Origin of the sequence: Synechococcus sp. PCC 6717 (assembly GCF_022698185.1) — a bacterium.
Classification (GTDB): domain Bacteria; phylum Cyanobacteriota; class Cyanobacteriia; order Thermosynechococcales; family Thermosynechococcaceae; genus Thermosynechococcus; species Thermosynechococcus lividus.
In genome coordinates, this window is the sequence record NZ_JAKLTV010000001.1 from 230,686 (window position 1) to 346,028 (window position 115,343).

A 115,343-nucleotide genomic window follows, 5' to 3' on the forward strand; every position below is an offset into this window, starting at 1 on the left:
GCCTCCTCTCTCACCTTGGCGCTGATTGTGCTGATGACCCCCACTGCCATTCAAGCCGCTGCCCCGGGGGTGTCGCTGCAACTGGTGGATCACTTCTCCTATGCAGCGGCTATTCTCTTGCTGGTGTTCTACGGGTTAATGCTGCTGTTTTCTATGAAAACCCACCGTCACCTGTACTTACTCAATGAGGTGGCCGGTGTTGAGACCCATGAACCTGAAGCGGCAGTCAATCTCAAGCTTCAGATTGGCATTCTGTTAGGAGGTACCATTCTCTTGGTTTTTGTGTCTGATGTGTTGGTGGACAGCCTTCAGGAAGCAATTACAGAAGTGGGGCTAACCCAGCTTTTTACGGGGGTGTTTCTCATTCCCATTTTCAGTAGCGTGGTGGAGTTCATTACCTGCGTTAAGTTTTCTCTCAATAACCGCATGGAAGGGGCAGTGGCAGTCGCCATTGGCTCGAGCTTACAGATCATTTTATTTGTGGCACCCGTGCTGGTGTTGGTTGGGTGGCTCTTGGGTCAGCCCCAGATGAACTTGAGTTTTAACTTCTTTGAACTGGTGGCGGTGGTTGCCGCAGTGATGATTACTAACTCCATTAGCAATGATGGTGCCACCAACTGGTTGGAGGGGGTGCTGCTACTGATGACTTACTTAGTGTTAGCGGTAGCCTTCTTTATCCACCCCTGAGACGATCTCGATGAGGGGACGTGTCACCCAGTTAAGAGCGACTTTGAGTTGGTGCTCGAGGGTGGGCATCCGGTAGAGATAGGTAAGACGGCGCGCTAGGTAGGCAAGGGGGCCATCCAAGGTGAGACCCAGCCCTGAGAGGGCGGCGCGATCGGTGCCTAGGGTTAGCATTTCGCCCAAGTGGGAGTAGCGCAAGGGTAACAGGGGGCGATCGCTCAAGCTCGCCCAGAGATTCCAAGCGGCATAGTCGGCCTGCTGAAAGGCTGCTTGGGCTGTATGGGGAAGCACCTGCCCCTGCTCATCAATGGCATCGGCGGCATCCCCAAGGGCAAATATCTCTGGATGATCCACCACTTGTAGGGTGGGGGTCACCTCTAGGCGGCCACTGGCGGTTTTGGGTAACTCTAGGTTGGCAATCAGGGGAGAGACAGCCGTGCCCACGGTCCACAGCACAATATCCACGGGCAGCTCATCCACCCGGTCTTTGTACTGAAGGGCAATGGCACTGGGGTGAACCGCTACAGGGGTGGTTTCCAAATCAATCCAAACGCCGCGGTCTTCCAGCGCCGCCAAGGCAGCTTTACGATTAAACTCGGGCGAGGCTTTAAGAATGTCGGTGTTGCGATCCACTAAGCGAATGCGCCCCCGACTGCCAAGGCGTTCCGCTAGCTTGCAGGCCAGTTCCACACCACTGGGACCCGCGCCAACCACCACAACGCGGATTTTGTCAGTGCTAGATTGCTCCCGCAGGCGCAGTTGTTCTTCCAACCGATAGGCATCGGCTAAGGTACGAAAGGTGAGGGCATAGTCCCTGACTCCAGGAACGGTATTGTGCGGCGTGTCGCCCCCCAGTGCCAGCACCAAGGCGGTATAAGGGATGACTTGGGTGTCGTTGCACTGCACGGTTTTCGCACTTAGATCAATTGCGGTGACCGTGGCTTGATGAAAAATAACGGGGGTATCCTTGAGCACTTCCACAAAGGGAGGCGCAATTTCCCAAGCCTGTAGCTCCCCCGTCAGCAATTCGTAGAGCAGGGGGGTAAAGACAAAGCGATCGTGCTGATCCACAAGGGTTAGGCGCGGTGGCGTGTCCCACGGTAATTGACTGAGACGAAGAGCCGTGTAAAGGCCACTAAACCCACCGCCGAGGATACAAATTTGTTGAGTCACGGGTGTTCCGATCAAGATGTAGCGCTACAGCCCAGTATAGCGTTCAATTCCCTGAGGTCGGTAATTTGCACAACGCTGTTTGGGTGCTCGATCCCGCTATCCGGCAACAGACGGGTAGCGCGACGCAGCCAAATGGGCTGTAATTGTGCAGCTTGGGCACCTAAGACATCATCCTGCCAACTGTCGCCAATGTGCCATGCCTGCTGCGGGGAAATGCCGTAGGGGGCGATCGCCCGCTCAAAGATAGCCGGATCCGGCTTAGCAGCCCCCACCTCACTGGAGATAACAACGGCGCTGAAAAAGGGAGCGAGTCCTAACTGCTTTAGCAGACCGTACAGGCGGCTATCAAAGTTGGAAATGATAACAAGGGGAATGCCCTGCTGATGCCATAATTCCAGAACGGTGGACACCTCAGGGTACAGATGCCATGGCGCCGCAGTGGCGTAGTAGCTAAACACCGGTGCAAAAAAGCCACGGAAATCCTCAAACTGGTCTAGCACACCAGCGCGGGCAAAGGTATCGGCGGCCACGGCTTGCCACCACGCAAACTCAGCCCTTGGACGATCCGCTGCTGCTACGTGCGCAAAGGCACAGGGAGGAGCCGCCTGAAAGGCGCTAAAGAATGCTTGATCGAGGGCAGCGGCACTGACGCTTATGCCCCCCTTGGCAGCAAAGCGGGCATATACGGCACCGACGGATTCCTTTAGGCCAAAGAGAGTGCCGACGGCATCTAGGGCAATTAAGGTGGGGGTAGGTAAGGCGATCACGGCTTAAGCGGGTGCATCGGAGCTGGTGTCAATCCTATCCGTGGGTGCTGGCTCAACACTGGCGCGTCGCTTGCGTTCTTGCTCAACTAGCTCCTGCATTAAGCTACGGGCTTGACTCATTTTTTCTAAGTTACTGCGATAGAGTTCAAGGTCTCTTTTCACTTTTTCGATAGGGAGGCTGATGACGGGAGCCAGTTGGTCTAAGGTGTCGTTGAGGTTGCTGGTGAGGTCTCCGGCCAACTGCTGTAGGAACCCATAGAGGCCGATCGCCAACAAGCGGCTATATTTGCCGTCTTCTTTGAGGGAACTCAGGGGAGCACCCACCTGTTCGCTCTGGAGTTGCTCAATGATCTGCTGTAGGGGCCACCCCTGATACTGTTGCCAACTGGCGGCATCCGCTTGGAGTTGTTGGGAATCTAGCTCCTCGGCGCGGCACAGTGCTTCAAAAATATTGGCGCGATCGCCCTCGGGGCGGTAGCCCTCCATAAATTGCTCGTAGGCTGAAATGACCCCTAGGGCAAACAGCGGGGAATAGCGAAACTCAACATTGACCCGCAGCAGGTGAAGCTCCACCAGTAATTCCTCAATGAATCGGCGATAGATGGAGTGAATGGGGCGAGTGTGCGCTGCGTAAAACGCGCGTTTAGTATCAGAAACCGTTCGGGGAGTTTGCACAAGCTTGGGGTCACAAAAATGTTATGAATCTTTACCATTATCCCTTAGCGGTAGCAGCAGGGTCAACAGCCGCCACAGCTCACGAGGGATGAAAGTAGCGGTGAATTTTTTCGGCTAACCGTGGACCAACCCCATGCACCTGAGCCAATTGTTCTGGGGTGGCCATGCGAATATAGTCAATAGAGCGAAAGGTAGCTAACAACTCTTTTTGCCGTTGATGCCCCAAACCGGGAATCTGATCGAGGTGCGATCGCCGCTGGCGCTGGGCGCGTTTTTGGCGATGAAAGTTTAGGGCAAAGCGGTGCGCCTCATCCCGCACGCGGCGCAGCAGTTGCACCCCCGGCTGCTCGGGGTCTGCGGCAAGGGGGTGGCGGGCTCCGGGGCAAAAAATCTCCTCCCGCTGTTTTGCCAAGCTAATGACCGTTAAATCCTCGAGAATTCCCAGCGGTTCAAGGACGTTAATGACCGCCGCAAGCTGGCCTTTACCACCATCAATGAGAATCACATCCGGCCAATCCTCAGGGTCAGGTGGGGGTGCATCGGTCTGAGTATAGGGGGCAAAGCGGCGTTGCAACACTTCTGCGAGGCTGGCAAAATCGTCGGAGTGGCCAAGGGTGACCTCAGGATGGCGAATGGTGTAGTGACGATAGTGTTGCTTAGCGGGCAAGCCATCGATAAAGACGACCCGCGATGCCACGGCATCCGCTCCTTGAATATGGGAAATGTCATAGCCTTCAATGCGATGGGGCAAGGTCGCTAGATTGAGGAGGGCGGCCACATCGGCAAGAGCCGCTTGGGTGCGATCGCCAGCCTGTTGAATCCGCTGTAGCTCAAGTTGGGCATTGCGCTGCACCATCTCAATCAGTTCGGCTTTGCCTTGGCGCTGGGGAACCGTGAGGGTCACCCGCCGCCCTTTTTTTTGGCTGAGATAGGCCTGCAAGGGGTCTGGCTCCCCTAGGGGATACTGCAACAGAATTTCACTGGGGATCTCCACCGCTTCGACGTGGGCATAGTGCTCTTCTAGCACCCGTTGTAGAATCGCCGCCGGCGAGCCGCTCTGGGCGTCGGCCAAAAAGCCTAAGCGCCCCACCAACCGCCCGCCGCGAATTTGAAACAGTTGAATGGCGGCATGGCGATCGTCGTGGGCTAGGGCAATGGCATCGCGAGACACCGTATCATCTGGCAAGGCAACCTTTTGATCCACCCCCAACGACTCCAGACCGCGAATTTGATCCCGCAGCCGCGCCGCCAGTTCAAAGTTCATGACCTCAGCCGCCCGGTGCATCTGCTCTTGCAGGTGTGCCACCAGTTCGCCGGTGCGGCCTTGAAAAATCATCGCCACCTTGTGGAGGGTTTGCCGATACTCTTGGGGGGAAATGAGTCCTTGGCAGACCCCCGGACACCGTCCCATATCATAGTTGAGACAGGGGCGATCCTTAAACAAGGGACGCGGACGCTGCCGTAGCGGAAACAACCGTTTGACTAAGGCGAGGGTTTGGCGCAGCCGTTGGCTATCGACGTAGGGGCCATAGTAGCGATCGCCGGGGGCACCTACGTGCCGCTTACGGGTAATAAAAATGCGGGGATAGGGGTCTGACCAAGTAATGCAAACGTAGGGATATTTTTTATCGTCCTTGAGCAACACGTTAAAGTGGGGCTGGTGTTGCTTAATTAAATTAGCTTCTAGGGCAAGGGCTTCGGCTTCTGTGTCGGTGACGATATACTCAATATCTGCCACCTGATAGACCATGAGTTCTAAGCGTGACCCAAGCTGCGCCGGTTGACGGAAGTAAGAGCGCACCCGCGATCGCAACCGTTTGGACTTGCCAATGTAAATAATTTGATCGGTGTTGTCCTTGAGCAAATAAACCCCCGGCTCTAGGGGAATCTGCCGCAGTACCTGATCGAGGCGATCGCGATCTTTGATCAACGGATCAAGCATCGCCGCTCCCCTTAGAGATTCTGAGCCGTTGTTCCCAGCCATGCCTCGAGGTGGGCACGCTGCTCTGGCGTTGCTTGGGCACTGCACCGCAGCTGGTAGTGGGGCTGGGGCGGTTCTAGCACAAGGGTGCCCGAGTGCAATCGTTGATCATGACACCACGTTACCTCAACGGCTTGCCCTACCTGACACTCGCGGAGGTAGTCTGACCACTCCTCCCCCTGTACCCGCCAACCATTGAGGGCAATAATTTCGTCTCCGGGCACTAACCCTAAGGCTTCCGCTGGGGAGTGGCGCAGCACAGCTTTGATGTGCAGTGCTCCCCTGTCTTGCTTAAACTGTAAACCGGTGTAGGGGAGGGCGTCTTGTGCCACCAACTCCAACCCCACTTGGCTGAACCAATCCCCTAGGGGCAGGTCATCGGTACCGTCGAGGAACGCCTGCCGCCAGCTCTCTAAGTTTTCATCCGCTACCGTTTCAATGGTCTGCCATAGCTCGTCGGGGGTATAACCGGCTTGGGTGTCACAGAACTGCTGCCACAATCGCCGCAGTACATCCACAAGGGAGCGCTGATGGTTAAAGTTGAGGCGAATGCGCAAATCCAACAGTAAGGCAACAAGTTCTCCCTTAAGGTAGTAAGACATCTGGGAGTTGAGGCTATTTTCGTCGGGGCGATAGAGCTTAATCCACGCATCAAAGCTAGCCGCTGTCAACGACTGCACGTGGCGACCGGGGGTCTGGAGATAGCGGTTAATACTTTGCCCAAGGAGCTTCAGGTAATGACTGGCATCAAACACCCCCGCCCACAGCGGAATCAGCTGATCTAGATAGCTGGTTACCCCTTCGACAAACCAGAGGCTGGTGGTGTAGTTCTCATTGTCGTAGTCAAACTCTGCTAGGGCTTGGGGACGAATGCGCTTCACATTCCACAGGTGTAAAAACTCGTGGGCAACCAAGCAAAGGAAACGACGATACTGATCTGGTTGCTGGAACCCAAAGCGATCAAACAACAATGAGCAACTGTTCGCGTGCTCTAGACCGCCATAGCCTTTGTGGGTTAGGTGCAAAATAAACACGTAGCGATCGTAGGGCAGCCCCCCCAAAAGCGCTGCTTCGGTACTGATGATGCGCTGAAGGTCGGCGATCGCCCGCGTTGGCTCAAAGTTACCCTCTCCCCAGACCGCTAATTCGTGGGGTTTGCCTGCCACCTCAAAATAATAAACAGAGTGCGTCCCCACTTCAAAGGGGCTATCGACAAGCTGATCGTAGTTTGCCGCCCAAACCGTGAAAGGATCCTCTCCCCAAGGATCAAGGGGAGTCGTTAGCCGCCAATGCGGCGGGGCTGTCACCGTTACCGTCAGGGGACGATCTCGATACTCTGGAGCGTAGAGGCACACCGCCGCAGGATTAAAGTAGGCATGGCTGCGATCAACATGATTGGTGCGTACCGATAGCTCGTGGGCATAGATGGCATAGCGCACTTGGATCGCCTCCCCCGGAGAGCATGCCACCTGCCACTGATTTTTGCGGCACTTCCACCATTCCCGCGGCGCACCATCGATAGTGGTAACAGCAAAACTCTCAAGATGGCGGGCGTATTCCCGTACTAGGTAAGAACCGGGGGTCCAAACGGGTAAGTGTAGTGCTAAGACATCACTCTGCGGTGCCGTCAGCCGTAAGGTCACCTGTAAAAGATGAGTATGCCCCTGCTGGCAATCAATGAAATAGGCAACTGCCGGAGGCTGAACCGACCCTCGGGATACGGAGGAGCCAATCGTCGTCTGAGTCATACCCCTAGTTTAAGCGACCTTGAGAAGCCCCACCTATCATTGCTTAGAGTTTGACCTCAATGTCAACACCCGCAGGTAAGTCTAATTTCATCAGAGCATCGATGGTTTTGGGGGAGGGCTGATAAATATCGAGGATGCGCCGATGGGTGCGGGTTTCAAAATGTTCGCGGGAATCTTTGTCAACGTGAGGCGATCGCAGCACACAGTAAACTTTGCGGCGCGTCGGCAGCGGAATCGGGCCGACTGGGGAAGCTCCTGTTCTTTTAGCCGTATCCACAATGCGCTCGCAAGACGTATCGAGTAAACGATGATCAAACGCCTTCAGACGAATGCGAATTTTTTGCTGTTGTAGAGTTGCCATAGAAACGACCGTTATTTTTCAAGGTTCAGTGGACAAGACACAAAAGAGGCCGCTAAACTTCAGAAGCTAACGGCCTTCTTTATCAACTATTTCAGGATTTTCGAGACAACACCGGCGCCGATGGTACGCCCCCCTTCACGGATGGCAAAGCGCATCCCCTGCTCAATGGCAATGGGCTGAATCAGTTCCACGGTCATCTTGATGCGATCACCCGGCATCACCATTTCTGCTTCACTGCCATCATCAGCAGTAAAGGAGGTAATTGTACCGGTCACATCGGTGGTGCGCACATAAAACTGAGGGCGATAGCCAGCGAAGAACGGAGTTTTGCGCCCACCCTCTTTGTCGGTAAGGATATAGACTTCCCCTTCAAACTGGGTATGGGGCGTAATAGAACCGGGCTTGGCCAACACCATTCCCCGCTCCACATCTTCCTTTTTCAGACCCCGCAGCAGCAGACCCGCGTTGTCCCCAGCGATCCCTTCGTCCAAGCTCTTCTTGAACATTTCAATACCGGTCACTGTGGTGGAGCGAGTTTCTCGCAGCCCAACCAGTTCAACGGTTTCATTGATTTTGATCTTACCGCGCTCAATCCGACCCGTTGCCACCGTACCGCGACCCGTAATGGAGAAAACGTCTTCCACAGCCATCAGGAAGGGCTTATCCACATCCCGCTGTGGCGTTGGAATAAATTCATCCACAGCATCCATGAGTTCGTAAATCTTATCGACCCACTCATTTTCGCCCCGGGTGGTTTTCGGATTGGCGGTCATTGCTTCAAGCGCCTTCAACCCCGAACCACGAATAATCGGAATATCATCCCCAGGGAATTCGTACTCACTCAGGAGTTCCCGCAATTCCAATTCCACCAGTTCCAACAGCTCTTCGTCATCCACCATATCCACCTTGTTCAGGAAGACAACGATGCTGGGAACCCCCACCTGCCGTGCCAGCAGAATATGCTCCTTGGTCTGAGGCATAGCCCCATCGGTTGCTGCCACCACCAGAATGGCACCATCCATCTGCGCCGCACCCGTGATCATGTTTTTCACGTAGTCGGCATGACCAGGACAGTCCACGTGGGCATAGTGGCGTTTCTCGGTTTCATACTCAACGTGAGCGGTGTTGATGGTAATCCCGCGAGCTTTCTCTTCCGGAGCCGCATCAATTTCATCGTATTTGCGGGCAGCAGCCTGACCCAGTGCTGCCAAGGTCATCGTAATCGCTGCTGTTAGCGTGGTTTTACCATGGTCAACGTGACCAATGGTACCGATGTTAACGTGGGGTTTTGTGCGTTCAAATTTAGCGCGTGCCATGTTGTTCCTCGTATAGACTATGCGTTCCCTTTATTTTTGGCAATGATCGCCTCAGCCACATTACGGGGGACTTCCTCGTAATGGCTGAATTCCATCGAGAAAATTCCCCGACCTTGGGTATTCGAGCGGATATCAGTGGCATAACCAAACATCCGTTCGAGAGGGACTTTGGCGGTCACCTTGGCAATGCCACCGTCCACCGTTTGCCCCTCAATTTGACCACGACGGGAGATCAAATCCCCCATCACTGTCCCAAGGAATTCTTCTGGAACCTCGACCTCGACCTTCATCATAGGCTCCAACAGAACCGGATTTGCTTTCATCACCGCTTCTTTAATGGCCATGGAACCAGCGATTTTGAAGGCCATTTCCGACGAGTCAACGTCGTGATAGGAACCATCGACTAAGGTGACTTTGAGGTCAATGACGGGATACCCCGCAAGGATGCCAGATTCACAGGCCTCTCTCATCCCTTGTTCCGCCGGTGCGATGTACTCTTTGGGAACTACACCACCAACAATTTTCGAGACGAACTCAAAGCCTGTGCCAGGCTCCGCTGGTTCAACTTCAATCACCACATGGCCGTACTGACCTTTACCGCCACTTTGACGAATGAACTTGCCTTCACTGCGAGTTGGCTTGCGGATGGTTTCCCGATAGGCAACCTGAGGCTGACCGATGTTTGCCTCCACTTTGAACTCCCGCTGCATCCGATCCACAAGGATTTCAAGGTGCAACTCACCCATCCCCGCAATCACAGTTTGGTTGGTTTCGGGATCCACACTCACGCGGAACGTGGGATCTTCTTCCGCAAGGGACTGCAAGGCTTTGGAGAGTTTTTCCATGTCCTGCTTGGTTTTCGGCTCTACAGCGACAGAAATGACGGGTTCTGGCACATATAGAGATTCTAGGATCACAGGGGCGCTTTCGTCACAGAGGGTGTCACCGGTGAAGGTATCTTTTAAGCCCAAGGCCGCACCGAGATCCCCTGCGCGCAGCTCATCAACTTCAATGCGCTCATCGGCTTTTAAGATAATCAAGCGAGAGATGCGCTCTTTCTTGCCTTTGGTGGCGTTGAGAACGTAGCTCCCTTTTTTGAGCACCCCCGAATAGACCCGCACAAAGGTCAGGCGACCGTAGGGATCCGCCATGATCTTAAAGGCCAAGGCCGCAAGGGGCTGATCATCATCCGCTGCTCGCTCTACTTCGGTACCATCGGGCAAGTGGCCTTTGATGGCGGGGACATCGATGGGAGCAGGCAAATAATCCACTACCGCATCTAGTAACAGTTGCACGCCTTTATTCTTGAAGGCGGAGCCACAGAGCATCGGTACAATAGCACCACTAATGGTGCCTTTGCGCAAAGCAGTGCGAATTTCCTCTTCTGTGAGGTCTTCCCCTTCGAGGTATTTTTCCATCAACACATCGTCGGTTTCGGCCACGGCTTCGACTAGCTTGGTACGAAATTCTTCGACCTGCTCTGCCATGTCCTCAGGAATGTCGGTATCTTCAATTTCTTTGCCCAAGTCATCTTTGTATATCTTGGCGCGCATCCGCACGAGGTCAACAATCCCCAAAAACTGATCTTCAGCGCCAATGGGCAGTTGAATGGGAACGGCGTTTGCCCGCAGACGATCAACGATTTGGCTATAAACTTTGTAAAAGTTTGCGCCAGTGCGATCCATCTTGTTGACAAAAACAATCCGCGGCACGTTGTAGCGATCGGCTTGCCGCCACACGGTTTCTGACTGAGGTTGCACCCCGCCCACAGAGCAAAAGACGGCAATCACCCCATCGAGCACCCGCATGGAGCGCTCTACTTCAATGGTGAAGTCCACGTGACCAGGGGTGTCAATAATATTGATCTGGTGATCTTTCCAAGAGGTACTGATGGCTGCTGCGGTAATGGTGATTCCCCGCTCCCGCTCTTGTTCCATCCAGTCGGTCACGGTGTTTCCCTCGTGCACTTCGCCAATTTTGTGCACCACACCGGAATAGTATAGAATCCGCTCGGTTGTGGTTGTTTTACCCGCATCAATGTGAGCGGCAATCCCAATGTTTCGCACTCGCTCCAGCGGGGTCGTCCGTGCCACAGCTACCTCCTTATTTGTTGCATTGCGTTAGAATTCTTAACTAATTGTATCCAACTCTTTGACGGGTTGTTGCATTTTGCGGCGTTTAATAGCGATAGTGGGCAAACGCTTTATTCGCTTCGGCCATTTTGTGGGTTTCTTCCCGTTTACGGATGGTGCTACCGGTTTCATTCGCTGCATCCATCAGTTCGTTGGCTAATTTGGCAGCCATGGAACGACCTGCTCGCTTGCGGGAAAACTGCACTAACCAGCGCAATGCTAGGGCAATGCCGCGATCGGGGCGTACTTCCATAGGAACTTGATAGGTAGCGCCGCCAACCCGCCGGGCTTTGACTTCTACAAGGGGGGTGGCATTTTTGATGGCGCGCTCAAAAAGTTGCAGGGCATCTTCTCCGGTTCGCTCTTCTACTGTTTTCATCGCGCTATAGACGATACGGCTGGCTAGGGATTTTTTGCCGTTCAGCATGATCCGCTGGATCAGCATGTTCACCAAAATGTTGTTGTACACCGGATCGGGGGAGGTGGGGCGTTTTTGAGCGCGAGTGCGACGAGACATAGGAGTTTTGCGTTTGCTCTAGTGGATGATGAATGGGGTCAATCTAGGCTGGACTGAGTTAAAACTAGGAGGATAGAACTATTTTTTCTTGCCGGTGGCAGTGGCTTCACCGGGTTTTGGGCGCTTGGCACCGTATTTGGAGCGACCTTGCTTGCGATCTTTGACCCCAGCAGTGTCGAGGGTACCGCGAATAATATGGTAGCGAACACCGGGCAGGTCTTTGACCCGGCCACCACGAATCATGACAACGGAGTGCTCTTGTAGGTTATGGCCAATACCGGGGATATAGGCGGTAACTTCAAAGCCAGAAGTAAGGCGTACCCGTGCGACTTTGCGCAGTGCCGAGTTGGGCTTTTTGGGCGTGGTGGTGTAGACCCGGGTACAGACACCGCGCCGCTGCGGACAGCTTTTGAGGGCTGGTGATTTTGTTTTCTTTTTCAACAGTTCCCGCTCTTGGCGGATAAGTTGCTGGATGGTGGGCATTGCTGCTTACGTTAATTTCACCGAACTTCTAGTGTATCGAGGTTAAAGTGACGTTGTCAATGCCACGTTCACTGAGGGGGCGGAACGTCCTATCTGCCTATGGGGCGGGGTAGGTGATGGAGGACTGGCTCACATCGGGTAGGGCTGGAAGCCCCGTACTTCAGTGCGGGGAGGAAAGCTCCTTTAGCAACTTCAGTTGTTTTAGGTTATAATTGTACTGCGGACACCAGAAACGGTTGTTCAAGGCACTGGTAACGGTCGATTGGGGGTGTTGTAAACCACCCCAGAGGCTCGCGGTTGGCTTGCTAACTGCAGGGCTACTAAAAGCTCCCTGCTTTAGCTGGGAGTAGTTTACATTGTGGGGTGGTGCTGTTCGCTGTAGTGGCTCAGCAGGCTGAGGGTGGCGATCGCCGCGGTTACGGCTCGCAGAGKGCGCCGTCCTAAGGAAAAWTCTTGCCAACCAGCACTGAGGACTAAATCCAGTTCTGGGGTTGTCCAACCGCCTTCAGGCCCGATCGCCACGGCAATTGAGGCGTTAAAGTTCATCCCTGCTAGGTAGTCGGCGAATAGGGTGGTAGCGCGCAGGCTGCCAATATAGCCCTGGGGGGCAACCTCAACCATGGCTGGCACCGTTAACGGATCGGTAATTGTGGGTACGTAGAGGCGCTCGGATTGTTCGGCAGCTTCTTGGAGGATGCGCCGCCAGCGTTGATATTTATTGGCACTGGGCTGGAGGAGCGATCGCGCTGTGCGGATGGGGATAATTTGCCGAACCCCTAGCTCGGTGGCGTGTTGGAGCACCTGTTCAAAGGTTGCCGTTTTCAATAGGGCTAGGCAGAGGATGATCTCGGTGGCTAGTTCACTGTGGCCGCAGTGGGCGTCTAGTAACTGCACCGTGGTACGATCGCCCCCCAATTGCGCCTGCCAGCGGTGACCGTGGCCATCCAGAATCCACAGGGGATCAGTGGGTTTTAGGCGCAGCACATGGTGGAGGTAGTGGGCTTGGGCAGGGGTTAGGGTAACAACCTGCTCCTGAATTTGGCTTGGGTCAACCACCAAGCGTTGGGGCGATCGCATGGGAGGCTAAGGAGTGGCGTAGCTAGTTAACCACTCTACTAAGGTGCGCACAGGATAGCCAGTGCCACAGGGGTTATTGTAGCCATCTTCTTTTTCAGTCCAAACTGGCCCAGCAATATCCAAGTGTGCCCAAGGGGTGTTGTTGACAAATTGCTGTAAAAACAGAGCGGCTGTAATGGAGCCAGCGGCGCGTGGGCCTGTGTTTTTCATGTCGGCCACTTGGGATTTCATCCCTTCAAAATACTTGCTTTCTAAGGGCATTTGCCACAGCTTTTCGCCGCTGCGATCGCTGGCCTGTTGCAGGGCTTTGGCTAAGTCAGCATCGTTACTCCAGAGTCCGGCAATCGTGTCTCCAAGGGCAACAATGCAAGCCCCCGTCAAGGTCGCCAAATCCACAATGGCATCCACTCCTAGCTTTTCGGCATACACTAGGGCATCGGCAAGGGTGAGGCGGCCTTCAGCGTCGGTATTATTCACTTCAATGGTCTTGCCGTTAGATGCCGTCAGAATATCCCCCGGATGCATCGCCCGGCCACTAATCATGTTTTCGGTGGCAGCAACAATAAAGTGAACCTCAATACCTGCAGGTTTCAATTGGCCAATGACTTGCGCTGCCCCCAGCACTGCGGCGGCTCCCCCCATGTCCATCTTCATGGTTTCAATGCCGCCTTGGGTTTTGAGGTTGAGGCCACCGGAATCAAAGGTTAGCCCTTTACCGATGAGGGCAATTTTTTTCTGAATCGGCTCGGCACCAGTGTAGGTGAGGTGGATGAACTTGGGTGGCATCTCTGAGGCTTGGGCAACCCCTAAAAAAGCACCCATCCCCAAGGCAGCACAGTCGTCCCGCTCGAGAATTTTGGCGGTGAGGCCATGGCGATCGGCAATGGTTTGAGCTGTTTCCGCCAAAGTGACTGGGGTAACCTCGTTGGCTGGGGCATTCACGAGTTCCCGCGCCAGAATGACGCCATCGCAGATCTGTTGGGCACGGGCGAGGGCTGCACTTTGATCTCCTAACCCTAGGAAACTCACACTCTCTGGATAGGGAAGGAGTTTGCGCGCTTCTGGATCGGACTTAAAGCGCAGATCACTGTGCAGGGCTAGGAGCACTCCCTCGGCCAAGGCCTGGCTTATTTCCCCAGAATCCATGTTCTCTAGGGGGGCGCTGATGGCTAGGGTTTTTGCCCGTTCGCGACGGGCGGTTCGGGCAATGGTGGCGGCGGTACGGCGCAGGGTATCCAGCGTAAATTCATCGCGACTGCCCAACCCAATCAGAAACAGCTTTTTAATGGGAATGTTTGGTAGCAACCGGATGAGCAACGATGTACCGGCTTTGCCCTCAAACTCACCGTCGTTAATCATCTCCTGCAGCAGACCATTGAGGCGTTGGTCAAGCTGGATGTAGGGATCGGTGAGGGTCAGGGTGCCTTCGCTTTGAAAAAGGGCGATCGCCAACAAATCACCAGACCAGTCGGAAATAGGTGTAGAAACCGTTTGCAGTTGCATTACTTTTCTGGGGCTTTTACGTTGAATGGCTCAATTTATCTTGCCTCACGGCATACCCTGCCGTCTAGAGCGGGGGGATGGCTCCCGCTAGCGATGAATCGGCACGCTCTTGGGGTTTAACTGCAATCCAGTACTTGCTCATGAAGTGGTGCTGCACCCCCTGCACCACCAAACCAGCCTTTTCTAGACGATGGTTGAGATCATCTTCAATATAGTTGCGGTAAAAGGGTTCATGGAATAGGTTGGCAAAGTTCTCCATCATAGGCCGCTGCGCTGGTGAATCAATGGCCTGAATTGAATCGCAGATGACAAATATGCCGCCGGGCTGAAGCACCCGTGCGCATTCGTCAATCACCTGTTGTCGCACAGGAGCTGGCAGTTCATGGAAGAGGAACACGCAGGTAATGGCATTGAAGTAGTTGTCAATGTAGGGCAATGCCTCGGCGCTACCTTGAATGAGTTGAGGGAGGTCTCCGACTTGCTCGGCCAGTAAGCTGTTGGCTTTGCGCAGATAGGTGGGGGACAAATCAATGCCAAACAGGGCTGCCTCTGGAAATCCGTAGCGCAATTGTTTGAGGGTGCGTCCTGTGCCGCAGGCAACATCTAGAACCCGCACTGGTGGGGTGGGGGGAAGGATCTGCAGGTGCCGAGCAATGGGGGCAATAACCCGCCGCCGCATCGCGTCCGCTGTGCCGCCAAAGAGGATTTCGACCTGTAGATCGTACAGATTGGCCGAGGTTTCGCTGAGGTAGCCATCGGTTTGGTAGTGGAAGTTTTGGCGGTAGTACTGCGGATAGGCATCTAGGGAAATCGTGTCTGCAAAATCCTGAAACCGCCGCGATCGCGCCCGCTGCCACATTTGGGGTAAATCCAGCCACAGAACCGGATAAAACTGCCAAAATTCCTGCCAAAGCCCATCAAATAAAAGGCTTGCCGGATAAAATCCAGCGGCAGCATCCTGCCAGTCACTATTGAGCAGGGCTTCGTAGCGCTCCTTTAACCAAGTCTGCAATTCGGGGCTGAGGGGCTGTGTGCGCTCTTCTGTGGGAAAAAGGCTGTTAAACAGGCGTGCACTCAGGGTTTTGTGGGCGATCGCTAGGATATTCTTTCCCCACTGGACAGCTTGGTAGCTCGACCGCAAGGCTTCGTTGATCAGCGGCAGATCAGAGGCAAAGGGCGCAACGTGCATGACACTTCACTAAACTTCATAATTCTTGCTGTTTCTTACTATACCGCTTATTTTTCAAGCGACTCCTTGGCCACCCATGCAGCGGATAGTGCTTCAGCTAACGTTACCCATCACTTGACACAGAACAGAGGAATAGCTTGGTAGCCCCGTACTTTAGTACGGGGAGGAAAAGCTACCTAGCAACTTTAGTTGCTCACCAATGATGTGGATCATTGATATAGTTCTGGATTACCTCAGCGCTAGCATTTCCCGCAGTGCAGAAGAAATAACTCCTACTCCAAAGGCTAGGAAGTTTTCGCAGGCTAGGAAATTCCTGTCGCAAGTATCTGGATGCCCTACCCTTAAATGCTTTTACTACTAAGTGAATCGGGTCAGTAGGCTTGATTTCAAGAAAGAGGTGAACATGGTCTGGGGCTATCTCAAGCGCCCTAATATGCCAACCTTTTTCGCTGGATAACGCCTGCCATAGCTCAAACAGTCTATCCCTTATTTCTCCCACCAGAACTTTTTTCCTTCTCTTAGGACAAAAGACTAGATGGACAATCGCTAACCCCACCCCATGATTGTAATGATTATATTTTTGGCTTTCCTTGCTCATTGTCGTTATGTTATGATTGTAGTTATCATACCACCTATCAACAAATATGGAATATGGATGTCAGCAGGTTCTCATCAACGACAAAGAGCTAATGCCTATTCTAGAGTACCTATGTCAGCAGTCTAACAAGGTGTATAACTGCGCTCTGTACTATGCAAGACAGGTCTATTTCAAAACAAAACGACTTGTAAGTTACTCTAACCTTTGTGCAGAGATGACAAGAAGCAAAAACAAACACTTTATGGCAATGTATGTTTCTTCTGCACAACAGACCTGTAAATCAGTAGCAGAAGCACTAAGTACTTTTAAGGCAAATCTCCGACTAGGAGCAAAACCAAGACTGCCAGCTTACCGTAAGACTGGATTGTTTACTGTAGCCTATCCTAAAAAGTGGCTAAAAATTCACGAGGGGCAGGTTAGAGTACCTCTTGGACTCCAAGTCAAGGCGTGGTTTGGAATAGATACGTTGTGGGTGCAGTTTCCCACCAATTTGCAGTGGGAGGGCATTAAAGAATTGCGCATCCTACCTCGTAATGGAGCATTTTACTTGGAGTGGGCATATGTCAAGCCTCCTGAACCTAAACCCCTTGACCCAGCAAAGGCTCTAGCAATTGATCATGGAGTCAATAACTGGCTTACTTGTGTTACCAATCTAGGACATAGCTTTATCATTGATGGGCGCAAGGTCAAGTCTTTCAATCAGTGGTACAACAAGCAAGTGGCTAGGCTCAAAACTGGTAAACCGCAAGGGTTTTGGTCTCGGCAATTAGATTCTATCACTGAGAAAAGAAATCGCAGGATGCGAGATGCTATCAACAAAGCCGCCCGTCTGGTAATCAATTACTGCCTAGACCACTCTATCGGCAAAGTTATCTTTGGCTGGAATAAGGAACAGAAACAGGAATCTAATCTAGGCAGAGTCAACAACCAAAACTTTGTGTCTATTCCCACAGGTCGGTTGAAGGGGCGTATAGCAGAACTATGTCAACACTATGGGATCGAGTTTATTGAGGTTGATGAAGCGTATAGTTCCAGAGCTAGTTTCTTGGATGGGGATGAGCTACCTAATTATGGTGAAAGACCCGACGGGTGGCAGGAATCTGGGAAACGAGTGAAGCGGGGCTTGTACCGAACAGCTAAAGGATGGCTGGTCAATGCGGACGCTAATGCCTCAGCTAACCTACTCAGAAAAGTAAGCAGAACTTTGGGGCTTTGCCTCAAGGAACTGTGTAGGGGCGGTTTGCTCACGCCTTTACGAGTTCGTTTGTGGACTACGTAAGAATCCCCCGACTTTAGTCGGTGGGAGTGTCAAGGTATCTGGAATCCGCCGCTGCGCAGTGATGATGTTCGTGAAATTGCCTGTAATCAGGGCATGATGGTTTAGAATCGCTCGCAATAGGGGGAAACCCCCCGTAAATTTGAGGACATGCATCGATGAAGCTACGGGAACTTCTTAATGCTGCCCAGATTGCTACGACAATTGAGCATCCTGCGCTGGAGCAAGAGGTGCAGCACCTCAGCACTAACTCTTGGGACTGCCAAGATGGAACGTTATTCATTGGTATGCCCGGTACCCGCGTTGATGGCGGCAATTTTTGGCCTAGTGCCTTAGCGGCAGGGGCGATCGCTGCGGTGGTGTCTCCCCAAGCAAAGGCCAATGACGGCAGTGCCTGTGTCATTGTGGTGGAGAATGTTGAGCGTGCCTGTGGTGCCTTGGCTGCGGCATTTTACAACACGCCTGCCCAACGTCTGAGCCTGCTGGGGGTAACGGGCACCAATGGTAAAACCACCACAACCCATTTGATTGAACATCTGTTGAGCACGGTGGGGTATCCCACGGCACTCTTGGGTACCCTCTACAGTCGCTGGCCAGGGCATTATGAAGTGGCCAGCCACACCACCCCCTTTGCGGTGACGCTGCAAGAGCAGTTGGCGGCGGCAGTAGCAGCGGGGTGTCGTTTTGGGGTGATGGAGGTAAGCTCCCATGCGCTGGCGCAGGATCGGGTCTGGGGGTGTCAGTTTGAGGCGGCGGTGTTTACGAATTTGACCCAAGATCATCTGGACTATCACCGCGATTTAGAGGATTATTTTGCGGCCAAGGCCAAGCTATTTACGCCAGAGTACCTGAAGGGGAAAGCCATCATTAATCGAGATGATCCCTTTGGGCAGCGGCTGGCGCAGCAATTAGCTCCAGAGCAGGTCTGGACCTATGGCCTTGGGGAGGGTGCTGACTTTACCGCCGTGGATCTCACCTATCGGGTGAATGGTGTCACCGGAACGCTGCACACCCCCATCGGCACGGGAACGCTAAACTCGCCGTTAGTAGGGCAGTTTAATGTGGCCAATGTCCTAGGGGCGATCGCCATGGGGGCAGCGGTGGGGCTGCCCTTAGAGTCAATGCTAAAGGCGCTGCAAGATTTTGGCGGTGTACCCGGTCGCATGGAGCAGGTGCGTATTGCCCCTGACCAAGATATTACGGTGTTGGTGGACTATGCCCATACGCCGGATAGCCTCGATAACTTATTGCGGGCAGCGCGTCCTTTTATTCCCGGTCGCCTTATTTGTGTGTTTGGCTGTGGGGGCGATCGCGATCGCACCAAACGGCCACAAATGGGCGCGATTGCTGCTCGCTTAGCGGATCAGGTGGTGGTGACCTCCGACAACCCGCGTACCGAAGACCCACACCGGATTTTGGATGATATTATCGCGGGAATTCCGCCCCAAACCCCGATGATAGTTGAAGCCGATCGCCGTACCGCTATCATCTCTGCTATTCTGGACGCCAAGCCGGGGGATGGGGTGGTGATTGCCGGTAAAGGTCACGAAGACTATCAAATTTTAGGGACGGAAAAAGTGCACTTTGACGATCGCGAAGAAGCGCGAGCAGCACTGAAACAGCGACGGGAGCGCGGCTAACATGCCACAATGAGGGATTGTTGTGGCTCAGTGAGCAGACTGTGATTGAGGCCGAGGTTCACCGCCAGTTACGGGCGTTTTTACGCCACAGTGGCGATCGCCTACGGCGCGCCCATCTGGGCGATCGCCTGTGGCCGCACCATCTCACCTTGGCGCGATTAGTGGCACGTGCCTTGCGGCTACGGCGGGGGTGTGTGCTTCAGGTCACTGCACGGGCAGTTTGGCAGCATTGTTATGGCCTGAGCTATTTACTGCCTGCCCTGCTCTATCCCGAACCCGTTCTCGTCGTCGTGCCCGAGCAACGATTGGCGACCCTCCTGCACCAAGAAATTCCAGAGTTACTTTCCTTCCTAGCGGTGACGAAATCGGTACAGCGCGGCGATCGCTGGCCAGTTGGCTTCACCGGGGTGCTGGTGATGAGCCTCGAGGAGTGGGTGGCAGCACAGCTTGGCACGGCTTCCCAGTTACTGCCTGAGGCGGTTGTCACCCTCATTGATGGTGTTGAAGAACTACCCAGACTCAGCCAACAGTACTTGACCTGCGAGATTGGGGCAGCGGATTGGGAGCATCTGAAATTAGCGGCTCCTGCTGCCCTAGAGCAGATTCGCCATACCTATGCCCAGTTGGCACACCAGCTTTTCCAACGCCCCAGCAACCCCTACGGCGATTATTTACTGGCACCTCTGGAGCGGCAGCTTCTGCAAACCCTCTTGGATCATTGCTCGGCGACGTTGCCCCCCTGTTGGCAGCAGCTACAGGCCTATTTAGGCCAGCCAGATACGGTGCTGTGGAGCCGTCGCCATCCCACTGCTGGCTACTTTAGCCTCTATAGCCACCCCCTCAACCTGCGCCCCTATTGGCAACCCGTTTGGCTTTCTGCGCCCTTTGTGCTCATTGGCAGCGGCCCCGATGCTGAGCCACCCTTGGCCTATTTGCAACACCAGTTAGCGATTCCACCGCAAACCACCGTTAAGTTCAGTAGCGATCGCCATAGCGAAGCCATCACCCTCTACATTGCCGAAGATTTACCCTTGCCCAATACGCCAGCCTTTGCGGCAGCCACCCTCAGACGGCTCTACGATCTGATTGGCCGCGTTGGGCATCAGTCGGTGGTGGTGATCGTGCCCGATGTGCCGCTGCGGGAGCAGTTAGCTACCCAGTTGGCGGCGCTCTATGGCTCGCGCGTTCAGTTAGATACCCTGAGTGATCAGCCCCACCCCATTCTGGTTAGCAGCCCCACGTTTTGGTTGCAGGCTGCGCCGCAGTTTCCCTGCCCCACCCTATTAGTGCTTACTACCTTGCCATTGCCTTCACCAGAAAAGGCGCTAGTCAGCGCTTGCATTGACTGGCATAAGCAACAACAGCAGGATTGGTTTCGCCATTATTTACTGCCGGAATGCCTGACCCTGCTGGATCGGCTCATTGCGCCCCTGCGTCAAGATGAGCCTTGGGTGGCTATTTTAGATCGGCGGTTGACCGAACGCACCTATGGCCGCGATATTCTCCAGAGTTTGAGTCCCTACAACCGAGTTAGCGATCGCGCCCTGCTGCTATCACCCCATTGAGGTTGCCACTGCGAAACCCTTCTAGATCAAGGGTTACGTAGGTAAAGCCCAAGGATTGAAAATAGTGCACCAGTTTTTCTAAATCGGTTTGGTGAATAAATTCAGGGATTTGCGCCTGGAGGATTTCAATGCGCGCTGTGTCACCATGGCTACGCACGCGACAGGGTTCCCAGCCCTGCTGTCGCAGATAATACTCGGCCTGCCCCACTCGCTGTAGTTTTGCAAGGGTAATTGCCTCCCCGTAGGGAAACCGCGAACTGAGGCAGGGTTGGGCAGGCTTATTCCACCACGGCAACCCCAAGGATTTGGCAATTTCGCGCACCTCTAGCTTACTGATCCCCACTTCCGCAAGGGGCGATCGCACCCCCCGCTCCTTGGCAGCGGCAATGCCCGGACGATAGTCTTGGAGGTCATCGGCATTCACCCCATCCACAATGTAGTCGTAGCCCCACTCTTGGGCAAGCCCTCGCAGGCGATCGTGCAACTCACTTTTGCAAAAGTAGCAGCGATTCACCGGATTGGTCGCATAGTTGGGATTCTCAAGTTCGTGGGTTTCAATGAGTTCATGGCGAATGCCAATGGCCGCTGCTTGAATGCGGGCATCTTCTAGATCCGCAGGAAAGAGCGAGGGAGACACTGCGGTAACCGCCACGGCGCGATCGCCTAAGACATCCTTGGCCACCTTTGCCACAAGGGTACTGTCAATACCACCGGAATAGGCAATCAGCGCTTGCTCCAGTTCCCCAATTAGGTGCCGTAGGGCAGCAAGTTTTTCAACTCCCATAGCAAATCTCCTTTACTAAAGGAATTATGGCGTAACCGTCGCCGCCGGCGAAGACGGAACCTCTGAGACTTCCTCCAGCCAAATTTGATCACTGCGGGGATCAACCCGACTGGCGCGCACTAGCAGCGATTCACCCAAGTTTGCTTGGCGCTGCAAACGCATGGCCAACTCTACCCCCAAGTCTTCTAAGAGCACTAAACCCAAGTTCTCCTCTGGTCGCAACCAGCGCAGTAAGATTCCCCGCCACACTTCATCGCGGTGGCGGCGCAGGTACTCAAGGCACCAGTAGCGATTGGTTTGTCGCTCCACTAAGGATGACTCTTGAATGGAGGAAACGAGTCGCAGCAGTAGTTCGTTCAGTTGCTCTGGGGTAAGGGGGGGTGTTTCGCCGCGCAGATGGGCTTTAATTTGGCGGTGCGCCAGCAAATCGGTATAGCGACGGATTGGGGAGGTTACTTGGCAGTAGGCATCTAGGCCTAAACTGGCGTGGGGGTTAGGCTGGGTGCTCATTTCACTGCGGGGCATACAGCGACGAATGGCACAGTCGCGCACGACGCCAGCGGGAAGTTGGCGTAATTCGTCGTCGGGGGGCAACTCTGGTGGAGATTGACAGCGAAAGGGCAAGGGAATCCCTTCGCGCAAACCGTAATCCGCTGCTACTTCGCCAGCTAAAATCATCATTTCCGCAACCAGTTGTCGCGCTGGCGAGTCCCGCAGCGGGGAGATCTCCACCTCCTCACCGGCGACCTTAATACTCGGCTCAGGAATATCAATACGGATGGCGCCGCGCTGTTGCCGCCATTGGCTACGGCGGTTGCCCCAGTGGGCGATCGCCAGCAGATCGGCTTCGGCGGGCACCGCCTGCTCTAAGATCATATCCACATCATCGTAGCTTAGGCGGTAGGTGGGGCGAATCCAGCTTGGGCAAATTTCGTATTCGAGGACTTCGCCGCTCTCGGCCAAGAGGATGCCAAAACTCAAAGCACAGCAGAGACGCCCTTCCACCAAGCTCATCGGGCCTGTGGCCAACTCCGAGGGAAACATGGGAATGATGCCCGTGGGTAAATACACGGTCGTGGCGCGGCGGCGGGCTTCATGGTCTAGCACATCATCGGCCATCACCCAGCGGCTTGGATCCGCAATATGAATCCACAGCTTTTGGCGATCGCCCACGACTTCAACACTCAAACCATCGTCAATTTCTTGGGTACTTTCATCGTCAATGGTATAGACCTTCAGATGCGTCAGATCCCGGCGTAGGTCAGCATCTATATCCGTTGGTGGTGAGTTTAGGCAGTTATGAGCCACATCAAGTACCTTGGCAGAAAATTCAACTTGAATCTGGCTACGGCGCAGAAAAAGATTTTCGTGCGTTGACCACAGCCCCAAATCCACCAGTAGTTGAAAGGCACCAAGGGGTTGAGTGGGTCGCTTCAGTTGACGGAGTAACTCCACCGCACCTTGATGCTGGGCACTGGTTTCAATGGCTATAGCATAACGCTCTAATTGTTCAAGGCGCTTGCGATCTCCTGCGGACCACTGCACCGCCTCTCCCGCCAAGGCTTGGGCTAAATGTTCCGTGAAGGTGGCCTCCTCTGCCAAGCGTTGGGCTTCCTTCTCATGTTGGTGCTTTAGCTCTGCCACTTGAGCCACAGAGCGAGGCTCATACACCTCGCCTTTGAGTTTGAAATAAAAACGGTCTTCACTCAGTAAATAATAGGCCGCGTAGCAGGTGGCGGCAGTGGTTTCGCCAAACAAGAGTTCCGCTAACCCCTGCGGGGTAATGGTACGCTGCTCTTCGCGGATAATTTCCCATGCGACTTCAAGGCTCTCAGGATCAAGGAGGGACTGCACCTGCTGCCAAAATGCAGGAATATCTTGGGGACGAAACCGTTCATGGGGAACGGTAAAGGTAATGTGGCGAGGATGTAGGGTATGGGATTGTAGGTGTTGATCCATAGCAATCCACAGCTTTTTACCTTCAGGGCGATCAATGGTCGCTAACCGCCGCTGATTCTGTACCCGAAACTCAATGAGGGTGCCTTTCTCCACAGATGCTGCGCCGCAACGATAACCCGTTAATTATAGGAGTGATGTGGGCGGGCTAAAACCCCTCCGCTTTAGCGAGGGGATACAGCCAACTCAGGGGGCTTTAGCCCTCTCTATGTGTTAAACTATAGACGTGGAAAGTAGACGTATCAACTACGCGAAGAAACATCCTAGTACGGAGAAATCCCGGCAAGTAAGTCACTACCGCTTTGGCGGCAAGCCTAAACCACTGCAAGCAATGGCAGGATGTTGAGCGTATCGAATTGGCTAGTGTTGAAAAGCGCGAAACCACGAACCGAAACATAAACGTAGTCCCAATAGCAGAGATGCTTGAGGTGAGTAGGGGGTCTTTGACTGCCCCCACCCGCATTAAGTTGTGGGTGACAGCTCAAGGGAAAAGCGAAGCAACGCGGCTTCAGCCCGTTGCGTAGCATCCTTTGGGAATCCCCTCTCTTTCAAGGAGGGGAGAAGTCAAGCCAAGGGGTTAGGAACTAGCCTCTCAAACGTCGATGCTGAACCTCTTTCTAAAGCCCCACAGTTTTGTGGAGGGTTTWGGAAAGTTCAGCAGATGAAGCGTCAGAAACCTCGCACGTAGCTTAAGCAGAGTGCGTAGGTAGTTCATAGCTTGCGCTGCTTATAGCGAGGTATGTTCTGGGGACGCAAGGGGGTCACCGGCGTGGCGCGACGGCGGGTTCTGACGGTAGGGGTGCGGGTCTGCTGGTTAATGGATGTGGGTAGGGGAAGAATTGTTGCCTGATGAGCCTCCCGAGCACTGCGGATGAGCAGCCCAGCGATCGCCAGACTCGCCATAATGGAGCTACCCCCATAGCTAAAGAGGGGAAAGGGCAGGCCAGTGGTGGGCAGAATGCCAATGGCAACGCCCATGTTAATCAGCGCCTGTAGCAGCATAATCACGGTGGCACCAAGGGCAATCAGTTGCACCACCAGCTCACGACATTGATGGACAACCCGCATCCCTAGGTAGCCATAGGCGGCCAGCAACGCCAGTAAAAATAGGCAACCGACTAAGCCCATTTCCTCAGCGTAAATGGAAAAAATAAAATCTGTGTGCTGAATCGGCAGATAGGCAAGCTTCTGCTGCGAGAAACCATAGCCCGACCCAAAGACCCCGCCGGAGGCAACCGCCAGTAGGCTCTGCACCAGTTGATAGCCATCCCCCATGGCGTCAGACCAAGGGTCTAAAAAGGACATTACCCGCCGCCGTTGGTAATCATTAATGCTAATACTCAATACGGCTAAACCCACGCCGCTGATCGCCGTCATACTCAGGGGCATCAATGGTAAGCCTGCCCCTAGAGCAACCAGCCACAAACTCATGCCACACAGAGCCGTGGTACTCAAATTCGGTTGAATCAGAATTCCCACGAGGGTTAGGGCAAAGGCGCTGAGCCAGAAGCAGCGGGCTTTGAGGTGGAGCCGCCGCCACGAGCTAAAGACCCATGCCGCCTGTAGCACCAAAAAGGGTTTCATCATTTCTGACGGCTGAATTTGCACCGGACCAACGCTAATCCAGCGGGTTGCGCCCATCATTGTGCTGCCAACGCCCGGCAACCGTGTCGCCCAAATCAAGAGCAAAAATAAAAAAAAGCCCGGTATGGCCATTTGCAGCGATCGCCGTAACGGCAGCCGGATAAAGACCTGAAACCCCCCCCACCCCAATGCCAGCCAAATTAACTGCCGCTTAAAGAAATAAAGCCCATCGCCTGCCTCTGCTAAGCCCACAGGAAAGCTCGCAGAAAACAGCACCACCATCCCCAAGCCCAACCACACAAGTGTGAGCCAGTGGAGTAATCGTGCCTCCAGTGTCCAATCCTTAACGGCGCGATCGCCTAGGGGAAGAAAACGCCACCACTTCACAATGGAATCACCCTCGCTGGCACCGTGCCACTATAGGAACCGTTTCTAATCTGGCACAATTATTATGCATCTTCTGTCGTGGACTCAATGCCCGTGAACTCCTTAACCGTGCCCTCTGTCTCGGAACGTTTTGAACAGTGCCGATCGGCGCAACGCTGCGCCCTTATCCCGTTTCTAACGGCGGGAGACCCTGATCTAGAAACAACAGCGGCGGCACTTAAGGCTCTAGATCGCCACGGCGCGGATCTCATTGAACTGGGGATGCCCTACTCGGATCCCTTAGCTGATGGCCCAGTTATCCAAGCAGCCGCTACCCGTGCGCTGCGAAAGGGCACCCGTTTGGCGGCGGTGCTAGAAATGGTTCAGAATCTACAACTGCGCACCCCTTTAATTTTGTTTACCTACTACAACCCCATTTACCATCACGGCATTTCTAACTTTCTAAAGGCAGTGGCCACGGCGGGGATCAAAGGCTTGGTTATTCCTGATCTTCCCCTTGAAGAAGCTGAACCTGTTCTTGAGGAAACCGCTGCCCTTGGCGTGGAACTCACTCTTTTGATTGCACCCACCACCTCGCCAGAGCGGATGCAGGCGATCGCCCGTGCCTCCCAAGGGTTTATCTATCTGGTGAGCACCACCGGAGTCACTGGCATGCGGCAGGAAATGGCCAGCCGGGTTCAAGACCTGATCCACACCCTCCGCCAAATTACCCCTAAACCCATTGGCGTAGGCTTTGGCATTTCTAACCCTGAACAGGCTCATCAAGTGAAGGTATGGGGAGCCGATGCCGCCATTGTCGGGAGTGCCTTTGTCAAACGCCTTAGCGACCCTAGCCAAGGACTGGAGGCCGTAGCCAGTTTTTGCCAAGCCCTACGTACTGCCCTAGACACCCCCTAGGGACGTACCGTCAGACTAAAGTAAATGCCATCGGACTGCAAACTGTCCACCTGTCCCGGCAGATTGAGTAAGGGGGCAGCATACTCTAGCTTCAGGTCTAAGTTAGGGGTGGGCTGCACCAACAACCCCATCCCTAGCCCTGCAATGACATTATTGGGCACGGCTCCCGCCGGATTTGTGCTATTGTTCCAAACCCAACCCAGATCAAAGAGTGGACCAATGGAAATAATGGGTCGCCGGTTTGCCGTGCGCATCACCGGAAAACGAGCTTCCCCCGAAAAACGTACGCCATTATCCCCAGACAGGGCGTTTGTGGAGTAGCCTCGCACCGAGAGACCGCCGCCAATGACAAACTGGTGAAAAGGCAGCAGGTTACTCGGACTTAACTGCACATCGGTGCGCAACACCAGAAAATTATCCCCCCACAACCGCTGTAACCGCTGACCTTGGCCGAGCCAGCTAAAAAAGTTGCCATCCGGAATTGATCCGGGGTTTTCAGTAGCGCCAAAAATAGGTACGCCAAAGTTAAACTGAGAGCGGAACACCCATGCCCCTTGGGTGTCGCGGCGAGTATATTCTTGGGCAAACTCCAAAACCCGCGATGCATTGTAGCCAGTGGCATCAGACCCAATCGAGAGAGGTGTGGGTACCCCCGCCACAAAGGTTTGCCCAGACTGCATCAGGAAACCAATACCAAAGGCCAGTTCTTCGCGCACATTGCGGATCACTGGCTGCCGGAAACTCGCTTGATAAATAGAGGATTCACTGCGGATATTGAAGGCGGCAAGGGCTGGGGGTTGGGTGATTTCGCTATCGGCTTGTACCGTGCGAATAGAAAAGGTGCCATTCATGGCATTGAGGGGGATGCTGTAGCCAAACTCAGCAGTGTTTGAAGCGCCCCAATCAAAGGTTCCCAAGTTATTCCCGATGGCATAGGAGCCGTAGATAGTATCGCCACGGCCACTCAGGTTACTGTAGCCCAAAAAGGCAGTGGCCCGGTTGGGGGCGATCGCTGGCGGGGTAATATTATCGAGGCCAAAGGCGGCATTAAACCACCGCGCGGGCACCACCCGCACCACTAAAATACTATCCTCCGGCTTGGTACCGGGTCTTAAGCTGGCAGAAAGGTTGAGAAATAGCGGATCAACTCGCAACAGTCGCAATTGCTCTTCTAGCTTGTTGGAGTTAAGGGGCACGCCTGCTCCTAGCTCAATGCGGCTGCGGATATACCGCTGCAGGATCCCCTTATTCCCCTCAATTTGGATGGCTTCAAGGCGACCTTCAATCACTTGAATAGTGATGGTGCCATCGGCACTCACTTGCTCTGTTAAAACCGCTCGCGAGGTTAAATAGCCACCATCTAAATACAGTTTAGTAATGGCATCGGCTGCTGCTTGTAACTCGTCTAGGGTAACTTGCCGCCCTTCAAGGGGGGTCACAATTGGATCAAATTCCGCAGCACCGAAAATTGTGCTCCCTTCCACAACAATTTTTCGCACAGGGATGAGCACCGTGCTCCCCCCTTGGCTAGGAGGAGGCAGTGGCTGGGCAGGGGTGTCAAGGACGGCAGGGGGAGTAGCCGGTAAGGGGGGCGGCTCTGGTAGCGGTGGTTGAAGTTCCAGTTGAGTGGGGTTCGTCAGCGGAATCGAGGCAACTGATGCTGGGGCGAGCCAACCGCCTAATCCCCATAGCAGCGATGCCGCAACGGGATGGCTAATGAATAGAAATGGGACTATTTTCACGTCTTTAACCCCACATTAAAAGCTAGCAAGCAATAACTACAGCACCGCAAATAACAGAAATATAAAAATATAAGCAGTTCTTATAGAATATCTAGAAGTGTGAGGAGAACGTATTTGACAGAGAATTCTTTAAGATTCTAACGGATGATTCGTCAGCCGCCAAGTAAATATACGCAAACGATGGTTGCTCAGCGTTTGGTGGGGCGCTTGCGCCGTTGCCACCACAGGGGCAGCACTGTCAAGGACAGTAGTGCTAGGCTGGCTGCGAGGAACGGCAGTTGGTTACCGGTTGTCAGCAGGGTATCGCCCGCTGCCCCTAACCATGCGTAGGTGACAATGCTGGGAATCAGTCCGATAAATGTGGCGGCCGCATATACAGTAACAGGAATAGCTGTTAAGCCAAAGCCGAAGTTAACAAGACTAAAGGGCGAAAAGGGGGCAAGGCGCACCGCTAAAATGAACCAAAAAGGCTGGCTTGCCACCGATTGTTGCAGGGTGTGCAGCCAAGGATGGTGGGCGATGCGCTGTTGTAGCCAATCATAGGCACAGTAGCGAGCCACTAAAAACGCAAGGATCGCACCAAGGGTTGCCCCTAGGAGTGCCCAGACACTGCCCCACACCCATCCAAACAGCGCCCCGGCAATCATTGGGAAAAAGGTTCCGGGAACCCCCACAGCAGTGGCCACCGCAAATAGAACAACGTAGCCAGCAACAGCATAGGTGCCCCAACTGCGAATGAGGGTCACAAGGGCAGAATAGTCGAGCCACCAACTGAGGCTCCCTAAGCTCATTCCCATCAGGGCGATCGCCCCCAAGAACCAGAGGGTAGAGCCTTTAGGGCGAGGGCAGCGCAGTTTCCACATTGCTTTGCTCAGGGGGTAGCAACGCGGTCTCGTCAATGGCTAAATCGAACCAGAAGGTACTGCCTACTCCTACTTCACTAATGAGATGAATGTGGGTGTTGTGCTTGTGGATAATGTCTTGGACAATGGCTAGACCCAAACCCGTCCCCTCAAGGGTGTGGACGCGATTCTCAACGCGGAAGAAACGCTCAAACACTCGGGGTTGATCTTCAGGGGCAATGCCCATCCCTGTGTCTGCCACTTCAATGCGCACCCGCTCCTGCTCGGGGTCACTGGGAGGATGCCACACATAGGCTCGAATAACAACCCGTCCCCCCTCTGGGGTGAATTTGAGAGCATTGCCCACCAAGTTGGTTAAGGCACCAATGAGTAAATCGTAGTTCCCCCACACCGCTGGTAGGGGGGTGTCCACCTCCGTAGAAAGCTCAATGGACTTGTTGGCGGCATTCAGTTGGTAGGTGCGCAGAATTTGCTCGATCACTTGCCCCATGTGTACCGCCCCAAATTGGTAGGGGCGACCGGACTCCAGCCTAGAAATATCAAGGAAATCATTGACTAAGCGGGTGAGGCGATCGGTTTCGTGATTGGCGGTGGCCAGAAACTCTTGCTGCTTTTCATCGCTTAGCTCACTGCCATACTCTTGGATGGTTTCAATGATGGATTTGATGTTGAACAGCGGCGTGCGTAGCTCGTGGGACACATTGCTAATCAGTTGTGCCTTGGCCTCGTTGAGTTCCACTTCACGGGTAATATCTTGGATGGTAATAGCAATTCCCTTGGGTTTTTCCCGCTGGGCATCCATGACGGTAGTCAGCAAAATCCGTACTGATCGCGGGCTGGGTTCCTGCAAGGTGACCCGAAATTCACCCCCCTCCGACTGGCCGGAGGAGGCCTTAAACAGTGGACAGGTCAGTTTCTCGCAGACTGGCGCCGGAAAGCAACTCAAGGCGCTTTGGCCAATGACGTTCATTCCTTCCCAGTTAAATAGCCGCTGGGCAGTGGGGTTGACCAGAATAACCCGCATCTCAGTGTCCAGCAGAATCGCACCATCAGCAATAGTGGAAACAAGGGTATCCAGTTTCGCTTTTTCAGCTTGCAGTTCCTCTACATTCTGGGCCTCGTAGGAGGCCAGCCGCTCTGCCATATCGTTAAAGCTGGTAATCAGCTCTCCCAGTTCGCCGCCAAAGGGAAGGTTGATCCGCTGCTTAAAGTTGCCCGCAGCAATATTTTTCACCCCCTGTACCAATTCTTTGATGGGTTGAGTAATGGTCAAGGCGTTAAACACGCCGCCTAAAATCACCATAATCCAGAGGGAGACAAACACTGCAATGGTCAGATCTCGGGTGAGGCTAGCAGAGGCTATGAAGGTTTCGTTAGGATTGATGCCGATCGCCACCACGCCTAAATTCTGACCATTAAAGCTCAGGGGCACAAAAACATCTGCCACTAGGCCATCGGGGGTTTGGTGTTGGCGCACCAGTGGCTCTTGCCGCTCGCGATAGCTTTCGGGCAGTTGCATGCGGCGGCGGAGGGTCAGGGCGCTTTCGACTTGGGGGGCAGAGTAGGGTAGCCCGTAGTAAATTTCCCCTGTGGGATCGGCATAGAGGATGTAGCGGATACTGGCGCTACGTTCATAGAACTTACGGGAAAACTCAGCCACGGCGGTAGTATCCCCTTGGGCAATGAGGGGGGCAACATCGGCAGCCAGTAGCAAGCCCAGATCCCGGCCATAGCGGGTGTCGTTAAGGTGGGCATTGGTTTGAATGGTGTTCACTGCCCAAAAGGTGAGCGCACTCATGATGATCGAAACCACCAGCGTTGCTGTGGCCATCAGGCGGGTTTGAATCTTAAATTCTGACCACCAGCGGGCGATCGCCCGAAACGCTTCCTTAATGTCCCCCTGAGCTGTTGTTTTCAAAACCACCATGCTGCCTAAAAGTACAAAAAATTTATCTAATTTTACGAGTTCTTCTTATATTTTTGCATCTGCCACCGTTTCTAGGCGGGCGAATTGTTCAATGCGGTGCGTATAACGGTGCAACATCTGCTCATTCCACGCCGCGTCATGGCTGTTGACGTACAGGTGCACTAAGGGTTCACTGGCATCGGGCAAGACCAAGATCCAGTTATTGGTGTTGGGGTCGCCAATTTTAACCCCATCAATCAAGTTCAGGTGTGCCCGTGGCTGGGTTTCCACAAGGTGGCGCATTAAGGACCCCTTGGCAATCCACGGGCAGCGGATAGCACGGTGATGGTAGTGAACTTTGGGTAGCTCTTGGCGTATCGCAGTTAAGGGCTTACCAATCAAGGCCAGCATTTCAATGAGGGTGGCGATGGTAAACATGGCATCAAAGCCCGGATGCAACTGGGGAAAAATAAAGCCCGTTTCCGCTGCTCCGCCAAGAACCACGCCGCTGTGGTGCTGGCAGGCTTCCATTAGATCTGTAGGGTTGGTGCGGGTGCGCAGAATGTGCCCCCCCAACTGCTGGGCAATGGTTTCTACTGCGCTGGAGGTGGTGACGGGAACAGCCACTGTACTGCCGGGATGGGTCAGCAAGACCAAGTAGGTCATTAGTGCTGTGAGTTCCTGATCGCTGACCACCGCGCCACTGTTATCCACAAGGGTGAGCCGCTCGCCATTGGCGGACACCTGTACCCCTAAGCTGGCGGACAGTGCTGTGACGACTTGTCCCAGTTCCCGTAGCAGACGCTGGCGCTCCAAAATATTGAGGGGAGTGGGGTGCAGGGTTGCATTCAACACCACTGCATCACAGCCAAACTTATTGAGGATTTGTGGCAGCACCACCCCCGATACCGCATAGGCGTAGTCAATAACAATTTTGGCGGGGTTGCCATAAAACAGTTTTGTATTCAGCCATTTTTCAAACCCTTGGGCGTAGGCAGCAACGCTATTGTTGGGTTGTGCCATCGTCCCCACATCCCTGAGAATGACCCGGCGAATATCTTCACGGAAGTAGGCGGTTTCAATCTGGCGTTCGCGGGCACGACTCAGGTTAATGCCTTTATGGTCAAAAAATTCAATTAGCAATTGATCGGCGCGATCGGGGTGGGCACGAACGTGAATACCGCCGCTCACCGAAAGGGTCTGAGCCGCAAAGCGGGCAATGGGCAGGGCGATCGCCTCCAAATTCAAGACATGAATCCCCACAGACATCAACCCCGACATCAGGGCATGCGCCACCATACGCGAGACACTGCGCTGATCGCGAGAAACAAGTACACTGGTGCCCGGCTCAAGGGTGGAAGCATAGGCTGCCGCCAAACGTACGGCAAACTCTGGGGTAATATCCACATTGGCCACCCCCSCCACCCCCCGCTGGCCAAATAGATACCGCTGCCCTGTGGTTCCCCAGATCAAACTTTCGTTAACGATCGCCCCCGGCTCAATCCGCTTGCCCGGCCACAGCCGCACTCCTTGACTGAGGCTGGCCTCCTCCCCAATCACTGAACGGGTACCGACAATCACCCCTTCGTTGAGAGTGACGTGGCGATCCACATGCACATGGCGAGCCAAGATGCAGTGCTCGAGGTGGCTATCATCGCCAACAAACACCCCATTCCAAGCCACCACACCGCGCAGTTGGCTGCCATTGCCAACAATGACGTTATCTGACAGCACCGTCCCTGCAGCGAGGGTTACGCCCGCACCAAGGCGGCAGTTATTCCCAAGCACAATCGGGTCTTCTAGCTGGATATCTTGGGGCAAGGTGGTGTTGCGCCCCACCCACACCCGCGGCTGTACCTCAGTGCCCTGAATGTCTAACTGAACTCGACCGTAGAGGGCATCCCACTGCACCTGCTGATAGGTTTGCAAGCTACCCACATCGCACCAATAGGCATCGGTAATGTACCCGTACATGGGCACGTCTGCCTGGAGCAACAGGGGAAACAAATCTCGAGAAAAGTCCCGCTCTGTCCCGCCGCTGAGATAGTCCATCACAGTTGGACTGAGCAGGTACATACCAGTGTTGACGGTATCTGTAAAGACTTCCCCCGCTGAGGGCTTCTCGAGAAAGCGGCGAATCCGCCCCTCCTCATCCGTAAAGACAATCCCGAATTCCTTGGGATTGGACACTCGAGCTAAGATCAAGGTAACGGGAGCACGGTGTTGGTGGTGAAAGCGAATGGCCTCGCTGAGGTTCACATCCGTAATGCTGTCGCCACTGACCACCAAAAAGGGATCCGCCAGCAGGTGGGCAATATTTTTCACAGAGCCAGCGGTACCAAGGGGCTGCTCTTCCTCAACCACATAGCTCAGGTGCACCCCAAACTCACTGCCATCCCCAAAATAATCGCGCACAACATCAGGGAGATAGTGCAGGGTCATCACCACATCATCTAGGCCGTGGCTGCGCAGCAGATTGAGAATGTGCTCTGCAATAGGACGATTGACCACTGGCACCATTGGCTTGGGCAAGTCGCAAGTGAGGGGGCGCAGCCGTGTACCACTGCCTCCAGCCATAAGGACGACGCGCAACTTCACCTCCTTCCGCTGTATCTTGACGGGTATCCTTACTTTCTAGTCTAGGGGACGCCCTAGGGCAACTAGACCCCAGACCTAAGATTGCAATGATTATTTAGATGCGGCACCTGTAGGATTTTGCATTGCTGAATCAGCGTTCACTGGTTTATAGATAAAAGGAAGCACGGACGATCAACGCTAGGGATGTGTGGGGTTATGACGATTGAACTGAACGATCGCCAGAAGCAAATTCTTGGTGCCACCATCAACCACTACATTGCAACGGCAGAACCCGTTGGCTCTAAGGCGATCGCCACCGAATATAACCTTAAGGTTAGCCCCGCCACGGTGCGCAATATTATGCTGCTGCTAGAACGCAGTGGCCTGCTTTACCAACCCCACACCTCCGCCGGCCGTGTTCCCTCGGACTCTGGCTACCGTCTCTACGTTGATGAGTTAGTTCAGCCTATCCCCGATGTGGCGCAAAAAGCTGAGTCCCTCTTGGCCGAGCAGTTTTTGTGGGGGCGCTATCGCTTGGAAGTAATTTTGCGTCAAGCTGCTCAACTGTTATCTGATCTGAGTGGATACATTACATTAATTTCCTTGCCCAACAGTCTAGAGCGGCGCATCCGTTTAATTCAACTGGTGGCGCTGGATGCGCAACAGGTGATGGTTATCCTAGTGCTGGATAGCTATGAAACCCAATCGGCAGTCATTTCCTTGCCCAGTGAACCGCAAGAGATTGACCTGCGGGATCGGACATTGCAGGTGTTAACAAATTTTTTGAACCATCAATTGCGGGGGCGATCGCTAGTTGATTTAACGCTCATTGACTGGCAGCAATTAGACCTTGACTTTCAGGACTATGGCCAAAACCTCCAGTCCCTGTTTCAACAACTGAGCCAACGCTATGCCCAAGAAGGCACCTCCCTTGTGGTCAGTGGTCTTGCCGATGTGTTGCAGCAACCGGAATTCTCGCAGGTGGAACAAGTGCAAATGCTCTTGCACCTCCTTGAGGATCAGCAGGATCAGCTCACTCCTTTGATCAGCCCCGATCACACCGCCTCTTCCCAAGTGCAAATTCGCATTGGCACTGAAAATGCCCTTGCGCCAATGCACTGCTGCACCTTGGTCTATTCCTGCTACTGCTGCAGGAACGCCCCCGTTGGCACGATTGGTATTCTTGGGCCAACACGCATGTCCTACGCTCGTATCATTCCCTTGGTGGCCACGGCTGCCGATTACCTTTCCGAGCAGGTCAGCCGTTCCTATGCCGTCTCAGGATAGGATAGAACAACGACTATTATTTGGAAGTTTCAAGTTTATGCTGCATCCGCGTTTAGCTGCTGCATTTGCCCAGCGCTCAGTACTGAAGATCATTAGTGGCCTCAACAATTTTGATGGCGATCGCGTTCGTGCGGTGGTCACCGCCGCAGAGCATGGCGGAGCCACATTGGTGGATATTGCTGCTGATCCAGATCTCGTGCGGATTGCCCAAGAGGTTACCACGCTGCCCATTTGTGTGTCTGCGGTGGATCCGTGCCTGCTGGTGAAGGCAGTTGCAGCAGGTGCAGATCTCGTAGAAATTGGCAACTACGATAGTTTTTATGCCCAAGGCCGTGTCTTCAGTGCCACGGAAGTTCTTGAACTGACCCGGCAAACCCGTTCCTTGCTGCCTCAAATTATGCTCTCGGTGACAGTGCCCCACACTTTGCCGCTGGATGAACAGGTAACCCTAGCGGAATCCTTAGTAGAGGCGGGCGCGGATGTCATCCAAACGGAGGGGGGAACGAGCAGTCAACCGCGCCATAGTGGCACTCTAGGTCTAATTGAAAAGGCTGCTCCGACCCTTGCGGCGGCCTACGAAATCTCTCAGGCCGTCTCCATTCCCGTTCTCTGTGCGTCTGGCTTGTCAGCTGTCACCATTCCCTTGGCGATCGCCAGTGGTGCTGCTGGGGTTGGCGTTGGCTCGGCGGTGAACCAACTCAACAGCGAAGTCGCCATGATTGCCAGTGTCCGTGCCCTAGCGGACGCCCTTCATCGCGCTGTGGCCGTTGCCCCCTAACACTCCCTAGCAGCAGTGGTCAAGCCCTCCCGTTTGGCGCTCAACTGTGCGGAACGCCTGTTTGAGGCTGCTGCCGAACGGGAACGCTTTTTGGCAGCATTGTTCATCCCTCAGCCCTTACCGCCAGCGATCCTCTGGCGCCAGGATCCCCCTACCCCCTCGCCGTTTCCAGTCCTTCCTCCTCTCCCTTGGCAACCCCCATGGGTGAGCCGACTGGCCGTGGGCACTCGGGCGGGGCAACATCCACTCCACCAAGCAGGTGCCTACTACTGCCTAGATAGCTCCTCCGTTTTTGCGGCTGTTCCCCTCCTTTCCTTGCCCCCCYCCCCTAGCCTGATCATTGATGTTTGTGCAGCGCCGGGAGGCAAAAGTCTATTGGCATGGCGCGCCCTCAAGCCCGATTACTTACTTTGCAATGAAGCAATCCCTAAGCGCCTAGGGATGTTAATTAGTAACCTCAAACGCTGTCGTGTTCATCCAGTGGGGGTCACCTGCTGTGATAGTGCCGATTTAGCAGCAACCTTGCCTCAGACGGCTGAGGTGGTGATCGTCGATGCCCCGTGTTCCGGCCAGTCCCTGCTAGCCAAAGGCCAGACCGCTGAGGGCTGTTTCCATCCCCTGACCCTGCGCCATAATCAACGCCGTCAAAAACGAATTCTGGCGGCAGCGGCGGCGTTGGTGCGCCCCCAAGGCTGGCTCCTCTACAGCACCTGTACCTTTAGTCGCGAAGAAAACGAAGAGGTGGCCAAGTGGTTTAGTGCCAAGTATCCCCAATTTATCCCCCAGACTGTTCCCCAACTGGCTGCCTATCAGTCTCACCTAAGTGAGTTGCCTTGCTATCGCCTCTGGCCGCAGCAGCAGGAAGGCGCAGGAGCCTTTACCATCCTGTGGCAGCATCAAGGCGAGGGAGAGCCAACTCCAATGCCCGAACTGAGCAACTGGTTGTGTTGGCAAGCTACAACTGATGTGGTCGAGGCCGCTGACCCGTCTGCCGCCAGTGCAGATAATCCTTGAGAATTTGCGCGTGATCAAAGCAAAGGGAAGACGGCAACTGATCAAGGGGTACAATATGCACAGCCTTTGCATCGTCTGCCGCGACGGGCGTACCGTGGGCTGTGGCAATAAACACTGTACTGAGGGTGTGCTGGCGGGGATCTCGAGCAGGATTTGAGTACACATATAGTAATTCTTGGAGTGTGATCTCAAGGCTCACTTCTTCACGAGCTTCGCGCTGGGCGGCCACCTCCACCGATTCGCCGTAGTCCACAAAGCCTCCCGGAATAGCCCAACCTAAGGGAGGATAGCGGCGCTCAATCAGGAGAATGGGTCGCTGGGGATGATCTAACAGTTCAATGATGATGTCAACTGTGGGTGCAGGATTGCGGTACATCGACGAAGGCTTCATGGTACGGTAGCAAGGATAGGGTAACGCAACAGGGGACATGGCGGCAGAACAGGATATTGTTGTTCTCAGTAATGGCCCCGGGGAGTTGGCAACGTGGGTGTATCCCTACGTTACGGCTCTGCGGCAGGAGGCTACAGATCAGGTTCGCATCTCGGTCGTAATGGTGCCCTGTCCCCATGCCAGTGGCCGCGAGGCGGACATTGCCCGCCGCTATCCTGGGGTGGATCGGGTGTTGCCGGTGCAAGAATTTTGGCGATTATTGTGCACCAAAACGACCTCTAGCGGTTGGGACTGGCTCCCTCACGGGGTTGTGGTTTTTCTAGGCGGCGATCAACTGTTTGCGGTGCTGCTGGCGAAACGCTTAGGCTATCGCTGTATTCTCTACTGTGAATGGCAGGCGCGTTGGCACCGCTGGGTCGATGTGATTGCTCTGCGCCGTCCGCTGCCGCTGCCACCAACCCGTGCCCATGTGGCGGTTWTTGGAGATCTGATGACCGATGTGCAAACCCTTGGGCGTGGGGAGCAACCGCAGGTGCACCAAGACTTGGGCATAGCAGCCGACACGCCGTTGGTTGCACTGATGGCGGGGTCAAAGCCAAATAAGCTCAAACTGGGGGTGCCCCTCTGCTTGGCGATCGCCGATCATTTAGCCACGGTGAACCCGCCTGTTGCATGTGTCATTCCTGTGGCGCCCACCCTCACCCTCGAGACCTTGGGTCGCTATGCTGACCCGCAGCATAACCCCGATCTAAAGCACATTGCTGGCACAACGGCTCAACTGCAGCAACCACTAGAGGGCATTCCCTACCTTGAAACTCCCAAGGGCACCAAGGTGTATTTGTGGCAGCAATTACCCAATTATCCGCTGCTGCGCCAAGTGGCGATCGCCGTCACAACCGTTGGTGCCAACACTGCTGAGCTAGCGGCCTTAAATGTGCCCATGATCGTGCTCCTGCCTGCACAACAACTGCGGGTACAGCGGGCGCATCCTTGGGATGGATTGGCGGGGTTACTGGTGGCGCTGCCTGCCATTGGTCGGCACTGGACCGCCTTGGTGTTTTGGGCATTAGTGGCCAAAGGGTTAGGTTGGCGGCAGTTCTGGCAACTCCTTCAAGCCCCAGAGATGGATTGGCAACTGGTCAAGCAAGGCTTGGGCTACAAAGCGTGGCCAAACCTGTGGGCACAGCAAGAAATCGTACCGGAGCTCGTCGGCCCCCTTGATCCCCACGCAGTGGCACAGCAGATTCTTTACTACTTAGAGCATCCCCAAGACTTGGTTGCCATGAAAGCGGCATTACAGAACGTCGTAGGAGACCCTGGAGCAGCAGCAAAGCTAGTGGACTTAACGTTAAAGATTGCAGACAAGGGACATCGCCTCTAGTGCATTGTTACCACTACAGGACTACCCCTTGGGGAGTTCATCATGAAATGGTGTCTTCGGGCACCACAATGAGGGTCGTGCCTTGGCGGCCAATAACAATCACTCGCTGATTCTCGGCGATCGCCAGATGGGGATCATCACACCGCGCTTGCCACGAAATGCCATCGTAAAGTACCCGCCCTGTTTCCCCCGGCAAAATTTGGCTAATCGTTTGTGCTTCAGCCCCCTCTTTGAGAATTGGGGCAGTGCGTTTCGGCTGATAGCGGCGCATTAGGAAGACCACCACCACCGATAGCAGAATCCAGAGCACCACCTGTAGGGGAAAACTGGGAATTAGAAACGAGGTGAAGGCCACAATCAATGCACTGATGCCGAGGGTGGCTTCCACAAAAGCGGTGGGCAGAAAAAACTCCATCAAAAAGAGAATGACTGCCGCAATACACCAGATCCAGAAGGGTGACAGCGCCATCACTATCGTTACTCTTGCAAGCCCAAAGTTTCATTTCAACCATAGCTTAAGATGGCCGCCATGGTCGGAACTGAACCCAGCCGTGTGGCGTCAGGTAACCTACGCTGAAAAGACACCACGTCTGTCAGTATGTAATTAATCATGAAATCCACGCGAGTAATCATAATGACTAACTTTTTTGTGCCACTGTTGGTGGGAATACTGACCTTGGGAGTGCTGGCCACATGGCTTTGGCGACCCGGTACGCCCCCTGTATCCCAGAACGATCGCACCGACACGACTCACCTGATGGCCGATGCGCCCCCCCCGGATGATGAGGGCACACCACCCCGCCGCGGATAAGCTAGGATCCCCCCGAATGGGTTCTAAGGCAGACCAGTGCTGGGACGAATGTGGTCGGTAAGTCAGCGGTTTCAGCGGGGATTTTTCGCCTTTGGTCGTGGCTTACGCTTTATTGCCCGCCATCGTTTGTGGGCCTACCTCCTGCTACCGGCGATCGTGAGTTTTTTACTGGGCACAGCCTTGATTATTAGCGCTTTCGTGGCGGTGCAAACCCYTGGGGRACAATGGGTAGTGGTGCCCTTGGGGTCATGGCAGTGGCTCTACGATGCGGTTGTGGATGTGGTCGCCGTGGCGATCGCTCTCTTTTTGGCACTAATTGGCTACCAAACCCTCATTCCATTGGTGGTGATTCCCTTCTTGGGCCCACTTCTCAATCGTGTAGAGAAAATTACAACCGGCCATACCATTGAGGTGGGTTGGCGGCGAGACCTCTTCAATACCATTGTGGGCGGCTGGTTTGCCCTGCGGGACGCACTTGTGCAACTGGTTTGTTTACTACTGTCGTTCCTGTGTGGCCCACTGCAACCCATCGTAATGGTGCTAGTCAATAGCTACTTCTTTGGGCGAGGGAGTTTTGATTATCCGCTGGAAAAGCACAGTAGAACCCTTAAGGAACGCCAAGTTTTAACCCGAGCCTACACCCCAGAAATCTACGGCCTTGGTTTGGCACAGTGTCTGGGTCTATTGGTTCCCCTTGCAGGAATGGTGCTCGTGCCCGCAGTGGGGGTGGTTGCCGCCGCCCTCTTAATTCAAGAGCGAGACCCCAACACCGCCCTGTCAGTCTCCCCTGCGCTGCCTCAGCGTTAACGTTGCCTGAGTGCGGGAGAGGTCAAGGTACCGTTGAACAGTTCTCGCGAAGTTCCCAAGCCATCATACCGGAGCATCGGTTATGCCCTGCTCCACTATGCTATTGTGCTGTTTGGGAAATGTATGGGAGCTTGGGCATGAGTCAAGACGCCGTTAAACAAATGAAGCAAGCGGTGGCCAAAGCGGCTGCGGATCGCGTCCAGTCGGGCATGGTGGTGGGGCTAGGTACGGGTTCAACCACTGCCTTTGTGATTGAATTCTTGGGCGATCGCCTGCGCAACGGCGAGCTGAGCAATATTCGCGGTGTGCCCACCTCCTTTCAAGCCTCGGTACTGGCAAAGCAGTACGGTATCCCCCTCGTCACCCTCGATGATGTCACTAAAATTGATGTTGCCATTGACGGTGCGGATGAAGTAGATCCAGCTAAAAACTTAATCAAAGGGGGGGGTGCCGCTCATACCCGCGAGAAAATTGTTGACTCGCTGGCGGATCAATTCCTTGTGGTCGTGGATAGCAGCAAACTTGTAGAACGGCTTGGTTCAACATTTCCAGTTCCTGTCGAGGTCTTGCCCCTTGCCCTGAGTCCTGTTAGCCGTGCCTTAACCGCCTTGGGAGGCAAACCAGAACTGCGCATGGGGGTTAAGAAAGATGGACCTGTGATTACTGACCAAGGTAACTTTGTATTAGACGTAACCTTTGCCGAGATTGCGGATGCCGCAGCCCTAGAAAAGACGATCAACAATATTCCTGGGGTGCTTGAAAATGGTCTCTTTGTCAATGTGGCCGATGTCGTTCTGGTGGGTGAACTTGTAGAGGGGCAGCCTCGTGTTCGCGAAGTAGTCTAGTCTCCCGTCTTCCCCAGTGGGGATCAGCTATCCTGAAAACCTATGGATATTCCCCGTCTCCACCCCGATACCATTGAAGCTGTGCGTGAAGCCGTCAACATCGTCGATGTCGTGGCAGCGCATGTTGTGTTGCGCAAACGGGGACGGGAGTACGTTGGCTGTTGCCCCTTCCACGACGAAAAAACTCCTAGCTTCACGGTTAGCCCCAGCAAAGGGTTTTATTACTGCTTTGGCTGTGGGGCGGGGGGGAATGCCATTAAGTTCCTGATGGAACTGCAAAAACGCTCCTTTGGCGATGTGGTACTGGAGTTAGCTCAGCAGTATCAGGTGCCGGTGCGAACGCTAGACGCCGCCCACAAACAAGCGCTACAGGTGCGTTTATCCCTTCAAGAGCAACTCTACGAACTTCTGGCGATCGCGACTAGTTTTTATGAACACGCTCTGCGCCAACCCATCGGTGAGGCTGCCTACACCTATCTGCGGCAGCAGCGCCACTTAACGGAAGCGACAATTCAGCACTTTCGCCTAGGGTATGCACCCGCTGGTTGGCAGGTTATCTATAGCTATCTTGTTGAGCAAAAGGGCTATCCCGCTAGCTTGGTTGAACAGGCAGGGCTGATTGTCCCCCGACGCACTGCCGACGGCTACTACGACCGTTTTCGCGATCGCCTGATGATCCCCATTATGGACAGCCAAGGACGGGTGGTGGGCTTTGGCGGTCGCACCCTCAGCAACGAGGAGCCGAAATACCTCAACTCCCCCGAAACCCCCATTTTTAATAAGGGGCAGTTGCTCTTTGGCTTGGATAAAGCGCGGCAAACCATTGTTCATAAGGATCAAGCGGTTGTGGTCGAAGGCTATTTTGATGTCATGGCGCTGCACCAAGCAGGGTTAACCCAAGCAGTGGCCAGCCTTGGTACTGCCCTCAGCCAAGCCCAGATTAAACTGCTTCTGCGCTACACCGAGTCCAAGCAGATTATCCTCAATTTCGATGCCGATACCGCAGGACAACGCGCCACCGATCGCGCCATTGGTGAAGCGGCAGACTTGGCTTACCGTGGCGATCTGACTCTACGGATTTTAACCCTACCCGCCGGTAAAGATGCCGCCGAATTTTTAGCACAAGCAACGGGCGATCGCTACCAAACCCTGCTGGATACCGCTCCCCTTTGGCTAGACTGGCAACTGGACACCACCCTTGCCCGGTACGATCTGAACCAAAGTGATCAGTTCCACCAAGCCAGCCAAGCGCTCACTCAACTGCTAGGAAAATTACCCAATGCCGCCCTGCGCAGTCACTATATCCACCGCTGTGCCGAGTTACTGGGGCGCGGTGACAGTCGCCTCATTCTGCGCTTAGAGGAATCCCTGCGGCAACAGGTACGGGGGCAACGGTGGCAGGGACGATCCCAAAAATGGCAACGCCCAGCGGACTACAACCTCCGCCAAGCTGCCGAAGAACAATTGCTGCGACTGTACCTCCACCGGGGTGACTATCGCCCCCTCATTCGCCAGACTCTACAGGCACGGGATATTGAGTTTAGCCTATCCCACCATCGCTGGCTGTGGCGGCAAATTTTAGCCATTGAGGAAGATCTCTGCGCTGGTTTACCTGCTCCCGATGATCCCTATACAGCCGAATGGCTGCTGTCCCCGACTACCGATACCGCCACACGCCTCACAGAGGTAGATTTGGTCAGCCGCCTCTTTGATGCCATCAGTGAAGATAACCACGCCAACATGATTGCCCCCCTGCTGCACCTTGATGAAATCACTGCCGTTAGCTTAGAGCGACCCGAATTAACCATCCAAGCAACTGCCGCCGTCTTGGAGCGCATTGCCGTCGAGAAACGCTGTCGCTATCTTTTGCAGTCTTGGCAAGAAACTGTAGCTCTCATTTTAAGTGAGGCTCCCGCTAGTGAAGCTCTCCGCCAATACCTTGAGCGCATGATCACCAGCCCTAGTACCGACATTCAGAGTATTCCCGGCATTGATGCGGATCGCCTACAGGCTTTAGAGCAATTGCGCCACGACTATTACCAGCACCGCCAGTATTTGCAGCAATTAGACGAAGAACGCTGCCCACCCCTCAATGCAATCCGCAGCTTGTCCTAGCCTTGCTATCAAGAGTCTTTCGAGTGCACCAGCCATAGCCGATAAGTACCCTCATAGGTGCGAAAGAATCTAAGCCAACTGACTAACAGTGTGACATCCTCCCGACGCTGATGTTTCGCATACACCGCGGGACTTATCGCTCCCCGAACCTCTCATTAAGTTAACGATTGGGTTGAGAGTCTAGCCACATTGCGAGATCGTTAAAGTCTTGGAAATCGAGAAGAGCTTCTCCTAAAGCATCCAACTGTTCGAGAGATAGCCCACGGATATGTTGAACCACGGCATCGGGTAGTGTCCCGAATCGGCGGCGGAGTTGGCGGAGAATAAGCGTACATTCTCCCTCCAGTTGTCCTTCTTGTCGCCCTTCTTGTCGGCCACGCTGAAGCCCAATTTTCTCTCCCTCTCGTTGTCCTTCTTGAAGAATTTCTTGGTAAATCACGGATTCGCGCATCATTCCCTCCCGAAAAATCGCTTGAATCAGCTCCTTACTGTACTGTAACCCAGCGAGCAGTTGAACGATGGTACTCAACTCTTGCCGGGTCTGCTTGGAGTCAATCTGACGAATCTGGTCAGCAACGGCTTGCAACAAACCAGCTTCGTTATTTGTTTTCCCCAACACTGCAAAGGGCAATAGACCAGGAATGGCAAAAAATTGCCGTGGGTCTTCTTCCCAGAGTTTCACCACTCGGTAGCGATGAGTGGTGTTTGGCCACTCAAAGACATCGGGCACCTGCACCCGTGTTCGTCGCAGCAGAATTAAGACTTGGACAATCTCGCATTGGTAAGTGCGATAGAGCCTCAGCCAGTAGTCCAGCATCCGTAAGGGTAGGGCTGGCTCTGGTTCGACCTGAAATTCTAGATGCAGAATGCAGTGTTGCGTTCGCACGAGGGTGACGGCATCTGCACGAATCGGTTCAAGGTTCAGTTCGGTTTTGAGAACTGAAACATTTTCTGAGACATCGTTGAGAAGCCACTGGGTAAAGGCGGTAGGGTATTGTTCAGCAAGGTATTTACAGAGGTTATCTCGCATTCCCCCAGTGTATCGAGAATGCACCCCACAGCCATCATGTCGCCGCAAACGGTCTTCAAAAGCCTAGAGCAGTTAAGTCTGCAGCGAAATACGTCGCTCTGACTTGGGAGATGCGAGCTTACATATCCAAGCGAGAGCGAGATTTCTATGACCGCAAAGGGCTAAAGTGGCCATGTCCAGTGGCTAAACTCCGGCTTATCGATCCCAAACTCGTAGGCGTAGTTGCGGGCTTCAATCTGCATATTGCGGAATTTTTCCTTGGCATGGGCACCGGCCACCTGCAACTCGGGCAGCCGGTCAATGGCATCGATCGCCAAGCTAAAGCGGTCAATTTCATTGTTAATCGCTAGCTCGAGGGGGGTGTTAATGTTGCCTTTCTCTTTATAGCCACGCACATGCAGGTTGACGTGGTTATAACGGCGGTAGGTGAGGCGGTGAATCAGCCATGGATAACCGTGGAAGTTGAAAATAATTGGCCGATCTAGTGTGAATAGGCTATCAAAATCGCGATCGCTCAGGCCGTGGGGATGCTCTGTTTCCGGTTGCAACTTAAATAAATCCACAACGTTAATGTAGCGGATTTTCAGGTCGGGAAACTCTTGCCGCAGCAGGGCGATCGCCGCCAAGGCTTCTTGGGTGGGAATATCCCCCGCGCTGGCCATCACCAGATCCGGCTCATAGCCTTGATCATTACTAGCCCAATCCCAAATTCCCAATCCCTTCGTGCAGTGCTTAATGGCCGCATCCATATCCATGTACTGCAAATGCAATTGCTTATCCGACACAATGACATTCACATAGTTTTTGCTACGCAAACAGTGATCCGCCACCGATAGCAAGGAGTTGACATCGGGCGGTAGATAAATTCGCGTCACCGCTGCACTCTTGTTACAGACCACATCCAAAAAGCCCGGATCTTGATGAGTGAAGCCATTGTGATCCTGCCGCCACACCGTCGAGGTGATCAATAAGTTCAACGAAGCAATATCAGCGCGCCACGACAGTTCATTGCAGATACTCAGCCACTTGGCATGCTGATTAAACATTGAGTCAATGACATGCACAAAAGACTCATAGGTGGAAAAGAAGCCGTGCCGTCCTGTTAACAGGTAGCCCTCTAGCATCCCTTCCATGGTGTGCTCACTGAGCATTTCAATGACACGACCATCGGTGGATAACTCACCGCCATCTTCATCCTCTTCAAAGAATTCAGCAATCCAGAATTTTTTGCTAACTTCATAAATGGCATTAAGTTTGTTTGAAGTGTTTTCATCAGGACCAAAGACGCGGAAATTCGTCATGTTTTGGCGCATCACATCCCGCAGGAAAACGCCAAGGGGTCGTGTGTTTTCCGCTTCTAGTTGGGCAGGCTTCTCAACGGTAATACCATACTCCCGGAAATCTGGCATTTTTAGGTCTTTGCGGAGCAGCCCCCCATTGGCATGAGGGTTCATCCCCATGCGGTAGGTGCCGGTTGGTGCCAGTGCTTTTAGATCAGGGCGAAAGGTTCCCTTATCATCAAATAAATCTTCCGGATGGTAACTGCGCAACCACTTCTCCAGCAATTGCAGGTTTGCGGGGTTGCTGTGCACATCGGCCATGGGCACTTGGTGTGCTCGCCAGAACCCTTCTACCTTCCGTCCATTCACTTCAGCCGGCCCTGTCCAGCCCTTGGGTGTCCGCAAAATAATCATCGGCCAGCGGGGTAGAGGCGTTACCCCCTGCTCCCGAGCTGCCTGTTGAATTTCCTTAATTTTGTTTACACAGTACTCTAGGGTTGCCGCCATTGCTTGGTGCATTGAGGGACGGTCAGAGCCTTCGACAAAGCAAGGTTCATAACCATAACCGCGAAAGAGATGCTCGAGATCGGCGTGGGGAATACGCGCCAATAGTGTGGGGTTGTTAATTTTGTAGCCATTCAGGTGCAAAACTGGCAGGACTGCGCCATCGCGTACAGGGTTCAGGAACTTATTAATGTGCCACGAGGTAGCCAGTGGCCCTGTTTCCGATTCGCCATCTCCTACCACTGCGGCCACAATCAGGTTGGGATTGTCAAAAGCAGCACCACAGGCATGGGAGAGCACATAACCCAGTTCTCCCCCTTCGTGAATTGAGCCGGGGGTTTCTGGGGTGCAGTGGCTACCCACACCGCCAGGAAATGAAAACTGCTTGAAAAATTTTTTGAGGCCGTGCTCATCTTCACTAATGTTGTGGTAAATCTCGGAATAACTTCCTTCGAGATACACAGGCGCTAAGACACCGGGGGCACCGTGGCCGGGACCCGCCAGAAAAATAATCTCTTGTTGATATTTTTTAATAATGCGGTTGAGATGAATGTAGATAAAAGAAAGTCCAGGGCTGGCTCCCCAATGCCCCAAGAGGCGTTTCTTAATGTGCTCTGGTTGCAGGGGAACTTTGAGCAGGGGGTTGTCCCGCAGGTAAATCATGCCTACCGCAAGGTAATTACAGGCACGGAAGTAAGCATCGATGGCATCCACTTCTGCAGCACTGAGGGGCTGACCCTCAATAGTGGCGCGGGCAATCCCAAACGCACGAATTGATTGAGTTGTGGGGGAGAGAGCGCTAACCATAAATTCCCTCATACATCAACTGTTGAAGCCACGACAGCCTGCTTCAGAACTCAAAAGATAAAACAAAATGCACAGACTATCTGCTCTTTCGCCAGACTGGTACAGGCTGTTGATTCGCCAGAATGATTCTGATGCAACGTTTCTAGAGAAAAATCTCTGAAGAAAGGGCGAACCCGAGCTGCGGTTCCAGCTCGTACAAACTTCACTACACCTTTGATCCTAAACCGGCAGACTCTGGTAGTGAGGAAATACCCTGAATGTTTTAACGAATGAGCGGTTCTAAGGGTCAACACGCCCGGCCTGAGTCTCTAGCATCTCTGGTGGCGGCAGGCGAAAAAGGCGGCAGGCATTAATTGTTGTTTGTACCCCTAGCTCAGCTACATCACACTGACGAAGTGCTGCAATCGCTGAGGCCACAAAGCGAACATAACTGGGTTCATTACGCTTTTCCCCCCGCTTGGGGACAGGCGCAAGGAATGGACAATCAGTTTCAATGAGGAGGCGATCGCCCGGAACCATTTGCGCCGCCGCCTGAATTTGCTTAGCATTTTTGAAGGTTACCGTGCCACTAAAGCTAATGTATAGCCCTAGCTCTAAGAACCATTCCGTTTCCTCTGGTGTGCCGCCCCAGCAGTGCATGACCCCTTGTAGTGATCCGTACTGACGTTGAAACTGCTGCAACACATTCCGGGTTGCTGCCGCCGCCTCACGGCAATGAATAATGACAGGCAAACTAAGGGAATGAGCCACTGCCAACTGCGCCCAAAACGCTTCCTCTTGCTGAGACTGATTGTTCGCTTTATAAAAGTCTAAGCCAGTCTCACCAATGGCAACAACCTTGGGATCACTGGCAGCAAGGGAGGCAATGGTACTAGCCAGATCAGGATGCCACTGATCTGTATCTAGGGGATGCAAACCCACGGCCATAAAGAGTTCTGGAAATTTTACCGTTAGGGCTTGAATGTCGGTAAACTCCGTTGGTTCAACACAGGAATGTACCAACCTGACGACCCCTGCTTCCCGCCACCGCTGAGCTACAGTCTCTAAGTCGGCAGCAAAATTAGCAAAATTCAGATGGACGTGGGTATCCACCAGCATAAAAATATAAAAATTAGGAAGGTTGGGTTGCTTTGTTGAAAATTCGGCTTAAGCGAGCTTTACGACGAGCACCTGTATTCCGATGAAGCACGCCGCACTTAACTGCCTTATCAATTTTGCTCACCACAGTGCTTAAACGTTGGTTCACCTCTGCTAACTGCTCGGGTGAAGGGTTGGCCGTGTATTGACTGAGGGCATTGAGGTAGTTTTTCGTCAGAGTATGTACTGCAGAGCGGTAGGATTTGTTACGGAGGCGATTGCGCTCGGCAATTTGAGCGCGCTTGGCAGCAGATTTAATGTTGGCCACGGGTCACCTTAGACAGCGATAATCAACACAGTGTTTAGAACAAACACTCATTATAGCGGTTTTGCGCCTCTTAGCGTTATCGGCTCTCCATTGGTAGAGCGCAAATAACTGGATTACTCTGCTGCTAGCTGCACTCTGGCAAAATGAGCGGATCAGGATTCGCTAGCATCTCAACAAAGAACTCCGGTACACCAAGAGGATAGAGAAGCAAGAGTTCTTTCAGAATCCCCATGTCTGCTCCCCAACCACCTTGCCCGGTTTGTCAGCCAACTCATGTGGTCAAAAATAGCAAAATCCATATTGAACGATTGAACAACACTCTGAGGCAACGGGTGTCTCGATTAGTCCGCCAAACCTTATCCTTCTCAAAATCTCTAGCTCTAGAAAATCATATTGGTGCAATCTAGTATTTCATCCATGCTTACACTGCATCATTACCTGTGTAGGTACCTGTGTAGGACTGCCCGGGACCGGATTTGGGGTGGTAACTGTCGCTGTCCCACCTCAGTACAGCTCCCAGACATGCTCGTGTTGCGGCCATTTGGTCAAGGCATCCCTCAGCACTCGTCCTCATTTGTGCCAGTGCGGAACTGTGCTGGACAGAGACCCCAACGCAACTATCAAGATTTTGGAGCTAGGTTGACGTACTGTAGGGCACACAGAACCTTACGCCGGTGGAGAGGAGGCCGCTACTCATCTTCTGGAGACAGCGGTTGAGCACGTCACCTCGTTGAAGCAGGAACCTTCATCGGCGACGATGGAATCCCCAATCTTTGAGGCACTTTAACATGATTGAGATAGGCGATGGAATTTTTCTAGGCATCGGTTTGCTGCCGCAAGTACGCTTGAATGAATCTATCAATATCGCCGTCCATCACATCTTGCACAGCGGTGCTCTCTACCTCAGTGCGCAGGTCTTTAACCAACTGGTAGGGGTGAAACACGTAGTTACGGATTTGCGTGCCCCACGCGGCTTCCACGGCATCGCCGCGAATATCGGCAATCTCTTTCGCTTTTTGCTCTTGGGCAATCACCAGTAACTTTGCCTTGAGGATGGCCAGTGCCTTTTCTTTGTTTTGCAGTTGCGATCGCTCCTGAGTGCAGCGCACAGCTAGGCCAGTGGGTTTATGGACAATGCGCACCGCCGTTTCCACCTTGTTGACATTTTGCCCTCCTTTGCCGCCACTGCGGGACGTCGTGATCTCTAGGTCTGTTTCTGGAATCTCAAGGGTGACGGACTGATCCAACTCTGGCATGACATCCACGCCAGCAAAACTAGTCTGCCGCTTGCCATTGGCGTTAAAGGGAGAAATTCGCACCAAGCGATGCGTTCCCTTTTCTGAGCGTAAATAGCCGTAGGCATAGCGACCTTTAACTTCCAACGTTACAGACTTAATGCCAGCTTCTTCCCCCTCTGATAATTCAGCAATGTGGGTTTGGTACCCCTGTCGCTCTGCCCAGCGAGTGTACATACGCAGCAGCATTTCCACCCAGTCTTGGGCATCGGTGCCCCCTGCTCCAGCATTAATCGTTAGGATGGCATTATTTTTATCGTAGGGGCCATTCAGAAGCTGTTCTAGTTCCCAACGACTGAGTTTTGCCTCTAGCTGTTGCAGCAGGGCGATCGCCTCATCGTAAAGCCCCGGATCACTCTCTAGCTCCAGCAGTTCCAGCGCAGCTTCAACATGCTCAACACTCTTTTGCCAGCTTGAGAGTTGCGCTAGAGCTTCCTTAGCCTCAGTAAGCTGTTGCAGAGTCGCTTGGGCAGCAGCTTGATCAGTCCAAAAGTCAGGCTGGGCTGCCGTATGCTCAAGATCGTGAATCTTAGCGGTGAGCGCCGCAGGGTCAAAGATAGTGCTGGGCTTGACCCAGACGAGTGTTCAGAGCTGTCAAATCTCGCTTTAAGGCACTAAGATCAATCATTGGCCAACAATAGCAAACTGTTGATTAGATGGGGACTCCTCTATAGTATAGGCGAGTATAGGCGCGACAGGGGCTTAAGGAAACGGTTTGGCCGTGGCGAAAGCGCAAGATACAGTTCTTGCATCTATGGTATATGGAGCGCGGTCGCAACCCTTAGCACACCAGTGTCGAACCCATGCAGGATTCATCAGCAGTCAACAAACCCTACGGCAAGGAGCACGACATAATAGAAATTAGGTTCTGAGGTTTTGCCCCTATGGCTGCGTTTTACAACTGGTATCGGACATTGCTACGTCACCCTAAATACCGCTGGCTCATCATTATTGCTAGTTTTGTCTATCTATTCAGCCCTATCGATATTGCCCCAGATTTGATTCCTGTGATTGGCCAGTTGGATGACATTACCGTAATGATGATTTTGGCCAGTGAGGTCACCCAGATTGTTATTGAGCATCTCAAAAGCAAAAAAAGTCGCGCGGATGTGCCAAGAACCACGGTTGATGTGGAGGCAGAAGCCCTCTAAAATGCAGCACGGAAATGGGATAATCAACCTGATCGTGTTTGCTAGACACTTTTTAGCGCATTCCATTTTAATTGAGAATTTATGGATCTAACCCATCGCCCGCGGCGGTTGCGCCGTACCCCTCAACTACGTCGTCTCGTGCGCGAACATACCCTCTCCAGCGCCGATTTGATTTATCCAGTCTTTGTGATGGAAGGGGACGATCAGGTTCAAGAAGTCCCCTCGATGCCCGGCTGCTTTCGCTATACCCTTGATCGCCTCATTCTGGAGCTAAAAGATGTCTATGCTTTAGGCATTGGGGCGATCGCCCTGTTTCCCCTTGTCCCCGAAGCCTTGAAAGACAATGCAGGCACAGAAAGCTACAACCCGGAGGGACTGGTGCAGCGATCGGTACGCGGCATCAAGGCCGTCCTGCCAGACCTACTCATCTTTACGGATGTGGCGCTAGACCCCTACAGCAGTGAAGGTCATGACGGCATCGTCAAAAATGGTGAAATCCTCAACGATGAAACCGTTGCGGTACTGGTGAAACAAGCCGTCAGTCAAGCCGCCGCCGGTGCGGATTTTGTTGCCCCCTCAGATATGATGGATGGTCGCATCGGCGCAATCCGCGCGGGCTTAGATGCAGCGGGCTACACCCACGTGGGTATCCTTGCCTACTCAGCTAAGTATGCCTCGGCTTACTATGGACCGTTTCGGGATGCCCTAGATTCAGCCCCGAAATTTGGCGATAAAAAAACCTATCAGATGGATCCAGCCAATGTGCGCGAAGCTGTGCGGGAAGTGAGCCTAGATCTTGAAGAAGGGGCAGATATGGTCATGGTTAAGCCTGCCCTAGCCTACATGGATGTGATTGCTCAGCTTAAGCAGGTGAGTGATGTGCCGGTGGCAGCCTACAATGTCTCTGGGGAATACGCCATGGTTAAGGCCGCCGCTGGCAATGGCTGGATTGATGAGAAAAAAGTGGTCTTGGAAACCCTGCTCGGGTTTAAGCGGGCAGGGGCAGATGTGATCCTCACCTACCATGCCAAACAGGTAGCTCAATGGCTACAGGAGGATCTCAATTAGGTTCAGTTAGGTTGAGGAGACGGGTTGCCGCAATTGTTGGGTCGTCTGAAGCCAACTGGTAATCAGTTTGTCTAGCCGCTCGTCCAGTTTAGCGTCCTTGAGTTGACCTGTTGGCGTAAACGCTTGCCACGCTTGACCGATCGCCACCTGCTCTGGAATTACCCATGCATGTACCCAGCGGAGAATCACCCGCAGGTCGTTGAGGGCGTTACTGTTTGCCTGGCCACCCAGCACACTGATCATGGCGACCACCTTGCCACTGAGTTCCGGAAAGCTCAGCAGGTCAAGGGAATTCTTCAGCACCCCACTGACACTACCGTGGTACTCAGGGGTCACCAGCAGAATGCCGTCCGCTGCCGTAACTTTGGCCTGAAATACTGCTACATCGGGGTGATCGGGGTAGTGATCCGCTCCAGTACAGAAGGGGAGGTTCAGTTGCCGTAGATCCAGCCGCTCTACGGTGGCTCCCTGAGCCGCTGCTTTGGCGATCGCTGCGTCCAAGGCCATTTGTGAGTAAGAGCCATCCCGTAAACTACCCGCCCAGCCAATAAACTTCGGCATAAAACAAACTCATAACGACTATGAATTAGTATAGCGCACCCCGATCGATCTCTCAATTACGTCTAGGGGCTGCTTCCTGATGGTAGGGAATTGAGTGGCGTGGGCTTATCCGCCGCCATTTGGGTAATCACCTGTTGCAGTTGACTAATCACCCGTTCCGCTGCGCTATAGCGATCCTTCCAATGCTGAATGGCGGTTTCCTGCTCGCGGGCTTGTTGGGCTTGATGCAGAATTTGCTCTTGAAGCTCGGCTACCTGAGCTTCCAACTTTTGGAGGCGTGCCTGTTGCTGCGTGGAGCGACCTTCTATCTCTTGGGTGTAGTGTTGCACTTTCATGTATTGCAGCCGCTGAAGCTGGTACTCTTGCTCCAGGTCTTGCAGCGTCTTTTGGGTTTTCAAGAGGGTTTTACTAAGCCCCTGAATTACTGTATTTTTGCTGGACTCTTGACCTTGAGTTTGTTGCAGGGCACTAATGACTCGTTCTTGGGTCTCAATCAGGTAATTGGCTTGAGTCAGGCGACTGCTCAGATCACGGATGTCATTTTCGCGATCGCTAAGTTCTTGTTGCAGTTGCTCTAGGCGAGTTTGGAGCAGCCCTTTTTCTTCATGAGCTTGCCGTTGCTGCGATTCCAGTAATTGTAAGTCGTGCTCCCGTTGCCGCAGCAACCGATGACTGTTGACTAATTTTGCTTCGAGAGCATCTTGAATGTGCAGCAGCCGATCCACCTCCTGATGTAAGTGCTGAATTTCAGTTTGCGATTGTTGCACCATGATCTCCAAAGATTGGCGACGACTGGTCATTTCTGCTAACTGGTGGGCGCAGGTGGCTTGGGAGTGAAGCTGTTCTTGTAGGGTGAGGATGGCCTGCTGCTGGATGAGGGCGGTTTCTTCAGTGCGGGCTAGCAAGTCTTCTAGAAACTGCTGATTACGGAGTTGTTGCTTGAGTTCATCAATATAGGTTTGACATTGATCAAGGATCTGCTCTAGTTGTTGGACACGCTGTTGGGGGCTATCGGCAACAGAATGAGCCAGTGTCACTTGGTTCTCAGTCACAAGTGGATTCCACGGAAAGCTCAATTGCTGTGGCAGCGTCAGGTCATCCATACTAGTCTCCTTTGTGACTGCGCCAGCTTATACCCATTATTGAACCAACTATAAATTTATTATGACAATCAAGAAAAAACCAACAAAAAACATCCTCTTGAGTCGAGACCTAAAACGAGTCCAGCTTAAACTAGACCTTGAGCATCACCGGCTGTGTAACTGGTGACGAGGATTGAACAAAATTAGCAACGCATTCCCCCACCTCGGAACAGGTGGGGGTCAAGGAGCGGCGGTTTCTATGGTATAACGCTATACATCTTTAGGACTACCGTTGCGGTGAACATCGTTTTGACTCAAAATTAGCATAGAGGATAGAATAAGGCTCATGAAACGTTCCCCTAGATATCGAGGTAAAGCCTACAGCTACAGCGTATTTGCTCAATGGCTATCCTTGTCCCTTGGTATCCTTACTTTCATCATTATTGCCAACAAAATAAATAAACAAGCAGCTAATCTATTTTTGTCAACCGATGCATCAAGACAAATAGCAATCAATACACCAACAGTATTTAGTATTTCACCTTTAGTTCCCCCAATTCATCGCATTCCAAAAGCATCTGAAATTAGTGGCTCAGGACTATCTCAAGTCAACTTTGAAAAAATAGATTTTGATGGTAAACATATTCCTTACACTGGAACATCGGTTAGAAGATTAGCTGCGATTTTGTCTCAACGTGCTACTACTGAGCAAGACAAAGCTAGAATTACTTATGTTTGGATTACCCATAACATTCGTTATGATGTCCAAACGTTTCTAACAAAGAATTACCGGATAGTTTCTGCTGAAGACGTGTTGAGAGATCGTCAAGCTATTTGCTCAGGCTACGCAACATTATATGAATCTTTGACTCGTGCTATGGGACTGGAAACAGTAACAATCACTGGACGTGCTAAGGGAATAGATTATGGAATCGAAGAGACCAGTGATTCAAATCATGCTTGGAATGCAACTAAGATTAATGGAATTTGGTATTTGATTGATACAACTTGGGGAGCCGGAATACTAGATGGAGATGTTTTTCGCCCTGAATTCAACCCTTTTTACTTTGCACCAGAGCCAGCACACATCATCTATTCTCACTTTCCTGAAATTCCTGAGTGGCAATTATTACCGCAAAAAATAACACGGGAAGCATTTGAAAAATTTCCTCTTCTAAAACCACATTTCTTTGATCAGAAGTTAGAGCTTGTTGAACCTAAAGACTATACCATCAGCCTTAAGCATTTCGATGAAATTACTCTTCGTGCTCCCTTAGAAGTTGATGTAGTCGCCACTTATCAACCAATACATCAATCAAGTAATCAACAAAAAGATTTGAAAGTCTTACGCTCTCAAAGAGATGTTAAAATTCCACTGATAGATATGGGAACAGACTATCAAGTTAATATTTTTTCTCAATATAAATCTCAATATAAAGATATTCAGCAGCCTTATGAACTAGCAGCAATATTTCAGGTTCGATCTCAGTGATTAAAACAGTGTAATCAAGATAAACGAACGGTTAATTGAGATGCTGAATTTAGAAGAATACTGGAAAGTACTAGAATTAACCCCAGACGCTTCTATTGAAGAAATCAAGTTAGCCTACCGTCGTCTGGTACGTCGTTGGCATCCTGACTTGTACCCCCATGATTCAGTTCTAAAAACAAACGCTGAAGAGAATATCAAAAAAATTAATATCGCCTATGAAAAGCTTCTGGAATACAAAGATCAACAGTGTCAAGCAATTTCGGATTCAACAACATCTTCTTCTGGTGATCTTAGTGTTCAGACTCGCGCTACTGGTGCAGTAGAGTTTTATAGTGACAAGCATCATGTTTGGTTGAGTAGCAGCGATGATGGTACCCTACGACTCTGGGAATTGCCCAACCCCGTGGAGAGCACCTTTTGGGTATCATATATCCTCGAAACAGGAAACACGCTTAGCGGGCGTGAGCATGGATCAAGACATTCCTATTGCAGAACGCTTACAAGCAGACTCTGCGGTTAGGCTTCAGAAACAACCCTTGTATAAACCGTGGGCGATCGCAAGCATTGTACAAATAGCCGAAGCAGTTTTTGTTCACTCTTTCAGTTTTGCTTCAAGGGTACGCACGCGCTTCAGGAGGTCGGGTAACTGTTTGAGTGCAGCAGAAACTCGTAAATAAAGACGTTGTTCCATGGCAGGAATGCCCCCCATGCGGGCGTTCGCTGGTACAGAGCCACTGATGCCTGATTTGGCAGAGACGATGGCGCGATCGCCAATGGTGAGGTGCCCCGCTACCCCCACTTGCCCCGCTAAAATCACCTGATCACCAATATGCGTGGATCCAGCCAGTCCTACTTGGGCGCAGAGAATCGTATTTTTACCAATGGTGCAGTTGTGTGCCACCATGGTCAGGTTATCAATTTTACTGCCTGCTCCTACGGTGGTGGCACCGAGAGTCGCTCGATCAATGGTGGTACTGGCGCCAATCTCGACATCATCCTCCACGGTGACTGTCCCCACTTGGGGAATTTTATAGTGCCGCCCATCCGGCAGAGGTACATAGCCAAAGCCATCTCCCCCCAAAACCACACCATTTTGCAAGATGACGCGATCGCCCAGTTGCACGCCTTCACGCAGGGCACAATGACTGTGGATTAAGCACTCAGCCCCCACAACCACGTTGTCATACAGGGTACAGTGACTATGAATGACCGTGCGATCGCCAATACGAACGCGATCGCCAATGACTGTATAAGGGCCAATGGTGACCTCTGCCCCCAGCTCCACGTCTGCCCCCAGAATAGCGGTGGGATGAATCTTGCCCAAGGGTTGGGGTTGGGGATAAAACAACTCAATACACTTGGCAAAGGCAAGATAGGGATGAGGCACCCGTAACAATGGACAGGCCGCCGCCCCTTGGAAATCAACCCCCACAAACACAGCAGCGGCAGATGTCGTTTGCAATAGCGGTGTGTACTTCGGATTCGCCAAAAATGACACATCGGTTGCTGTTGCGGCTTCAAGGGGGGCGACCCCCAACACTGGGCGATCGCTAAGCTCAACTGCATCTAGGGAGGCACCAAACCGTTCCGCCAGTTCACCAAGCCGCATACTTGTCTCCACATCTGCCGTTGTTGCTCAGTCTAGCAGGTCTGTAGTGCTCAAACAGCGTACATGTGACCGACCACCACTGGCGATACCCTGCCACTAGTTGAATAAACTGTTCATCTTGGACACTTTCTTCAGGAAGAGAATGCTATTCATTGAGTGGCAACTTTGTCAATGTGTTTGTTATATTTTTTAACATGCACATACCATGTTTAATGGAGTAAGGAGTTACGTCCTATGGAACAACGATTCCCAGAGCTGAACGTTGATCTCAGCTTCGAGCAGGAGTTCCAAATGCGAGTGATGGAGGAGCAGGTCGGTGCCATGAGTCTTCAGCAAACCCGTGAGCTACTGCTGCAAGCCTCGCGGCTGCTAATGATGAAAGATAACGTCATTCGCTCCCTTGTCAAACGCGCTGCCTAGGCTACAGGATGTGGGGCTGACCTCCTGCTTCACCTTGCTTCGTTGCCAGAATCAAGTAGGGGCTGTGGGGCTGAACCACCATTTCCTGAGCGGCTATATGATCGAATAGGTACTAGTAGGTACTAACATCTGGCTAATATCTGGCGAATCACGCCTTTTACTCTCTTAAGAAGATTATTCGTTACTTATTTGTGCTATTGAGTATTTGACTGGCACTAGTTTTTGGAACCTAGAGCTGGGGTTATTGGTATCAAGCAAAAATCGATACCATAGAAAAACTGGGGCTGTAGCTCAGCAGGATAGAGCGAGCGCCTCCTAAGCGCTAGGCCGTGCGTTCAAATCGCACCAGTCCCGTTCCTCACCTGTGGTACTTCACTGGGACGTATGGCAAAGCTGATCATCTTGTCCAGCGTTGGCTTAGGGATGCGTCCCAAAGAAAGCATTTAATTTGAGGGGTGGCCTAATAGGCACCTTCACCAAACAGCACAATGCGCACGGTTTCCACCAAGATTTCAAGATCAAGGTTCAGTGACCAGTTGTCGATGTAGTACAGGTCGAGGCGGGCAGCCTCATCAAAGTGACCAATGTGAGAGCGCCCAGAAATTTGCCACAGCCCAGTAATACCGGGTTTGACTTCTCCCCTCCTTGAAAGAGAGGGGATTCCCAACGGATGCTGCGCAACGGGCTGAAGCCGCGTTGCTTCGCTTTTCCCTTGAGCTGTCACCCACAACTTAATGCGGGTGGGGGCAGTCAAAGACCCCCTACTCACCTCAAGCATTTCTGCTATTGGGACTACGTTTATGTTTTGGTTCGTGGTTTCGCGCTTTTCAACACTAGCCAATTCGATACGCTCAACATCCTGCCATTGCTTGCAGTGGTTTAGGCTTGCCGCCAAAGCGGTAGTGACTTACTTGCCGGGATTTCTCCGTACTAGGATGTTTCTTCGCGTAGTTGATACGCCTACTTTCCACGTCTCTAGTTTAACACATAGAGAGGGCTAAAGCCCCCTGAGTTGGCTGTATCCCCTCGCTAAAGCGGAGGGGTTTTAGCCCGCCCACATCACTACTATAAGCCTCAACCGCTTGCTGGGCTGTTTTGAGATCAACCCCTAGCTGCTCTCGGGTAAGTTTGATGGCATCGATGAGCCGTCCCTCTTCCGCTGCCTGCATCGCCGCGACTGGGATGGTAATTGTGGGGTCTTGGTTCGGTGAGTTAGATTTTTCCATGGTTGGCTAAGGCGTGCAGACGATGCTCAAGGATAGCTGATTGTTGCTGGGCAGCGGCGAGCTGCTGTTGGGCGGCAGTCACCACCTCGGGTTGCGCTTTATTCAGAAATTTAGGATTGTTAAGCCGAGCACTGAGGGATTCGATCTCTCGCTGGAGGCGATCGCGATCCTTGGTGAGTTTTGTAACGAGTGCCTCCAGATCGACCACGCCAGCTAGGGGAATCAGAATTTCACTGCTGCCCACCACGCCGCTAAAAACTTGAGCCGGGGCTTGGACGCCTGGGGCAATGGTGAGGGTCTCGAGGCGTGCTAGATGGCAAATATCTGCTGCGCTCGTCGTCAGTATGGCAGCATCATCGGCACTGGCATCAATAAGCGCCGTAATCATTAATCCGGGCTTAATCCCCGCTTCAGCCCGCAGATTACGAATGGTACGGATTGTCTCCAGCACCAGCGCAAATTGAGTTTCCAGGTCTCCATTGATGTGGGCGGGGTCGGCAAGGGGATAGGTTTGCTGCGCTAACAACTGAGAGTCATCAACTTGGTGGAGGGTATGCCAAATCTCTTCGGTAATGTGGGGCATAAAGGGGTGCAACAAGCGCAGGATACCATCGAGCACCGTGGCTAAAACCTGCTGAGCAGTGCGCTTGGCCTGGGGATCAGTTCCCTGCAAGCGAGGCTTGACCAGTTCAATATACCAGTCGCAGAAATCCCCCCAAATGAACTCGTAGAGCCCTTTAGCGGCTTCGCCTAGGCCGTAGGTGTCAATTCGGTGCGTGGTCGCCTGAATACAGGTGTGATAACGGCTTAAGATCCAGCGATCGCCTTGGGTTAGGGCAGCAGGTGTTGGGGTTCCTAACTGGGCGGGGGACTGCCCCTCCAAGTTCATCAAGACAAAGCGGGACGCATTCCACAGCTTGTTGGCAAAGTTACGCGCGGCTTCGACGGTGGCCGACTCATCGGTTTTGCGGTTGTACTCTAGGCGAATATCTTGACCTGCTCCCACCACTTCCTTGACAAGGCTATAGCGCAGGGCATCGGTGCCGTACTTCTCAATCAGGATAAGGGGATTAATGCCATTGTTGGCAGATTTAGACATTTTTTTGTTGTTTTCATCCCGCACCAAGCCGTGAATATACACGTCTCTGAAGGGAATGGCACCTGTAAAGTACTGCCCCATCATTGTCATGCGGGCAACCCAGAAGAAGATGATGTCAAACCCTGTCACTAAGGTGGCATTGGGGTAGTAGCAGCGATAGTCAGGCGTATCCTCGGGCCAACCTAGGGTGGAAAATGGCCATAGCCCCGACGAGAACCACGTATCCAAGACATCCTCATCCTGTTGCAGTTGGATAGCCTCACCAAACTGCGCCACTGCTTTTGAGCGCGCCTCAGCCTCGTCCATAGCTACCACAAAGGGGGTGTCGTCGCGCACCTCGCCGTTGGTTTCACTAATGACATACCACGCAGGAATCTGATGCCCCCACCAGAGTTGCCGTGAAATACACCAGTCCCGTAGGTTCACAAGCCAGTCCCGATAGACTTTGGCCCATCGCTCCGGAATAAACCGTGGTGAATTGTCCTGATCGAGGGCGTGGAGGGTTGCGTCGGCTAGGGGGCGGATTTTTACAAACCACTGGGTGGAGAGGAGGGGTTCAATGGGCACTTTGCCGCGATCGCTGTAGGGAACAGTATGCTTATAATCCTCAACCTTCACTAAATAGCCCTCAGCTTTCAGTCGCTCGACGACTGTCTTGCGAGCCACAAAGCGATCTAACCCTGCAAACTCACCAGCATTCTCATTGAGGGTGCCATCCTTGTGCATGAGGTTAATCATTGGCAACTGATGGCGTTGTCCCATGATAAAATCGTTGGGGTCATGGGCAGGGGTCACCTTGACGCACCCCGTGCCAAAGGCAGGATCAACCAGCGAATCCGCAATAATTGGAATGTCGCGGTTCATGAGCGGCAGGCGCAGGGTTTTGCCGATTAAATGGCGATAGCGATCGTCGTCCGGATGGACGGCTACGGCGGTATCCCCCAGCATGGTTTCTGGGCGGGTTGTGGCCACTTCTAAATAGCCTGACTCGTCAGAGAGGGGGTAGCGTAAATGCCATAGGTGCCCCTGCACCTCGCGGTTTTCCACTTCCAGATCCGAGACAGCGGATTGACTGGCGGGGSACCAGTTCACTAGGTACTTGCCGCGGTAGATAAGCCCCGCCTCGTAAAGCCGGTTAAAGGCCGTTAAAACCGCACGGGATAAGCCCTCGTCCATCGTAAACCGTTCCCGCGACCAGTCCACCGACAGCCCTAGGCGCCGTAGTTGAGAAACAATTGTATTGCCGGAGGTGGTCTTCCACTCCCATGCTTTCTTTAGGTATGCATCCCGACCAATGGCAAAGCGGGTTGTCCCCTCTGCCTGTAGCTGCTGATCTAAAATCGCACTGACGGCAATGCTGGCGTGATCGGTACCCGGCAGCCACAGGACATTGTCGCCACGCATCCGGTGGTAGCGAACCAGAACGTCGATGAGCGCGTGTTCAAAGGCGTGCCCCATGTGCAGGCTGCCCGTAACGTTCGGGGGCGGAATTACAATACAGTAGGGGGTACCGCTGTGCTGTGGATCAGCATGGAAAGCGCCGCTGCTTTCCCATTGTTGCTGCCACTTGGCTTCAGTCTGACGTGGATCGTACTGACTCGGGAGCGTAATCGCGTTTGTCATGGCTTAGGGTACAACTCAACGGGCAATGGCTTAAGCCATCACCATACCACCATCAACATTAAAGACCTGACCGGTGACGTAGGAGGCGGCTGGATCAAGGGCTAAAAACCGCACCATGCCCGCAACCTCTTCGGGGTTACCGTAACGACCAAGGGGAATAAATTTAAGAATTTCATCAGCTTTCAGCCCTGCGGTCATGTCTGTGGCAATAAAGCCGGGGGCAACAGCATTGACGGTAATACCCCGACTGGCCAGTTCTTTAGCAACGGTTTTGGTGAAGCCAATCMCCCCTGCTTTGGCGGCACTGTAGTTCGCTTGGCCGGGGTTGCCCATTTGCCCTGCCACTGAAGCAATATTAATGATTCGCCCCCGTTTTTGTTTGAGCATTAGTTTACTCACCGCCCGGGTGCACAAAAATACGCCCGTCAGGTTTAGGTTAATCACGGCTTGCCAGTCCTCAAGGCTCATCCGCAGCAGCAGGGTATCGCGGGTAATGCCTGCATTGTTAACAAGCACATCGATGCGGCCATAGGTGTCTAGGGTTTTGGCGACAAGGGTTTCAACCTCTTCAGCCACAGAGACATCCGCAGCGATCGCCGTTGCCTGTCCCCCTTGGCCTTGAATGGTGTGCACGACCTCCATCGCCGCCTCTGCTGATCGCGCATAATTAACAACGACGGCTGCTCCTTGGCCAGCTAACTCAAGGGCGATCGCCCGACCAATCCCACGGGATGCACCAGTAACAATGGCAACTGCTGTTTCACTCAACCCTATATTCTCCTAATGACCAGATGAGACATCACTCATCATTCGTTCGCTATTAGTTCGCTTCACCGCTCATCATACCATCATGATATGCCCTACACCTTAGGGGCATCGCGGCAGTACACGTCCTTTAGCCAGCGTTCGACCACATCCCCATAGGCCTTAAGGCTATACTCTTGCTCCGCTTGTTGGCGGCACGCTGAGCGACGAATCTGCTCAATTTGACCAAGGGCACTAATAAGGTCGGGCACTGAATCGGGGGTCACTAAAAAGCCCGTTTGCCCATGGCGGACAATTTCACTGGGCCCCCCGCGATCGTAGGCAATGACGGGCACGCCGCAGGCTAAACTTTCAATGACCACATTGCCAAAGGCTTCGACCCAGCGGGAGGTGAGCAGCAAGGYTTTACACCGCCGTAGGTGTGCCTGCATCTGTTGGGTGGGCAAAAACCCAAGGTATTCAATGGGGGCATCGGGATATTGAGCCTGAATTCGCTGCCAATAGTCAACATCCTGCATCTGTCCCATAATTTTTAGGGGAGTGCGGGTCACATTTGCCGCTGCCACGGCATCTTCTAACCCCTTTTCGGGGGCAATGCGCCCCAGCCAGCACAGGACATCGTCGGGGTCGGCGCAAAATTCGTAGAGGCTTAAGTCTAGGCCACTGCCTAAGCATACACAGCGATCGCCAAAGGGAAAGGTCGCTGCTTGGGTGCGCGTATAGACCCCAATACTGCCGGGATACTGGTCAATCACAGTGGCGATCGCCTGATCCATCACCTCAGAAATCGAAGCCATACTCACCAAGTGTGCCACCGGTCGAGATAACCATGGAGTCAGATAAAAGGGTAGCCAATCGTAGGCAAAATTAACGATGAGATCGTACCCCTGCTGTAGCTGCCGCACCCGTGCCCACAGATTAGCTAGGACACTATTGCTGGGCATGACAATCGGCTGGTCTCGGCGTTGATGCTGGGCAGGCACCTGTAGGGCACCGGGAATCTCCTCAATGGCAGCGGGTACTGGCAGGCGCGATCCACAGGGAGCAAGAATCTGAATCTCGTAGCCGCGGGGTTGCAAAGCCAAGACCATATTGAGGAGGGTGAGTTCAACCCCACCCCCTTGACCGGTACCCAACGGCCCGACAGAGGTCGATGCAAACAGGAGCTTCAGAAATCCCCCTCGCCTTAACGCAGTGCCTCAGCACCGGCGACCACTTCGAGAATCTCTTGGGTAATGGCCGCTTGGCGAGCTTTGTTGTAGGACAGGGTCAGTGTACCAATGAGGGTTTGGGCGTTGTCGCTGGCGTTATTCATGGCCGTCATCCGCGCGGCTAGCTCTGAGGCAGCGGCTTCTTGCAGTGCCCGCAGCAATTGGTTGCTCAGGTAGAGGGGCAAGAGCGCATCTAAGATCTGTACGGGATCCTGCTCAAAAATCATGTCTGGGGGCAGTGCTGGCAGGTTTGAAGTGACCTTCTCGCGGTTCACCTCCAGATGGGAGGCCCGGGTGGTCAGACGGAAAATTTCATCATCGGCTGCCTCTAGTCCTTGCGGATCAAGGGGGAGCAGCGTTTGCACCACCGGCTTCGAGCTAATCAATGAGACAAACTTGGTGTAGATCAGCTCCACCCGATCCACGGTTTCTGACAAAAAGAGGGAGAGCAACTCATTGGCAATTTGGCCTGCTTCGCTGGCAGAGGGGATTTGCTCGAGGCCAGAATAAACCGCATCGATGGGATAGTCACGGCGCTGGAAGTACTGAGCCGCCTTGCGACCCACGATCACTAGGGTATATTTAATTCCCTCTGCCTCTAGTTCTTCGGTGCGCTCCTTGGCGCGACGAATCACGTTGGTGTTGTAACCGCCACAGAGGCCGCGATCGCCGGTAACAACTAACAAGGCCACAGTCTTTACAGGACGTTTTGCCAGTAGGGGTAAGTTGGCATCTTCAAAGCGTAGCCGCGTTTGTAGCCCGTAGAGCACTTGAGCTAGGCGATCGGCAAAGGGACGACTCGCCATCACCTGCTCTTGGGCACGGCGCACTTTTGCTGCCGCCACGAGGCGCATGGCTTCGGTAATTTTGCGGGTATCTTTGATGGTTTTGATGCGATCGCGAATAGCTTTGAGATTGGGCACGGTAATCTATACTCCTAAGCAAAGCGTCCCTGCCCTAAGATTTTAGCCTAGAGGGGGATCGCCGCGATCGCCTAGGTGGGGGTTTCCGTCGGGGCTATCTCAGGTGAGCGTCCCCGCGCTAACACTGTGAGAATCGGGACAGCCAAGGCAGCTAAGGGAGGAACAACCCGCCCCACCGGCTGCGGTAAGGTTAAGCTCACACTCAGGGCGGAAATAACTGTTGCTGCAATCCCCGTTAGCCAAAGTGCATACCCCTGTCGGCGCAACTGCCGTTTTAGATGGCGGTTTTCCTGAGCGGCAAGGGTTAATTCTGTGGGTACAACTGTTGAGACTTGAGCGCGCAAGGCCTCATTGTCGTGGCGCAGTGCATCGGCCTCTAGCTTTATCTGCTCTAGTTCTGCGTTGAGGGTATTGCGCTCTGTTTCCACTTGGGTCAGTTGCCGCGTCAACTGTGCTAATTGCTGCGCCAGACCAATATCGTGGGGTTCGCTGAGGAGCGCCGTTTCTTCTAGGGAGTCTGGGGGGGCGGCGGCTAAGGCGTCCTGTAGTTGCTGCTCTAGTGCAGCCTTTTCGGTTTGCAGTGAGGTGAGTTGGGCGTTGAGTTCTGCTAGAGTCGTCGCTTGGTCTTGCAGCGTTAGCAGTTGCTGCTGTAGCTCTTCTTGCTGCGTGATGGCTTGGGCAAGCTCCTGTTCCAAGTTTTGGCGCATTCCCTCAAGAGCAGTTTTTTCAGCCGTTAACCGCGCAACTTGTTCTTTTAATAGATCGCTTGCGTGTGTAGCTTGCTGACTGGCCAATTGCTCTTGCAGGCGCTGAACCTCTGCGGTAGCCCTTTGATAATTCGCTCGTAGGTCACTGAGTTCGCGGTTGAGGTGATCTCGCTCGGTTTGGAGAGTCGTTAGTTCAGTGGTCAGTTGGCTAATTTGCTCTTGCAGGTCAGCATTTTGGGCGATCGCCCGCTGCTCTGCTGAACTGGTCAGCGATTCTAATTCAGCAGCGAGGGAGCTTAAATCAACCTCCTCAGGTTGACTCGCAGTGCGTGCCAGTTCCCCCAAATCCGTAATAATGGTTTCTAACAAATCATCGGGTGGGTTGCTAGGATTTTCGGGACTTGGCATAGTCTGTCACCTCAGTTGATAAGGCGCTAAGAATTCTTCCAATTATAGCTATAGCGATCGCCGATACTATTCTCTAGGCTAGAAGCAGCAAACTGTCTGAAAAGAAATTTTTTGGCTCGGGATCCTCACCATTCTTGGAGTTACTTAAATTGTATGAGTCAATCAGCATACCTGATTCAATTATCAGACTTGCACTTATTTTCAAACAGCAGTGGCACACTGCTAGGGTTACGCACCGCGGATTCCTTGGCCGCTATTTTAGACACGCTCCAACACCAGTTCCCCCCACCGGATGCATTGTTATTAACCGGCGACTTGGCGCAAGAGCCGTGCACCCAAACCTACACAAACCTTGCCAACGCCTTGAAGACCTTCCCCTGCCCGGTCTATTGGCTTCCCGGGAACCATGATGATCCCGCCGCCATGATCCCTGCCCTTGCGCAACCGCCCCTCAGGGGCGATCGCCTCATGTCCCTTGGGGCGTGGCAAGGCATTCTGCTGAATTCTCAAGTTGAGGGTCAGGTTCACGGTGCCTTAAGTGAGACGACGCTACACTGGCTGGATGACCAGTTAAGCAACTGCAGCGATCGCCCCACCTTCATTGCCCTGCACCACCCTCCCTTTCGCACGGGTGCACCATGGCTAGACAGTAGCCGCCTGCAAAACCCAGAGGCACTCTTTGGCATCCTAGACCGTCATCCTCAGGTCAAGCTAGTGCTGTTTGGTCATATTCACCAGTCCTTTATGGCCGAGCGCCAAGGAGTGACCTACCTCGGGTGCCCCTCCACCTGTATTCAGTTTTTACCCCGTGCGGCTAAATTTACTCTTGAACCCATCGGGCCTGGGTTTCGTCAACTTTGGCTAGAGGCCGATGGCACCGTTAGAACCCAAATCCAGCGCGTGACCATTCCACTCACCTTGGATTTTACTTCTGAGGGCTACTAAAAACTAGGCGACAATCGCCTTTGTAGGCTATACCTAATTACAAGCAGGTTAGGAGTGTTGGGTCATGAACCTAAGTCGGAGCACCGATGAGATCAAATTGGTACCGGAGATGACCACTGGTCGCATCCCCTATACTCCTCGCAACCATCGCCGTATTCTCTGTGTATTCCCTCGCTACAGCCGTTCCTTTGGCACCTTTCACCACGCCTACCCGCTCATGGGCACCGTCCGTGCCTTTATGCCGCCCCAAGGGATTCTGCTGGTGGCTGCCTACTTGCCAGAGTCGTGGGAAGTGCGCCTCATTGATGAGAATGTGGCTCCGGCCAAAGAGGCTGATTACGCTTGGGCAGACGTTGTCATCACTAGCGGGATGCACATTCAACGCGCCCAAATTAACGAAATTAATGAAATTGCCCACCGCCACGGTAAACTCACGGCACTCGGAGGACCATCGGTGTCTAGCTGTCCTGAGTACTACCCCGATGTTGATATTTTGCATTTGGGGGAGTTAGGCGATGCCACCGACAAAATGATTGCCTACTTTGACGAGTATGGCTCTCAGCGACCACCGCAGCAACTGATCTTTGAAACCACTGCTCGCCTTCCCCTCAGTGAGTTTCCCATACCTGCTTATCAGCATGTGCGGATGGCAAACTATTTTCTTGGCAGTGTGCAGTTTTCCAGTGGCTGCCCCTTTCGTTGTGAGTTCTGCGACATTCCCGAACTCTATGGCCGTAATCCGCGCCTCAAAACGCCCCAGCAAATTCTCAAAGAATTGGATACCATGCTGGCGTCGGGGAATCCGGGAGCCGTTTATTTCGTAGATGATAACTTCATTGGCAATCGCCGCGCGGTAACTGAGTTATTACCCCACCTCATTGACTGGCAAAAAGCCAATGGCTATCCGTTGCAATTTGCCTGTGAAGCCACCCTCAATATTGCCCAAAGTCCCAAACTACTGGAGATGATGCGGGAGGCGTACTTCTGCACAGTGTTCTGTGGCATTGAAACGCCGGAGCCAGAGGCGCTGCACGCCATCCACAAAGACCAAAACCTGAGTATGCCGATTTTACAGGCGGTGCAAACCCTGAATAGCTATGGCATGGAAGTCGTCTCAGGGATCATTATTGGGTTTGATACCGATACCCCTGAAACGGGCGATCGCATCCTTGACTTCATTCGTGCCTCCCACATTCCCACCCTCACCATTAACCTGCTCCACGCCCTACCGCGAACCCCCCTGTGGCGCCGACTGGAAGCTGAAGGCCGCCTCAACCATGACGAAAATCGCGAATCTAATGTCGAATTCCTGATGCCCTACGAAGAAGTAGTAGAGATGTGGCGGCGCACCATTACCACCGCCTACGAACCAAAATTTCTCTACGAACGGTTTGCCTATCAGATGGAGCACACCTATCCCAACCGCATTGCCGTCCCCAATAGCCGAGCACGGCTAAGTCGCGAAAATATTCTCCGGGGTCTGCGGATTATGAAAAATATCCTCTGGCAGGTGGGTCTTCGCAGTAGTTATCGAGACACCTTTTGGCAACTGGCTTGGCCTGCCCTGAAGAAGGCGCAAATTGAACAACTCATCCACGTTGGTGTGGTAGGACATCACTTGATTAATTTCGCCCAAGAATGCGCCCGAGGTGATGAGGCAGCGTCGTTCTATTCCCAGCGGCTACGCAAAACAGCAACAGCAGCCGCCCCCCTACAAACGGCTGGACTATCGGTAAAACTCCGCTAATTACTGCTTAGTTATATAATGAACTATATGGGTTTACGGCATTGCTGAATAGACGTATGATTTTCGGGTTTGAGTCTTTTGCCGCCCTCACCCTAGCCCTCTCCCAACGGAGAGGGAACAAGACTCTTAGCTCCCTTCTCCTTGGGGAGACGGGTTGGGGATGAGGGAATTCATAGCCACATTCAGCAACACCGATTTAGCAATAGTGCTGCACGACATGAAATGATTGAATCTCCCTCTTCTGAATTATTGATGCACGTGGCAGACTACTTCAAGGTGCTGGCGGAGCCAAGTCGCCTGCAAGTGTTGTGCGCCCTAAAACAGGGACGACGCAATGTCTCAGAAATTATTCAGCATACTGGCTTAGGCCAAGCCAATGTGTCTAAGCATTTGAAAACCTTGGCTCAAGCAGGCTTGGTGCGTCGCCACCCCCAAGGGGTTACTGTCTATTACGAAATTGCAGATCCAACTATTTTTCCCTTGTGTGATCTGGTCTGCCAACGCTTAAGGCAGCGACTTGAGGAGCAATCCCAAGCCGTCAGCCAGTGGGCGAATAACTTTTCCTAAAAAAATCGGGTCTATCGGACTTGGTATGCTAATGTAACATGCTATACGAAATCTGAGATATGCAGCTACTTCTAACTGATCTACTCAACCTACCTGGAATTGAGGTTGAAGATTATACCGATGTTGCGGGAGAATTGATTCTTATAGTGGAAGCAAAGACAACCGAGGCGATTTGCCCACGTTGCCAACAAAAAAGTTGTCATTTACACCAGAATCATTGGTATCTAGTGCGAGATTTAAGCATCAGTGGACGAACCGTATTTCTTAAGATCAATCGTCGCCAGTTTAAGTATCGAACTTGTGGTAAGCCATTCAGTGAAACGCTCGATTTCATCGGCAATCGTCGCAAGCAAACGGATCGATTTGCTCAGTCAATCGTGCAACAGGTTTTGCACAGCGACATTCATAATGTTGCAATTTCAAATGGTCTCACTGATGAAGAAGTATGGTCAATGGTACAGTATGTCAGTAAAAAAAACTCCACGTCGATGTGAGTTCATTAAAACGATTAGGTATAGATGAGATTTCCTTAGGTAAAGGACAAGGAGATTACATAGTTGTTTTGGTCGATTTAGAGCGGCGAATTCCCCTTGCCTTTGCCCCTTCTCGCAAGCAGGAAGATGTGAGGCAAGTGCTTGAGGCATGGGGAGCAGCAGTACTCAATCAAATTATTGAGGTGAGCATTGACCTGTCTGGAAACCATAAAAGTTTGGTTCATAAACTCCTACCTAATGCTACAGTGGTTGCTGACCGATTTCATGTTATGAAGATTGTGAATCAGGAATTGGATAAGGCTCGACAAAGTATTTGTAAAGCGAATGAGCAGACGGTAAATGAAGTCCAGAAAGCCCAGATTGCAGCCGCGCTCAAACAAAGTAAATATGCGTTACTGAAGCCGGAGGAAAATCTAACTCAGAAGCAAAAAGCAAAACTGGAAGAAATTCGAGAAGTAGTGCCAAGTCTGGCTCGAATGCATCAGGAGAAGCAATCGTTTAGAGCCATCTTTGAGCAAGCAAAAGATTGGAAAGATGGAACCTTTCAATTGCTCGATTGGTTAGCTCAAGCTCAGGATTCTTTTCAAGAGAGCGTAAGAACAATTTGTCGGTGGTTTGGTGAAGTCACCGCCTATTTTGATAATCACACAAATAGTGATGTTGTTGAAGGTATTAACAATAAATTGAAGCTGATCAAGCGGTCAGGTTATGGGTTCAGGAACTTTGACAATTTTCAGTTACGTTGCTTAATTTGCTGGCATTTAGCTATTGATTAAGCATAACTCGGACGATAGAGCCACCTGGCCATGAAACCTCAATACCCATCCGCAACTAGCCTGAGTATAACCCCAGATTAACGCCACAGCGAAGCCTGACCCTTTGGCTTGAGGGGTTTGTGCTGAATGCATCGATTGTTAACAATTTCAGCGCTAAATCTGGAGCATCAACGTTTTATAGCGATTTGGCAATTTTGAACTACCCGTCATACCCCAAACCCAAAAGGGTACTTGCCATTGTGGTCGTGGATTCAAGCACCTACTGCAACATGTTGCAGATCCCTTACCCTGAGTGTAGGATCAAACCCAAAAACTAAGCTGTTAGCGTGACCAACAGCAGGATGATATCTCGATGGCCAATTGCCCTCAAATTGTTGGAATTGTCAAAGGTCCGGGGGAGTCCGGCAACGAATACGTGTTTATTACGGCAGATGCTCGTCCGGTGCGCATCGGTGAATTCGTTTTTTACAGTATTGACGATGGCAATGCAGCCGTGCCTGTGGTGCGGCAAGTCCTAGGCAAAATTAGTACCTGTTGCCTCATTGAGCATTTACCGGATCGGATGTTTGCTGACTACGAGCTTGACCCTGGGGCGATCGCCGCCTTAATTGGCTTTACCTGCGAACCCGCCGAACTCTACGAAATCACCGTAGAAGTGATGGGCTACTTTGACCCAATTTTGGGCTTTAGTAACCTGCGCCGCCTCCCTCCCCCGGGGGCAAAGGTCTATCGTGCTGAGGATGAATGGCTCCAGCAGGTGCTCAACAAAAAACCCATGCATGCCCCTGGATCGGCTCATATCGGCTCGCTGCTGCTGCGGGATGAAGGCGCGGTGCCCATCAGCTTGGATGTTAAGGAACTGGTGAGCACTCACATGGCTATTTTGGCAGGCACAGGGTCTGGTAAATCCTACACCGCAGGCGTACTCCTTGAAGAGTTACTCCTGCCGAAAAATCGGGCGGCAGTGCTCATTTTTGACCCCCACGGTGAATACCATACCCTCAGCGCTATTCAGGGGCACTCAGCATTTCGGGGGGAGGATGGCTACCAGCCCAAGGTAGAAATTATTACCCCAGAAAACATTAAAATTCGTGTCTCCTCCCTCGAGTTTTACGATATTTTGACCCTGCTGCCCCAGATGAGCGATCGCCAGCAAGCTATCCTTAGACGCGCCTACGATGAGGTGCGCAGACGCTTTACTAATGATCGGTGGGGTATCGCTGACTTAATTGAGGCAGTCTATAGCGTAGATCGCAGCGTTGATGAGGACGGGAACACCCAGCAAGGCTCCTCCGCGCCAGCACTGGCATGGAAACTAGAGAAAATGGAGCGCTCTGACTATTTCCATGCCTACGAACACCTGCCACCGCAACGCCTTTTTGTGCCGGGGCAAATTACGGTTCTGCAGATGAATGAAATTCCCCTCGAAGAGCAACAGGTGATTGCCACTGCTATTCTGCGGCAAACCAACCATGCCCGCATCAATACCCACAAAGGGCGCTCGTCCAAAGGCGATGAGCAATACCTGCCGTACCCTGTATTCATCCTGATCGAAGAAGCCCATCGCTTTGCTCCTGCCCATGAGCCTTCGCAGTGCAAACAGGTACTGCGCACTATCCTGAGTGAAGGCCGTAAGTTTGGGGTTGGGGTTGGGCTCATTACCCAGCGTCCGGGCAAGTTGGATAGCGATGTTCTCTCGCAGTGCATGAGCCAATTTATTTTGCGAATTATTAACCCCGTGGATCAAGAGAGCCTGAAGCATGGCGTTGAAGCCGCAGGCAGAGACCTCCTCAAGGAGTTACCCGCCCTCAGCAAAGGACAAGTGATTATTTCCGGTGCCTGCGTCAATACACCCGTGCTGTGTCGGGTGCGTCAGCGCCTCACCTGCCATGGGGGCGACACGCTTGATGCTCCAGCCCTGTGGCAGGCGTACTTTKAACCAAAAAAACAACTGGAACGCCAGTTAGAGGTTGCTCCACCAGTACCGCGCCCGAAGGCGAAAACAGTTGGCCGGCGATCAATTGAATAGGAATTGAGAATGTCCCCTGTCGTCAATTCCAAAAAAATAAGCTAGATTAGTGGTAAGTGTAATCATGGGGCTGAAACGGCTTCGACGTTCTAGTGAAAGTTAGGCTGTGATACAGGTCGAGAGTGGACTATCTCTCGTTAATCCAGAGTCCAAACCAAAAAGTAACTGCGAACAACATCGTTCCTTTCGCTCGTAAAGCTGCTGCGGTAGCCTAAGACCTCTAAAACGGTTCGAGCACTCGTTGTCTGACTCCGTTAAGGACAGCGGGTTAACCCCAACGGATGCGCTAAGCAGTTCTCTCTGGTGGCCTGTTTAGCAAAGACTCTACCAGAGCATCCTACTGTTCGGGATAAGGAACAGTTCCTGCCTGAGGGTCAGAAAGGCTAAGCCTGTGAATGAGCAGTCGGTGAGTAGCTAGGGCGGACACGGGTTCGACTCCCGTCAGCTCCATCAATATGTTTTAGCGGGTATCATCACTGATAAGTACCGTGTTGAGAAAAAAGTTACCCGTTTATGCTGGGTGATGTGAAACCACGCAGACTGAAGCCTAGTGATAAAGTCTTGAGCTTGCCTGTTGGCATGGGTCTGTTTAGCTTAAAAAATATCGAAATCCAGATGGGCTTGGTGATATATCCCCTAACCTGCACCAAAATCTGACAAGGAGACTGGTGATGTCACAGCTACTCCGAAACAGCTAGGGTGCAAAGCTGAGGGAGATAACCATGAGTGAGCCGATACCAGCATCAGAAGCCAAGCAAATCATGGATATTCTTAAAGAATTGCAAGGCGATATGAAAAGGGTTCAGTCTGAACTCCAAGCATTGACCTTAGAAGTCAGGGTGAACCAGTCCAAGAGTAATGAGCAATTTAATACGGTAAGGGCTGAAATCAAGGTAATTAATGATAAGGTTGATGGCTTACGCTCTGAACTGCGGGATGACATCAATGAGCTTCGTACTCAGCAACGTGCTACAGATGCAAGGCTATGGGCGTTTATTGTCGGACTCGTAACTCTAGTCGGTAGCGGCGTGATTAAGGTTCTCTGGTTTGACCGTGCTTAAATACTAGGCTGGCTTTTAAGGTCCATACCAGTTCCGGGGCTGGTAAATAAGATGCCATTGACAGGAATTTACCCCCAGTGATACCTCAAATATATTCGTCAAGCGCCGTACCACCACTGGCGATCGCGTCCTTCTAGGTGGATCCAGTACAGGGTGATCATCATGACGGTGTTTGTTTCTCGATGGTAAACGGCGTAGCTAGGGTGGCGCTTTGTTGCCCCATCCACCACTAATCGACGGCCAATCCGCCGCCAACTCGGTTCTTTGCTGCGCCACGCAATGCGGCAGCAGGGCCAAGGTAGCTGCTCGCGATCAAACAGGCGACAACACGGACCAATGACCTCATAGCTAAAGGAGTAGCCCGGACTGTAAAAATGATAGCCCGTTGGCCATGGTGGCAGGGGTGTTGTTGGCGCAGCAGTAATTGTGTTTAGCATAGAGGCTTTCTCTCCCCAATGTTGCTGAGTGTGGCTATGAATTGCCCTCATCCCCAACCCTTCTTCCTAAGGAGAAGCGATTATCTTAAAAGTCAAGCAAATGATGATGCTGGAACAGCCGATTGACTCCCATCTGAGTTGGACGGCTGCCAGTCCGTACCATGGTTGAGCATGGCATTGAGAATTGTTAATAGYTTATGCATACAAGCCACTAACGCTACTTTGGTAGCCTTGCCCTTCGCTAATAAGCGGTGATAGAAGACGCGAATCACTGGATTATGGCGCACCGCCACCCAAGCTGCCATGTACAACAGTTGACGCACAGCAGCACGACCACCAACGATAGCGCGTTTGCCTTGCTTCTGCCCACTATCTCGGTTGAATGGGGCAACGCCCACCAGCGTACTGATTTTTCGAGTGGACAACTGTCCCAGGTCTGGCAACAGGGCTAACAAGGTCGCGGCGACGACCTTGCCCACCCCTGGAACCGTCATCAGCCGCGTCTGTTTTGCCTGCCAGGGCTGACATGGATGGATTTGGGTGTCGATCTGCTCGTCTAGTTGCTGAATGCGGTCTTTGCGCCATGCAATGTGAGCTGCTATATCTGCTTGGGCTGTTCCGCGTAAGCCTGACAAGCGGTTTTGTTCAGCAGTCAGGAGGTCTACCAGTTGCCGCCTGCGGGTGACCAAGTCCTGAAGTTCTGCGTCCGCTTCGCTGGCCAATGGCCGAGTCGGCGGTTTCATCGCTTCGCCAAACCAAGCTAAAATCGCGGCATCGACCGGATCGGTTTTAGCCAGTTGATTGGCAGCTTTGGCAACGTTTCGCGCTTGCCGAGCATTAATCACGACCACGGGATAGGCTAGCGTGGACAGCACCAACGCCACTGACCGCTCATAGCCGCCAGTGGATTCTAGAATCACCCGAGCGACCGCCTCAGGCGGACACAGGTGAGTCAGAAGTTCGCGAATCCCACTCGCGGTGTTGCTCACGCGAAAACTCTGCTTCTGGGGGCGTAGATGTACATCTAGCCACCGCTTACACACATCAATGCCAATCCATTGTTCTTGATCCTGCATATCACTTTTGCGCCTGTCTGGGGGTAAATCAGGTGTTTACTCAGCCTTGCGTCATGCGGGTTCTACTGTCCCAACCGATGATTCGAGTTTGACCTGTTGCATCAGAGGGATGACCCTAGCTTCTCCATGATGTCTCGCATCTAAGGGGTGACGGTCTGTCTCTCTAGTTTTAAGATACAAGGGAGCTAAGAGTCTTGTTTCCTCTCCTTTGGGAGAGGGCTAGGGTGAGGGTAGCAAAAGACTCAAACCCGAAGGTCATACTTGATATTCAGCAACGCCTCTAGTGGCTAGGATCAGCGGTTATCATCGGTGCTGAGGCGACTTTGTAGATCGTCCACAGCTTCGTTAATTTGGGCGATTTTTGCCTCTAGTTCAAGCCGCATGGATTCCATGAGGGTTTCATCACTACTGTTTAGATCCCCTGCTTTTGCGCCCTTGAGGGGGACAGCATTAGTCGTGCTGATTTCAGTGAGCTTTTCTTTCAGAAGTAGGCTAATAAGGGAGCCAGCAATGCCGCCAAACAGCGCACCAGCTAGAAAACCCCAGCCAAAGCGATCGCCACGATTATCCATAGAATCAGCAAACAATGATTAGGCGTTACTTGACCTCGTGCGCCCTCAATAGAATCGCACCCGGTAATCAGTCTTCAAGCTACCACCAATCTAGCAGATTCGCACCTCAAACGGTTTCCTGCTGCCTGATGCTGACTTGCATCTGGCTGAACCAGTCAATGAGCTGCTCTATTTGCTTTTCAATGGGTTGCACCCCTAAGCCCCGGATGGTGACTTTGCCTTGGCTATAGATAAAGCGGCTGTGGAGATGGCTGGGTAATTGCTCTTGTAAGAGTTTCCATGCCGGTTCAGCCATAGGCGTTTCTAAGATCACATGCTGCTTGCCTTCAGCACGGATGCGGCTAATCCCACACTGTCGCGCCAGTTGCTTCAGTTCAACCACGCGCAGGAGTTGTTGAACGGATTTGGGTAATGCACCATAGCGATCGCTCCAGTCCGCCGCCAACTGCATTAATTCTGCCTTGGTGGTGGCCGCAGAGGCGGCTCGATAGGCGGCCATTTTTTGCTCTAAATCGGGGATATAGTCGGCAGGGATAAAGGCGGTGACGTTGAGATCAATTTGCGTATCCTCGACGGTGGGAATGTCTTGCCCGCGAATGTCGGCGATCGCCTCCTCTAGAAGCTCAACGTACAGATCAAACCCCACCGTTTCCAGCTGGCCGTGCTGCTCTGCCCCAAGGAGATTCCCTACCCCCCGAATTTCCATATCCCGCATCGCCAATTGGTAGCCTGAGCCAAGCTGCGTAAACTCCTGAATCGCTCGGAGTCGCTGCCGGGCTGCATCGGTCAGCACCTCTTGGCGGGGATAAAAGAGCCATGCATGGGCTTGAATTCCAGACCGACCTACCCGACCCCGTAGCTGGTACAACTGCGCTAAGCCAAACCGCTGGGCGTCTTCCACCAAAATAGTATTGACACGGGGGATGTCTAAGCCAGACTCAATAATGGTCGTGCACACGAGGATATCCGCCTCACCATTGCTAAAGCCAAGCATGGTGGATTCTAATTCGCCTTCTGCCATCTGGCCGTGGGCAATGAGAATCCGGGCAGAGGGCACCATTGCCTGCAGTTTGCTGCCTACCTCCTCAATCCCTTCCACTCGGGGCACCACGTAAAACACTTGGCCACCGCGATCTAGCTCTTGGCGGATGGCACTGCGTACTGTTTCGGCATCGTAGGGAGCCAGATGGGTTTGAATGGGGCGGCGGGACGGGGGCGGCGTTGTAATCAGGCTCATCTCGCGCACCCCAGATAAAGCCATATAAAGGGTACGGGGAATGGGAGTGGCGCTCAGGGTGAGTACATCCACTTGGGTTTTCAGGGCTTTAATTTTTTCTTTTTGGTTGACTCCAAACCGCTGCTCTTCATCCACAACGAGCAAGCCCAAATCTCGGAACTTCACTGCTTTCCCTAATAGTTGATGGGTGCCCACAACAACATCAAGCTCACCAGTTTTGAGCTTTTGGAGAATCTCTTGGCGTTCACTCTCACTGCGAAAGCGATTCAGCAATCCCACTTGGATGGGGTAGGGGGCAAACCGTTCTTTGAGGGTGTGGTAGTGCTGCTGGGTAAGAATGGTGGTGGGTGCCAGAACGGCTACCTGTTTACCGGCCATCACGGCTTTGAAAATAGCCCGAATCGCCACTTCGGTTTTGCCAAAGCCCACATCCCCACACACCAAGCGATCCATGGGGCGATCGCTCTCCATATCGGCTTTGACCTCTTGAATCGCCTTGAGTTGATCTGGTGTGGGCTGATAGGGAAACGAGTCTTCGAGTTCCTGCTGCCACGGAGTGTCGCCAGCGAAGGCAAACCCCCGCTGCTGTGCCCGTTGGGCGTAGAGTTGCAGTAAATCCACAGCCACTTTTTTTACGGCTTTGCGAACACGCTCTTTGGTGCGTTCCCAAGTTTTGCCGGTGAGCTTATTCAGTTGCGGTGGGGTCTCACTTTGCTTACGGAACCGCGAGAGGGTATTCAGTTGGTCAGCAGCGACACGGAGCACGCCATCGGCATACTGTAAGGCAAGATATTCGCGGGTTTCATTGTTGATGGTTAGGGTTTCGAGGCGCAGAAACTGGCCAATCCCATGCTGGCGGTGAACAACATAGTCCCCCGGTTGTAGTTTGTTAACATCCACCTGCTTCGCAGCAGCCCGACGGCGTTTGCGCACATAGCCCACGTTGATCAGGCTCTGCTGGCCAAAAAACTCGCGATCGCTGACGAGCACCGTGCGAAAGGTCGGTAGAATAAACCCCGATAGCTCTGCTAGGCCTGTGGCCTTCAGGGCAATGGGGACTCGCTGCTGTTGCAGCTTATCAATGGCCGGAAAATCTCTAGGGTTGGGAACAAACTGTGCTGGACAATCGTGCTCCTGCAGCAGGGCAACAGAACGACTCGGCTGGGCTGAGACTAACCAGACAGTGTAGCCTTTGTCACGCTCGTCCCGGAGGATACTGGCTAGCCGGCCAAACTGGTGGGGAATCGCCGGTACGGGTCGAGCCGCCACGTTCAACCCTTGCCCCTCACTGGCTAATTCGTAGAGGTCTAGGCGCGGAAACCGCTCGAGGGCTTCAGCAGTAACAGACCAGGGTTGATGAATCGGGGGGGGTGGATCGCTCAGAGTTTGCCAATAGCTCTGGCAGTGTTCCCACCAGCGATCGCTGTGGGCGGCACACAGGGGCGGTTCATCCACCGCCACTAAGGTATTGATCGGTAAGTAATCCAGTAAAGAGGCAGGCTGAGGGAAGGCAGTGCCCAAATAGCGGCGGGCATCTTCGGGAGGGGGAGCCTGACCCTTCGCCGCAAGGGCTGCCGTGATCAGGGGGGTAAAGCTAATGGGGGTGAGGGTGACCTGCGCGAGGGCATCCAGACGATCTCCCTCAGAGCGCAGTGACCGTTGGCTCACCGGATCAAATTCGCGAATGGCTTCAATTTCATCGCCAAACCATTCCAGCCGCACCGGCAGTTCGGCAGCCACAGGAAAAATATCGATGATGTCTCCACGGCGGCTCCACTGTCCTTCTGTTTCTACAAGGGAGACCCGCTCATACCCTAGGTGTGCCAAGTCGTTTGCTAGGGCAGTTAAGGATCGCTCGTCCCCGACCCGCAAGGTCAGACATGCTGCATGAAACACTGCTGGCGGTGGCAAGTGAGGTTGCAGTGCCCGTTCGGTCGTAACAATGGCCATGGTACCGGCGGGGCGATCGCTCTCCACTAGGGCTTGCATTTGCCCCCAGACCATTTCTGCTTCGAGATCAAAGGGATCGTAGGGAGAGGCTTCTGAGGTGGGATAAAACAACACGGTGTCCCATCCCATCAACTCCAGTTGTGTTGCCCAGCGCGCCCCCTCCTCAAGGGTAGAGGTCACAATACAAAGCGAGTGCTGACAGTGTTGGGCTAGTGTAGAGGTGATTAACCCTTTGACCAGCCGTGGCATCCCGGTCAGTGTTAGGGATCGCTGCTGCTGGAGCTTACTGAGTAGTTCAGCCGTCAGCGGTAGTTTCGCCCAACTGCGGCAAAGCGCAACCAAGGACATAGGCTATTGGTTCACAGATCACATTTCTTTATTATCCACGCAATACAAAAGCTGGACATTTTGCCTACTGATGAATCAGCTTCGGGGCTTCTCGGAGGTTTTCTGTGAATGACCCCTTGACTATCGATATAGGCAGCATTGGCACTCTCAGGATCAGGACCAGTGAGCAGTTCGGGTAAGCGCATCGCAGGCACCATGACACGCCCTAATTCATCCATGCTTCCCTCAGGGGTTGGGAACTCAAAACGCAGCAGCGAACCTTTGTAAAAAATCTGATGCGTGTTTTGACGGGAGGCTGGGGTGGCAACAGCGGTTTGCTCTGAAATTGCCCCCTGTAGCGGTGCTGGGCATTGCGCCTGCGCACTCATACCTGCCATGCCTAAACCGTATCCGCCTAACAGGAGTCCTGCAAAAAGCAGCAAAAAGCATTTCATGCTATCCCCCCGGTTTTGCATTGTCAGTATTTTGATGTTGATGGTTGGCGTTGGGGCGATCGCCCCCCCATAGGGCACTAACATTTCCATAATCTTGGCAACCCCTAACGTTGGAAGCGTTGGCTTACCAAGCCAAGTAGAATGAGTCTTTACTCAATAATCAAAGTCAATAATGAAAGGATCAATGATTGTGTTATTTTGTGATTAACGACAATTCTCGAAACTCTCTATATATTTATGATCCTATAAAAACAAATCAGAAATGCAAAATGTTATACATTGCAAAAGATCAGTAAATTTTTATCAACATTTGCGATTCTGTCCCGGTTCTTAACGGCAATCAACGCACAGAATAAACGTAGGAGCCTAGATCGCTTATGTCAACGTTTACAAAGACAGCATTGTGTAGCGGTGTAAGTTCCTTGAAATGGCAGCACAAGCTGTAGAGCATACCAAACAGTAAAAACTCATTTTGCGAGGTTACGATGGAACGTTATCAACCCAATGCCACCCCGCTGACTGAGGCAGATAAAGCCGAGTTACAACGGCTCAAACAAATTCTTGAGCGAGCTGTTGCGGATGGTGTCCTCACTGCGGAGGAAATGACCCAAATTAAGCGTCAAATTAATGCTGACGGTAAAGTAACCTTCGAGGAATTAGAGCTTTATCGCCAGCTGGTGCAAGAGAAAATCAATGAAGGAATTTTAGTCCGCGAAATCACCTGAACTGGGGTTGATTCAATGGACTAGTTCACACTAATGGTGCCTGCACTGGCCATGCCATTCAGGGCAAGGGGGGTGGGTGCAATAAGTAATACCTGACGCACGTGATGTCGCTTGGCAGGGGTAAGGTAGTCCTGCTGGTGCGATCGCCACAGTTGCCATTGCCGAGTTTGCTCTAGGGCAATCATTTCTGCAAGGCAGGGGGATGCCTCTCGGAGGTTGAGGCCTAATTGACGTTGGAAAAATTCATGGAGGACAACCCCATCGTGCAGGGTTCCTAAAAGTTCCTGTAGTTCGGCAAAAGCCGACACTTGGCAGGCAAAATCTTCGCCATAGACACGACTAAATAACTCCATTTGGTAGCGCACGCGCTTGGTTTGCTTACGCAGATCGTGGAGATCTTCCCCCGATTTTTGGAGGAGTGGCGCTGGGTCACTGATGGCCAAAAACGTGGGGCGATCGCCCTGCCAGTCCACCGCTACCTGCCAGCCGGGGTGTAGTAACAGATGGCACACAAGGGGCAATAAAATATCGGGAGCAATGAGAGTAATGGGCAAATTGGCAATGGGGCGATACTGGGGCTGAGCTAACCATTCGCCTAAGCCCTGTTGCAGTTTACGGTAGCGATCGCCCCGCAGCAGGTGTAGAGCTTTTTGTAGAGCCTCCTCGCGCTGCTTATCCAGCTTTTTAATTAACTTGGCCAGTTGCTGTTGCTCGCTCCGCGGTAAATGGGGGTAGTACTGCTCCTTCAGCGCCAGCATCATCACATCCAAGTCCCGCACAGGACTGAGGCTGCTTGCCACCGCGCGCACCCGCTGAATCGACACGCCCTTCGGAAACCGCACCGTTTGGCTAAACACTTCAAGGGCAGTACGGAGCCGCCGTAAGCCTACTCGCATTTGATGAATGGCTTCGGGATCGCGATCGCGCAGTACACCAGGTTCGTGCTTACTAATTTTGCGATAGTATTTTTCAACCGCTTCGTAGGCGACCTGACCTAGGGTTTCCATGTTGTCCCCCTGAATTGTCGTCTTCTCTAAGCTACACCATCGACCCTCAGCCGCTGAGCTGTAGAGATCGCGGTATGCTAGGCTAGCTTTCGATCTGAGTTTAAAGTGGAGTTTAACAACAGCTTAGCTTTTTAGCTCTCACCTTAATACTAGCTTAACTGTTTCAGAACATGGGCAACAAAAATACGACGGTAAATTGCAGTCGCGGTAGCTAACTTGGCACAAAAAAAGCCAAGGGTTTCGCCTTGGCCGGTTGAAAAAGATTGTGTTTAGCAGTTAACTGCAACTAGGAGCATTATTATCGGTCCCTTCTATAACAGTGGAGGTGGTGATGCCATCGGAGACGGTGACACAGCCGGTCACCCCTGTGCCAGCGGGATCGGTGGCAGCTGTACTAGCGCTTGCAGAGTCTCCAGCATTAGCAGTGATCGTTGGTGTGCTGTAGCCGTCGGGGGTAGAAACGCCTAATTTTAACTGGGTAACATTAGAAGCAAAAGTTGTCTTCTCAAGGCGGTAGGCTTGCTGGGCACGGTTAATGGCACCGATGGTATTTTTGGCGCTAGAGAGACGGGCTTTGGCGGCTTGGTTCAGCATGGAGGGCAGCGCAATGGCAGCCAGAATACCAATGATGATCACCACCACGAGTAGCTCGATGAGGGTGAAGCCTTCGTCGGCTTTTTTCTTGGCGAGCAGGTGCTGGAGGAATTTAGCTTTAAGCTCAGTTTTCATAACGATGCAACTCCTTGAATTCGAGTAGGGCATGACAGACTGCCTCTAGAGATCAACATACCCACGCCAAGGGGGTAAATTAACAGGGCATCCAAAAAGTTCGGCTTTTACGGTTCAGGTTCTTTCGTGTCGTTGGTTTGAGACGCTGGTTCGGCGGCAGGTGGTGAGGCTGGGCGCGGAGCCACTAAAACGGATCCGGAGTTTTGAGGGGGCTTAGCAGCGCCAAACCGTTGCCAAAAGGGCTTAGGCGGGGGTGCAGGGGTTGTGGCGGCCGCTGGGGGTTCGGGAGAGGCAGGGGGGCTGAGTTCTGGTTCTGGAGCCATGGGTTCGGCTGGCGGGCTAGGTTCCGGTTCCACATTGGGGGGGGGKGGTAATTGATCGGGAAGGCTGGGGCTGAGGCTACTTTGGAGGTTTTTGGCGGCCAGTTCCCCCCGCAGCAGCCGTGAAAGGGCGTCATTGCCCCCTGGGTGGTAGGTAACAAGGCGCGTGATGGTAGTATTGCCGATGGGCTGGCCATTGCTATCGAGTAGATCTAGGCGAACCCAGTTGTCTCCGGGTTTGAAACCTGTGAGATAGTAGGCTTGCCAACGATTGACTGTGAAGGATTGACCATTGATGGTGCAGCGAACCTGCCACGTGGGGCGATCGCTCTCAACAGGCACATTGCTGAGGTAAAAGTCTAGCAACATGGGTTCAGCGCCATAGACGCCTTGAGGTTGGTTGTAGGTCAGCAATGGAGTTGTGGGGCGATCGCCAGTGGCAGTATAGAGGTGAAAGGTACGCTCGGCATAGGCTAGGGGGCTTTTGATGCTTTCTCCCCATGGATAGACAATAAAGGCGCGCAGCAGGTGGGTGCCGGGTTGCAGGTCACTAAATTCAATGGGTTCCTTCAGGTCATACACCGAACGGCTGGGGCGATCGTCGAGCACCACTTCAACGTGGGGGCCTAGGCCAGTGCGTGGATCCTGAAAAATGTTTAGCCCCTCAACCTGAAGGGTAACGGCAATGGTTGTGGCCTCTAGGGTTTGGTTGGGCTGGGGGCTAAGAATCTGCAGGCGTGGTTCGTAGCGGTCAAACCAGCTCTTCAGATCCTCGATAGCCACTGGTGCTGCTACCTCGGCAAGCTCACTCCCTGACTTTGCCCATGCGATGTCCTCGATTCCCCAAAACAGAGCAAGGCAGAGGAAAAACACTACAGTGCACTGCACCAACCGTTGCCAACCGTTCATGCTGATCCCATCTGTTGCGGTACCACCGACCATTGTCTCAGACCGCTGTATCCTTGCCAATTAGTATGGAGGTGCTCTGGGTGAGCGGCTGTCTCACTGGATAATCCTAGGTCGGATCGCTTCCAACTCGGTTCACCCCCACAAGCGTGGGGACAACTTTCCGCCCGCCTCAGCTAGTCATTATCTATCGGGCGGTTCACCCCTACAGGCATGGGGAAAACCTTCTATTATTCCCACTATGACTGGGTTTTGGCAAGGGGATCCCTCTCTATGTCTTCAGACTCTATTTGCGGTTAGCTTGTGGGGGTTCGGGGGTAGATAAGCCCTGCACTGTCCCCCTTGCGGTCGGGCACAGGAAGATGTCATCCTGTGCAAGGCGGTGGTTTCACCCGACAATAAATTAAAAGGCATCTAGAGCTTATTTTCCCCCTCCTTGGAGTGTTGTTGTGACCTTACAGTTGCGCATTTACGTTCCGCCCCATCCCTTGATCAAGCACTGGCTTACTGTTGCACGGGATGCAAACACTCCCAATTCCCTTTTTCGAGTTGCAATGGCTGAATTAGGTCGGTGGCTCGCCTACGAAGCGGTGCGCGACTGGTTACCAACGATAGAAACGACTGTAGAGACTCCCCTTGCTGCCACCTCTGCTGTGGTGATTGACCCGCAGGTGCCAGTTGCAGTTGTGCCGATTTTACGGGCGGGGTTGGCGTTGTTGGAGGGAGCGCAGGGTGTTTTACCCACGGCAACCATTTACCATCTGGGGATTGTCCGCGATGAGTGTACCCTGATGCCCTCCTGCTATCTCAACCGCTTTCCTCAGCAATTTGCACCGCAGACACGGGTACTCATTAGTGAGCCCATGCTGGCCACCGGTGGCTCGATTATGACAGCGATGACGGAACTCACTGAGCGGGGGGTCAATCCAGCACTGGTGCGGATTATTTCAGTGGTGAGCGCCCCGCCAGCCCTGCAAAAACTCAGTGCTCACTTTCCGGCGGTACAGGTCTATGCAGCTACGATTGATGAGATGGTCAATGAGCAGGGGTTTATTGTGCCTGGGCTAGGGGATGCGGGCGATCGCGCCTTTGGCACCGCCTAAGCGCTCGCCACTATGGGTCAATGCACGAGGAATTTCAATGGTAACAGTAGTCACCGTACCCGCAACAACCGCCAATTTGGGACCGGGGTTTGACTGTTTGGGCGCTGCCTTAACCCTTACAAACACCTTTACCTTTTCCGCCAGCGATCGCCCCTGTGTTGTGATTCGGGGGGCTGAAGCAGCCGGGGTAGCCAGTAGTACAGATAACTTAGCCTATCGCGCCTATTGCCGCCTTTACGAGCACCTTGGACGCGAAGCCCCGCCTGTCTATTTAGAAATTGAGTTAGGGGTGCCCCTCGCTCGCGGGTTAGGCAGTTCAGCCACCGCCATTATTGGCGGCTTGGTGGGAGCCAATCGGCTGGCAGGGTTCCCCCTCAGCCATACTGAGGTTTTAGAGTTGGCGATCGCCCTTGAAGGTCATCCCGATAATGTAGTTCCGGCGTTGCTGGGCGGCTGTCGTTTGGCAGTCCGGGAAGAACACTCCGGCACGTGGCGTTGGTTAGACGTACCGTGGGATAGTGATGTAGTGCCTATTGTTGCCATTCCTGATTTCGAATTAGCCACCGAGACCGCCCGTCACGTCTTGCCTGCGACCTGTAGCTATACAGATGCCATTTTTAACATCAGTCATCTGGGAGCGCTGCTGCGGGGGCTAGAAACGGGTCACCGCGACTGGTTACAGGTTGCCCTGCAAGATCATCTGCACCAGCCCTACCGTCAGTGCCTCATCAAAGGGTATGCCGACCTCCATGCCGCAGCGTTGGCCGCTGGAGCCTATGGTTTGGTGATCAGTGGAGCTGGCCCCACCCTGTTGGCGCTTGGGGATCCGGTTAACGCCATGGGAATTGCCAGTACCCTTAGGGACACGTGGGCGACCCTAGGGGTGCAAGCACGGGTTGAGGTATTGGCAGTGCAGCAGGAAGGAACCACCGTACAGGATCGCTAGTCAAACCACAGGTAAATGTTGCATTTATCCGCCTGTAAACCTGCTGTGCGCAATGGCACGCTGAAAATGGGCAGCACCATCGCTGCCAGCGGTGAGCTAGATCGAGGCGATCGCGAAATGGATGCTAAAGTGCGCATGGAAAATCGGCAAATCTGCCCCTAATTGCGTACCCCAAAGGGCACATGCACAGAGGGAATATCCCCTGCTGCTGATTCAATATGGGTGAGCTGATCATCAAAGAAAATATGGGGTTTTAACTGCCGGAGAACTCGAACTTTCTCAATACCGCCCAAGAAAAAGGTTTCATCCGGCGTGACCCCCCAGCTATTCAGCGTCGTAACCACCCGCTCACTGGCGAGAATATTACGCGCCGTTACAATGGCAATTCGTAGTAAGCGGCAATAGTCGGGGTTCTGTTGCTCACGAGTCATCTCCAATTTTTGAAACGCCGCCAATTTCTTAAACAGATCACTGAGGGGGCCGGGGTTGTGCGGTACAGTTGCATGTTGAATTTCGTGGGCATGGAACTGCTCGAGATCGCCATTGCGAAACACGGTTTCTGCTTCGTCATCGGCAATCACCCCATCAAAGTCAAAGGCAATGCGTAGCTCCGCTTCTTCCTCTGTGTCCGTTACACCGGAAGGGATGACAATTCCGGCAGGGTAGCCCGCGGCGATCGCCTGGCGCACATCCTCAGCATTCGCCGAAAGAAACAGTGAGACATTAAAGGCAGGGATGTAGGGATGAGGGGACTTGCCCCCCAAAAACGCCGCACGGGTAATATTCAGGCCGTAGTGCTGGATCGAATGGAACACCCGCTGCCCAGTATCAGGGTCATTTTTCGAGAGCAGGATCACCTCCACTGGCTCTTGGTCAGGATAGGCGCGATTCAGGTTAAGAAACCGGCGAATAAAGGGGAATGCTACGCCTCGAGGCAAAACATCGTACTTTTTTTGCCGCTGAAAATGGCGATAGGCTTCTTCCCCGTGATGGCGAAACACCGCATCGGACTCAGTGAGATCAAATAACGCGCTGGAGGCAACAGCGATGACCAATTTGTTTTCAATCGCGTAGCCCATGACCCGCCTAAGAACGCAGGGAAACAAGGGGTCGCTGCAATGCCTGCATCAAGGCATCAAACTGATCCGGTGTGAGGGATTGGGCACCATCCGAGAGGGCTTTGGCGGGGTTCGGGTGCACTTCAATCATGAGGGCATCGGTATCTGCGGCTACGGCTGCCTTCGCCATGGCCGGGACAAACTCTGCCCAACCAGTGCCATGGCTCGGATCAATCATGATCGGCAGGTGGGTCAATTTCCGCAAAACGGGAATCACCGATAAATCTAGGGTATTGCGTGTATATTCCCGGTCAAAGGTGCGAATGCCTCGCTCACACAGGATCACGTTGGGGTTGCCCGCCGCCAGAATGTACTCTGCGGCCATTAACCATTCATCAATGGTGGCAGACATCCCCCGCTTGAGGAGCACGGGTTTGGGTTGCGCCCCCACCCGCTTCAGCAAAGAAAAGTTTTGCATATTGCGGGCACCAATTTGCAGGACATCGGCCACTTCGGCAATTTTATCGAGGTCTGCGGCATCCATGACTTCGGTAATAATGCCTAAGCCCGTCACCGCTTTGGCAGCGGCCAGTAAATCTAGGGCGCTCTCCCCATGGCCTTGGAAGGCGTAGGGGGAGGTACGCGGTTTATAGGCTCCCCCCCGCAGAAATTTAGCCCCTGCTGCCTTAACCCGCTGCGCCGTTTCAATGATCATGGCTTCGTTTTCCACAGAGCACGGACCCGCCACCACCACCAATGCATGGCCTTCGCCAAAAGACACAGCACCGTTTGGCGTGGGCACCACCACTTCACTGGGTTCACCGTGGCGATACTCACGGCTAGCCCGCTTGAAGGGCTGCTCTACCCGCAGCACATGCTCAATCCACGGACTGATTTCTTGAATTTGCAGGGGATCCAGTTCGGCAGTCTCCCCAACGAGGCCAATGACAACTTTGTGTTTGCCGACAATTTTTTCGGGGGTCAGTCCCCAAAGGCGCATTTCGGCACCCACCCGCTCAATTTCCTCAGAGGGGGTGCCACTTTTTAGAACGATAATCATCTGCTTGCTGATCCCCAGTAATTGGCTTAGGGTTTGATTGTATTGTGCCAAATTGATTTCGTTCTGCCTATGCTGCGTCCCTCGGATGGGTTGCGTTTTACAATTTCCCTTGCAATTGCGGCAGTCGTTATCCTGTCGCTTTGGGGGGTCATGATGGGGTCAATGTCTAAGACGGATCCGCCCCTCAATTTGACCGGGGCGATCGCCATCGATGACCCACGCGTGGAAGCAGATCTCAGCCCCGCCAGTGCCCCCCTACTCCCAAGCGATTCCCCCACTCGCTTTGTTCCTTTGCAGCCCAGTGATGGCGCTGTTTACCAGCGGTTATTTGCCCAAGTGCGGCAACAGCATCAACAGTGTGCGAGTGCGCCGCCTTGGTACAGTGTCCCTGCCCATAGCACCAACTTTGGCGATCGCTTCCGTACCGATAGCCGTGGCAACCTGCTGCAACAGGAGCCAATTATTGTGCTGCACGAGACCGTGGCCTCAGCCCAGTCAGCCCTCAACTTTTTTCAGACTCCCCACCCCCGCGATGAGGATCAGGCCAGTTACCACGAACTCATTACCCTCAATGGCTGGATATTGCACCTTGTCCCGTGGTCAAAGCGCGCCTATGGTGCTGGGAACTCCACGTTTGGCAGCGAAACCGTCCAGACGAACCCCCGCCTTGCTCCTTCAGTCAATAACTTTGCCCTGCATATTTCCCTAGAAACCCCGCCCCAAGGTCGCCACAATGGCCAGCACCACCAAGGCTACACCCCTGCCCAGTACCAAGCCCTAGGGTGGCTAATTGCGCAGACTGGCATTCCCCCAGCACGAGTGACCACCCACGCCGCCGTAGATCGATCGGGAGAGCGCATCGATCCGCGCAGTTTTTCCTTTGCCACCCTAAATCGTTACTGGCAAACCGATCGCCCCTGCTAACGCCGTACTGTCTCGGGGTAGCTAGCCACAAGCGATTAAGATAGAACAAGAAATAGCATCTGCAATAGACAGAAAGGAGGCCAGCCATGGCAACAGAGCGGCGGGTCGCACGGGTTGCGGAATTAATTAAGCGAGAAGTCAGTCAGTTGCTGATGTACGAAATCCGCGACGAGCGGGTGGGTGCTGGCATGGTGAGTGTCACCGATGTTGAAGTATCTGGCGACTTACAACACGCTAAAGTGTTTGTCAGCATTTATAGTACCGATGAAGTACGCCGCTCCACGATGGCAGGGCTGAAGGCCGCCTCTGGCTTTGTACGCCACGAACTGGGACAGCGCATTCGCCTACGGCGGACACCAGAGGTGGTGTTTATTGAAGATCGCTCCATTGAGCGGGGTAACCGGGTACTGTCGCTGCTGAACCAACTGGAGCAACAATCAAAATCAGCAGGTACCAGCGAATAGACCTTAAGGGGTTGCTGAATAGACGTATGATGTTCGGGTTTGAGTCTTTTGCCGCCCTCACCCTAGCCCTCTCCCAAAGGAGAGGGAACAAGAATTTTAGCTCCCTTCTTCTTGGGGAGACGGGTTGGGGATGAAGGCAATTCATAGCCACATTCAGCAACACCGACCTTAAAACAACCGACCTTAAAACAGTTGTAAGAATTCCTCGTCTGCCTTGCAGCCCTCGCTAGAGTAGAGGAAAGGGGGTACAGCGCGACTACTATTCGTGAGGCGACAATTATGGCGATGTCTCATGCCTACGATATTTTGCGAGCTGGTCATCAGCCCCTGCGCCCTCTGTTTGCCCCCCGCAGTGTGGCTGTGGTGGGAGCCACCGAAAAAGACGGTAGTGTCGGGCGGACTCTGCTTTGGAATTTAATTCAGTCTCCCTTTGGCGGCACTGTCTTTCCGGTGAATCCACGGCGCTCCTCGGTGTTGGGGATTAAAGCCTACCCAACGGTTGGGGCGATCGCTGAGCCAGTGGATTTAGCGGTGATTGCTACCCCTGCTGCCACGGTGCCTGCGGTGATGCAAGAGTGTGCAGCGGCAGGGGTCAAAAGTGCCATTATTCTCTCCGCTGGGTTTCGGGAAATTGGAGCTGCTGGCTTAGGGTTGGAAGAAGAAATTCTAGCGATCGCCCAGAAGGCACGGATGCGCGTCATTGGTCCCAACTGTTTGGGAGTCATGTGTCCGCCGACGGGGTTAAACGCCACCTTTGCGGCAACCATGGCGCACAGTGGCCATGTGGGTTTTATTAGCCAAAGTGGTGCGCTGTGCACCTCAATTTTGGATTGGAGTCTCCAAGAAAATGTTGGCTTTAGTGCCTTTATCTCGATTGGCACGATGCTGGATGTGGGCTGGGGCGATCTGATTTATTACCTAGGCGATGACCCCCAAACCCGCTGCATTGTCATCTATATGGAGTCGCTGGGGGATGCCCGCTCTTTTTTATCCGCTGCCCGGGAAGTGGCCTACGTCAAGCCCATCATTGTGATTAAAGCCGGGCGCACAGCAGCAGCGGCGCAAGCTGCCGCCTCCCATACCGGGGCGCTGATGGGGTCAGATGCCGTGTTTGATGCGGCTCTACAGCGGTGTGGGGTGCTGCGGGTGGACACGATTGCCGATCTCTTTGATATGGCGGAGGKACTAGATAAACAAGCCCGGCCTAAGGGGTCGCGCCTGACGATTCTGACCAACGCGGGGGGGCCTGGGGTGTTGGCCACCGATGCCCTGATCCGCGCGGGGGGTCAGTTAGCGCAGCTATCCACCGAGACCGTGGCAGCCTTAGATCAGGTCTTGCCTGCGGCTTGGAGTCACGGTAACCCTGTGGATATTCTAGGGGATGCCACCCCCGATCGCTACCTCAAAGCCCTACAACACTGTGAGACGGATCCCAACAGTGACGGGTTATTGGTGGTGCTGACCCCCCAAGCCATGACCGATCCACTGGCGATCGCCCAGGATCTGGCGCACTATGTCCAAACCCGCACCAGCAGTACCAAACCTATTCTGGCCAGTTGGATGGGCGGCCAAGGGGTTAAAGACGGCGAGAGGCTGCTCAACCAAGCGGGCATTCCTACCTATGCCTACGCCGATACCGCCGCCCGTATTTTTAGCTATATGTGGCGCTACAGCGACCACTTGCAGGCTCTCTACGAAACCCCTGTGCTGCCACGCACCCTTGGCACCAATCATCCAGACCGAGAGCATGTAACCCAGTTATTGACCCAACTACGCCAAGAGGGACGCACCCTCCTGAACGAGTGGGAGGCAAAGTCAGTACTAGCAGCCTACGGGATTCCCGTGGTTGAGACCCACATTGCCACCACTGAAGCCGAGGCCGTTACTGCTGCTGATCGTATGGGCTATCCAGTGGTGCTCAAACTCTACTCCCCCACCATTACCCATAAGACTGATGTGGGCGGGGTTGCGTTGAACTTACCAGATGCAGGGGCAGTGGCCACGGCCTACCGCACCATTCAAACTAACGTTGCTCAAGCTGTCGGCGCCGAGCATTTTGCAGGGGTCACCGTTCAGCCAATGATTCCGTGGAAAGGCTTTGAGTTGATTTTAGGCTGCTCCACCGATGCCCAGTTTGGGCCGGTGATCCTCTTTGGTACCGGTGGCCAACTGGTGGAGGTACTGGAGGACACGGCGATCGCCCTGCCACCCCTAAATACCACCTTGGCACGGCGGCTACTCCAACAAACCAAAATTGCCCGCGCCTTTGCGGGAGTACGGGGTTGGCCCCCCGTTAACTTAGCCATTCTTGAAGATCTACTGGTGCGCTTCAGCCTCTTAGTCGTAGAGCAACCTTGGATTCAGGAAATTGACATTAACCCGCTGCTCGTTGCCCCGCCAGAGCGGGTCGTGGCTCTAGATGCGCGGATTGTTCTCCATCGAAGCGAAGCCGTCATCCCCAAGCCAGCGATCCGTCCCTATCCCAGTCAATATGTCTCGCCGTGGCAGCTACGGGATGGTACACCGGTGCTCATTCGTCCGATTCGCCCGGAGGATGAACCCCTCATGCGGCAGTACCATGCCACCCTTTCAGAGCAGAGTGTTTATTTGCGTTACTTTCATCTGATGAAGCTCTCGCAGCGGGTAGCCCACGATCGCCTCGTCCGCATCTGTTTTGTCGATTACGATCGAGAAATAGCCTTAGTGGCAGAGCGTCAGACCCCAACAGGCTCAGAAATCATCGCTGCTGGCCGCCTCAGTAAAGATCACGTTGGCAATACGGCCGAATTTTCGATGCTTGTAAGCGATCCGTGGCAGCGGCAGGGTCTAGGGACAGAATTAATGCACCGCCTCATTCAAATTGCCCGGGATGAAGGCTTAAGCGCACTCCATGCCTACGTCCTCAAAGATAATGAGGGGATGATCCGTATTTGCCGCCATTGGCACTTTGAGTTTACCCCCGGGGATGATCCTACCGTGTGGTTTGTGCGGTTGTGCCTCTAGTGCTCGAATTGGCGATCGCCACGGCTTGCATCTAGCCACTCAAATAAACTGTCCAGTTGCTCTAGGCTAATGAGACCATACTGCCAAAGGATGATGGGCAATGATCCTTGCTGCTGCTGCCACTGCCGCAGTGCCATGGCAATACTTTCTGGTGGCAAGGCCAGATCGCGTTCAAGGTAGTGGAGCAACTGGGGAGAATAGCGCATGGTCATTTAGAGGATAGCGGTGGCCAACTGTCAAGAGGAAACAGCGCAACATAAGACCTGAAGTATAGCAGCCTGATTCTAATTGAGGGATGTCTGTAACAAAAACAGCATATTTCTGAGAATTGTCTGCCGCCGGATTGCAATGTTTCGCAGCATACCCTTAAGATAATTAAAAAACCCGCTCTTTTTGTAAATTTTTATTACAATGTTTCAGCAGACGTCTCAGTGGCTGCGGCAATTCGCCTTGGTATTCGTCCTTTCTACCCTGTGTTGGCTGGGGGCGATCGCCCCGGCTCACAGCTTTAACAACCCTGAGTTGCTACCCGCCCAAGCCACCAACATCGTGGACCTAGCGGGCATTTTAACCCCGGTGCAAAAAGAGCGCCTCGATGCAGAGCTAGCAGAGTTTGAAGCCCAAACCGGCTGGAAGTTGCGAGTGCTCACCCAGTACGATCGCACCCCCGGGCTAGCAGTACGGGACTTTTGGCAGCTTGATGACCGCAGTATTTTATTAGTGGCAGACTCCCGTGGCGGCAATATCCTTAACTTTAATGTGGGGGATACCGCCTACCGTGTTCTCCAGCGTACCTTTTGGGTCGAGTTGCAAACCCGCTTTGGCAATCAATACTTTGTGCGGGACAACGGCGAAGATCAGGCAATTCTCCAATCCCTTGCCGCCATTGAAACCTGCCTTGCTCAGGGCGGCTGCCGTGCTGTACCGGGGTTGCCAAAAGAGCAGTGGATTCTCACCTTAGCCACCTCCGTCTTTGGTGGTCTCATTCTGGGATTTGTGGCGCGTCCTCGCCGTAGCGATCAACTCATTGCCTGGAAATGGGTGCTGCTCTTTTCACCCCTGTGGGGAATGCTCTTTTTTGCCTTTGGCTTAGGCCCCGTCCTAGTGCGTACCCATGAATGGCTGCCCCTATTGCGTAATGTGGCTGGGTTTGCCTTAGGCTCGATTGTGGCCTTTTTAATTCCCTTCCCCACCGCCAGCCCACCAGTGCTTGAAGAGTGATCTAGCCTTCCTAGCGGGGGCAATAGTTTTGCGCCTAGGATAGAGATGCCCTGGGCAGTTCCGATGGCCATCTTGCTACGCCTACTATGAGCACGACTACTTTTGCTATCCGTCGCCAAGCGCCCCAAGGAGACCCCTACTGGCAGACCTTTGCGCTTGAAATTGATCCCGGTCAAACGGTTCTGGATGCCCTCAACCAAATCAAGTGGTATCACGACGGCACCCTCAGCTTTCGTAAGAATTGCCGTAACACCATTTGTGGCAGTTGTGCCATGACGATTAATGGCCGCTCTGCCCTTGCCTGCCAGCAGAGTGTCCGCGCCGAGTTAGCCAATAGCCTCACCCCCAACCAGATTGCGATCGCCCCGTTGGGGAACTTACCTGTACTGCGGGATCTAGTGGTGGATATGACCGACTTCTGGCAAAAATTAGCCGCCGTGGATCCCTACGTCAGCACCGCCGCCCGCCAGATTCCAGAGCGGGAATTTCTGCAATCCCCCCAAGACCGCGATAAGCTCAATGCCGCGGGCAACTGTATTCTCTGTGGTGCTTGCTATGGTGCCTGTAATGCCGTGGAGGTCAATGCAGCGTTTGTTGGCCCCCATGCCCTAGCCAAAGCCGCTCGCCTTGTGGCCGACACCCGCGACAGCGCCACCCCAGAGCGCTTAAGCCAATATAACAATGCCGAGAGTGGCGTATGGGGATGTACCCGCTGTTTTAACTGCAATACGGTGTGTCCAGTGGGGGTGGCTCCCCTGGATCGCATTAGTGAGGTCAAGCAGGGGATCTTGGCAACAGCACCCGTGGCCAGCCGCAATCAAGACCGTCCCCTACGCCACCGCCAAGTCTTGGTAGAACTGGTCAAGGAAGGGGGCTGGGTGGATGAGCGCAAATTTGGCCTGCGAGTTGTGGGCAATCGGTTTCGGGATGTAGCAGGCGTAACCAGTATCATCCCTTTAGGTTGGCGGCTCGTGCGACGGGGTAAGTTTCCGCTGCGATTTGAGAAATCTGCTGGCCACGCCCAGATAGCAGCAGTGATAACGGCGGTGCAGCGATCCAGCCAACTCGCTAGATAATCCCTACGGTGACCCTCTGCAACCCGAGGCAAAGCCCCAAAGTTCTGCTTACTTGTAACAACTGTCGCCGATTGGGTTTTTCACCAAGGATGGCGATTAAGTATAGATTAGCACAGAGCAACTAAAGTTGCTAGGTAGCTTTTCCTCCCCGTACTAAAGTACGGGGCTACCAAGCTATCCCTCTGTGTGGAATGATGCACTGGCATTGATTACATCAACCCCAAAAGGGGAGACATGGCTGAGCATCGCTGAGTTGCAGAAGGTCTGCATCACCTAGGCGAAGACGACTGATGAGCGGAAATGCTTGTCTGAAGTCAGCTCTGGTATGGTCACGAATCGTCGGTTCGCCAAGGCTATGAGTCGAGCTGGGTGGCGACAAATCAGAACCATGGGTGAGGCTAAGTCCAACATGATTGCAGACCGGGACGTGAGAGTCATCAGTCGATGGGATCCCACCTCTCAGATCTGCTCCTGTTGCAGTTATCGGTGGGGGAAGTTAAAATTTTCTATTCGGTCTGTGCTGCGCCTCAACTGTGGGGCTGAACACGATAGAGACGAGAATGCCAGCAACAATATTTTGGTGGCAGGACGATGCCGGCCGAATGAGCGCGTGAGTCAGTGTCAGACCTCCTTGGAGGCAGTTGGCGATGATCCGCTTATCCAGTCCGCTTATCCATCAGGAGGGTGCTTAATGCAACCAGACTGGGAATCCCCGTCTTTTAGGACGATGGAGGATGTCAAAACTCCCTCGGCTCCCTCTGAGCAGTTAACGGAACTCGCCCTCAGGATTCGCACTGCGGCACAACAGGCAGCGGGGGATGTGGTTGAGTTGCTGGCGCTGCTGCGGCTGCTTGAAGAGCTGCACCGCGATATTTGTGACAATCAGTTTCAGGCGGTACTGCCCACGAACCGCCAAGCTCTGTACAAGCTCCTCAGGGAAATCGAACGCAACGGCGGCTGGCCCTATATTCCCCGCAAGAAACTGGAAGCCTTTTTAGCGGCGATGGATGAGACACCCGATGAATGTTGAGCGCTGGTTGATGCGGCAGGAGGCACAGTGGCTTGAGCTAGAGCAATTGCTCAACCGGGCTGAGACTAAGGGGATTGGCGCTCTGTCTGCTGCGGACATTTGTCGCCTGAGTCAGCTGTACCGCTTGGTTAGCGCGGATCTGGCACGGGCAAAAACCCGACGGCTCGGCAGTCATCTTGTCAACTATTTGCAAGGTCTGACGCTGCGCAGCTACAGCCAAGTGTATCAGGGAAGGCAGCCGGAAGACTGGCGTAAGGTGCTCTGGTTTTTTCAGCGGGGGTTTCCCGACGTGGTGCAGCAAACGTGGCCGCAAACAGCCGTGGCCGTTGGTGTATTTATGGTGGCGTTGGCGATGGGTTGGTGGTACACATGGGCCGATCGCCAATTTATGGAACTGGTGGTGCCCCCGAACATTATTTCCTTGGTGGAGGATCAAGGCAAGTTGTGGATGGGGTCTATTGTGGGCATTGAGCCGTTGGCCTCTAGTTCCATCATGACCAATAACATCAGTGTGGCCGTTGCAACTCTTGCGGGGGGGATTTTCGGCGGGTTGGGCACCCTCTACATTCTTTGGACGAATGGGATTCACATTGGGGCGATCGCCGCCTTTGTGGCACAAAATGATCTCTCGTATCCCTTTTGGGCGTTTGTCAGCCCCCATGGTGCCCTTGAGTTGCCAGCGATCTTTCTGGCGGGGGCGGCGGGGCTGCTGCTGGGGCAAGGACTGCTTTTTCCAAGGCGGTATCGTCGCTTTAGCGCCCTGAAACGCAATGGTACCTTGGCCGCTCAACTGATGTTTGGGGTGGTGCCTCTCTTGGTTATTGCTGGGATTATTGAAGGCTTCTGGTCACCCAGTCCGCTCATTCCCAATAGTTTGAAGTACCTTTCAGGCTTAGGACTGTTTTTGGCATTACTCTTTTATTTGGCTTGGCCACTGGAGCGATCGCCCACCCGTGGGAGAGAATAAAACAATATCCAACTGAATTTTTGCAAGCCGATCGCAGGAACACCATGGCAGACAATTGGCGCAGTCGTATTATTACTGAAGGCATTCAGCGCACCCCCAACCGAGCAATGCTGCGAGCCGTTGGGTTTGGCGACGAGGATTTCAGTAAGCCCATTGTTGGCGTTGCCAGCGCCCATAGCACGATTACTCCCTGCAATATGGGCATTGCCCCCCTCGCTAGTCGTGCCGAAGCAGGGATTCGCGCCGCAGGGGGGATGCCCCAATTATTTGGCACCATCACCGTCAGCGACGGGATTTCGATGGGCACCGAAGGCATGAAGTATTCCCTCGTCTCGCGGGATGTCATTGCCGACTCCATTGAAACCGCCTGTAACGCCCAGAGTATGGATGGGGTGTTGGCAATCGGCGGTTGCGACAAAAATATGCCGGGCGCGATGATCGCCATGGCACGGATGAATATTCCAGCCATTTTTGTCTATGGTGGCACCATTAAGCCGGGTCAATGGCAGGGGAATGATCTCACCGTGGTGAGCGCCTTTGAAGCGGTGGGGCAGTACAGTGCTGGCAAAATGAGTGATGCCACCCTCCACGCTATTGAACACCATGCCTGTCCGGGGGCTGGCTCCTGCGGCGGCATGTTTACCGCTAATACGATGTCCTCTGCCTTTGAAGCCATGGGGATGAGCTTGATGTATTCCTCCACCATGAGCGCTGAGGACGCAGAAAAGGCTGACAGCACGGAACTGGCTGGTAAAGTTCTTGTGGAGGCCATTCGTCAAAACCTACGCCCCCGCGATATTATTACCCGCCAGTCTATTGAAAATGCCCTCAGTGTGATTATGGCGGTGGGKGGCTCAACCAATGCAGTTCTACACTTTCTGGCGATCGCCCACAGTGCCGAAGTGCCCTTAACGATCGATGACTTCGAGACCATTCGCCAGCGGGTGCCCGTCCTGTGCGACCTCAAACCCTCCGGCAAATACGTCACCGCCGATCTGCATCGAGCGGGGGGAATTCCCCAAGTCATGAAAATGCTGCTCAACCATGGGCTGCTGCACGGCGACTGCATCACCATTACCGGCGAGACCATTGCCGAGCGACTGCGGCATGTGCCCGACACGCCTGACCCTCACCAAGATGTGATCCGTCCCTTCGAGACACCGCTCTACTCCACCGGCCACCTGACTATCCTCAAAGGCAACTTGGCCACCGAAGGGGCTGTTGCTAAAATCTCTGGGGTCAAGAACCCCAAAATCACTGGCCCTGCGCGCGTCTTTGACTCTGAAGAAGCCTGTTTAGATGCAATTTTAGCCAACACGATCAATCCCGGCGATATTATCGTTATTCGCTACGAAGGTCCAGTGGGCGGACCAGGAATGCGGGAAATGCTTGCCCCTACCTCCGCCATCATTGGCACTGGCTTAGGCGATAGCGTTGGCCTCATTACCGATGGCCGCTTCTCAGGGGGAACCTACGGCATGGTGGTGGGGCATGTTGCGCCAGAGGCAGCCGTCGGCGGTACAATTGCCCTTGTGGAAGAGGGAGACTCAATTACCATTGATGCCCATCAGCGACTACTTCAGCTCAATGTCAGTGAAGCGGAACTCGCTAAGCGGCGCTCAGCGTGGCACCCCCCCGCACCGCGTTATACCCGTGGGGTGTTGGCAAAGTATGCCAAGTTGGTCTCCTCCAGTAGCTTGGGGGCGGTGACCGATCGCTTCACCTAGAAACGGGTGGCCAGCGGCAAACTGCATAAAACAACGGCAACCACCGTAGGACGCTACCAAGCCGCATCCCTTTTGTTGCTATGCCTTATACCCTTGTGCAACGCTTTGTCAGCCTTGGTCTGCTCATGGCCGGTGTCGGTCTTGCTCCCGGTGCCTTTGCCCAACGCTTGCCCCGCCTACGCCAAGGGATGAACTATCCAGAGGCGCGTGAGCAGTTGATTGCCCGCGGGTGGCAGCCTGTTGTCAACCCAGTTATGCTAGAGGTCACGAATACCACTCCCATTGTGGCTTATCTCATTAGCCAAGGGTTTAGTGAGTTGATTGGCTGTCAGCCCTTTGGTGTGGATGTCTGTGCCTTTCAGTTCCGTAACCGCCGCGGCCATACCCTAGAAATTGCCACCGTGCATTTGGGGGTGACACCGGGCGGTACCATTACCAGTTGGGTTGTGCGGCGCAATACGCCTTGAGCTAGGTTCTACAAACGCATTTGCTAGGGGCAGGTGATTTGGCTAATGCGATGAAGGTATTGCGTTGACAGCGCCTTTACGAGTTCGTTTGTGGACTACGTAAGAATCCCCCGACGTTAGTCGGTGGGAGTGTCAACAGACATTGCCTAGACATCTGGAATGAGCGCCAAATTAGCAGTATCTACCGTGTAGAACCCTGCCGGCACCGCAGCGGTAGGGCGGGCACAAATAACACTGTCGGACGGTCCAGCAATGACAACTAAATTAGCACTAGTTGAGCACGGGACTTGCACAAGTTCATAGCTGCTCAGGAGTTGGCCGCCGGGGCTATTATTCACTACCACCACCTGTGGGTTGTTATTAGCATTAGCAATACTGCCTGCCACTGCGCCAGCGACAGCGGCAGAGGACAGCCCAATGGCAAGGTTGCCCCAAAAGCCACCCCCCCAGTAACGAGGTGTTGGATACCATGGCCGATTCCCATTCCACCACCAGTTGCCTAAGCCTGGATTCCAGCGGGGATTAACAATTGCGTTATTGTAGCGGTAGCGTGGCGCTGCCGGGGTGACATCTACACCGCCACGGGGGGTGATATCAACAGGGCCACGAGGTGGGTTGCCGGCCGGTCGCCCACGTCCGCGAGGGGTAGCCATTGCCGACAGGGCACTGCTTCCCAAAAAGGCTATGACGGTTATGAACACGGGGAGCGATCGCCAGCGCGGTGGCTGAATCATGGTGGTTCGACCTCAACGTAAACGGATAGGAGAGTTGCTATGATAATTAGGATCTCTCGTTTCCACTCTAGCCAACCCTCTTAACCCTCATCCGTCCACTGTTACTCACTGTTACGTTTCGACAGAGGATACAGAACTTCTTTACATTTTGTCTTGTTTTAGCCTCGCTGCTTGCTTAGAATCCCTAGGGCAATCGCCGGAGGGGTGACAGTCCCCAGTAGCATAGAAAAGGAGCCATCACGGGAGAGTCGGGTGACCAAAAAACGGGKGTTATCGGGGGTTCAACCCACGGGAAGTTTACATCTTGGCAATTACTTAGGGGCTATTCGCAATTGGGTGGCCGGTCAGGCAAACTACGAAAATTACTTCTGTGTTGTTGATTTGCACGCCATTACGGTGCCCCACGATCCAACGGTACTGGCTGCCAATACCTATACCGTTGCTGCTCTCTACCTTGCCTGTGGCATTGATCCGAACCATGCCACCATTTTTGTGCAGTCCCACGTCAGTGCCCATGCTGAGCTAACTTGGCTGCTGAACTGCATCACGCCCCTCAACTGGTTGGAGGACATGATCCAGTTCAAGGAAAAGGCCGTCAAGCAGGGGGAGAATGTCGCTGCTGGGCTGCTGGACTATCCGGTACTGATGGCGGCAGATATTTTGCTCTACGATGCTGATCTGGTTCCCGTGGGCGACGATCAAAAGCAGCATCTAGAGCTGACCCGCGATATTGCCGCCCGGGTCAATTATCTGTTTGCCCGCAACCAACCACCCATCCTAAAGCTACCGGAGCCCTTCATTGCTAAGGCAGGGGCACGGGTGATGAGCCTCACCGATGGCACCAAGAAAATGTCGAAGTCAGACCCGTCGGATATGAGTCGCATTAACCTATTGGATTCTGCCGACGAGATTCGCAAAAAAATTAAGCGCTGTAAAACGGACCCCATCCGAGGGTTGGTTTTTGACGATCCAGAGCGTCCCGAAGCAAATAATTTGCTGGGGTTGTACCAAGTGTTAACAGGACAAACCAAGGAAGCGGTGGCGGCTGAGTGCGCTGAGATGGGCTGGGGACAGTTTAAGCCCTTGCTAACGGATGCGGTGATTGCAACGCTTGAGCCGATTCAGCAACGCTACCACGAGATCATGACCGATCTCACCTATTTGAGAGGGTTACTGAAGGCTGGTCGAGATCAAGCCGCGACCGTTGCCAATGCCACTCTTGAGCGAGTGAAGTTAGCGTTTGGCTATGCCCTGTTATGACGATTGGTGGGCAGTTGCGGCGGGGCTGGCGCACGTTCTGGCGGCGATCGCGCCTTGTCAATAACGAACCCCTGAATCGGGTAAGTTTAATCGTCATTATTTTGGTGGATATTTTTATCCTCATTAATGTCTTTAGTGGCCTAGCGGAAATTGGCAACTGGCTGCTGAGTCCGAGCCAAGCACAGCCGTGCTATGCCCCATGGCAGGCCTATCGCCAGCAAACGGGGGGCGATCGCCACTGGCAGTTTATCGAGCAGCAAATTCGCGATACCCTTCCCCAACCCTCTGAGACGAGACCCCCTACTTTTCTAGAAGCTCTAGAGCAGAGTGCTGTCGGGAAATTGGGGCAAATCTCTGAGAGTTGTGTCACCTATGCCCGCTATCAGGATGCAGTGAACACGACAGTCAATCAGGAGCGGCTCCGCCTACTGAGGCAAAAGCAGCAGGAGATCGATAGCCTCGAAGCCACTAACCAGCAGATTCGCCAAGAGTATGACTCAACGCTGCTTGAACAATTAGCAGGCCAACCCACAGAGCAATCCATCAACCTAGTAGAAGCCGCTAAAGCCAAGGCGACCCTAGAGGCCAACAACCGCAAAATCGCCACCCTAAATCAAGAGAAGGCAGCTCTTCAGCAAACGATTCTGAATGAGCCATCGAGCCAAACATTCCTACAGTTTTTAGCTAACGATGCCACCTTTGCCACCCTTGAGGCTGAGTACCAGCACTCGCAGTTTTGGTACCCTAGCCTGCGGTTTTTGCTGCAAGCGCTCTTTTTAGTCCCCTTGATTGGGGTGGCGTGGGGGGTCAACCGCTACGCCGATCGCCACCAGTACGGCTTGGTGGCGCTGATGAGTTGGCACCTACTGGTCATTTTCTTGATCCCGCTGATCCTGAAAATTTTTGAACTGTTGCAGGTGGGGGTGCTGTTCCGCTGGCTGTCGGAGCTGGTGGTGACCCTGTTTGGTGATCTCCTTTTTCTGGTGCGCTACCTCTATATTTTGATCATTCCTGTGGTTGGCTTTGGCCTGATTAAGGTGGCACAGGCGCTATTCCTCAACCCCCACCGCCAAGCGGCTGGGCGGGCACAAAAGCAGCGGTGTCTGCGCTGTGGCAAGCGATTACAGCACGGCGATCGCCACTGTCCCCATTGTGGTTACTTGCAGTGGCTGCCCTGCCCGTCCTGTCAACAGCCCACCTATCGCCACCTTCCCTATTGCCGCCATTGTGGCGCTTCAACCACGCTGCCGCCCTCGTGAGACACGCTATGGATCTTGAAACCCTCAACGCTTATCACCACAGTTATCCGGCTCTGCTGAATAAAACCTATCTCAATTACGGTGGCCAAGGCCCACTGCACCAACAGACATGGCAGGCGCTGATCCAAAGCGATCGCCACATCCAAGAGCAAGGTCCGTTTGCGAATCGAGTCTTCCCATGGCTCGCGCAGCAATTACAAGACCTACGCCAAGCCCTCGCCGATTTACTCAACACCACTCCCGACACAATAGCTCTGACGGATTCAGTGACCAGTGGTTGCAATATCGTTCTCTGGGGTATTAACTGGCAAGCAGGGGATCATCTGTTGATCTCGAACTGTGAGCATCCCGGAGTAGTGGCCATTGCTGAGCAGTTGCAGCGGCGCTTAGGAGTGGTGGTGGATCGGGTTAATTTCTGGCCATGGTGTGAGGACGATGTGGCAGCCATTGCAGCGCGGCTTCATCCCCGCACTCGCTTGGTGGTGATCAGTCATCTGCTGTGGAACACCGGTAAGCTATTACCCCTGCAAGACATTGTGCAGTTATGCCATCAGCAGGGGATTCAAGTGCTAGCGGATGCCGCCCAGAGTGTGGGAATGGTGCCCCTGAACCTCCCTGCACTGGGAGTGGATTACTATGCGTTTACAGGGCATAAGTGGTGCTGTGGGCCTGCGGGTCTGGGTGGACTGTATATCCGCCGCGATCGCATCGAAACCCTTGAACCGACCTTTGTGGGCTGGCGGGGCATTCATCAGACTCGGGATGCGCAACCCGCTGGCTGGAAAGAGGATGCCAGCCGCTTTGAAGTGGCTACCACAGCATTTTCCTTGGTCAGTGCCCTCACCACGGCTGTTGGGGTACACGATCAATGGGGCAGCGTTGGCGATCGCTACCGTCGCATTTGTTATCTTAGCCAGTACCTATGGCAACAGTTGCAGGGCATTGCGGGCTTAACCTGCCTCAGTCCAGTGCCTCCTCCCTCCGGCCTCGTGTCCTTTCAGCTTGCCAATGGTCAACACCGCCAACTGGTGCAGGATCTCGAAGCCCAAGATATTCTCGTGCGGGAGTTGCTATATCCTCCTTCGGTGCGCGCCTGTGTGCATTACTTTACCTTGCCCCAAGAGTGCGATCGCCTTGTCCTAGCGCTCAAAGACTGGCTAAAGAGTCACCCCTAAATACTAGCTGACCTACGCCGCAGGAATTTCCCTAGAAAACGCCGCGCATCATCGATCGTGGTGGCTGGAATAAAATGCGAGGCATTGTGCCGTGTCTGAAAACACCCCAAGGCAGCCTCTAAGTTTCCTTCGGCACCAATCCAGCGCCAAAATTGCGGAAAGGCGGTTTCAATCTCCGCTAGGTCAATGGTCATGGTGTGGGTTTTATCGCGCAAAAAGAACTCAATATTGCTGTTGACCGTGTCGCAGTAGTCTAAGCACACGGCAAGGGGATCTGCATTGGCAGGGAGGTTCAGCAAAATACCTTCCCGGTAGGCTTTCATGATCCAAATACCATAGCGTTCGCGATAACTGCGGGCTACACTGGCTGCATCCCGGCGCAAATGCACGTAGAAGGCGCGATCGCCGTAGGCACGATCTAAGCGGCCTAAAAACCATGAGAGGCGATTATCCACTTCGATGTGTTGATCCGGATAAGCGAGGCGATCGCCTCCCAGCAGAAAGGTGCGCGACTCGTGGGCACTAGTGAAGTTCGTCATATAGCTACAGGCCTTGGCAAAGGTCACCGAGCCGCAACGACCGGTACACAGCACAAAAACATTCATCAGAACCTCCGAGACACCCATTTTGGCAGGGAGGTTAACCCCTACCTTCTGCTTCCTTCACTGAACCACACCGTGGGGCTAGTGTTGACATACTCTCCGCTCTAAAGAGCAGGGATTCTTGTTCTTGGTTCTACGAGCACACTTACCATGTTAGGTTGCCCTTCCATAGCAGCGGTACATCTCTCCCCAAGCGTTCCCTCTTGCGAGGCGGTTCCCTTATGCCCTAAGGTACCGTTTTGCCATTCCATCCCCAAGATGCTTAGCCCCTTTTTCAAGATATTCAGAGCCGCGTTCTGGTCTCTGTCTAACTCAAACCCGCACTTAGGACAACTATGGGTTCTAGTGGATAGAGTTTTTGGCACCCTATGACCGCAACGAGTACAGTCCTGTGTGGTGTACTGTGGCGGTACTGACACTACTGCCTTATCCCACACCTTCCCGTAGTAGTCCAGCCATTGGGTGAACTGAGACCAACTAGCATCATGGATGGATTTGGCAAGATGATGATTTTTGACTAGGTTCTTCACCTGCAAGTCCTCATACACCACGACATCGTTAGATGCCACTACGCACCGAGCAAGCTTGATTGCCCAGTCTTTACGTTGGCGTTGAACTTTCAGATGTACTTTGCCTAGTTTTTCCCTTTGCTTGTGATAATTCTTGGACTGAGGCTTAGCTCCTTTCTTGAACTTCCGACTTAACCTGCGTTGGTGTTGCTTTAACCTCCTTTCGCTACGCCTCAAAAACTTAGGACAATCGACCGTGTTTCCGTTCTGGTCGGTGTAGAAGTGTTTTAACCCCAAGTCAATACCGATGACATTGCCTGTGTATTGTCCTTGCTCTTTGCGCTCTACATCCAAGCAGAATTGAGCATAGTACCCATCTGCTCTGCGTACCACTCGCACTCGGTTGATTTTGGAGTTGAGGATATACTGTCTCGCCTCTCCATTGCAGTACAAGGCAAATGTACCTGCATTGAAGCCATCAGTGAAGGTGATGGACAGTCCATCCGCTGATAGCTTCCAACCCGATAGCTTGTACTCTACAGAGCGGCAATGCTTCTTGAATTTGGGGTATCCCTTCTTTGCCTCCTTGTTTTGGCAGTTGGTATAGAACCGAGAGATAGAAGCCCAAGCCCGTTCTGCACTTGCTTGTCTGGCTGCTGAGTTTAACTTTTTAGCAAAATCAAACTCTTGAGCCAAGGTTTTGCAGTGGGCATAGAGGTCATTCCTGCCCACACCACGGTTGTCCATCCAGTACCGTACACACTTGTTGCGCACAAACTGTGCGGTACGGATGGCTTCGTCCAGAGACTGATATTGCTCCTGTGTGCCCTTTAGCTTGGCTTCTATGACTTTCATGGTTCCATTTTATCACAGACTCAGCTTGATAAAACAATATGCGCCTTATATCCCCATAGCTAAAGCTAGGGGCTTTACGGCGTTTTTCGGTAAGCCATGCAACAAAAGGGGGGTTACGGTTCGATTCGCAGGCGGACAGAGTCGCGATGGGAGATGAGACCCTCGGTTTCGGCAAGGGTTATCACGGCTCCCCCCTGTTTCAGTAGGGCAGCAGGGGTGTACTGAATAATGCTGGAATGTTTGAGGAACGTTTCCACCCCTAGAGCAGAGGCATAGCGCGCAGAGCCGGAGGTGGGTAAGGTGTGGTTGGGGCCGGCAAGATAGTCACCGACAGCTTCGGGGGTGGCATAGCCTAGAAAAATAGCTCCGGCATGGCGCACCCGTTCCACAAGGCTCCATGGATCGTCAACTTCTAGTTCGAGGTGCTCGGGAGCGAAACTATTGGAGAGGTCGATGGCCTGCTCTAAGCTCTCAACGATGCCAATGAGGCCGTAGTGGGCGATCGCCTTCTCGGTGAGGAGGCGGCGAGGATGATCCGTAAGCTGGTCATTGACCGCAGCAACGACTGCTTGAGCGAGGTGCAGACTGGGGGTAAGGAGAATTGCGGCCGCTAGGGGATCGTGTTCCGCTTGTGCTAGCAGATCGGCGGCAATGTGAACGGGATGGGCATATTCATCCGCAATAATGAGGACTTCCGATGGGCCTGCAAGGGAATCAATGCCAACGCGACCATACACCTGTTTTTTGGCCAGCATGACGTAGAGGTTGCCGGGGCCGGTGATCACATCAACGCGGGGAATCGTTTCTGTGCCGTAGGCAAGGGCAGCAATGGCCTGCGCCCCACCCACCCGGTAAATTTCCTGAATCCCTGCTTCTTGGGCGGCAACCAGCACTGCTGGACTAACCCCCTTGCCTTGGCCGGGAGGGGTGACCATGACAATACGCTTGACCCCAGCAACTTGGGCGGGCACGGCATTCATGAGCACGGTACTGGGGTAGGCGGCTCGACCTCCGGGGACGTAGAGACCCGCGCTATCAACCGCGGTATAGCGTTTGCCAAGCACAATGCCATCTTCCCCAAACTGCACCCAGCTTTTGGGCACTCGCTGCCGATGGAACGCTTCGATCTGTTGCTTAGCAAGACGGATGGCATCGAGTAATTCTTTCGAGACTTGCTGATAGGCAGCGTCTAGTTCATCCCCTTTAATTCGTAGTGTTTCTGGGGTCAGGTCAACGTGGTCAAAGGTGCTGGTGTATTCAATGAGGGCGCGATCGCCCTCGGCAGCTACCCGCTGAAGGATTGTCGCAACGGTGGCGTGTTGCTGGTTCATCTCGCTACTGTCGGTGCGATCGCAAATGCGGCGCAGTTCAGCGCGTAGGTCTGTTAACTGAGTGATGATCCGCAACATGGTCGTTCACGTAGGGCAAGGCTGAAACAGGGGCAAAGGTTAAAAAACCTTAATCAACCCTATTACTAGCTTACAGTGATTTCTTAATTGCAGGGGCGGCTCAACCATCCCCTCAGGGTGCCCCACTCCTGAGCAATCGGGTTGTGACTGTTCCTAGGGAGGTGGTTAGAACTGCCCCTCGCTGAGAATGGCCTCCCCACTAAAGCGCTGGCCGCAATAGCTGAGGCGACCATTAAAAATATGGCAGGKGCGGTAAGCATTGTTCGCCCAAATCACTGTTTCACCAGTGAACCATGCGCCACAATAACTCAGCCGACCATTGAAGACATGACATGTTCGGTAGGCGTTGCGATCCCACAGTACCGTTTTGCCGGTAAACCAACGGCCACAATAGCTAACCATCCCAAAGTTAACGCGGCAGTATCGATAGGTGTGAGTCTGAGCCGTGTGGCCATACAGTGTTCCTGGCCAGAGGAGGGCAATAGTGAGGTTGAGGAGGAGCACGTGAGCCAGCATGGGCAATCCCCCAGCTAGAAGACTAACACTACCTTACCTTGGACTAAACGCTGACTCAGGTAGTGGTGGGCATCGGCAGCGGCACCGAGGGGAAAGGTTTTATCCACGACGACCTGAAGGTCGCCGTGATCCACGAGGGTAGCGACCTGTTCGAGGATCTGGCGTTGGTGGGCTAAGGCGCTGGGTATTCCCAACAGCTGCGGGGTGAGCATCAAGGTGAACTGAACCAGTAGGTTGCGCTGGCGAGCAAGTTTCCACGGGGTGTCTGCCCTTGGCTCCAATAGGGTAGAGAGGCTGCCATAGGGGCGTACGGCTCTAAAGGTGTCGCTAAAGGTGGCACCCCCTACGGTATCCAGCGCGATGTCAACCCCAATTCCTCCTGTCCATTCAAGGATGGCATCGACCCAATTTGTGGTGGTGTAGTTGATGGCCAAGGCTGCTCCAAGGCGCTCCACAAATTTGGCTTTGGCAGGAGAGCTAATGGTGGTGGCCACCTTTGCCCCAAACCGCTGCGCTAGTTGAATGGCGAGATGACCAACACCGCCAGCACCGGCGTGAACGAGGATGGTTTGAGCGCTGGAGAGTAGGTTGAGTGCCGGCACACCGCCGCGATCGCCTAGGGCTTCCCAAGCCGTAATGACCGCTAAGGGTAGTGCTGCGGCCTGAACGAAGGACAAGGATTTAGGCTTGTGGGCAACAGCAACCTCTGGAACAACGGTATATTCTCCGTAGCAACCGCCGCGATCGCCCAAGCCGCCGTAGCAAAAGTACACTTCATCTCCCACCTTGAGACGCTGCACGGCTGAGCCAGTTTCCACCACAATACCGGAGCCATCACAGCCCAAGATAGCGGGTAAGCGATCTGGGAAAAAGGTGCCCCGCTGCCGCAGCTTGGTATCAATTGGGTTGACACTGGCTGCCCGCAGTTGGATTTTAACCTCGTCGTTGGCTTCAATTTGGGGATCTGGCACATCCCGCAGCTTGAGAACATCGGTAGAGCCAAACTCGGTGATGGCGATCGCTTTCATAAGCTCATCAACTTTTTATGTTTTGCCTTAACGAGTCAGGACAATGGACTCTCAACCCCATTGTGGCATCCACTCAACACCGACTGCTAGACCGTACAGTGCGAGCTTCCAGCAGACACCTGCCGATCGCCCTAGGCTTCTACTCTGAACTGAGTGGGTGCACGGATGACGACATCAGGGAGTTCTTAACGGCGGATGAGCAGCAGCGCCAGAAGCAGGAAGATGTGAGGCAAGTGCTTGAGGCATGGGGAGCAGCAGTACTCAATCAAATTATTGAGGTGAGCATTGACCTGTCTGGAAACTATAAAAGTTTGGTTCATAAACTCCTACCGAATGCTACAGTGGTTGCTGACCGATTTCATGTTATAAAAATTGTGAATCAGGAATTGGATAAGGCTCGACAAAGTATTTGTAAAGCGAATGAGCAGACGGTAAATGAAGTCCAGAAAGCCCAGATTRCAGCCGCGCWCAAACAAAGTAAATATGCGTTACTGAAGCCGGAGGAAAATCTAACTCAGAAGCAAAAAGCAAAACTGGAAGAAATTCGAAAAGTAGTGCCAAGTCTGGCTCGAATGCATCAGGAGAAGGAATCGTTTAGAGCCATCTTTGAGCAAGCAAAAGATTGGAAAGATGGAACCTTTCAATTGCTCGATTGGTTAGCTCAAGCTCAGGATTCTTTTCAAGAGAGCGTAAGAACAATTTGTCGGTGGTTTGGTGAAGTCACCGCCTATTTTGATAATCACACAAATAGTGGTGTTGTCGAAGGTATTAACAATCAATTGAAGCTGATCAAGCGGTCAGGTTATGGGTTCAGGAACTTTGACAATTTTCAGTTACGTTGCTTAATTTACTGGCATTTAGCTATTGATTAAGCATAACTCGGACGATAGAGCCGGATTTTCCGCTTTTAGGCTTTTTCTTTACCTTTCTTTTTGAATTTCAACACTTCTGCCATTGAACAACTACATTGTAGTTAAAAATTGCAGTTAAAACAGGCTGCCTAGCTGGGTTGTAGCTGAATGCCATGGGGGCAGCACTCGCATACCCAGAGGTCTAAATCGGGGTCAGGCAAGTCTCGCCGGACACGTTGGAGGAGATCGTAACCTGCATTCATTGTTTCTACCAACCCAAAGACAGTAGGGCCAGAGCCTGACATCATGCTGGCGATCGCCCCGGCCTTTATAAACGTTTCTCGTAACTGAGCCACGGCTGGATAGCGGGGTAACACCACCTTTTGTAAATCATTCCTCAAACTGCTGGCTAACGTTGCCAGATCGTTGCGGTGAATGGCTTGCAATAGGGTGGCAGATCCGCCTTCTTGGCGGGCTTTTTCCTGCGCTGCTGCGGTCTGAGCATAGAGGTGCTGAAACTCTTGGCGATAGGTTTGGTAGGCCCATGGCGTCGAGACACTCAAGGAGCGATACTTCCCTAAGACCACCGTCAGGTTCTGAAGGTCGGGAAGGGGAGACAACTGCTCGCCACGCCCCAAGGCTAAGGCGGTGCCACCGCTGAGACAAAAGGGAACATCGGATCCGAGGTGTTGGGCAAAGGTCTGTAGCTCGGCTTGCGTCAGCCCCAGTTGCCACAGCAGGTCTAAGCCCACCAGTACTGCCGCTGCATTGGTGGAGCCACCCGCTAACCCCGCCCCCATGGGAATCCGCTTCTCAATAAAAATTTCCACACCATCGCGATCAGGGAAGTGCTGTTGCAGGAGGGCTGCAGCTTTATAGGCCAAATTGCGCTGATCGCAGGGCACTGCTGGATGGGTGCACTCAATTTTAATCTGGCGATCGCGACGAGGTACCAGTTCCACACGATCCGCTAAAGATACCGCCTGCATCACCATCACCAATTCATGGTAGCCACTGCCATCCAGACAATTACCGACAATTTGCAGAAAGAGATTAATTTTGGCTGGTGCCAACAAACGGTACACGCTAGCAGACTCTCACAACATTGAGGGTGGGGCTTGGCTATAGATCCTCTCACAGGAGTTGTTCTTTTGCCAGCACTTGCCGCAGTGCCTTGACAACATCCCCCTTGATTTTTTACATTAGAAATCTGTTGCGGGTATAGCTCAGTGGTAGAGCGCAACCTTGCCAAGGTTGATGTCGCGCGTTCGAATCGCGTTACCCGCTTTGACCTCAAGATTAGCCATGTCACACTGGTTGTTGCCTAGCCGCCTCCAGCTTAAACACGCTGTCAAGGTGGGCATTGCAGCCGGTTTACTGGCCATTGTCTGCTGGCATGCCAACCTCAAGATGGTTCACTATCCTGCCATGGGGTTAGTGGCCACCATGTTGTCTTTGAATACGGGTGAAACCCTCAAAAACGGTTGGGGACGGCTGGGAGGCAGTCTCTTAGGGGGACTTTGTACAGCTCTATGGATTTCTGGCTTGGGGCTGAATCCCCTTGCGGGGACACTGGCGTTTAGTACCGCTGTCTTACTGTGCGAAACCCTCAAGTTACCAACGATGCAAAACCAAGCCGCTGCGGTAACGGCAATTATGGCAGCCAGTACCGAATTTGGTCAGCAGCCGTGGGAGTATGCCAGCAGTCGTGTGTTCGATAACTGTATTGGAATTGCCATCGGCATTTTAGTGACCCTTTGCCTTTGGCCAGAGCACCCGGAGCTGACGCTCAAACGGTCAACCAGCGCTATTGTGGCCAAGTTACACGAAATCTATGAAGACGTTTGCCAAACACTAGTCACAGGTATTGTCCCAGAGCATGAAGCAACCTTAGCGGCATTGGTCAGCCAGCTGCAGCAAGCGGAGGCTACCCTCGAAGCATCGGTATATGGCATTCTCGGTTGGGTGCTGGTGTTGCAAAACTGGAGCGATCGCCTGATGGGTCTGCGGCGACTACGGCGACACCTACGCAGCTTGAGTCATCTCAGTCCTGCCCTCCATAGCAGTCAGTTTCGCCAAGAATGTCAGCCGTTTTTTGATCAGCTTTGGCCCGCCTTGAGGGCTAAGTTTAGGGTGCTAGAAACCCACTTGCAAGGCACAGGGCACTCTAACCCGCTTGCAGATTCGCCACCACCCTTTGCATTGCTCCACGAGCGGTTGACACATCTGCGCCACCAGCAAATCACTAAAAAATATCCTCTCGACGATGTCATTCACATCGGGTAGGGCTGGAAGCCCCGTACTTCAGTGCGGGGAGGAAAGCTCCTTTAGCAACTTCAGTTGTTTTAGGTTATAATTGTACTGTGGACACCAGAAACGGTTGTTCAAGGCACTGGTAACGGTCGATTGGGGGTGTTGTAAACCACCCCAGAGGCTCGCGGTTGGCTTGCTAACTGCAGGGCTACTAAAAGCTCCCTGCTTTAGCTGGGAGTAGTTTACCCTTTCCATTGCCATTTGTTTTCAGTCCACCTTGGGCAACAGTATGGAGGCAGCACGGCAGCGCCTCTTGGGGACGGTTGTTGGGCTTTTTGTGACCGAGGTAATGATTCATACCTTGGGGATCAATGCCCTTAGTATCGGGCTGGGGATGGTGCTGATTATTCTGATTGCCGGAGCAATTGGGATTCCTCAAGGCTATAAGCCCGGAGCCTTTTTACTGATTGTGTCAATGATGGCCTTTGGCGCCACAGCAGACACCTATATTTTATTTGGCAGCGCTTTTGGGAAACCCAGTTGGGTATTATCATTGTCTTGATCGTGGATATGGCCTTCTGGCGCGATACGGCAGCCTCCCGCCTCGATCAAGAGTCTCAGCAAAACTTTCAACGCTTGGCCACACTGTACGGGGGGCTACTGACAGACTTTACGGGGGAGCGATCGCCCCAAGAGCGCAACGACCTCATCGCGGCGATTCGCAAAAGCTATCGCCAACAGCTACAACTACGCCGGGTCACCAATTTAGAATCTGTGGTCGGGTTCGGCTTGGCAGAAAAACGACGGCAGTGGAATATTGGCTTGAGCTACCAACTGGCGCTATTTAGCAGCTTCCTTTCCCTTGATTTACCATCCCCTCACCCTAGCATGGTCTATACTATCCTGCAGGAATGTCAACCCGCTGTGGGCGAAGTACTGAGGGCGATCGCCCATAGCCTACACCAAGGCCTACCTACCCAAGAGACCATCAGTGCTGTTGCGCACTCCTTGCACGAACTCGAAACACAGTTAGTGAGCCTGCGTCAGCAGAGCCGCCTGCGGGAGTACCCCCTCGAGGGAATTTTAGAAGCTTTTAATGTCCTTGAAGTGCTAAAAGAGGTTGGTGGCGACATCCTGCCAACCATGGATCCTAGCTAGACGACTGAAACTGCCTCTGAGCTAGAATGAGGCTCTTGTATATTAATAATGCTTGGCGTAAATAGAAAGACCCCATCTCCCAACCGTGACTGATTGCCGTTAATGGCAAAGGTGCTACCAGCAGCAAAGTCAGAAATCCGCTGTGCTTCGGCAATATCTAACTCTTCTAAATTGAGGATCACTGCTTTATCTGCCCGTAGTGCCTGCACAATTAGGGTCGTATCACTCAGCGACTGCGGCTTAATGATCACGACTTCATAACCACTGCTCAGGGAATGGCCAAAGGCAGTCAGTTCACTCATGGGAGTCCCCCTTGGGAATGCGAAATAGAAGAAATAGACTTTTAGCCTAACTTTTTTATACGATCAGGACTTACGCTTATGCAAACAAACGTAAAAAGAGCTTAATCCTTGACAAGGGCTAGCCCTATTGAAGCTAGGTTCCCGATTTAGGCGATTTACGGGTTTGCCAACTGTCCACAATACGGCCAAAATTAGTACGAAATTCTGCAATCCCTAGCCAACTGCCAGCCTGTGCCTCATCCCAAGAGGCTGAGATGACACCATAACTCAGGCCAAGGGCACCTAACCCAAACCAGCCCAAACTAACAAGAACCACCACCACATGGGGCAGACTAAACCAGTGATGCTGCACAATGACGTAGCTTACGGGGAATGTTGTCAACCCCAACAGCGTTGGTACACCAGCGCACACCGCCATCCGACTGACCATCCGCCGACTAACGACTTCAGGGATAGCGCCTTGCTTGGCAGCAGCACTCTTTTGCTGTTTGGCAGCGCTCTTGCGGCCAGTATCATCAGGGCTAGGGGCTTTGGAGAACGTTGCTTTACTCTTCTTACGAGATTCAAAAGGTAGTCCAGAGCCTTTGGCCATGTTGCTTAACCCCGAATTCCTAAACGCTCGATAAGTTGACGATAACGCTGTGAATCGTGCTTGTTGATATAAGCGAGGAGCCTCTTACGGCGGCCAATAATTTTCAGTAGCCCCCGCCGCGACGCATGATCCTTCTTATTCGTCTTGAGGTGTTCTGAAAGTTGTTTAATGCGCTCGGTGAGAATAGCGACCTGCACATCCGCAGAGCCGGTATCTGTACTGTGAATTTGGTAAGTGTTGATGATGTCCTGTTTGAGGTCGTGTTGCAGTGCCATAGCTATGATCAAGAGATGAACGGCGCGATCTATATATCATACGGTGCGATCGCCCCAGAAGGGTAGCCCTTAACAGGGGATGATTTTTAGTATAGACACTATCGAGGCGTGGATGCTCCGCTCATGGGGTTTCGCGTTCATAAGCGGCTTCCCAATCCCCATAGCAGAGAGAGGGTGACCGGCATTCTCGGCGTAGAGCAGGAACTTCTGTCTTTCGCTACCTGCCCGTCCTTGCGGCGGGTCAGCTTCAGTTGATACGCCAAGTATCGAGCCGCGATATTGTAGCTGGCGCTAAGGTCAAAGGACGAAACTTGTCCTTTCACAAACTCGATAGCAGCACGACGCAGGCAGGACGGGAACTTGTAGAACCGCGTCTCAACGTAGGAATACTTCGGGTTCGGATGCTGACTGGTGCGATGAATGAGCCGTTCCACTGCCGCACAGCAACTTTTGGCTTCAGTTAGTTTTGACCAGTGGCCCATGACCACATCGCTCAACGCCTTGCAGTAAGCCCGGTACTCATTAAACGTTGCTGAGAGATGAAGTCTCACGTCTGGCGACGGTTGTAAGCCTCATTTGTCAGTGCGTACAATAGGTTTACTCATAATCAACTAATTCTGGCTCGGAAAATGCATCAAGAGTTTGCGGAGCAGCTACGCCCCTTTTACTGGACGCCTTACGTCTGGAACCGGGTCTATGGCTTGATCACGACTGGGGGATGGGCCAGCATCGAAACCCTTTTGAAATACATCGAGAATCAGGGCGAGCCGCGAACACTCCGTCCGCCGCTAACTAAGGCATGACGCTTCGCGTCTATTCGTAGGATTGCGGCGGTTTTGCTCAAAATGAGTGAGGACGTGAGTCATCCGTGAAGCAGCAACGGTTATGGTTTGGGGCTATCCTTGCCTGTACAGTTATCGGTCTCATGTTGAGCCGCTACTGGTATGCTCACCATGTCATGGCGAGTGCTGAGGCGGCGGCTCGCCAGCGATTGGTTGTTGCCCTAGAGCGAGCGCTGCCCCCCTTAAACACCACAGTGCCAGTTAATCTAAACTGCGCGATCGCAACGCCAGTGATTTCTTTAGCCCATGTGCAGCAACTGGGTCGCCATCGCCCGCGGGAACGGTAGGCGCTAGCCCATGCTTCAAACTATGGCGATCGCGTCACCGTCGATGTGCATGGGAACCCGACGAATTATCCGCTGCTGGTCGTCCTCCACGAAACGGTCTATAGTGCCGCCAGTGCTGTTGACTACTTCCAGACCTACCACGAGCGTGACGAGGATCAGGCCAGCTACCATGCCATTATTACCCGCAGTGGGGAGATCTTTTACACCGTCCCTGCCCATAAACGGGCCTACGGCGCAGGGAATTCGGCCTTTCAGGGGGAACAGGTACAAACGAATCTGCGCATTGCTGCATCGGTGAATAACTTTGCGTACCATATCTCCCTCGAAACCCCCTTAGATGGCCAGAACGCAAACTTGAGTCATAGCGGCTATACCGAAGCACAGTATCGGTCTCTCGCATGGCTGGTCAGTCGCACCCAAGTGCCATGGCAGCGCATTACCACTCACGCTGCGGTGGATCTAGGGGGCGAGCGCGCTGATCCGCGCAGCTTCGATTGGCAACGGTTTGCGCAGTATTGGCAGCCCTATCATCGCCTTCAGCAACACTATTGCGCCATGCTGGCCAATCGCCAACTCCCAGCTAGGGAATCCAACGCCAGCTAAGTTCCTACGGGCTAGGATAGAGGAGTTTTTGACAGGGATGCTCCCATGGGCTTGAAACGCTTTGTCTCGTTTAGTTTCTTGGTGTTTATTCCCCTCTCGGTTGCTGCTGAAAAATTGGAGTGGGGGGCGCTCACGGTCTTTATTGTGGCAGCACTGGCCATTGTTCCCCTCGCTATTTGGCTGAGTACTGCCACCGAAGAAGTTGCCCTCGCCACCGGTCCGACCATTGGCGGGCTATTGAATGCCCTGTTTGGCAATGCCACGGAGTTGATTATTGCCATTGTGGCGCTGCGGGCAGGCTTGGTGGATATTGTCAAAGCCAGTATTACAGGAACACTAATTGCTAACTTGCTTCTTGTTATGGGGCTGTCGATGTTTCTTGGGGGGATTCGCTACAAGGAGCAATCCTTTGCACCTGTCGTTGCCCGGGTGAATGCCTCTTCAATGACTGTGGCGATCGCGGCCATTCTGCTACCGGCGATGGTGATTTACACCTCCACCAGCGTACCGGAGACGGCCATTTCCAAGATGTCGGTGGTGACGGCTGGGGTCTTAATTGCCGTCTATGGGATGACGCTCCTGTTTTCCTTAAAAACCCACAGCTACCTCTACGAAGTCAGCCAAGTGGAGCTGGCGGATGACGAGGGTCACCATGAAAAACCCAACCTCACCCTGTGGATGACGGTGCTGATCATTGCGACCCTTGGGGTTGCCTTTGAGTCCGAAATTTTTGTAGGGGCAGTGGAGGCAGCAACAGAAGGCTTGGGTCTAACGCCATTGTTTACAGGGGTAATCTTACTGCCCTTAGTGGGGGGCGCAGCGGAGTACGTCACGGCGGTGGGGGTTGCCCTCAAGAATAATATGGATCTATCCGTCTCGATTGCCCTTGGTTCATCCCTACTAGTCGCCTTGCTAGTTGCCCCCGTATTAGTCGTAATTGGTCAGGTCATTGGCCAGCCCATGGATTTGAACTTTAGCCTGTTTGAGGTCGTGACGGTCATTATCTCGGTGGTGATTGCCAACGTCATTAGCCTCGATGGTCGCTCAAACTGGCTGGAGGGAGCGCTGTTGCTTGCCACCTATAGCATTCTCGGCACCGCCTTCTTTTTCCACACTTAGCTGCGAGCCGTACCGCCCAGGCTGGAAGGCATGATCAGCCTAGGGGATTTCAGGAAAGGGGTTGGATGTGGAGGTGGTAGGTCATGGTGGCGGTGACCCCTTGCCCCCGCAATACTCCATCAATAGGGGCAGCATCGGCAGGCTCAGCCGTGGCCACCAGCGCAACATGGCGATCGCTCACCGCTAGACCATGGGTGGGGTCGTAGCCCCGCCACCCTGCTCCTGGCAGATAGACCTCCACCCACGCATGGAGGTGGCGCTCTGGGTTATCCAGATCGCCTTCCTGATAGCCACTGACAAAGCGGGCGGCCAATCCGACCGCACGGCAGGCATGGATAAACAAGACCGCGGTATCGCGACAGGACCCCGCCTGCTGGGACCATGTCAGACAGGGAGGCCACGGTGCTCCCGTGTCGCGAATTTGATGCTGACAGGTGCGGTAAATCTGCTCGTTGAGTTCACTCAAAAATGGCAGAACCGCGCCGTCCACCCGTGCCAACGTTTCCCACGCCAGTTGATAGGCCACCGGATCCACTGCGCCGCTAAGATAGGGGTGCAACCCATGGGCTAAACGTTGGGGATAGTTGAAGGGCAACGTCATTGCCCACGGCTCCAACAGGTAGTTAAACGGATTCTGACAGTAGGTTTCCACCTCAGAGGTGACTTGAATCATTAAGGTCGTGGTGAGGTCGTTCGACCACCAGTAGCGCCGCAGGTGATTGCCATAGGCATCGAGAACCGTACTGCACCCTTGGGGCACAGGTAGAATCTGCACCGTTAGCGATCGCAGGTGTTGATGACCATCGCTGCGGGGGATCAGCCGTAGATCGTG

General features: G+C 53.2%; 112 protein-coding genes, 2 tRNA genes, 1 other RNA gene and 1 pseudogene (2 of these 116 only partly in view). 55 read left to right on the forward strand and 61 right to left on the reverse strand.

Annotated elements, in window-relative coordinates; genetic code table 11:
- Positions 1-687: the 3' portion of a calcium/proton exchanger gene (gene cax, locus L5470_RS01115; protein WP_499497621.1), read on the forward strand. Its footprint begins 390 nt before the window's first position; the window shows 687 of its 1,077 coding nt (coding positions 391-1,077); its start codon lies beyond the left edge, outside the window; the stop codon is at positions 685-687.
- On the opposite strand, the gene L5470_RS01120 is transcribed toward cax (L5470_RS01115), so the two are convergent.
- The 14 genes from L5470_RS01120 to tnpA form a co-directional block, all read right to left on the reverse strand.
- Positions 658-1,857 (reverse strand): NAD(P)/FAD-dependent oxidoreductase, encoded by a 1,200-nt coding sequence (locus L5470_RS01120; RefSeq protein WP_099799819.1) that lies wholly within the window; start codon positions 1,855-1,857, stop codon positions 658-660. The genes cax (L5470_RS01115) and L5470_RS01120 overlap by 30 nt on opposite strands.
- A gap of 11 nt (positions 1,858-1,868) precedes the next feature.
- Complete coding sequence (locus tag L5470_RS01125) at positions 1,869-2,624, reverse strand: HAD-IA family hydrolase (protein WP_499497623.1); 756 nt, start codon at positions 2,622-2,624, stop codon at positions 1,869-1,871.
- A gap of 3 nt (positions 2,625-2,627) precedes the next feature.
- Positions 2,628-3,299: a photosystem II biogenesis protein Psp29 gene (psb29, locus tag L5470_RS01130; protein WP_499497625.1), complete on the reverse strand. Its 672-nt coding sequence runs from the start codon at positions 3,297-3,299 to the stop codon at positions 2,628-2,630.
- A 79-nt stretch (positions 3,300-3,378) separates the two neighbouring features.
- Positions 3,379-5,241, reverse strand: coding sequence for an excinuclease ABC subunit UvrC (gene uvrC / locus L5470_RS01135; RefSeq protein WP_499497627.1), 1,863 nt, complete (start codon positions 5,239-5,241; stop codon positions 3,379-3,381).
- 11 nt (positions 5,242-5,252) lie between these two features.
- Entirely contained in the window at positions 5,253-7,028 is a 1,776-nt protein-coding gene (locus L5470_RS01140; RefSeq protein WP_099798385.1) for a M61 family metallopeptidase, read from the reverse strand.
- 43 nt (positions 7,029-7,071) lie between these two features.
- A complete protein-coding gene (gene rpsJ, locus L5470_RS01145; RefSeq protein WP_099798386.1) occupies positions 7,072-7,389 on the reverse strand; it encodes a 30S ribosomal protein S10 in 318 nt (105 codons plus the stop codon).
- Between the two features lie 86 nt (positions 7,390-7,475).
- Positions 7,476-8,705 carry an elongation factor Tu gene (gene tuf, locus L5470_RS01150; protein WP_099798387.1) on the reverse strand — a complete coding sequence of 410 codons (1,230 nt, stop codon included), beginning with the start codon at positions 8,703-8,705 and terminating at the stop codon, positions 7,476-7,478.
- Between the two features lie 17 nt (positions 8,706-8,722).
- Positions 8,723-10,798 carry an elongation factor G gene (fusA, locus tag L5470_RS01155; protein WP_499497630.1) on the reverse strand — a complete coding sequence of 692 codons (2,076 nt, stop codon included), beginning with the start codon at positions 10,796-10,798 and terminating at the stop codon, positions 8,723-8,725.
- Between the two features lie 85 nt (positions 10,799-10,883).
- Positions 10,884-11,354 (reverse strand): 30S ribosomal protein S7, encoded by a 471-nt coding sequence (gene rpsG / locus L5470_RS01160; RefSeq protein ID WP_099798389.1) that lies wholly within the window; start codon positions 11,352-11,354, stop codon positions 10,884-10,886.
- A gap of 78 nt (positions 11,355-11,432) precedes the next feature.
- Complete coding sequence (gene rpsL, locus L5470_RS01165; RefSeq protein ID WP_099798390.1) at positions 11,433-11,837, reverse strand: 30S ribosomal protein S12; 405 nt, start codon at positions 11,835-11,837, stop codon at positions 11,433-11,435.
- Between the two features lie 351 nt (positions 11,838-12,188).
- Positions 12,189-12,914: an RsmE family RNA methyltransferase gene (locus L5470_RS01170; protein WP_499497633.1), complete on the reverse strand. Its 726-nt coding sequence runs from the start codon at positions 12,912-12,914 to the stop codon at positions 12,189-12,191.
- A 6-nt stretch (positions 12,915-12,920) separates the two neighbouring features.
- Complete coding sequence (locus tag L5470_RS01175) at positions 12,921-14,417, reverse strand: leucyl aminopeptidase (RefSeq protein WP_499497635.1); 1,497 nt, start codon at positions 14,415-14,417, stop codon at positions 12,921-12,923.
- Positions 14,418-14,481: 64 nt separating this feature from the next.
- Positions 14,482-15,606 (reverse strand): class I SAM-dependent methyltransferase, encoded by a 1,125-nt coding sequence (locus tag L5470_RS01180; protein WP_499497636.1) that lies wholly within the window; start codon positions 15,604-15,606, stop codon positions 14,482-14,484.
- Positions 15,607-15,799: 193 nt separating this feature from the next.
- Positions 15,800-16,204, reverse strand: coding sequence for an IS200/IS605 family transposase (gene tnpA / locus L5470_RS01185; protein WP_499497638.1), 405 nt, complete (start codon positions 16,202-16,204; stop codon positions 15,800-15,802).
- Positions 16,205-16,250: 46 nt separating this feature from the next.
- On the opposite strand from tnpA, the gene L5470_RS01190 reads away from it, so the two are divergent.
- The 3 genes from L5470_RS01190 to L5470_RS01200 all read left to right on the forward strand — a co-directional run bounded on the left by L5470_RS01190 (position 16,251) and on the right by L5470_RS01200 (position 20,685).
- On the forward strand, positions 16,251-17,483 hold the full coding sequence (locus L5470_RS01190; RefSeq protein ID WP_499497640.1) for an RNA-guided endonuclease InsQ/TnpB family protein: 1,233 nt from the start codon (positions 16,251-16,253) through the stop codon (positions 17,481-17,483).
- Between the two features lie 155 nt (positions 17,484-17,638).
- Positions 17,639-19,120 carry a UDP-N-acetylmuramoyl-L-alanyl-D-glutamate--2,6-diaminopimelate ligase gene (locus tag L5470_RS01195; RefSeq protein WP_099798394.1) on the forward strand — a complete coding sequence of 494 codons (1,482 nt, stop codon included), beginning with the start codon at positions 17,639-17,641 and terminating at the stop codon, positions 19,118-19,120.
- Positions 19,121-19,161: 41 nt separating this feature from the next.
- Positions 19,162-20,685 (forward strand): ATP-dependent DNA helicase, encoded by a 1,524-nt coding sequence (locus tag L5470_RS01200; protein ID WP_499497642.1) that lies wholly within the window; start codon positions 19,162-19,164, stop codon positions 20,683-20,685.
- Here L5470_RS01200 and larE read toward each other — a convergent pair.
- The 3 genes from larE to L5470_RS01215 form a co-directional block, all read right to left on the reverse strand.
- The gene (gene larE, locus L5470_RS01205) at positions 20,651-21,469 is read right to left on the reverse strand and encodes an ATP-dependent sacrificial sulfur transferase LarE (RefSeq protein WP_499497644.1); all 819 of its coding nucleotides are present in this window, start codon (positions 21,467-21,469) and stop codon (positions 20,651-20,653) included. The two genes, L5470_RS01200 and larE, sit on opposite strands and share 35 nt — an antisense overlap.
- A 24-nt stretch (positions 21,470-21,493) precedes the next feature.
- Entirely contained in the window at positions 21,494-23,521 is a 2,028-nt protein-coding gene (locus L5470_RS01210; RefSeq protein WP_099798396.1) for a ribonuclease catalytic domain-containing protein, read from the reverse strand.
- A 615-nt stretch (positions 23,522-24,136) separates the two neighbouring features.
- Complete coding sequence (locus tag L5470_RS01215) at positions 24,137-25,396, reverse strand: FtsW/RodA/SpoVE family cell cycle protein (protein WP_099799340.1); 1,260 nt, start codon at positions 25,394-25,396, stop codon at positions 24,137-24,139.
- 108 nt (positions 25,397-25,504) lie between these two features.
- On the opposite strand from L5470_RS01215, the gene trpA reads away from it, so the two are divergent.
- Positions 25,505-26,293, forward strand: coding sequence for a tryptophan synthase subunit alpha (gene trpA, locus L5470_RS01220; RefSeq protein WP_376787944.1), 789 nt, complete (start codon positions 25,505-25,507; stop codon positions 26,291-26,293).
- Here the strand turns inward: trpA and L5470_RS01225 are convergent.
- From L5470_RS01225 to L5470_RS01240, 4 genes are all read right to left on the reverse strand, one after another.
- Positions 26,290-28,035, reverse strand: coding sequence for a ShlB/FhaC/HecB family hemolysin secretion/activation protein (locus L5470_RS01225; RefSeq protein WP_499497647.1), 1,746 nt, complete (start codon positions 28,033-28,035; stop codon positions 26,290-26,292). The two genes, trpA and L5470_RS01225, sit on opposite strands and share 4 nt — an antisense overlap.
- 188 nt (positions 28,036-28,223) lie before the next feature.
- On the reverse strand, positions 28,224-28,898 hold the full coding sequence (locus L5470_RS01230) for a TVP38/TMEM64 family protein (protein WP_499497649.1): 675 nt from the start codon (positions 28,896-28,898) through the stop codon (positions 28,224-28,226).
- Positions 28,870-30,825, reverse strand: a complete 1,956-nt coding sequence (gene nblS / locus L5470_RS01235) for a two-component system sensor histidine kinase NblS (protein ID WP_099799344.1) — start codon at positions 30,823-30,825, stop codon at positions 28,870-28,872. The genes L5470_RS01230 and nblS overlap by 29 nt, the downstream gene beginning before the upstream one ends.
- A gap of 45 nt (positions 30,826-30,870) precedes the next feature.
- Complete coding sequence (locus L5470_RS01240) at positions 30,871-33,396, reverse strand: sugar phosphate nucleotidyltransferase (RefSeq protein ID WP_499497651.1); 2,526 nt, start codon at positions 33,394-33,396, stop codon at positions 30,871-30,873.
- Positions 33,397-33,597: 201 nt separating this feature from the next.
- On the opposite strand from L5470_RS01240, the gene hrcA reads away from it, so the two are divergent.
- The 3 genes from hrcA to L5470_RS01255 are packed head-to-tail and all read left to right on the forward strand — an operon-like array spanning position 33,598 to position 36,460.
- Complete coding sequence (gene hrcA / locus L5470_RS01245) at positions 33,598-34,668, forward strand: heat-inducible transcriptional repressor HrcA (protein ID WP_099799345.1); 1,071 nt, start codon at positions 33,598-33,600, stop codon at positions 34,666-34,668.
- 37 nt (positions 34,669-34,705) lie between these two features.
- Positions 34,706-35,446 (forward strand): DUF561 domain-containing protein, encoded by a 741-nt coding sequence (locus L5470_RS01250; RefSeq protein WP_099799346.1) that lies wholly within the window; start codon positions 34,706-34,708, stop codon positions 35,444-35,446.
- Between the two features lie 15 nt (positions 35,447-35,461).
- On the forward strand, positions 35,462-36,460 hold the full coding sequence (locus L5470_RS01255) for an RsmB/NOP family class I SAM-dependent RNA methyltransferase (RefSeq protein WP_499497654.1): 999 nt from the start codon (positions 35,462-35,464) through the stop codon (positions 36,458-36,460).
- Here L5470_RS01255 and L5470_RS01260 read toward each other — a convergent pair.
- Positions 36,402-36,890: an NUDIX domain-containing protein gene (locus L5470_RS01260; protein ID WP_499497656.1), complete on the reverse strand. Its 489-nt coding sequence runs from the start codon at positions 36,888-36,890 to the stop codon at positions 36,402-36,404. The two genes, L5470_RS01255 and L5470_RS01260, sit on opposite strands and share 59 nt — an antisense overlap.
- Between L5470_RS01260 and L5470_RS01265 the strand changes: the two genes are divergently transcribed.
- Complete coding sequence (locus L5470_RS01265; protein WP_499497658.1) at positions 36,889-38,232, forward strand: glycosyltransferase family protein; 1,344 nt, start codon at positions 36,889-36,891, stop codon at positions 38,230-38,232. The two genes, L5470_RS01260 and L5470_RS01265, sit on opposite strands and share 2 nt — an antisense overlap.
- A 40-nt stretch (positions 38,233-38,272) precedes the next feature.
- On the opposite strand, the gene L5470_RS01270 is transcribed toward L5470_RS01265, so the two are convergent.
- Positions 38,273-38,701, reverse strand: coding sequence for an NfeD family protein (locus tag L5470_RS01270; RefSeq protein WP_099799349.1), 429 nt, complete (start codon positions 38,699-38,701; stop codon positions 38,273-38,275).
- Between the two features lie 165 nt (positions 38,702-38,866).
- Between L5470_RS01270 and L5470_RS01275 the strand changes: the two genes are divergently transcribed.
- The 4 genes from L5470_RS01275 (at position 38,867) to dnaG (ending at position 42,810) form a co-directional block, all read left to right on the forward strand.
- Positions 38,867-39,043, forward strand: a complete 177-nt coding sequence (locus L5470_RS01275) for a hypothetical protein (RefSeq protein WP_448515180.1) — start codon at positions 38,867-38,869, stop codon at positions 39,041-39,043.
- 48 nt (positions 39,044-39,091) lie between these two features.
- The gene (locus L5470_RS01280) at positions 39,092-39,850 is read left to right on the forward strand and encodes an EI24 domain-containing protein (protein ID WP_499497661.1); all 759 of its coding nucleotides are present in this window, start codon (positions 39,092-39,094) and stop codon (positions 39,848-39,850) included.
- 137 nt (positions 39,851-39,987) lie between these two features.
- Positions 39,988-40,695 carry a ribose-5-phosphate isomerase RpiA gene (rpiA, locus tag L5470_RS01285; RefSeq protein ID WP_099799926.1) on the forward strand — a complete coding sequence of 236 codons (708 nt, stop codon included), beginning with the start codon at positions 39,988-39,990 and terminating at the stop codon, positions 40,693-40,695.
- A gap of 42 nt (positions 40,696-40,737) precedes the next feature.
- Positions 40,738-42,810, forward strand: a complete 2,073-nt coding sequence (gene dnaG / locus L5470_RS01290) for a DNA primase (RefSeq protein ID WP_499497664.1) — start codon at positions 40,738-40,740, stop codon at positions 42,808-42,810.
- A gap of 160 nt (positions 42,811-42,970) precedes the next feature.
- Here dnaG and L5470_RS01295 read toward each other — a convergent pair whose 3' ends face one another.
- From L5470_RS01295 to rpsT, 4 genes are all read right to left on the reverse strand, one after another.
- Positions 42,971-43,840: an Rpn family recombination-promoting nuclease/putative transposase gene (locus L5470_RS01295; RefSeq protein ID WP_099799352.1), complete on the reverse strand. Its 870-nt coding sequence runs from the start codon at positions 43,838-43,840 to the stop codon at positions 42,971-42,973.
- 161 nt (positions 43,841-44,001) lie between these two features.
- Positions 44,002-46,431 (reverse strand): phosphoketolase family protein, encoded by a 2,430-nt coding sequence (locus tag L5470_RS01300; protein WP_499497667.1) that lies wholly within the window; start codon positions 46,429-46,431, stop codon positions 44,002-44,004.
- 279 nt (positions 46,432-46,710) lie between these two features.
- Entirely contained in the window at positions 46,711-47,529 is an 819-nt protein-coding gene (locus L5470_RS01305; RefSeq protein ID WP_099799354.1) for a TatD family hydrolase, read from the reverse strand.
- A 13-nt stretch (positions 47,530-47,542) separates the two neighbouring features.
- Complete coding sequence (gene rpsT, locus L5470_RS01310) at positions 47,543-47,836, reverse strand: 30S ribosomal protein S20 (RefSeq protein WP_099799355.1); 294 nt, start codon at positions 47,834-47,836, stop codon at positions 47,543-47,545.
- Between the two features lie 230 nt (positions 47,837-48,066).
- On the opposite strand from rpsT, the gene L5470_RS01315 reads away from it, so the two are divergent.
- Entirely contained in the window at positions 48,067-48,243 is a 177-nt protein-coding gene (locus L5470_RS01315) for an IS1 family transposase (RefSeq protein ID WP_499497669.1), read from the forward strand.
- A 74-nt stretch (positions 48,244-48,317) separates the two neighbouring features.
- A complete protein-coding gene (locus L5470_RS01320; protein ID WP_198406011.1) occupies positions 48,318-48,479 on the forward strand; it encodes a zinc ribbon domain-containing protein in 162 nt (53 codons plus the stop codon).
- A 172-nt stretch (positions 48,480-48,651) separates the two neighbouring features.
- Here the strand turns inward: L5470_RS01320 and prfB are convergent.
- A protein-coding gene (prfB, locus tag L5470_RS01325) for a peptide chain release factor 2 (protein ID WP_157768360.1) occupies positions 48,652-49,759 on the reverse strand; the annotation gives its coding sequence in 2 pieces (ribosomal slippage) (positions 48,652-49,683 and positions 49,685-49,759; 1,107 coding nt in all).
- A 256-nt stretch (positions 49,760-50,015) separates the two neighbouring features.
- Here prfB and L5470_RS01330 point away from each other — a divergent pair.
- Positions 50,016-50,282 (forward strand): YkvA family protein, encoded by a 267-nt coding sequence (locus L5470_RS01330; protein WP_099799358.1) that lies wholly within the window; start codon positions 50,016-50,018, stop codon positions 50,280-50,282.
- An 81-nt stretch (positions 50,283-50,363) separates the two neighbouring features.
- The gene (hemB, locus tag L5470_RS01335; protein WP_499497673.1) at positions 50,364-51,350 is read left to right on the forward strand and encodes a porphobilinogen synthase; all 987 of its coding nucleotides are present in this window, start codon (positions 50,364-50,366) and stop codon (positions 51,348-51,350) included.
- A gap of 6 nt (positions 51,351-51,356) precedes the next feature.
- On the opposite strand, the gene L5470_RS01340 is transcribed toward hemB, so the two are convergent.
- Both L5470_RS01340 and L5470_RS01345 read right to left on the reverse strand, forming a co-directional pair.
- Positions 51,357-51,911 (reverse strand): NADPH-dependent FMN reductase, encoded by a 555-nt coding sequence (locus L5470_RS01340; protein ID WP_099799360.1) that lies wholly within the window; start codon positions 51,909-51,911, stop codon positions 51,357-51,359.
- Positions 51,912-51,973: 62 nt separating this feature from the next.
- Positions 51,974-53,014 carry a coiled-coil domain-containing protein gene (locus tag L5470_RS01345; RefSeq protein ID WP_099799361.1) on the reverse strand — a complete coding sequence of 347 codons (1,041 nt, stop codon included), beginning with the start codon at positions 53,012-53,014 and terminating at the stop codon, positions 51,974-51,976.
- Positions 53,015-53,339: 325 nt separating this feature from the next.
- Here L5470_RS01345 and L5470_RS01350 point away from each other — a divergent pair, with 325 nt between their 5' ends.
- Together L5470_RS01350 and L5470_RS01355 are read left to right on the forward strand one after the other, a co-directional pair.
- Positions 53,340-54,485: a transglutaminase domain-containing protein gene (locus L5470_RS01350; RefSeq protein ID WP_499497675.1), complete on the forward strand. Its 1,146-nt coding sequence runs from the start codon at positions 53,340-53,342 to the stop codon at positions 54,483-54,485.
- A gap of 40 nt (positions 54,486-54,525) precedes the next feature.
- Positions 54,526-55,005 carry a J domain-containing protein gene (locus L5470_RS01355; protein ID WP_499497677.1) on the forward strand — a complete coding sequence of 160 codons (480 nt, stop codon included), beginning with the start codon at positions 54,526-54,528 and terminating at the stop codon, positions 55,003-55,005.
- A gap of 72 nt (positions 55,006-55,077) precedes the next feature.
- Here the strand turns inward: L5470_RS01355 and lpxD are convergent, their stop codons facing one another.
- Complete coding sequence (lpxD, locus tag L5470_RS01360; RefSeq protein WP_499497679.1) at positions 55,078-56,094, reverse strand: UDP-3-O-(3-hydroxymyristoyl)glucosamine N-acyltransferase; 1,017 nt, start codon at positions 56,092-56,094, stop codon at positions 55,078-55,080.
- A 234-nt stretch (positions 56,095-56,328) separates the two neighbouring features.
- Between lpxD and L5470_RS01365 the strand changes: the two genes are divergently transcribed.
- A complete protein-coding gene (locus tag L5470_RS01365) occupies positions 56,329-56,514 on the forward strand; it encodes an NblA/ycf18 family protein (protein ID WP_099799364.1) in 186 nt (61 codons plus the stop codon).
- Positions 56,515-56,794: 280 nt separating this feature from the next.
- A tRNA-Arg gene (locus tag L5470_RS01370) sits at positions 56,795-56,868 on the forward strand.
- A gap of 106 nt (positions 56,869-56,974) precedes the next feature.
- Here the strand turns inward: L5470_RS01370 and L5470_RS01375 are convergent.
- From L5470_RS01375 to L5470_RS01405, 7 genes are all read right to left on the reverse strand, one after another.
- Positions 56,975-57,268 (reverse strand): sugar transferase, encoded by a 294-nt coding sequence (locus L5470_RS01375; RefSeq protein WP_499497681.1) that lies wholly within the window; start codon positions 57,266-57,268, stop codon positions 56,975-56,977.
- A gap of 226 nt (positions 57,269-57,494) precedes the next feature.
- The gene (locus L5470_RS01380) at positions 57,495-57,740 is read right to left on the reverse strand and encodes a hypothetical protein (protein WP_499497683.1); all 246 of its coding nucleotides are present in this window, start codon (positions 57,738-57,740) and stop codon (positions 57,495-57,497) included.
- The gene (locus L5470_RS01385; protein WP_499497685.1) at positions 57,727-60,462 is read right to left on the reverse strand and encodes a valine--tRNA ligase; all 2,736 of its coding nucleotides are present in this window, start codon (positions 60,460-60,462) and stop codon (positions 57,727-57,729) included. The genes L5470_RS01380 and L5470_RS01385 overlap by 14 nt, the downstream gene beginning before the upstream one ends.
- A 30-nt stretch (positions 60,463-60,492) precedes the next feature.
- Positions 60,493-61,230 carry a 3-oxoacyl-[acyl-carrier-protein] reductase gene (gene fabG, locus L5470_RS01390; protein WP_499497687.1) on the reverse strand — a complete coding sequence of 246 codons (738 nt, stop codon included), beginning with the start codon at positions 61,228-61,230 and terminating at the stop codon, positions 60,493-60,495.
- A 92-nt stretch (positions 61,231-61,322) separates the two neighbouring features.
- Positions 61,323-62,363, reverse strand: a complete 1,041-nt coding sequence (locus L5470_RS01395) for a glycosyltransferase family 4 protein (RefSeq protein ID WP_499497689.1) — start codon at positions 62,361-62,363, stop codon at positions 61,323-61,325.
- A gap of 50 nt (positions 62,364-62,413) precedes the next feature.
- Positions 62,414-63,361 (reverse strand): F0F1 ATP synthase subunit gamma, encoded by a 948-nt coding sequence (locus L5470_RS01400; RefSeq protein ID WP_099799094.1) that lies wholly within the window; start codon positions 63,359-63,361, stop codon positions 62,414-62,416.
- Positions 63,362-63,432: 71 nt separating this feature from the next.
- Positions 63,433-64,476: a hypothetical protein gene (locus L5470_RS01405; RefSeq protein WP_499497691.1), complete on the reverse strand. Its 1,044-nt coding sequence runs from the start codon at positions 64,474-64,476 to the stop codon at positions 63,433-63,435.
- A 153-nt stretch (positions 64,477-64,629) separates the two neighbouring features.
- Here L5470_RS01405 and cpdA point away from each other — a divergent pair, with 153 nt between their 5' ends.
- The 8 genes from cpdA (at position 64,630) to L5470_RS01445 (ending at position 72,095) form a co-directional block, all read left to right on the forward strand.
- Positions 64,630-65,421 carry a 3',5'-cyclic-AMP phosphodiesterase gene (cpdA, locus tag L5470_RS01410; RefSeq protein ID WP_099799096.1) on the forward strand — a complete coding sequence of 264 codons (792 nt, stop codon included), beginning with the start codon at positions 64,630-64,632 and terminating at the stop codon, positions 65,419-65,421.
- A 64-nt stretch (positions 65,422-65,485) separates the two neighbouring features.
- Positions 65,486-67,168 (forward strand): B12-binding domain-containing radical SAM protein, encoded by a 1,683-nt coding sequence (locus tag L5470_RS01415; RefSeq protein ID WP_099799097.1) that lies wholly within the window; start codon positions 65,486-65,488, stop codon positions 67,166-67,168.
- 141 nt (positions 67,169-67,309) lie between these two features.
- Positions 67,310-67,735 (forward strand): ArsR/SmtB family transcription factor, encoded by a 426-nt coding sequence (locus L5470_RS01420; protein WP_499497694.1) that lies wholly within the window; start codon positions 67,310-67,312, stop codon positions 67,733-67,735.
- A 59-nt stretch (positions 67,736-67,794) separates the two neighbouring features.
- On the forward strand, positions 67,795-68,229 hold the full coding sequence (locus tag L5470_RS01425) for a transposase family protein (RefSeq protein WP_499497696.1): 435 nt from the start codon (positions 67,795-67,797) through the stop codon (positions 68,227-68,229).
- Positions 68,226-69,005: an ISL3 family transposase gene (locus L5470_RS01430; protein WP_499497698.1), complete on the forward strand. Its 780-nt coding sequence runs from the start codon at positions 68,226-68,228 to the stop codon at positions 69,003-69,005. Before L5470_RS01425 ends, L5470_RS01430 begins: the two co-directional genes overlap by 4 nt.
- 352 nt (positions 69,006-69,357) lie before the next feature.
- Positions 69,358-71,034, forward strand: a complete 1,677-nt coding sequence (locus L5470_RS01435) for an ATP-binding protein (RefSeq protein WP_499497700.1) — start codon at positions 69,358-69,360, stop codon at positions 71,032-71,034.
- Positions 71,035-71,100: 66 nt separating this feature from the next.
- Positions 71,101-71,487: a transfer-messenger RNA gene (ssrA, locus tag L5470_RS01440) on the forward strand.
- Between the two features lie 269 nt (positions 71,488-71,756).
- Positions 71,757-72,095: a hemagglutinin gene (locus tag L5470_RS01445; protein WP_099798952.1), complete on the forward strand. Its 339-nt coding sequence runs from the start codon at positions 71,757-71,759 to the stop codon at positions 72,093-72,095.
- A 98-nt stretch (positions 72,096-72,193) separates the two neighbouring features.
- Here L5470_RS01445 and L5470_RS01450 read toward each other — a convergent pair whose 3' ends face one another.
- The 5 genes from L5470_RS01450 to L5470_RS01470 all read right to left on the reverse strand — a co-directional run bounded on the left by L5470_RS01450 (position 72,194) and on the right by L5470_RS01470 (position 78,239).
- Positions 72,194-72,532, reverse strand: coding sequence for a DUF8632 family protein (locus L5470_RS01450; protein ID WP_198405935.1), 339 nt, complete (start codon positions 72,530-72,532; stop codon positions 72,194-72,196).
- 92 nt (positions 72,533-72,624) lie between these two features.
- Complete coding sequence (locus L5470_RS01455; protein WP_499497702.1) at positions 72,625-73,608, reverse strand: IS110 family RNA-guided transposase; 984 nt, start codon at positions 73,606-73,608, stop codon at positions 72,625-72,627.
- A 293-nt stretch (positions 73,609-73,901) separates the two neighbouring features.
- Positions 73,902-74,180, reverse strand: coding sequence for a ssl2009 family thylakoid membrane protein (locus L5470_RS01460; RefSeq protein WP_099799952.1), 279 nt, complete (start codon positions 74,178-74,180; stop codon positions 73,902-73,904).
- Positions 74,181-74,286: 106 nt separating this feature from the next.
- Positions 74,287-77,715 carry a transcription-repair coupling factor gene (gene mfd, locus L5470_RS01465; RefSeq protein WP_499497705.1) on the reverse strand — a complete coding sequence of 1,143 codons (3,429 nt, stop codon included), beginning with the start codon at positions 77,713-77,715 and terminating at the stop codon, positions 74,287-74,289.
- Positions 77,716-77,726: 11 nt separating this feature from the next.
- Positions 77,727-78,239, reverse strand: coding sequence for a hypothetical protein (locus tag L5470_RS01470; protein ID WP_499497707.1), 513 nt, complete (start codon positions 78,237-78,239; stop codon positions 77,727-77,729).
- Between the two features lie 395 nt (positions 78,240-78,634).
- On the opposite strand from L5470_RS01470, the gene L5470_RS01475 reads away from it, so the two are divergent.
- Positions 78,635-78,874 carry a hypothetical protein gene (locus L5470_RS01475; RefSeq protein WP_099799630.1) on the forward strand — a complete coding sequence of 80 codons (240 nt, stop codon included), beginning with the start codon at positions 78,635-78,637 and terminating at the stop codon, positions 78,872-78,874.
- Between the two features lie 20 nt (positions 78,875-78,894).
- Here the strand turns inward: L5470_RS01475 and L5470_RS01480 are convergent, their stop codons facing one another.
- The 3 genes from L5470_RS01480 to L5470_RS01490 all read right to left on the reverse strand — a co-directional run bounded on the left by L5470_RS01480 (position 78,895) and on the right by L5470_RS01490 (position 81,839).
- Complete coding sequence (locus L5470_RS01480) at positions 78,895-79,881, reverse strand: CHAD domain-containing protein (protein WP_099799631.1); 987 nt, start codon at positions 79,879-79,881, stop codon at positions 78,895-78,897.
- A gap of 276 nt (positions 79,882-80,157) precedes the next feature.
- The gene (locus L5470_RS01485; protein ID WP_499497710.1) at positions 80,158-80,610 is read right to left on the reverse strand and encodes a type IV pilin-like G/H family protein; all 453 of its coding nucleotides are present in this window, start codon (positions 80,608-80,610) and stop codon (positions 80,158-80,160) included.
- 107 nt (positions 80,611-80,717) lie between these two features.
- A complete protein-coding gene (locus tag L5470_RS01490) occupies positions 80,718-81,839 on the reverse strand; it encodes a hypothetical protein (RefSeq protein ID WP_499497712.1) in 1,122 nt (373 codons plus the stop codon).
- A 446-nt stretch (positions 81,840-82,285) separates the two neighbouring features.
- Here L5470_RS01490 and upp point away from each other — a divergent pair, with 446 nt between their 5' ends.
- From upp to L5470_RS01505, 3 genes are read left to right on the forward strand one after another with little or no spacing between them, the layout of a single operon-like run.
- Positions 82,286-82,939 (forward strand): uracil phosphoribosyltransferase, encoded by a 654-nt coding sequence (upp, locus tag L5470_RS01495; RefSeq protein WP_099799633.1) that lies wholly within the window; start codon positions 82,286-82,288, stop codon positions 82,937-82,939.
- Positions 82,940-82,976: 37 nt separating this feature from the next.
- The gene (thrB, locus tag L5470_RS01500; RefSeq protein WP_099799634.1) at positions 82,977-83,885 is read left to right on the forward strand and encodes a homoserine kinase; all 909 of its coding nucleotides are present in this window, start codon (positions 82,977-82,979) and stop codon (positions 83,883-83,885) included.
- Positions 83,886-83,900: 15 nt separating this feature from the next.
- The gene (locus tag L5470_RS01505) at positions 83,901-84,047 is read left to right on the forward strand and encodes a hypothetical protein (RefSeq protein WP_157768372.1); all 147 of its coding nucleotides are present in this window, start codon (positions 83,901-83,903) and stop codon (positions 84,045-84,047) included.
- On the opposite strand, the gene L5470_RS01510 is transcribed toward L5470_RS01505, so the two are convergent.
- Both L5470_RS01510 and aroF read right to left on the reverse strand, forming a co-directional pair.
- Positions 84,044-84,964: a 5'-nucleotidase gene (locus tag L5470_RS01510; RefSeq protein ID WP_499497714.1), complete on the reverse strand. Its 921-nt coding sequence runs from the start codon at positions 84,962-84,964 to the stop codon at positions 84,044-84,046. The two genes, L5470_RS01505 and L5470_RS01510, sit on opposite strands and share 4 nt — an antisense overlap.
- Before the next feature lie 7 nt (positions 84,965-84,971).
- On the reverse strand, positions 84,972-86,003 hold the full coding sequence (gene aroF / locus L5470_RS01515; protein ID WP_499497716.1) for a 3-deoxy-7-phosphoheptulonate synthase: 1,032 nt from the start codon (positions 86,001-86,003) through the stop codon (positions 84,972-84,974).
- 69 nt (positions 86,004-86,072) lie between these two features.
- Between aroF and L5470_RS01520 the strand changes: the two genes are divergently transcribed.
- The 3 genes from L5470_RS01520 (at position 86,073) to L5470_RS01530 (ending at position 90,394) form a co-directional block, all read left to right on the forward strand.
- The gene (locus L5470_RS01520; RefSeq protein WP_499497718.1) at positions 86,073-86,927 is read left to right on the forward strand and encodes a peptidoglycan recognition protein family protein; all 855 of its coding nucleotides are present in this window, start codon (positions 86,073-86,075) and stop codon (positions 86,925-86,927) included.
- A gap of 86 nt (positions 86,928-87,013) precedes the next feature.
- Complete coding sequence (gene rbfA, locus L5470_RS01525; RefSeq protein WP_099799637.1) at positions 87,014-87,391, forward strand: 30S ribosome-binding factor RbfA; 378 nt, start codon at positions 87,014-87,016, stop codon at positions 87,389-87,391.
- A 279-nt stretch (positions 87,392-87,670) separates the two neighbouring features.
- Positions 87,671-90,394 (forward strand): bifunctional acetate--CoA ligase family protein/GNAT family N-acetyltransferase, encoded by a 2,724-nt coding sequence (locus L5470_RS01530; protein ID WP_499497720.1) that lies wholly within the window; start codon positions 87,671-87,673, stop codon positions 90,392-90,394.
- On the opposite strand, the gene L5470_RS01535 is transcribed toward L5470_RS01530, so the two are convergent.
- Entirely contained in the window at positions 90,391-90,600 is a 210-nt protein-coding gene (locus L5470_RS01535) for a DUF2949 domain-containing protein (protein ID WP_099799953.1), read from the reverse strand. The genes L5470_RS01530 and L5470_RS01535 overlap by 4 nt on opposite strands.
- Positions 90,601-90,805: 205 nt before the next feature.
- On the opposite strand from L5470_RS01535, the gene L5470_RS01540 reads away from it, so the two are divergent.
- The 7 genes and pseudogenes from L5470_RS01540 to L5470_RS01570 all read left to right on the forward strand — a co-directional run bounded on the left by L5470_RS01540 (position 90,806) and on the right by L5470_RS01570 (position 96,882).
- Positions 90,806-91,615, forward strand: a complete 810-nt coding sequence (locus L5470_RS01540; RefSeq protein WP_099799639.1) for a TPM domain-containing protein — start codon at positions 90,806-90,808, stop codon at positions 91,613-91,615.
- An 86-nt stretch (positions 91,616-91,701) separates the two neighbouring features.
- Positions 91,702-92,691, forward strand: coding sequence for a succinate dehydrogenase/fumarate reductase iron-sulfur subunit (locus L5470_RS01545; protein WP_099799640.1), 990 nt, complete (start codon positions 91,702-91,704; stop codon positions 92,689-92,691).
- A gap of 355 nt (positions 92,692-93,046) precedes the next feature.
- Positions 93,047-93,256: pseudogene (locus tag L5470_RS01550) on the forward strand (zinc ribbon domain-containing protein); the annotation flags it as partial.
- A 126-nt stretch (positions 93,257-93,382) separates the two neighbouring features.
- Entirely contained in the window at positions 93,383-93,721 is a 339-nt protein-coding gene (locus tag L5470_RS01555) for a hypothetical protein (RefSeq protein WP_227517693.1), read from the forward strand.
- Positions 93,711-94,688: a stage II sporulation protein M gene (locus tag L5470_RS01560; protein ID WP_099799641.1), complete on the forward strand. Its 978-nt coding sequence runs from the start codon at positions 93,711-93,713 to the stop codon at positions 94,686-94,688. Before L5470_RS01555 ends, L5470_RS01560 begins: the two co-directional genes overlap by 11 nt.
- A 44-nt stretch (positions 94,689-94,732) precedes the next feature.
- Positions 94,733-96,415, forward strand: coding sequence for a dihydroxy-acid dehydratase (ilvD, locus tag L5470_RS01565; protein WP_499497724.1), 1,683 nt, complete (start codon positions 94,733-94,735; stop codon positions 96,413-96,415).
- 80 nt (positions 96,416-96,495) lie between these two features.
- On the forward strand, positions 96,496-96,882 hold the full coding sequence (locus L5470_RS01570) for a hypothetical protein (RefSeq protein ID WP_499497726.1): 387 nt from the start codon (positions 96,496-96,498) through the stop codon (positions 96,880-96,882).
- Between the two features lie 146 nt (positions 96,883-97,028).
- Here the strand turns inward: L5470_RS01570 and L5470_RS01575 are convergent, their stop codons facing one another.
- Positions 97,029-97,616: a hypothetical protein gene (locus tag L5470_RS01575; protein WP_499497728.1), complete on the reverse strand. Its 588-nt coding sequence runs from the start codon at positions 97,614-97,616 to the stop codon at positions 97,029-97,031.
- 252 nt (positions 97,617-97,868) lie between these two features.
- On the opposite strand from L5470_RS01575, the gene trpS reads away from it, so the two are divergent.
- From trpS to L5470_RS01590, 3 genes are read left to right on the forward strand one after another with little or no spacing between them, the layout of a single operon-like run.
- Complete coding sequence (gene trpS, locus L5470_RS01580; protein ID WP_499497730.1) at positions 97,869-98,876, forward strand: tryptophan--tRNA ligase; 1,008 nt, start codon at positions 97,869-97,871, stop codon at positions 98,874-98,876.
- Positions 98,873-100,135 carry a hypothetical protein gene (locus L5470_RS01585; RefSeq protein WP_499497732.1) on the forward strand — a complete coding sequence of 421 codons (1,263 nt, stop codon included), beginning with the start codon at positions 98,873-98,875 and terminating at the stop codon, positions 100,133-100,135. Before trpS ends, L5470_RS01585 begins: the two co-directional genes overlap by 4 nt.
- 8 nt (positions 100,136-100,143) lie before the next feature.
- Entirely contained in the window at positions 100,144-101,310 is a 1,167-nt protein-coding gene (locus L5470_RS01590) for an aminotransferase class V-fold PLP-dependent enzyme (protein ID WP_499497947.1), read from the forward strand.
- Here L5470_RS01590 and L5470_RS01595 read toward each other — a convergent pair.
- The 5 genes from L5470_RS01595 to L5470_RS01615 form a co-directional block, all read right to left on the reverse strand.
- Positions 101,307-101,915: a hypothetical protein gene (locus tag L5470_RS01595; RefSeq protein ID WP_448524968.1), complete on the reverse strand. Its 609-nt coding sequence runs from the start codon at positions 101,913-101,915 to the stop codon at positions 101,307-101,309. The genes L5470_RS01590 and L5470_RS01595 overlap by 4 nt on opposite strands.
- A 101-nt stretch (positions 101,916-102,016) precedes the next feature.
- Positions 102,017-103,276, reverse strand: coding sequence for an RNA-guided endonuclease InsQ/TnpB family protein (locus L5470_RS01600; protein WP_499497734.1), 1,260 nt, complete (start codon positions 103,274-103,276; stop codon positions 102,017-102,019).
- 113 nt (positions 103,277-103,389) lie between these two features.
- Positions 103,390-104,685: a histidinol dehydrogenase gene (gene hisD / locus L5470_RS01605; RefSeq protein WP_099799609.1), complete on the reverse strand. Its 1,296-nt coding sequence runs from the start codon at positions 104,683-104,685 to the stop codon at positions 103,390-103,392.
- Positions 104,686-104,850: 165 nt separating this feature from the next.
- Positions 104,851-105,201 (reverse strand): hypothetical protein, encoded by a 351-nt coding sequence (locus L5470_RS01610; protein WP_499497736.1) that lies wholly within the window; start codon positions 105,199-105,201, stop codon positions 104,851-104,853.
- Between the two features lie 14 nt (positions 105,202-105,215).
- A complete protein-coding gene (locus L5470_RS01615) occupies positions 105,216-106,229 on the reverse strand; it encodes a zinc-dependent alcohol dehydrogenase family protein (RefSeq protein ID WP_499497738.1) in 1,014 nt (337 codons plus the stop codon).
- Between the two features lie 62 nt (positions 106,230-106,291).
- On the opposite strand from L5470_RS01615, the gene L5470_RS01620 reads away from it, so the two are divergent.
- Positions 106,292-107,101 (forward strand): ISL3 family transposase, encoded by an 810-nt coding sequence (locus L5470_RS01620; protein WP_499497740.1) that lies wholly within the window; start codon positions 106,292-106,294, stop codon positions 107,099-107,101.
- Positions 107,102-107,229: 128 nt separating this feature from the next.
- On the opposite strand, the gene ispE is transcribed toward L5470_RS01620, so the two are convergent.
- A complete protein-coding gene (gene ispE / locus L5470_RS01625) occupies positions 107,230-108,165 on the reverse strand; it encodes a 4-(cytidine 5'-diphospho)-2-C-methyl-D-erythritol kinase (protein ID WP_099798191.1) in 936 nt (311 codons plus the stop codon).
- Between the two features lie 130 nt (positions 108,166-108,295).
- Here ispE and L5470_RS01630 point away from each other — a divergent pair.
- From L5470_RS01630 to L5470_RS01645, 4 genes are all read left to right on the forward strand, one after another.
- Positions 108,296-108,367: transfer RNA gene (locus tag L5470_RS01630), tRNA-Gly, on the forward strand.
- Positions 108,368-108,385: 18 nt separating this feature from the next.
- The gene (locus tag L5470_RS01635; protein ID WP_499497742.1) at positions 108,386-109,366 is read left to right on the forward strand and encodes an FUSC family protein; all 981 of its coding nucleotides are present in this window, start codon (positions 108,386-108,388) and stop codon (positions 109,364-109,366) included.
- 226 nt (positions 109,367-109,592) lie between these two features.
- A complete protein-coding gene (locus L5470_RS01640; protein ID WP_499497950.1) occupies positions 109,593-109,895 on the forward strand; it encodes an aromatic acid exporter family protein in 303 nt (100 codons plus the stop codon).
- On the forward strand, positions 109,874-110,491 hold the full coding sequence (locus L5470_RS01645) for a hypothetical protein (RefSeq protein ID WP_499497744.1): 618 nt from the start codon (positions 109,874-109,876) through the stop codon (positions 110,489-110,491). The genes L5470_RS01640 and L5470_RS01645 overlap by 22 nt, the downstream gene beginning before the upstream one ends.
- Here the strand turns inward: L5470_RS01645 and L5470_RS01650 are convergent.
- From L5470_RS01650 to L5470_RS01665, 4 genes are all read right to left on the reverse strand, one after another.
- Positions 110,488-110,793 (reverse strand): cell division protein SepF, encoded by a 306-nt coding sequence (locus L5470_RS01650; protein ID WP_099798194.1) that lies wholly within the window; start codon positions 110,791-110,793, stop codon positions 110,488-110,490. The genes L5470_RS01645 and L5470_RS01650 overlap by 4 nt on opposite strands.
- 133 nt (positions 110,794-110,926) lie before the next feature.
- Positions 110,927-111,385, reverse strand: a complete 459-nt coding sequence (locus tag L5470_RS01655; RefSeq protein WP_099798195.1) for a PAM68 family protein — start codon at positions 111,383-111,385, stop codon at positions 110,927-110,929.
- Between the two features lie 5 nt (positions 111,386-111,390).
- A complete protein-coding gene (gene rpsO, locus L5470_RS01660; protein WP_099798196.1) occupies positions 111,391-111,660 on the reverse strand; it encodes a 30S ribosomal protein S15 in 270 nt (89 codons plus the stop codon).
- A gap of 137 nt (positions 111,661-111,797) precedes the next feature.
- Complete coding sequence (locus tag L5470_RS01665) at positions 111,798-112,211, reverse strand: hypothetical protein (RefSeq protein ID WP_499497747.1); 414 nt, start codon at positions 112,209-112,211, stop codon at positions 111,798-111,800.
- 78 nt (positions 112,212-112,289) lie between these two features.
- Here L5470_RS01665 and L5470_RS01670 point away from each other — a divergent pair, with 78 nt between their 5' ends.
- The 4 genes from L5470_RS01670 to cax (L5470_RS01685) all read left to right on the forward strand — a co-directional run bounded on the left by L5470_RS01670 (position 112,290) and on the right by cax (L5470_RS01685) (position 114,511).
- Positions 112,290-112,463, forward strand: a complete 174-nt coding sequence (locus L5470_RS01670) for a transposase (RefSeq protein WP_499497749.1) — start codon at positions 112,290-112,292, stop codon at positions 112,461-112,463.
- Positions 112,464-112,528: 65 nt separating this feature from the next.
- The gene (locus L5470_RS01675; protein ID WP_499497751.1) at positions 112,529-112,789 is read left to right on the forward strand and encodes a hypothetical protein; all 261 of its coding nucleotides are present in this window, start codon (positions 112,529-112,531) and stop codon (positions 112,787-112,789) included.
- Positions 112,790-112,834: 45 nt separating this feature from the next.
- On the forward strand, positions 112,835-113,392 hold the full coding sequence (locus L5470_RS01680; protein WP_499497753.1) for an N-acetylmuramoyl-L-alanine amidase: 558 nt from the start codon (positions 112,835-112,837) through the stop codon (positions 113,390-113,392).
- A gap of 45 nt (positions 113,393-113,437) precedes the next feature.
- On the forward strand, positions 113,438-114,511 hold the full coding sequence (gene cax, locus L5470_RS01685; protein ID WP_499497755.1) for a calcium/proton exchanger: 1,074 nt from the start codon (positions 113,438-113,440) through the stop codon (positions 114,509-114,511).
- A 49-nt stretch (positions 114,512-114,560) separates the two neighbouring features.
- On the opposite strand, the gene L5470_RS01690 is transcribed toward cax (L5470_RS01685), so the two are convergent.
- Positions 114,561-115,343: the 3' portion of a transglutaminase family protein gene (locus tag L5470_RS01690; RefSeq protein WP_499497757.1), read on the reverse strand. 87 nt of this gene lie beyond the right edge of the window; only the last 783 of its 870 coding nucleotides appear in the window; the start codon falls outside the window, past its right edge — the gene reads right to left on this strand; its stop codon occupies positions 114,561-114,563.

Excerpts from the sequence above, each read along its gene's own strand:
- L5470_RS01655 (WP_099798195.1), bottom strand. The coding sequence starts at position 111,385 with ATGGCCAAAGGCTCTGGACTACCTTTTGAATCTCGTAAGAAGAGTAAA.
- L5470_RS01505 (WP_157768372.1), top strand. The coding sequence starts at position 83,901 with ATGTTGCATTTATCCGCCTGTAAACCTGCTGTGCGCAATGGCACGCTG.
- L5470_RS01300 (WP_499497667.1), bottom strand. The coding sequence starts at position 46,431 with ATGGTTAGCGCTCTCTCCCCCACAACTCAATCAATTCGTGCGTTTGGG.
- L5470_RS01275 (WP_448515180.1), top strand. The coding sequence starts at position 38,867 with ATGACTAACTTTTTTGTGCCACTGTTGGTGGGAATACTGACCTTGGGA.
- L5470_RS01470 (WP_499497707.1), bottom strand. The coding sequence starts at position 78,239 with ATGGAAATGTTAGTGCCCTATGGGGGGGCGATCGCCCCAACGCCAACC.
- L5470_RS01305 (WP_099799354.1), bottom strand. The coding sequence starts at position 47,529 with ATGCTGGTGGATACCCACGTCCATCTGAATTTTGCTAATTTTGCTGCC.
- L5470_RS01230 (WP_499497649.1), bottom strand. The coding sequence starts at position 28,898 with ATGTGGAAACTGCGCTGCCCTCGCCCTAAAGGCTCTACCCTCTGGTTC.
- L5470_RS01180 (WP_499497636.1), bottom strand. The coding sequence starts at position 15,606 with ATGCACGTTGCGCCCTTTGCCTCTGATCTGCCGCTGATCAACGAAGCC.
- L5470_RS01315 (WP_499497669.1), top strand. The coding sequence starts at position 48,067 with ATGTCTGCTCCCCAACCACCTTGCCCGGTTTGTCAGCCAACTCATGTG.
- L5470_RS01650 (WP_099798194.1), bottom strand. The coding sequence starts at position 110,793 with ATGAGTGAACTGACTGCCTTTGGCCATTCCCTGAGCAGTGGTTATGAA.
- thrB (WP_099799634.1), top strand. The coding sequence starts at position 82,977 with ATGGTAACAGTAGTCACCGTACCCGCAACAACCGCCAATTTGGGACCG.
- L5470_RS01250 (WP_099799346.1), top strand. The coding sequence starts at position 34,706 with ATGCTGCATCCGCGTTTAGCTGCTGCATTTGCCCAGCGCTCAGTACTG.
- rbfA (WP_099799637.1), top strand. The coding sequence starts at position 87,014 with ATGGCAACAGAGCGGCGGGTCGCACGGGTTGCGGAATTAATTAAGCGA.
- L5470_RS01445 (WP_099798952.1), top strand. The coding sequence starts at position 71,757 with ATGAGTGAGCCGATACCAGCATCAGAAGCCAAGCAAATCATGGATATT.
- L5470_RS01425 (WP_499497696.1), top strand. The coding sequence starts at position 67,795 with ATGCAGCTACTTCTAACTGATCTACTCAACCTACCTGGAATTGAGGTT.
- lpxD (WP_499497679.1), bottom strand. The coding sequence starts at position 56,094 with ATGCGGCTTGGTGAACTGGCGGAACGGTTTGGTGCCTCCCTAGATGCA.
- L5470_RS01600 (WP_499497734.1), bottom strand. The coding sequence starts at position 103,276 with ATGAAAGTCATAGAAGCCAAGCTAAAGGGCACACAGGAGCAATATCAG.
- L5470_RS01575 (WP_499497728.1), bottom strand. The coding sequence starts at position 97,616 with ATGATTCAGCCACCGCGCTGGCGATCGCTCCCCGTGTTCATAACCGTC.
- L5470_RS01560 (WP_099799641.1), top strand. The coding sequence starts at position 93,711 with ATGAATGTTGAGCGCTGGTTGATGCGGCAGGAGGCACAGTGGCTTGAG.
- cax (WP_499497755.1), top strand. The coding sequence starts at position 113,438 with ATGGGCTTGAAACGCTTTGTCTCGTTTAGTTTCTTGGTGTTTATTCCC.
- rpiA (WP_099799926.1), top strand. The coding sequence starts at position 39,988 with ATGAGTCAAGACGCCGTTAAACAAATGAAGCAAGCGGTGGCCAAAGCG.
- L5470_RS01520 (WP_499497718.1), top strand. The coding sequence starts at position 86,073 with ATGCTGCGTCCCTCGGATGGGTTGCGTTTTACAATTTCCCTTGCAATT.
- rpsG (WP_099798389.1), bottom strand. The coding sequence starts at position 11,354 with ATGTCTCGTCGCACTCGCGCTCAAAAACGCCCCACCTCCCCCGATCCG.
- L5470_RS01195 (WP_099798394.1), top strand. The coding sequence starts at position 17,639 with ATGAAGCTACGGGAACTTCTTAATGCTGCCCAGATTGCTACGACAATT.
- L5470_RS01615 (WP_499497738.1), bottom strand. The coding sequence starts at position 106,229 with ATGAAAGCGATCGCCATCACCGAGTTTGGCTCTACCGATGTTCTCAAG.
- L5470_RS01345 (WP_099799361.1), bottom strand. The coding sequence starts at position 53,014 with ATGGATGACCTGACGCTGCCACAGCAATTGAGCTTTCCGTGGAATCCA.
- L5470_RS01270 (WP_099799349.1), bottom strand. The coding sequence starts at position 38,701 with ATGGCGCTGTCACCCTTCTGGATCTGGTGTATTGCGGCAGTCATTCTC.
- L5470_RS01595 (WP_448524968.1), bottom strand. The coding sequence starts at position 101,915 with ATGAATGTTTTTGTGCTGTGTACCGGTCGTTGCGGCTCGGTGACCTTT.
- uvrC (WP_499497627.1), bottom strand. The coding sequence starts at position 5,241 with ATGCTTGATCCGTTGATCAAAGATCGCGATCGCCTCGATCAGGTACTG.
- L5470_RS01585 (WP_499497732.1), top strand. The coding sequence starts at position 98,873 with ATGACGATTGGTGGGCAGTTGCGGCGGGGCTGGCGCACGTTCTGGCGG.
- L5470_RS01365 (WP_099799364.1), top strand. The coding sequence starts at position 56,329 with ATGGAACAACGATTCCCAGAGCTGAACGTTGATCTCAGCTTCGAGCAG.
- L5470_RS01140 (WP_099798385.1), bottom strand. The coding sequence starts at position 7,028 with ATGACTCAGACGACGATTGGCTCCTCCGTATCCCGAGGGTCGGTTCAG.
- L5470_RS01670 (WP_499497749.1), top strand. The coding sequence starts at position 112,290 with ATGCATCAAGAGTTTGCGGAGCAGCTACGCCCCTTTTACTGGACGCCT.
- hisD (WP_099799609.1), bottom strand. The coding sequence starts at position 104,685 with ATGTTGCGGATCATCACTCAGTTAACAGACCTACGCGCTGAACTGCGC.
- cpdA (WP_099799096.1), top strand. The coding sequence starts at position 64,630 with ATGAGTCAATCAGCATACCTGATTCAATTATCAGACTTGCACTTATTT.
- L5470_RS01450 (WP_198405935.1), bottom strand. The coding sequence starts at position 72,532 with ATGCTAAACACAATTACTGCTGCGCCAACAACACCCCTGCCACCATGG.
- L5470_RS01415 (WP_099799097.1), top strand. The coding sequence starts at position 65,486 with ATGAACCTAAGTCGGAGCACCGATGAGATCAAATTGGTACCGGAGATG.
- L5470_RS01330 (WP_099799358.1), top strand. The coding sequence starts at position 50,016 with ATGGCTGCGTTTTACAACTGGTATCGGACATTGCTACGTCACCCTAAA.
- L5470_RS01635 (WP_499497742.1), top strand. The coding sequence starts at position 108,386 with ATGTCACACTGGTTGTTGCCTAGCCGCCTCCAGCTTAAACACGCTGTC.
- dnaG (WP_499497664.1), top strand. The coding sequence starts at position 40,738 with ATGGATATTCCCCGTCTCCACCCCGATACCATTGAAGCTGTGCGTGAA.
- L5470_RS01545 (WP_099799640.1), top strand. The coding sequence starts at position 91,702 with ATGAGCACGACTACTTTTGCTATCCGTCGCCAAGCGCCCCAAGGAGAC.
- larE (WP_499497644.1), bottom strand. The coding sequence starts at position 21,469 with ATGGGAGTTGAAAAACTTGCTGCCCTACGGCACCTAATTGGGGAACTG.
- nblS (WP_099799344.1), bottom strand. The coding sequence starts at position 30,825 with ATGGTGGTTTTGAAAACAACAGCTCAGGGGGACATTAAGGAAGCGTTT.
- L5470_RS01480 (WP_099799631.1), bottom strand. The coding sequence starts at position 79,881 with ATGGAAACCCTAGGTCAGGTCGCCTACGAAGCGGTTGAAAAATACTAT.
- L5470_RS01405 (WP_499497691.1), bottom strand. The coding sequence starts at position 64,476 with ATGCCAAGTCCCGAAAATCCTAGCAACCCACCCGATGATTTGTTAGAA.
- aroF (WP_499497716.1), bottom strand. The coding sequence starts at position 86,003 with ATGATTATCGTTCTAAAAAGTGGCACCCCCTCTGAGGAAATTGAGCGG.
- L5470_RS01190 (WP_499497640.1), top strand. The coding sequence starts at position 16,251 with ATGGAATATGGATGTCAGCAGGTTCTCATCAACGACAAAGAGCTAATG.
- hrcA (WP_099799345.1), top strand. The coding sequence starts at position 33,598 with ATGACGATTGAACTGAACGATCGCCAGAAGCAAATTCTTGGTGCCACC.
- L5470_RS01380 (WP_499497683.1), bottom strand. The coding sequence starts at position 57,740 with ATGGAAAAATCTAACTCACCGAACCAAGACCCCACAATTACCATCCCA.
- L5470_RS01295 (WP_099799352.1), bottom strand. The coding sequence starts at position 43,840 with ATGCGAGATAACCTCTGTAAATACCTTGCTGAACAATACCCTACCGCC.
- L5470_RS01350 (WP_499497675.1), top strand. The coding sequence starts at position 53,340 with ATGAAACGTTCCCCTAGATATCGAGGTAAAGCCTACAGCTACAGCGTA.
- rpsO (WP_099798196.1), bottom strand. The coding sequence starts at position 111,660 with ATGGCACTGCAACACGACCTCAAACAGGACATCATCAACACTTACCAA.
- hemB (WP_499497673.1), top strand. The coding sequence starts at position 50,364 with ATGGATCTAACCCATCGCCCGCGGCGGTTGCGCCGTACCCCTCAACTA.
- L5470_RS01355 (WP_499497677.1), top strand. The coding sequence starts at position 54,526 with ATGCTGAATTTAGAAGAATACTGGAAAGTACTAGAATTAACCCCAGAC.
- L5470_RS01510 (WP_499497714.1), bottom strand. The coding sequence starts at position 84,964 with ATGGGCTACGCGATTGAAAACAAATTGGTCATCGCTGTTGCCTCCAGC.
- L5470_RS01590 (WP_499497947.1), top strand. The coding sequence starts at position 100,144 with ATGGATCTTGAAACCCTCAACGCTTATCACCACAGTTATCCGGCTCTG.
- mfd (WP_499497705.1), bottom strand. The coding sequence starts at position 77,715 with ATGTCCTTGGTTGCGCTTTGCCGCAGTTGGGCGAAACTACCGCTGACG.
- L5470_RS01485 (WP_499497710.1), bottom strand. The coding sequence starts at position 80,610 with ATGAAAACTGAGCTTAAAGCTAAATTCCTCCAGCACCTGCTCGCCAAG.
- tnpA (WP_499497638.1), bottom strand. The coding sequence starts at position 16,204 with ATGAGCAAGGAAAGCCAAAAATATAATCATTACAATCATGGGGTGGGG.
- L5470_RS01260 (WP_499497656.1), bottom strand. The coding sequence starts at position 36,890 with ATGTCCCCTGTTGCGTTACCCTATCCTTGCTACCGTACCATGAAGCCT.
- L5470_RS01175 (WP_499497635.1), bottom strand. The coding sequence starts at position 14,417 with ATGCAACTGCAAACGGTTTCTACACCTATTTCCGACTGGTCTGGTGAT.
- L5470_RS01340 (WP_099799360.1), bottom strand. The coding sequence starts at position 51,911 with ATGCCGAAGTTTATTGGCTGGGCGGGTAGTTTACGGGATGGCTCTTAC.
- L5470_RS01475 (WP_099799630.1), top strand. The coding sequence starts at position 78,635 with ATGGAACGTTATCAACCCAATGCCACCCCGCTGACTGAGGCAGATAAA.
- L5470_RS01555 (WP_227517693.1), top strand. The coding sequence starts at position 93,383 with ATGCAACCAGACTGGGAATCCCCGTCTTTTAGGACGATGGAGGATGTC.
- L5470_RS01535 (WP_099799953.1), bottom strand. The coding sequence starts at position 90,600 with ATGCGCTATTCTCCCCAGTTGCTCCACTACCTTGAACGCGATCTGGCC.
- L5470_RS01460 (WP_099799952.1), bottom strand. The coding sequence starts at position 74,180 with ATGGATAATCGTGGCGATCGCTTTGGCTGGGGTTTTCTAGCTGGTGCG.
- L5470_RS01570 (WP_499497726.1), top strand. The coding sequence starts at position 96,496 with ATGCCTTATACCCTTGTGCAACGCTTTGTCAGCCTTGGTCTGCTCATG.
- rpsJ (WP_099798386.1), bottom strand. The coding sequence starts at position 7,389 with ATGGCAACTCTACAACAGCAAAAAATTCGCATTCGTCTGAAGGCGTTT.
- L5470_RS01540 (WP_099799639.1), top strand. The coding sequence starts at position 90,806 with ATGTTTCAGCAGACGTCTCAGTGGCTGCGGCAATTCGCCTTGGTATTC.
- tuf (WP_099798387.1), bottom strand. The coding sequence starts at position 8,705 with ATGGCACGCGCTAAATTTGAACGCACAAAACCCCACGTTAACATCGGT.
- rpsL (WP_099798390.1), bottom strand. The coding sequence starts at position 11,837 with ATGCCCACCATCCAGCAACTTATCCGCCAAGAGCGGGAACTGTTGAAA.